The following is a 115,343-nucleotide window of genomic DNA, read 5'->3' as shown; positions in this document are numbered from 1 at the left end:
GATTGCGTTCGCGAACGACCGCACAGGGCGCCGTGCCGCGGGCCGGGGGGACCGGATGGACACGGTTCCGCCCGGTGGCCGATGATCCCTTGCATGATCCGCGCCGCCACCGAGAACGACGTCCCCGAGATCCGCGCCATGATCCGCGAACTCGCCGCCTACGAACGGGCCGAGGAGCAGGCCCGGGCCACCGAGGAGCAGCTCCGCGCGGCCCTGTTCGGACCCCACCCGGCGGCCGGCGCGCTGGTCGCCGAGGACGAGGCCACGGGCGAACTCGCTGGCTACGCCCTGTGGTTCCCCACCTTCTCGACCTGGACCGGAACCCGGGGCATGCACCTGGAGGACCTCTACGTACGCCCGCACGCCCGTGGCGGCGGCCACGGCCGGGCCCTGCTCGCCGCCCTGGCCGCGTTCTGCCTGCGCAGCGGCTTCGAGCGCTTCGAGTGGTGGGTGCTGGCCTGGAACGAACCGGCGATCGGCCTCTACCGGTCGCTCGGCGCGGAGTTCCTGGACGAGTGGCGCATCTGCCGCCTGACCGGCGATCCGCTCAAGGAACTGGCCGCCGCCTCATAGACCGCCGTCCGCGAGGAAGAGGACCGCACCCGGAAACAGACCGCACCCGACCCCCCGGAACACCGCGAACGGCGGTCCGTCGGGCCGGGTGCGGTCCGTTGATCGATGACGTGCGGGGATCTTGCCTGCGGGGCGCTGAACTGTGTGCGGACCGCTGGCTGCTGAGCCAGTTGATCGGCACCGTCCCACTGGCCCGCGGGGCTGTGGTGCCGGCCATGAGCGGGAGCGTTCCCAGTGACTGGTGCCGTCTTCGTCAGACCGATCTCGGTTGCCGCGCATGAGTGGCGAAGGGCACGCCGGCGGCTACTGATCGGGCCGCGGCCGGCACCGCTACTGCCAGCCGCCGAGGGAGACCTCCGGGCCTCCTGCGAGGTACCGGCGGAGGGCGCTTGAGGTGGTGTCCACGAAGTTCTCAGGGATCGTGTCGGCGTCGACCCACCGGACCTGGGCGTGTTTGCGGGGTTCGCGGTTCTCGGGTTCGCCGGTCCATTCGTGGGCGGCGAAGACGACGGTGAGGAAGCCGTTGGGGGCTTCGACGCCCGAGGCGCCGTGGATGATGTGAGCGAGTTTCAGGGACTCCTGCCTCACGGTCAGGCCGGTCTCCTCGTACAGCTCGCGCACGGCCGTTTCCGTGATCGGCTCACCGGGTTCGCTCTTGCCGACGGGGAGGTCCCACATGCCCTGGGCGAACTTGGCGTTCTGGCTGCGGCGGAGGAGGACGACGCGGTTGGTGGCCTTGTCGTGGACGATGACGGCGGCGACCAGCAGGGTCATGGATTCGAGGGCGGGCGGCAGGGCTTCGGCCTGGTCGTCGGTTGTCCGCTGAGCCACGGCTTGTGTCCCTTCGTCGGACGGACGGTGACTGTGCCCGCAGGGTGCTCCAGGCGGCGGAGAACGAGGCGGCCGAGCGCGAGGGCCGCACATCCGTCGAACTGCAGCACATGGTGACCCACGACCTGTGCCACTCCCACGCCTCCGCCCTCATCGCCGGCGGAGCGAGCGCAGAGCAGGTCCAGCTGGTCCTCGGCCCCGCGTCCGCCGTCGTCACGCTGCGGAGCTACGCGCACCTGTGGCCGGGCGAAGAAGACCGCACCCGGTCCGTCATGGACGCCGTGCTCGGCGGCCTGCGGACCGGGTGCGGACAGGTAGGCGATGTGACCCGCGTAATCGCAGGTCAGACGGCCTAGCCAAAGATCAGGCCTTCTTGGTCTCCCAGAAGATCTTGTCGATCTCGGCGATGAGCTCCAGGGCCTTCTCGCCGGTCTTCGGGTCCGTGGACGCCTTGGCGGCGGACAGGGCCTTCAGGGTGTCGTTGACCAGCTGGTGCAGCTGGGGGTACTTCTCGAAGTGCGGGGGCTTGAAGTAGTCGCTCCAGAGCACCGAGACGTGGTGCTTCGCGAGCTCGGCACGCTGCTCCTTGATGACGGTGGCGCGCGCCTGGAAGTGCGGGTCGTCGTTGGCGGCCATCTTCTCCTGCACGGCCTTCACCGACTCCGCCTCGATGCGGGCCTGGGCCGGGTCGTACACACCGCAGGGCAGGTCGCAGTGCGCGCTGACCTTGACCTTGGGGGCAAACAGGCGGGAAAGCATGGAGCATTCCTTCCTCGTGATCGTCTTCTCAGGTGGGACATTACTCCCTGGGAAGCCTGATTTCGCGAGTGCCCCCATGGGCTTAGGACAAAAGTCCAGGGTCAGACTGAGACTGGTGGAGGAACGGACCGGGGAGGTGCCGGGGATGCCGGAGCTGTCGCAGGAGACCGAGCGGGGGAGGGGCGCCGCGCTCTTCGGACTGGCCGAGGTGACAGGCCCGTCCATGGTGCCCACGCTCTACCAGGGGGATCAGCTCCTGGTGTGGTACGGGGCCCGAGTGCGGGCCGGAGACGTCGTGGTCCTGCGTCATCCGTTCCAGCAGGACCTGCTGGTCGTCAAGCGGGCCGCGGAGCCGCGCGAGGGCGGCTGGTGGGTGCTCGGGGACAACGCGTACGCGGGCGGGGACAGCACGGACTACGGGACCGTGCCGGAGGAGCTGATCCTCGGCCGGGCCCTGTTCCGCTGGCGGCCGCGCAAGGCGGGTCAGCGTTCGCCGCTGGCGCTCGTGCGCTGGGCCGTCTCGGCCGCCAGGCCGGTGCTGCCCGACCGCACCGGCCGGTCGGGGCGCTCCGCCTCCAGGCGTTTGCGGGCGCGGTAGGCGGCCACGTTGGCGCGGGTCGCGCAGCGGTCCGAGCAGTAGCGCCGGGAGCGGTTGGTCGAGGTGTCGAGGTAGGCGTTGCGGCACGGCACGGCCTCGCACAGGCCGAGCCGGTCGACGCCGTACTCGGTGAGGTGGAAGGCCAGGCCCATCGCCGCGATCGCGGTGTAGCCGGCGGTGGCGTTGGAGGGGTGGTCGGCCAGGTGCATGTGCCACAGCGGGCGGCCGTCCTCGTCCCGGAAGTCGTGCCCGGAGATCTGCGGGCTGACCGGGAACTCCAGCAGGAGCGAGTTCAGCAGGTCCACCGCGAGGGTCTCCTCGCCCTTGTCGGCCGCCTCGAAGACCGCGCGCAGCCGGGCCCGGACCGAGCGGAACCGGGTGAGGTCGGCCTCGGTGGCGCGCCGGGCCGCCTGCTGGTTGCCGCCGAACAGGTCGCGGACGGCCTCGACCGAGGTCAGGGAGTCCTTGCCCCGGGCCGGTTCCTCGCTGTTGACGAGCCGGACGGCGTAATCCGAGTAATAGGCCAGTTCCACTTGTAGTCCTTACGCGGGCACTCTAGGGTCGGTCGTGCGGTCGGGTAACAGCCGGTCGTGCATCCAGGGTATTACGGGACTTGTGCGGTGGAGGGTTGCCATGACGGACGCGCCGACGACCACGACCGAGGCCGACTGGGGTGCCTGGCAGGAGAGCTGGGACCGGCAGCAGGAGTGGTACATGCCGGACCGCGAGGAGCGGTTCCGGATCATGCTCGACATGGTGGAGGCGCTGGTCGGTACGGCGCCCCGGGTCCTCGACCTCGCGTGCGGCACCGGCAGCATCACCGCCCGGCTGCTCGCCCGCTTCCCGGACGCGGTCAGCACCGGGGTCGACCTCGACCCGGCCCTCCTCGCCATCGCCGAGGGGACATTCGCGGGCGACGACCGGGTCACGCTCGTCACCGCCGACCTCAAGGACCCGGAGTGGACCGCGCGGCTGCCGTACGACTCGTACGACGCCGTCCTGACCGCCACGGCCCTGCACTGGCTGCACAGCGAACCCCTCGCGGCCCTCTACGGTCAGGTCGCGGAGCTCGTCCGCGACGGCGGTGTCTTCATGAACGCGGACCACATGATCGACGACAGCACGCCCCGGATCAACGCCGCGGAACGGGCGCGGCGGCACCGGGGTATGGATCAGGCCAAGGCGGCGGGGGCGCTGGACTGGGCCGACTGGTGGCAGCTGGCGGCGCAGGACCCGGTGCTCGCCGGACCCACCGCCCGGCGGTTCGAGATCTACGGGGAGCACGCGGAGGGCGACATGCCCTCGCCCGCCTGGCACGCGCGCGTGCTGCGCGAGAAGGGGTTCGGCGAGGCGCGGGCGGTCTGGTGCTCGCCGTCGGACACGCTGCTGCTCGCCCTCAAGTAGCCCCGGGCAGACGGAACGAAGGGGCGGTACGAGCAATCTCGTACCGCCCCTTTCGTGTCGTACCGCTACAGCACCTTCGACAGGAACGACTTCGTCCGGTCGTGCTGGGGGTTGGTCAGGACGTCGCGCGGGTGGCCGGACTCGACCACCACGCCGTCGTCCATGAAGACCAGGCTGTCGCCGACCTCGCGGGCGAAGCCCATCTCGTGCGTGACGACGATCATCGTCATGCCGTCCTCGGCCAGGTCCCGCATCACGTCCAGGACCTCGCCGACCAGCTCCGGGTCGAGCGCGGAGGTCGGCTCGTCGAACAGCATCAGCTTCGGCTGCATGGCGAGCGCGCGGGCGATCGCGACGCGCTGCTGCTGGCCGCCGGAGAGCTGCGCCGGGTAGTGCCCGGTACGGTCGCCGAGGCCGACCCGGTCGAGGAGACGCTCTGCCCGCTCCCGGGCCGACGCCTTCGACTCGCGCTTGACCTGGACCGGCGCCTCCATCACGTTCTCCAGCGCCGTCATGTGCGGGAAGAGGTTGAAGCGCTGGAACACCATGCCGATGTCCCGTCGCTGCGCCGCGACCTCCTTCTCCTTCAGCTCGTAGAGCTTGTCGCCGTGCTGGCGGTAGCCGACCAGCCTGCCGTCGACGTACAGCCGCCCGGCACTGATCTTCTCGAGGTGGTTGATGCACCGCAGGAACGTGGACTTGCCGGAACCGGACGGGCCGATCAGGCAGAACACCTCGCGCGGCAGCACCTCCAGGTCGATGCCCTTGAGGATGTGCGACAGCCCGAACGACTTGTGCACGCCCTCGGCCTTGACCATCGGGGCGCCGCTGTTCGGCGGGGTGATGTCCTTGACGAGAGAGCTCATCGGGCCACCTCCGGGCGACGGAACGAACCCCACTGGGCCAGATTCTTCCGCAGCCGCTGCAGCGGGGTGGGCGGGAGGTTGCGCGAGGAGCCGCGGGCGTAACGGCGTTCGATGTAGTACTGGACGATGCTGAAGATCGTGGTCAGGAACAGGTACCAGATGCAGGCGACGAAGTACATCTCGACGACCGCCAGCGAGGTGCTGGAGATGTCCGTGGCCTTCTTGATCAGCTCGGGGAGCTGGACCGCGTAGGCCAGCGACGAGGTCTTCAGCATGTTGATGAACTCGTTGCCGGTCGGCGGGATGATGACGCGCATGGCCTGCGGGAGGATCACCCGGCGCAGCGTCTGGCCCTGGGTCATGCCCAGCGCGTGCGAGGCCTCGGTCTGGCCCTCGTCGACCGACTGGATGCCGGCGCGGACGATCTCCGACATGTACGCGGCCTCGTTCAGGCCGAGGCCCAGCAGCGCGGTGAGGACGGGCGTCATCACCTGGTTCATCTCGTCCTTGTAGAACCCCAGGTTGAGGATGGGGAAGACGAGGGCGATGTTGTACCAGAGCAGCAGCTGCACCAGGACCGGGGTGCCGCGGAAGAACCAGATGTAGAACCAGGACACCGTGCTGGTGACCGGGTTCGACGACAGCCGCATCACGGCGAGGATCACGCCGAGCGCGACGCCGAGCACCATGGCCAGCACCGAGATGTAGAGCGTGGTCCAGGCACCGGAGACGATGCCCTGGTCGAAGAGGTAGTCGGGGATGACGCTGTAGTTGATCTTCGCGTTGGAGAAGGCGATCCCGATCAGCACCAGGAGCGCGACGACCACCACGCCGGACACCCAACGCCCGTAGTGGCGCACCGGGATGGCCTTGATCTGCTCCGGCGGCACGGACGCCGCCGGAGTCTTGTCGACCGTGTCAGTCACAGTGACGGCCCTTCAGTCGTGCCCGGGCGTTTCAGGAGCCGCCGTTGATCTTGGCCTCGGTCACCGCGCCCTGCGTGACGTTCCACTTCTCCAGGATCTTCTGGTAATCGCCGCTCTTGATGATGGCGGCCATCGCGGCCTGGAGCGCGTCGCGCAGCTGGGTGTTCTGCTTGCTGACCGCTATGCCGTACGGGCCGGCCTCGATCTGCTCGCCCACGACCTCGAAGTCCTTGCCGCCGCCCGACGTCTTGGCGTTGTACGCGGCCACCGGGAAGTCGTTCAGGTCGGCCACGGAGGCGCCCTGCTTCAGCCGGAGCAGCGCCTCGGGGTCGGTGTCGAAGGTCTGGAGGTCGATGGCCTTGTTGCCGTCCTTCTTGCACTTCTCGCTCTGTGCCTTGGCGATGCCCTCGGACGTGGTGCCCTTCTGCAGGGCCACGACCTTGCCGCACAGGTCGTCCAGGGACTTGATGCCCTTCGGGTTGCCCTTCTGGACCAGGATCGAGGTGCCGGCGGTGAAGTAGTCGACGAAGTCGACGCCGCTGCCGACCTTCTTGCCGGTGTCGGAGTCGATGCCGTTCTGGCGGTCCTTGGTGTCGTTCATCGCCGACATGATCACGTTGAAGCGGTTGGCCTGCAGGCCCACGATCAGGTTGTCGAACTTGCCGTTCTGGAACTCGAACTTCACGCCCAGCTGCTTGCCCAGCGCGTCCGCGATGTCCGGGTCGACACCGACGGCCTTGCCGTTCTCCATGTACTCGACCGGCGGGTAGGCGATGTCCGAGCCCACCTTGATCACGCCGGCCTTGCGGATGTCGGCCGGCAGCTTGCTCGCCAGCGGGGCCGAGGCCGTCGAGGAGGAGCCGCCGTCGCCGCCCTTGTCCGTCTGGTCACCGCAGCCGGTGAGGATCAGGGCGCCTGCGACCGCGATCGCACCGAACGCGGCAATCTGGGAGCGCGAGGCGGTGGTACGACGGGTGGAGCCTGCGGTCATGGTGGGTTCCTCCGGCAGTGGGTAGGACAAGCCGATATACCGATATGCCTGATATGTCGATATGCCGATGGGTCGACGGAAACACACACCTTCGGGTGTCGCGACCTCGTGGGTTTACGGCATCCTGCCATTGGGATTGCTCCAAGCAGACGTGTCACCATGTCAAAATCGGATAACGGGTGACCCCCGTGACGCGTCAGGCCGGTCCTTCCCCGACCCGCCACCCCGCGCATCTGCGGGGATCCGACCTTCTGGCCGGAAGATCTTCGGTTCACCACCGGTTCACCCCGTGCTGCGCAGCGTGATCTTCTGCCGGTCACCGGGCCGCTCATCTGTCGGCCCTCTACGACATCCGTGATGTGACCTTGCGCCTATTCGACTCGTCGTGAGCGCTGTCCGTCCGGTAAGAAGGTTCTTTACACCCCTCATCCGGGGCTCAGGGCGCGTGTGCGGCGCGCCCGTCGCGCAGGTGCTCGTACGTGCCACTCGTACGTATCAGTGATCGGGCCCTGCGCGGTGCCCGCCCGTTCCCTCACCGGGAGCGGCCGACCCTCAAAACCATGCATACCTAAGGGGTAAGACAAGTGGCAGCGGAGATCGTCAATCCTCGCAGCGACAGCGCGTCGGGCAGTGCGGACCAGGACGGCGGGGCCGAGCCCCTCGATTCCTTCGATCCGGCGTTCGCGCTGCACCGCGGCGGCAAGATGGCCGTGCAGGCCACCGTGCCGCTCCGTGACAAGGACGACCTTTCCCTCGCGTACACGCCCGGAGTCGCGCGCGTGTGCACCGCGATCGCGGAACAGCCCGAGCTGGTCAACGACTACACGTGGAAGTCGTCCGTCGTCGCCGTCGTCACCGACGGCACGGCCGTGCTCGGCCTCGGGGACATCGGTCCCGAGGCCTCCCTCCCCGTGATGGAGGGCAAGGCGATCCTCTTCAAGCAGTTCGGCGGCGTGGACGCGGTCCCCATCGCCCTGGCCTGCACCGACGTCGACGAGATCGTGGAGACCGTCGTCCGGCTGGCTCCCTCCTTCGGCGGGATCAACCTGGAGGACATCTCGGCGCCGCGGTGCTTCGAGATCGAGCGCAAGCTCCAGGAGCGGGTCGACATCCCGGTCTTCCACGACGACCAGCACGGCACCGCCGTCGTCACCCTGGCGGCCCTGCGGAACGCCGCGCGGCTCAGCCGGCGGGAGATCGGACAGCTCCGGGCGGTCATCTCCGGCGCCGGCGCGGCCGGGGTCGCCATCGCGAAGATGCTGGTCGAGGCCGGTATCGGGGACGTCGCCCTCGCCGACCGCAAGGGCATCATCTCGGCCGACCGCGACGACCTCACCACCGTCAAGCGCGAGGTCGCCGGCTTCACCAACAAGGCCGGGCTCAAGGGCACCCTGGAGGACGCGCTGGCCGGCGCCGACGTCTTCATCGGCGTCTCCGGCGGTACGGTCCCGGAGGAGGCCGTCGCCTCGATGGCCGACGGCGCGTTCGTGTTCGCCATGGCCAACCCGAACCCCGAGGTGCACCCCGACGTCGCCCACAAGTACGCGGCGGTCGTGGCGACCGGACGGTCGGACTTCCCGAACCAGATCAACAACGTGCTGGCTTTCCCCGGCATCTTCGCGGGCGCGCTGCAGGTGCGGGCCTCCCGGATCACCGAGGGGATGAAGATCGCGGCGGCGGAGGCGCTGGCGGCGGTCGTCGGCGACGATCTCGCCGCCGACTACGTCATTCCGTCGCCCTTCGACGAGCGGGTCGCTCCCGCGGTGACCGCGGCGGTGGCCGCGGCGGCGCGCGCGGAGGGAGTTGCTCGCCGCTGACCCCGAGTGGCCTCGCCCTGTTGGGGCGAGGCCATTCTTTGCCCCCGGCCCACCCGATCGGGTGCTACGAGGTGACCCTCGTGCTGGGGGCTGCCGAACCCCATAGCCCCGCGATCGGGGTAGGGGGGCGGCCGACGGCGGGTGCCGGTCGGTGGGTCTTCTCGCGCAGTTCCCCGTGCCCTACGGGGGCGCAAGAGGGTATGTGTCACAGCGGCCCCCGGTTTCGCCCGCGGCCCCGGGAACCTATCGTCGGCCCTATGTTCGCCGTCTACGCCGCCCGAATCGACCGCGACCAGCCGCTCTCCGGCCTTGAGTTGGGGGAGCGCCCCGCCCCCGTGGCCCGGCCCGGCTGGAGCACCGTCGACGTTCGGGCCGCCTCCCTCAACCATCACGATCTCTGGTCCCTGCGCGGCGTCGGTCTCCCCGAGGACCGGCTGCCGATGATCCTCGGCTGTGACGCCGCCGGCGTCGACGAGGACGGCAACGAGGTCGTCCTGCACTCCGTGATCGGGCAGAGCGGCCACGGGGTCGGGCCCCACGAGCCCCGGTCCATCCTCACCGAGCGCTACCAGGGCACCTTCGCCGAGCAGGTCGCCGTGCCCACCTGGAACATCCTGCCCAAGCCCAGGGAACTGTCGTTCGCCGAGGCCGCCTGCCTGCCGACCGCCTGGCTGACGGCCTATCGGATGCTCTTCACCAACGCGGGCGTACGGCCCGGCGACTCGGTCCTCGTGCAGGGCGCGGGCGGCGGTGTCGCCACGGCCGCGATCGTGCTCGGCAAGGCCGCCGGACTGCGGGTCTTCGCCACCAGCCGCGACGAGGCCAAGCGGAAGCGGGCCCTGGAACTCGGTGCCGTCGAGGCGGTGGAGCCGGGAGCCCGGCTGCCGCAGCGCGTGGACGCCGTCATCGAGACCGTCGGCGCCGCCACCTGGTCCCATTCCGTGAAGTCGCTGCGCCCCGGTGGCACCATCGTCATCTCCGGTGCCACCAGCGGCGACCGTCCCTCGCACGCCGAGCTGACCCGCATCTTCTTCCTGGAGCTGAAGGTCGTGGGCTCGACCATGGGCACCAAGGACGAGCTGGAGGATCTGCTCGCCTTCTGCGCCGCCACCGGGGTACGTCCCGTCATCGACGAACTGCTCCCGCTCGACCGTGCCCGCGAGGGATTCGAACGGCTGGAGTCGGGCGACCAGTTCGGGAAGATCGTGCTGACCAATTCCTGAGGGGCTCAGCGCGTACGGTCTGTCCTCAGGGTTTCGGGGTGCGCAGCAGCGCTCCTATGTGGGCCGCCGCCGTCGAGAGGTGGCGGCGGGCCTCGCGGAGCTGGTCCGTGGTGACGCCGTGGTCGCGGGCCGCGTCGCGGATGTCGTCGCGGAAGCGGTCCAGGAGCCGGTCGAGGTCACGGGCCGCGTCGCCGCTGCCGGTCTCGTCGTCGTGCGCCCACGCGGGCACGTACTGCGCCGGGAAGTCCTCCGGAGTCTGTGCATACTCCGGGCCCGGCGCGGACGACGGTGCCGGCTTGCGCAGGTTCGGGCCGGTGCCGGGATCCGGGTCGGTGCGGCCGCCGAAGTTCCTGCCGAACTCCTTGCCGAAGTCGCCGAACTCCTTGGCGAGTTCGGTGATGCCCTCGCGGACGCCGGTCGGCCAGTCGCCGCGCGCGAAGTGGTCCTGGACGTGCTCCTGCACCCGGCGGGCGATGCGCTGCATCTCCTCCTGGGCCTGGGCACGCGCCCGGGCCTGGGCCTCCTGGGCCTGCCGACGGGCCCGCTGGGCCTCGTCACGGGCGCGGCGGCTCTCGTCCTTGGCGCGGCGAGCCTGCTCCTTCCACTCCTGCTTGACCCGGCGCATCTCCTCCTTGGCGGCCCGCCACGACTCCTTGTCGCCGAGGTCGCCGAGGTCGCCGAGGTCGCCGGGGTCGCCGGGGTCGCCGTGCTCCCCGGCCCCCGTGCCCGCGCCGTGCCGGGCCTCGGAGGCGGCCGCGCGCACCTCGCGGCGCAGGTCACCGGCGGCTCCGCGCACATCCGCCCTTATCTCGGCGGCCAGTTCGGCCACCGACTCCCGGATCTCCAGCTCCAGATCGGCCAGCTCGCCACTGCGGTCCGCCAGTTCGGCGCGGCCGACGTCCGTGATGGCGTAGACCTTGCGGCCGCCCTCGGTGGTGTGCGTGACCAGCCCCTCGGCCTCCAGCTTGGCGAGACGGGGGTAGACGGTGCCCGCCGACGGGGCGTAGAGGCCCTGGAAGCGCTCTTCCAGCAGCCGGATCACCTCGTAGCCGTGGCGCGGGGCCTCGTCCAGCAGCTTGAGGAGGTAGAGGCGGAGACGGCCGTGGGCGAAGACGGGAGGCATGTCAGAGCACCTTCTTGTCGGTCGGGTCGCCGGTCGGGTCGCCGGTCGGGCCCTGGGGCGTGCCGTCGGCCGGGGCGGCGGCCGGTTCTGCCGGGCCCGTGGGTGGCTCGGCCGCCCAGGCCGTCCGCTCGTCGTCGTCCTCCTTGGGCGGGCGGCGCAGCAGGGCGATGGAGCCGGAGACCGTGGTGGCGCGGAGCTTGCCGGTACCGGCGCCGAGGCGCCCGGTGATCTTGTGGGCGCCCCACTGTCCGTGCACGCGCAGTCCGTCGAAGGCGTTGGAGATCGTGCCGCTCGCGGTGTTGGCCTCGACCTCGGCGTCGGCCGGGTGCGGCAGCCGGATGGCGATCTCGCCGGAGACGCTGGTCAGCCGGACGTCGGTCGGGCCGTCCGGGTCCAGGTCGACGATCATGGAGCCGCTGACCGAGTCGGCGCGCACGGCGGGGCCCGAGCCCTCGACGACGGTCAGGTCGCCGGAGACGGAGTTGAACCGCAGGTTGCCGGTGACGGCCTGGGCCTCCAGGTTCCCGGAGACCGTGTCCGCGCGGACCTCGCCGGAGAGGCCGACCAGGGTGGTGTCGCCGGTGACGCCCTTGACCACCGAGGTGCCGGTGATCCCGGAGACGACGGCGGCCGCGCCCACCACGCCCACCTCCACGCGGGTGTCCGCCGGGACGGCGAGGGAGACCACCGCGCTGCGCCGCCAGCCCTTGCGGTCGAGCCACTTGAGGAAGCCCTTCCAGGGCAGGTCCTCGTAGGCCACGGTGAGGGTGCCGCCCTCGTGTGTGACGACCAGGGGCGGTCCCTCGATCTGGGAGACCTCCAGTCGGGTGGAGCCCTCGTCGGTGCCCACGACGTTGACTGTTCCGTTGACGATGCGGACGTGCAGGTCGCTGACGGGGGTGTCGAAGTCGAGCTTCTCGGGCTCGGCGACGGACCACTCGGACTTGGGCATGGTGCGGACCTCCTCGGGCCGGACGCGAACGCGATCGCACGGCTCGCGCCATATCGCGTCTTCCATGAAACACGATATATCGCGGACGCGGGAAGTCAAGACACCCGCGGGTGTGGCCGGTTGGGTGCGATGTTGACGTCGATGTCCGTCGATGCCCGTCGATGCCCATCGACGGGCATCGACGGACATCGAGAGGCGACGACGGGGGTTGAGGGGAGTGGCATATCGGGCGGCAAGCGGATGAATTGCTTACCGTGTGAGCATGTCGACGGATGAGTCCAGGGCCATCTCCCGGCCGCCGGAAGCGCAGAGCGCGGAATGCGTGCCGCGGGCCCACCGGCTGGCCCTGGCCGAGGTGGCGGTGGGGCTGCCGGCCGCCGCGTGGGGGATGCGGCGGCGCAGCGTGGGATGGGCGGCCGTGGGAGCGGTGCTGACGGCGCACGGGGTGCTGGAGCTGTCGTACGAGACGGTGTTTCCGCGGGACTGACCGACGGTTTCAGGGCGCGTCGGGTGCGGGCCGGTGGGGGCCGCCCGCGCGGTTCCCCGCGCCCGTCACGGGGCGCTCGCCTACTCCTCGTCCTCGTCGTCCAGCCGGGCCAGCCAGGTGGCCAGGCGCTCCACCGGGACCTCGAAGTCGGGGTTCAGGTCGACGAAGGTGCGGAGCTGTTCCGCGAGCCACTCGAAGGTGACCTCTTCCTCGCCGCGCCGCTTCTCCAGTTCCTCGATGCCCCGGTCGGTGAAGTACATGGGTTGCTCTCCTGCTGCCTGCCTGTGTGGGTGCCCGGTGTGGGCGTCTACCAGCCTAGGCGGAACGCCGAAGGGCCCGGCCCCCGAGGCGGGAACCGGGCCCTTCGGCGCACTGGTGAGGGCTACGCCTCGAAGACCTCACGCACCAGCTGCTCCTGCTCGGCCTGGTGGCGCTTGGCCGAACCCACCGCCGGGGACGAGGAGTGCGGGCGCGAGATGCGGCGCAGGCGCTCGCCCGCCGGGATGTCCGCGCCGACCGCCAGGTCCAGGTGGTCGATCAGGTTGAGCGCGATGAACGGCCAGGCACCCTGGTTCGCCGGCTCCTCCTGGGCCCACAGGTACTTCTCGGCGTTCGGGTACTTGTTGACCTCGGCCTGGAGCTCCGCACCCGGCAGCGGGTACAGGCGCTCGAGGCGGATGATCGCGGTGTCCGTGACGCCGCGCTTCTGCCGCTCGGCCTCCAGGTCGTAGTAGACCTTGCCGGTGCAGAAGACGACCTTGCGGACCGCGGCCGGGTCGACCGACGCGTCGCCGATGACGGGGCGGAACTGCCCGCTCGTGAACTCCTCCGCCTTCGAGGCCGCCGCCTTGAGGCGCAGCATCGACTTCGGCGTGAAGACGACCAGCGGCTTGTGGTGCGGGTTGTGCACCTGCCACCGCAGGAGGTGGAAGTAGTTCGACGGGAGGGTCGGCATCGCGACCGTCATGTTGTTCTGCGCGCACAGCTGCAGGAAGCGCTCGATGCGGGCCGAGGAGTGGTCCGGGCCCTGGCCCTCGTAGCCGTGCGGGAGGAGGAGGGTGACGCCACTGGTCTGGCCCCACTTCTGCTCGGCCGCCGAGATGTACTCGTCGATGACCGACTGGGCGCCGTTGGTGAAGTCACCGAACTGCGCCTCCCACATCACCAGCGCGTCCGGACGGGCGAGCGAGTAGCCGTACTCGAAGCCCATCACCGCGTACTCGGAGAGCAGCGAGTTGTAGACGTTGTAGCGGGCCTGGTCCTCGGACAGGTAGAGGAGCGGGGTGTAGTCCGCGCCCGTCTCCCGGTCGATGAGGACCGCGTGGCGCTGGCCGAAGGTGCCGCGCTGGGAGTCCTGGCCGGACAGCCGCACCGGGGTGCCCTCCATCAGCAGCGAGCCGATGGCCAGGGTCTCGCCCATGCCCCAGTCGATCGTGCCGTCCTCGATCATCGCCGCCCGGCGCTGCAGCTGGGGCAGCAGACGCGGGTGGACGGTGAAGTAGTCCGGGATGTTGACCTGGGACTCGGCGATGCGCTTGACGACCTCCGTGGAGATCGCGGTCGGCACGGCGACCGGGAAGCCGTCCTGCGGCTCCTGGGAGGGCGCGGCGGCCGGCTGCGCGGTGGCCTCGCGGACCTCCGTGAAGACCTTCTCCAGCTGGCCCTGGTAGTCCTGCAGTGCCTGCTCGGCCTCTTCCAGGGTGATGTCGCCGCGACCGATCAGGGACTCGGTGTAGAGCTTGCGCACCGAGCGCTTCTTGTCGATCAGGTCGTACATCAGCGGCTGGGTGAAGGCCGGGTTGTCCGACTCGTTGTGACCGCGGCGGCGGTAGCAGATGAGGTCGATCACCACGTCCTTGTTGAACGCCTGGCGGAACTCGAAGGCCAGGCGCGCGACGCGCACGACCGCCTCCGGGTCGTCGCCGTTCACGTGGAAGATCGGGGCCTCGATCATGCGGGCCACGTCGGTGGCGTACATCGAGGAGCGCGAGGACTCCGGGGCGGCGGTGAAGCCGACCTGGTTGTTGATGACGACGTGGACCGTGCCGCCGGTGCGGTAGCCGCGCAGCTGCGACATGTTCAGGGTCTCGGCCACCACGCCCTGGCCCGCGAAGGCCGCGTCGCCGTGGATCGCCACCGGCAGCACCGTGAAGTCCGTGCCGCCCTTGTTGATGACGTCCTGCTTGGCGCGGGCGATGCCCTCGATGATCGGGTCGACCGTCTCCAGGTGGGACGGGTTGGCGGCCAGCGAGACCTTGATCTGCTCGCCGTCCAGGCCGGTGAAGGTGCCGTTGGCGCCCAGGTGGTACTTCACGTCGCCGGAGCCGTGCATCGACTTCGGGTCGAGGTTGCCCTCGAACTCGCGGAAGATCTGCGCGTACGACTTGCCGACGATGTTGGCGAGCACGTTCAGCCGGCCGCGGTGGGCCATGCCGATGATGATCTCGTCCAGGCGGGACTCGGCGGCCGAGTCCAGCACCGCGTCGAGCAGCGGGATGACGGACTCGCCGCCCTCCAGGGAGAAGCGCTTCTGGCCGACGTACTTCGTCTGCAGGAAGGTCTCGAAGGCCTCCGCGGCGTTCAGGCGGCGCAGGATCCGCAGCTGCTCCTCGCGCTCCATCTTGGAGTGCGGGCGCTCCACGCGGTCCTGGATCCACTTGCGCTGCTTGGGGTCCTGGATGTGCATGAACTCGATGCCGGTGGTGCGGCAGTACGAGTCGCGCAGCACGCCGAGGATGTCGCGCAGCTTCATCATCGACTTGCCGGCGAAGCCGCCGACGGCGAAGTCGCGCTCCAGGTCCCACAGGGTGAGGCCGTGCTCGACGATGTCCAGGTCGGGGTGCTTGCGCTGCTTGTACTCCAGCGGGTCGGTGTCGGCCATGACGTGGCCGCGGACCCGGTAGGAGTGGATGAGCTCGAAGACCCGGGCGGCCTTGGTGACGTCGTCGTCGTGCGAGGCGTCGATGTCCCGGAGCCAGCGGACCGGCTCGTAGGGGATGCGCAGGGCCTCGAAGATGTCGTCGTAGAAGCCGTTCTCGCCGAGGAGCAGGTTGGCGACCTGGCGCAGGAACTCGCCGGAGGCGGCGCCCTGGATGACCCGGTGGTCGTAGGTCGACGTGAGCGTCATGACCTTCGAGATGCCGAGCTTGTTCAGGGTGTCCTGGCTGGTGCCCTGGAACTCCGCCGGGTAGTCCATCGAGCCGACGCCCATGATGACCGACTGGCCGGGCATCAGACGCGGGACCGAGTGGACGGTGCCGAGGCCGCCGGGGTTGGTCAGGGAGACCGTGACGCCGGTGAAGTCGTCCATCGTCAGCTTGTTGTCGCGGGCGCGACGGACGATGTCCTCGTAGGCCTGCCAGAACTCGAAGAAGTTCAGCGTCTCGGCCTTCTTGATGGCCGCGACGACCAGCTGGCGGTCACCGTTGGGCTTGACCAGGTCGATGGCCAGGCCCAGGTTGATGTGGGCCGGCTTGACCAGGGTCGGCTTGCCGTCCTTCTCGCCGAACGAGTGGTTCATCGACGGCATGGCCTTGATGGCCTGGACCATCGCGAAGCCGATCAGGTGCGTGAAGGAGATCTTCCCGCCCCGGGCGCGCTTCAGGTGGTTGTTGATGACGATCCGGTTGTCGAAGAGCAGCTTCACCGGGACCGCGCGGACCGAGGTGGCCGTCGGCAGCTCCAGCGAGGCGTTCATGTTCTTCGCGACGGCCGCGGCGGGACCACGCAGCGTGACCAGTTCGGGGCCCTCCGGGGCCTCCGCGGCGGGCGCCGCGGCCTTGGCGGCGGCCGGCTTCGCGGCGGCCGGCGCGGCTGCGGGCTTCGCGGGCGCCGGGGCGGGCGCCGCGGCCTTCGGGGCGGCAGGCGCGGCCGGGGCGGCCGGAGCGGGCGCCTGGGCGGCGGGAGCGGCCGCGGCGGGCGCAGGAGCCGCCGGCTGGGCCGGCGCGGGTGTCGTGGAGGTGGTGCCCGCGGCCCCCGCGGCCGCGGTACCAGCCGGAGCCGAGGCGGCGGGCGCCCCCGGCTTGTAGTCAGCGAAGAAGTCCCACCAGGCTCGGTCTACCGAATTCGGGTCCTGGAGGTACTGCTGATAGATCTCGTCGACGAGCCACTCGTTCGGTCCGAACGCGGCCGCGGGGTTCTTGCCCGCTTGGTCTGCGTCGGTCGAGATGCTCGAGTTACTGGGGGACTGTGGCGACACGGCGGCAACCGCCCTCTTCCGCTTCACAAGGTTATGGACAGCGGGAATAAAGGCTACGCCTCCAAGACCGCGAAGGTCAGGTCGGGCAGGTTCATCGTCGTGTAAGTCACATCGAAAACTGTGTTTCGGGGCTTGATGTGGCGGGAAACAAGCGTGGTTGCGCTGCAAGGGGACTGAACCGGGCATGGCTCCGCCGGGTCGGCGATCACCTCACGCCGGCACCCCCGTGCGACCTGCGCGGGGACCGCCCCTGATCACACGTGTCCGGCCGCGCGGACGGCCGTGCCGAGCACAGATGGATCTTGAGGCTCCGGTTCGAACTTTACGTCAACTTGGAACGGATGAAAGCCCTGGGAGGGTGACGATAATCCTGCAGCCCCGGTCGGATTCGGCCACGCCGATCCGGCCGCCGTGCAGATCCACCGCCCACCGGGCGATCGCCAGCCCCAGCCCGGTGCCGCCGTCGCTGCCCGGACCGTGCGGCCGCCGTACCGAGCCGCGGTTGAAGCGCTCGAAGACGCGGTGCCACTCCGAGCGCGGAATGCCGGGTCCCTCGTCCAGGACCTCCAGCTCCAGCGACTCCGGCTGCGGCCCGCGCCGCGCCCTGACGGTCACCCTGCCGTGCGCCGGGCTGTGCTTGACCGCGTTGTCGATGAGGTTCGCCACGACCTGGTGGATGCGCTCCGGGTCGGCGTGCGCGGTCAGCTCGGGCGGCGAGACGTCGAGATGCAGGTGGACGTCCGTACGCGTGTGGTTCCCCGAGCCCGAGGCCATGCCCCCGCGCGCCCCGGCGACCATGTTGGCCTCCTTGAGCACGCCCGAGAGGTACGGCCACACCTCGAAGCGGCGCTGGCGCAGGGGGACCACGCCGTTGTCGAGCCGGGACAGGTCGAGAAGGGTCTCCACGAGCCGTCCGAGGCGCTCGGTCTGCTTCAGGGCCGTGCGCATGGTCTCGGTGTCCGGCTCCGCGATCCCGTCGACGACGTTCTCCAGGACGGCCCGCAGCCCCGCGATGGGCGTGCGCAGCTCGTGCGAGACGTTCGCGACCAGCTCCTTGCGGTGGCGGTCCTGGGCCTCCAGCTCGTCGGCCATGACGTTGATCGTCTCGGCCAGGTCGCCCAGCTCGTCCCGGCGGTTCTCGCGCACCCGGCGCGTGTAGTCACCCTGCGATATCGACCGGGCCACCGCGTTCATGTCGTCCAGCGGCGCGGTGAGCGAATGCGCCACGAACTGGGTTATCAGCAGTGTGGCGATCATCGAGAAGACCGTGATGAAGCGCAGCTCCGTCTTGGTGTGCACCGCGACGATCGACAGACCGGTGGTGATCAGGACCGAGACGACGACCAGCGCGCCCAGCTTGGTCTTGATCGAGAACGGACGTACACCACCCCAGGGCTCCTCCGCGGAGCCCCCCGGGCGCCCGGGACCCCCGGGGCCTCTTGGTCCGGCCGGCCCGGCGCTCATGGCGTCGGGGTCTCCAGCGCGTAGCCCACACCGTGCACGGTGCGGATCCGCTCGGCGCCGATCTTCCGGCGCAGCGCCTTGATGTGGCTGTCGACCGTGCGGGTGCCGGAGGCGTCCGCCCAGTCCCACACCTCGGCGAGCAGCTGCTCACGGGAGAGCACCGCGCGCGGGGTGTTCGCCAGGCACACCAGGAGGTCGAACTCGGTGGGGGTCAGGTGCACGTCCTCGCTGCGCACCCGGACCCGGCGCTGCGCGTGGTCGATCTCCAGTTCACCGAGACGCAGGATGCCGGAGCGGGGCGTGGAGGCCGCGATGGCCGCCCGCTCCACCCGCCGCAGCAGCACGTGCACGCGTGCCGCCAGCTCCCGCATGGAGAACGGCTTGGTCATGTAGTCGTCGGCGCCGACCCCGAGGCCGACCAGCATGTCGGTCTCGTCGTCCCGCGCGGTGAGCATGAGCACCGGCACCGGCCGGGCGGCCTGCACACGCCGGCAGACCTCCAGACCGTCGAAGCCGGGCAGCATGATGTCGAGGATCAGCAGGTCGGGCTGCCAGGCCTCGGCGGTGTCGACGGCCGCCGGACCGTCGCCCGCTGTTTGCACGAGGAACCCCTCGGCGCGCAGGCGGGCCGCGATGGCGTCGACGATCGTCGGATCGTCCTCGACGACCAGAACCCGGCGCTGGGCGCCCTGGGTGGCCGTCGCCGTGCCGTTGTGGGAGGTGTGTGTCTGCTCCATCGCCCGCCCCTGTGTGCTTTCCGGAACCAGTGGGGTGATCCCATGACTGCGATTGACGCTTGAATGATCCGCGTCAGGGATGCACATTACGGGGACACGAGCCGCACTCGCTATCCAGGGCGGACGGCAAGGTGGACGACGTCCGGAACGCCCCGGGCAACGGGGATCTCTTCGGTACGCACCCGTTGGAAACCGGCATTCCACAAGGTTCCCTCGAATTCCGCTGAGGGTTGTGCCGACCATACGGCAAGCACTCCGCCGGGCCTCAACACCCTTGCGCAGCTTGCGAGTCCGGCCGGTGAGTAGAGCCCTTCGTTGCCTTCGTCGACGGTCCAGCCGGGGCCGTTGTCGATGTCCAGGCACAGGGCGTCGAACGTGTCCGATGTCTCATTGACGTAAGTGACGAGATCGCTCTCGACGATCACCGTGCGCGGATCGGCCAAGGCGCGGCCGGAGACCGCGGAGAGCGGACCGTCCCGGTGCCAGCCGACGACCGCCGCCTCCCGCTCCACGACCGTGATCCGCCCCCAGCGTGGTTCCTGCGCGGCTCGGACGAGCGAGAACCCGACGCCCAGCCCGCCGATCAGCACCGCCGGCTCGCTCCGTCCGTCCAGTGCCCGGAGCGCGGCGTCCACCAGCAGCCGTTCCGAGCGGCCGTCGGAGGTGTCCATCAGGAAGCAGCCGTTGGCGATGATCTGCAGGAGTCCGCCGTGTCTGCGCAGCACCACCTCGCCGTACGGTCCGTCGCGCCGGTCCAGGACCACCGGGCGGCTGTCGGGTGCGGAGGCCGAGGTCGTCATGGCGGCCATCCTGCCCCAACAGGGCTTTGCGGCCACCCGAATTACGGGTGAGGGCAGCCGCCCGGGTGTCACCCGTTCGAGGGGCCGCCCGGCGCTTCGCGCCCGCGGGTGACGGAAAGCGGCTCGTATGGTTCCTCTTGACCCCTCTTGGTTCTTCAGAAAATCCTTTGAATCGTTCCGTGGGTGGCCTCGGTCATAGACAGCGGTTCGTGGGACGACGAAAGGTGGGGCGAAACGGAAGGAGCGCCTCACCGTGGAACGGACCGCGAGGGCCGCATCGACGCCCACGCCCGAGCCCCTTCCCGGGGACGTCGCCGCCCTCCTCGACGGCGTGCCCCGCCAGCGCGGTCCGGCCGCGGCTCCCGTCCCGAGGTCCCCGCGCACCGCCCTCCCCGCGCCCTCCTGGGCCGTGCTGCCCCGGCGGCTCCTCCCCACCCCCACCGGCACCCCCGTCACCTTCACCTACACGGCGGTCCTGGCCCTCACCTCGCTCTTCGCGAGCTGGGCCGGCCCCGGCCTCATGTACGCGGTCTACCAGGACTCCAGCACCGACGTCGCCCACCTGCTGCGCACCCCGGTCTTCGTCCTGCTGGCCAGCGCGCTGTGGATCGCCGGCGGGCTGCTGTCGCCGTACGCGCTGGCCTTCGTGCTCGTCCTGACCGCGCTCGAGCGGCGGATAGGCGGTGCCCGCGCGATCCTCGTCTTCCTGGTCGGCCATGTCCTCGCCACCCTCGCGACCGAGATCCCGGTCGGCCTCGCGGTCCTGGTCGGCCACCTCCCCGACACCTCGCTGCACCGCCTCGACTACGGCATCAGCTTCGGTGTGGCCGCCAGCACCGGCGCGCTCTCCGGCCTCCTGGCCCCCTGGGCGCGCTGGTCGCTGCTCGCCCTGGTCGGCTACAGCCTCGTCTCCGACCTCATCGCCTTCCAGGACCCGATGACCAACTGGGGCCACCTGATCTCGCTGGCCATCGGCACCGGGCTCTGGCCGGTGGTCCGGCGCTGGCGGCGGGAGCGCGTCCAGGCACTGGCCCACACCGTTGTCCCCGTGGCCGTCCCCGTGGCCCCCTGAGCGCTCAGCCGCCCCGCGCCGCCGCCGGCGGCTTCGCCGACTCCGGTATCCCGAGCGCCCGTGCGTGTGCCTCGCCTTCCGCGGGAACGGCGACTCGTCGCTCTTGTCGCCCTCGTACACGGAGGGCCGGCCGGGCAACTCCGGCACGCGCGTGCACGTAATCCTGCGTGCGCGTAATCGGCTGTGTGCCGCCGTCGCCGTTCACCGTGAATCCGATGTCAGTCTCGGCCCGACTCCTGTGGCTGCGTCGTGAGGGTGTAGCGACGATCTCGCGGAGCCGTGGCGGTTGCATTCTTTTGAGGCGGGCGGATGTCGGCCGTTCCTCTTGCCCGCCGCCGCGGCGGCGGGCAGCCACGACGGCGTTGTTCGGCGGTGCCGGACCGGCCGGGGGCGTTGCGCCGCTGTGGCAGGCGGCCGGCTGCCGGGTGCGGGTGCGTCGTGGCTGGTCGCGCAGTTCCCCGCGCCCCTTATGGGGCGGTTCTGTGGGCCGGGGGTTCGATGCCGGGGAGGGATGGTCGGGGGTCGGGTGCGGGTGTGTTGTGGCTGGTCGCGTGGTTCCCCGCGTCCCTTATGGGGCGGTTCTGTGGGCCGGGGTTCGACGCGGGGGAGGGGCGGTCGGGGGTCGGGTGCGGGTGTGTTGTGGCTGGTCGCGTGGTTCCCCGCGTCCCTTATGGGGCGGTCCGGTGGGCCGGGGTTCGACGCGGGGGAGGGGCGGGGGCGTCGTGGGTGGTCGCGGAGTTTGCCGCGCCCGATACGGGGCGGCTCAGTGGGCCGGGGTCCAGACGTACGGGGTTGTCGTCGTCAGCGTCCTGAAGCCCAGGCGCTTCAGGATCGGGGCGCTGTCGGACGAGGCCTCCACGAGGAGGTAGGGGACGTTCCTGGCTGCCGCCCGGGTCGCTCGCAGGGCGACCAGCGCGCGGTAGATGCCCTTGCCGCGCCACTCGGCCAGGGTGGAGCCGCCCAGCAGCATCGCGAAGTCCGTGCCGGGGCGGAAGGCCACCCAGGCGGCCGAGACGACCTCCCCGGCGGCCTCGGCCACGAACACCTCGTTGTCGTGGGGGGCGACCGTGAGCCGGCCCCTCAGGTAGCCGGCGAGCCACGACATGTCCTCGCCCCACACCGCGGTCTCCAGTGCGGCGATCCGGTCCAGGTCCGCGTCGGCGGTGACCCGGCGCAGGGTCACGCCCGGCGGCAGGGCGGCCGCCTCTGCGGTCGACTCGCCGATCGGGGCGATCACCACCGTCTCCCGCGGCTCGGGCACGAAGCCCGCCGCGCGCAACCGGTCGGGGAGGTCCGCCGGGTCGTCGTGCCCGCGCGTCTTCCACTCCACGGCCTCGCCGCGCGCCGCGAAGAAGTCCCGCTGCCGGGCGATCAGCGCGTCCAGTTCGCGGCCGCGCACACCGCCCCAGTCGCGCGGTCCGGTCACGAAGCCGCGGTGCTGGCCCACCACTCGCAGGACCGGACCGTCGTGCTCGTAGCTGATCCCGGGCGCGGGGTCGGGCTGGACGGCGCGCATCTGGGCGTCGTAGGCGGCCAGCAGGGCCGCGCTGAGGTCGGTGTCGGTCATCGGGCGACCGTACGGGGAATGAGTGCGCGCCGAGCAACTGTTTTCCGCACACAGGGCTCCGTCCGTACGCCCGTACCGCCAGGTCAGCAGCCGATCGCTGACAGCGAACGCACCCCTGGGAACATTCGGTGGCTCACATGCATTGAGTCGGCATAACTCAAGTTGACTGCCGAAGGGGAGATCATGGCTTCGACGTCCGCATCACTCACCCTCCCTGTGCTGCCTCTCGACGGCGAGGTCGTGCTGCCCGGGATGGTGGTCCCGCTGGACCTGAAGGACCCCGATGTACGCGCCGCCGTGGAGGCCGCGCAGGCTGCCGCCCGTACCGAGGCGGGCAAGCCCAGGGTGCTGCTGGTGCCGCGGGTGGACGGCACCTACCCGGGCACCGGTGTGCTCGGGACCGTGGAGCAGGTCGGCCGCCTGGCCGACGGCGACCCGGGCGCGCTGATCCGCGGCCGCTACCGGGTGCGCATCGGCGCCGGCACCACCGGCCCGGGTGCCGCCCTGTGGGTCGAGGGCACCCGCGTCGACGAGAACGTCCCGGATCCGGTGCCCGGTCATGTCACCGAACTGATCAAGGAGTACAAGGCCCTCGCCACCGCGTGGCTGCGCAAGCGCGGCGCCTGGCAGGTCGTGGACCGGGTGCAGGCCATCGACGACGTCTCCCAGCTCGCCGACAACTCCGGTTACTCGCCCTTCCTGACCACCGAACAGAAGATCGAGCTCCTGGAGACCGTCGACGCGGTCGCCCGCCTGAAGGTGGCCACCCAGCAGCTGCGCGACCACCTCGCCGAGCAGGACGTGGCCGAGACCATCGCCAAGGACGTCCAGGAGGGCGTCGACAAGCAGCAGCGCGAGTTCCTGCTCCGCCGCCAGCTGGAGGCGGTCCGCAAGGAGCTGCGTGAGCTGAACGGCGACGCCGCCAAGGACGGCGAGGAGTCCGACGACTACCGCGCCCGGGTGGAGGCCGCCGACCTGCCGGAGAAGGTCCGGGAGGCCGCCCTCAAGGAGGTCGACAAGCTGGAGCGGTCCAGCGACCAGTCGCCCGAGGGCTCGTGGATCCGCACCTGGCTGGACACCGTCCTCGAACTGCCGTGGAACGAGCGGACCGAGGACGCGTACGACATCCAGGGCGCCAAGGCGGTCCTGGACGCCGAGCACGCCGGTCTGGAGGACGTGAAGGAGCGGATCACCGAGTACCTGGCGGTGCGCAAGCGCCGCAGCGACCGGGGGCTCGGCGTCATCGGCGGCCGCCGTGGCGGTGCCGTGCTGGCGCTCGTCGGTCCGCCCGGTGTCGGCAAGACCAGCCTGGGTGAGTCCGTCGCCCACGCGATGGGCCGCAAGTTCGTCCGGGTCGCCCTCGGCGGCGTCCGGGACGAGGCGGAGATCCGCGGCCACCGCCGTACGTACGTCGGCGCGCTGCCCGGCCGGATCGTGCGGGCGATCAAGGAGGCCGGTTCGATGAACCCGGTCGTCCTGCTCGACGAGATCGACAAGGTGGGCTCCGACTTCCGCGGCGACCCGGCCGCGGCCCTGCTCGAAGTCCTGGACCCGGCGCAGAACCACACCTTCCGCGACCACTACCTGGAGGTCGAACTCGACCTGTCCGACGTCGTCTTCCTCGCCACCGCCAACGTCCTGGAGGCGATCCCGGAGGCCCTGCTCGACCGCATGGAGCTGGTCCGCCTGGACGGCTACACCGAGGACGAGAAGGTCGTCATCGCCCGGGACCACCTGCTCCCGCGCCAGCTGGAGCGGGCGGGACTGGCCGAGGACGAGGTGACCCTCGACGAGAGCGCGCTGCGCAAGCTCGCCGGCGAGTACACCCGTGAGGCGGGCGTGCGCACCCTGGAGCGGTCGATCGCCCGGCTGCTCCGCAAGGTCGCGGCCCAGCACGAACTGGGCGCGCGGAAGCTGCCGTTCACGATCCGGGACGAGGACCTGCGCGCCCTGATCGGCCGGCCGCACCACGTGCCCGAGTCCGCCCAGGACCCGGCCGAGCGCCGCACCGCGGTACCGGGTGTGGCGACGGGCCTCGCGGTCACCGGCGCCGGCGGCGACGTCCTCTTCGTCGAGGCGTCCCTCGCCGATCCGGAGACCGGCGCGGCGGGTCTGACCCTCACCGGCCAGCTGGGTGACGTGATGAAGGAGAGCGCGCAGATCGCCCTGTCCTTCCTCCGCTCGCACGGCGCCGAACTGGAACTCCCGGTCGGCGACCTGAAGGACCGGGGCGTGCACATCCACTTCCCGGCGGGGGCGGTGCCGAAGGACGGTCCGAGCGCCGGCGTCACGATGACGACGGCCCTCGCGTCGCTGCTCTCCGGGCGGCTGGTCCGCACGGACGTGGCGATGACCGGCGAGGTCTCGCTGACCGGCCGGGTGCTGCCCATCGGCGGCGTGAAGCAGAAGCTGCTCGCCGCCCAGCGCGCGGGGGTGACGACCGTCATCATCCCGAAGCGCAACGAGGCCGACCTGGACGACGTCCCGGCCGAGGTGCTGGACAAGCTCGACGTCCACGCCGTGACCGACGTCCGCCAGGTCCTGGAGCTGGCGCTCGCGCCCGCCGTGAACGGCGCGGCGCCGGAGGTTCCGGTAGCGGCGTGACGGACGCTGCCGGATGCAGAAGAGGGCCCGGGTCCCCGCGAGGGGGCCCGGGCCTTCGTGCTGTGCCATTGTTCGTCCGCGTTCGTCCGCGGCGCTGTCGTGGCTGGTCGCGCAGTTCCTCCTGAAGTCTTCGGCCGGGGGTGCCCCCAGCGTCCCTCCAGGGGCGCTGCAGAACCGCCTAGCCGTTGGCCAGCGCCACCACCCGGTCGACGGCCCCGTTGAACTTGTCGTGGTCCCCGACCGTCGGTCCGGTCGACGTGTACTGCCACATCGTGTACGCCGACCAGCCGGCCGGCAGCGTGCCGACCTCCGAGGCGTAGCGGGCGATCCACAGCGGGTTGGCGGAGGCGAAGCCGCCGTAGTTGCCGGTGCAGTCGGTCCACCAGCTGGTCGCCGTGTAGATGACGGCGGCCCGGCCGGTGCGGGCCTTGTACCGGTTCAGGAAGTCGGTGATCCAGGTGACCATCCCGCTCTTGGACTTGCCGTAGCAGGCCGCGCCGTACGGGTTCCACTCGATGTCGAGGACGCCGGGAAGGGTCCGGCCGTCCTTCGACCAGCCGCCGCCGTGGTCGACGAAGTAGTCGGCCTGGGCGGCGCCGCCCGCGGTGTCCGGGGTCGCGAAGTGGTAGGCGCCGCGGATCATGCCGACGTCGTAGGAGCCGTTGTACTGCTGGGCGAAGGAGGGGTTCGTGTAGTACGTGCCTTCCGTCGCCTTGGAGTACGCCCATCTGACCCCGCTGCTCAGCAGGGTCGACCAGTTGACGTCGCCCTGGTAGCTGGCGACGTCGACGCCTTCGGTCTGGGTGGCGAGGCCGGTTCTGGGCGTGCCGTTCTGGCCGTCGTGGGCCAGAACGCCGATGCCCATGTACGCCGAGCCGCGGGCCGGGACGGCCGGGCCGGACGTGTCGGCGTGGGCGGGGGCCGGGCAGAGCGCGGCGAGCAGCAGCGCCAGTAGGCCGGTCAGGAGTGTGGGGGCGGGTCTGTGCACGGGCATGACGTGCCTCCGTGGGGTGAGGTGAGGTCCCAGGTATGCCAGAGGCGGTCGGTCAGCGCGGCGCGACACGACGCAGTGTCACACGGCACGACGCCACCGAATGGCGTGCGCATGCCAGCGATGGCCTGGTTCCAGACGCTACGCACCGTCCGGACCGCCGGGGAAGGGGGTCCGGAGGCTGCCGTTGGTCTACGCCTGCGGAATACTTGGCGAGCTGCGGCGATGACGGCGTTTGACGGAAACTTTCAGGACTGCGAAACCGATCAGGGGTGCTGACGTGCACGAGGACGAGAAGCGGGACGAACGGCGCGCCGCCACCGGGTTGACGCCAAGCGGCGCGGACCAGGAGTTCCTGGCCCTGGAACGCGAGTTGACGGTGCTGCTGCGTCGCGCCCGGGCCAGCCAGGGGGAGATGGCCCGGGAGGTCCACCCCAACCTGGAGTCCGCCGCGTACGGGCTGCTCGTACGGCTCGACGAGTGCGGCGGCCAGCGCGCCACCGAGCTGGCCGCCTACGTCGGCGTCGGCAAGGCCACCATGTCCCGCCAGCTGCGCGCCCTGGAGGAGCTCGGCCTGATCGCCCGGGAGCCCGACCCGGCCGACGGGCGGGCCTGGCTGGTCGCCCTCACCGACGAGGGCCGACGCCGCGTCGGCACGGTCCGCGAGGCCCGCCGGGGCCGCTACGTCCGCCAGCTCGCCCACTGGGACCGCACCGAGGTCGCGGAACTGGCCCGGCTGCTCAGCCAATTGAACGGCGTCATGGAGAAGTAGCACCCCTCCGGGCCTCCGGGCCCCTGAACTGCGCGCCTGCGGGCTCCCCGGACCTCCCGGGCTCCCGGGCTTCCGGGCTTCCGGGCTCCCCGGCCCCCGGGGCCGCGACCGCCGCCACCGGACAGCGACCGCCGCCCCCGGGCCGTGACCGCCGCCCCCGGGCCGCGACCGCCGCCACCGGGCCGTCCGTCCGGGGCCGCGGGGCCGCCGGGACCGCCTGGGGCCTCACAGTTCGACGTACACCACCGTCGCGTCGTCGTGCGTCTTGCTCCGCCGCAGGAACACCCGTTCCTCCCTGTCGGCCGCCTCCAGCTCTCGCACTCGGCCGACCAGGGCCCCCGCGCCCTCCTTGCGTACGACGTCGAGGAGGGCCGCCCAGTCGCCCTCCCGGAACTTCTCCGTCCAGCGGGTCGCCCCGTCCGTGAGCGCGGCCAGCGCCCGGACCTCGGCGCGGGGCACCGTCCCGGTGACCGCGCGGGCGGCCACCGAGGGATCGGCGGCGGCCGTGAAGAAGCCGCCCTCCTTGTTGCGGACCGTGGCGTCGGCGATCGCGTCCGAGGCCAGCGAGGCGCGCGGCACCCGGTCGAGCCGGTCGTCCAGGACCGGGGTGACCGTGCCGTCGGGCGACCTCAGGAGCAGCGCCGAGTCGGACAGGACGAGGAACTCCACGGTCTCCGCGGACCAGCGGGCGAGCACGACCGTCGCCTGAGGGGTGCGCGGGTGAGAAAGGTCACAGGTGTCACCATGTGCGACGGCTGTGCGTGCGATCGCCTGTTCGAGGATCTCCCGCAGCGTCAGATCTCCTCGCGAAACGGTCAGTTCGGTCAGGGCGCCGCCCAGCCGTGTGGTGAACCAGTGGACGGAATGCAGACATCCGGTGCCGTCCCGCGGCGGGGTGACCCCGTCCAGGACGATCGCGCAACCCCCCTGCCCCGAGGCGGGAAGTCCTATACCGGCGAAGTCCTCGTTGGGGCGGTCGGGGGCGCCGGGTTCCGAAACGACTTCAGTACGCATTCGGCCAGTCTGCACGACCCCTCCACAGGCTTCACCAAAGGCTGGCAACCACCCGGGAATTGGTGCGGTATCGCAGGTCAGCCGCCTGATTTGGGGTGGAATGGCGCACTCCGGGAAGCTGCGGCGGCGAATCCTGTCAAAGCCCGCCGTCCGCGTCCAACCGGCCAGCCGGAAAGGGGCCCCGCACAGTCCGCCGGAACTTGCCCGCCAACTCCCCTCCGATGTTCACTCCTTCGGGTGGCGGGTGGAGTGATGTGAGACCACTGCCCATCGGCGCTGGGAGGGTCGGGGACCGTACGAAACGGGTGCAGGCACCACTTGGCACCGAAATGCCGGGGACTATGACGGGGTGACACCCAACCCCCTTGGGTACACGAGTTGAGGAATGCGAGCACCGGTGCAGAAGACGCGGCCTCGGCGCACAGGCAAGAAGACGGCCTCCGAAACGGGCGCCGCGGCTCCCGTGGGCACCGGCCGCCCCAAGCACGTCCGCACCCGGCTGATCGTGGCCGTGGCCGTGGTCGCCGCGGCCGTCGCGGGCGCCGGAGCACCCGCCCTGCTCACCGCCTCCGGGCAGCTGAGCGACTCCCAGGACCTGGTGACCCTGTCCGGCCGCACCCAGGACGCGCTGGCCCTCGCCAACTCGCTCGCCGACGAGCGCGACGAGGTCACCTCCTACATCGCGGCCGGCCGCCCCAAGTCCAAGGCACCCTCGGAGGACCGCAGCGCCCGCGTCGACCGCCAGGTCGAGGACCTGCGCGGGAGCACCGACGCCCCCGGCTGGCTGCGCACCGACCTCGACGGCATCGCCGCCGTCCGCCGCTCCGCCCTCACCGGCCAGAGCACCGCTCTCGAAGCGCACCAGGCGTACTCGGCGACCATCACCGAACTGCACCGGCTCGCCGAACAACTGGCCGAGCAGATGCCCCCCAGGGCCGGCTCCGGCGCCTACGCACTCGCGGAACTCGACACCGCCGTCCAGCAGTCCGCCGCCGCCAGGGGCCTGCTGCTGGCCGCCCTGAACATCCCCAGCACCACCCAGACCACGATCAGCCCCCTCACCGGCCTGCCCGTCACCAGCACCACCACCTCCGGCGCCGACAGGAAGCAGCGCGACGCGCTCACCGCCGCCGCCCAGCAGGCCAGGCTGCGCGCCGACGCGGCCCTCGCCGACTTCCGCGACACCGCGCCCAAGGCGGCGGTCGACTCGTACGACTCCACGGTCACCGGCGGTGACGTCAACGACGCCGACAAGTACCTGGCCGCCCTCACCGACCGGCCCACCTTCTCCGACGGCGACCTCGCCACCGGCACCAAGAAGCTGGACGCGGCGCTCTCCGCCCGGGTCGACCTGATGCGGGGCGCGGAGTCGGCCCTCTACGACCACCGCACCAAGGACCTCGCGGCGCTCCGCGACGATGACGTCAACGCGCTGGAGATCCGGGTCGCCGTGGTCGGCGCCCTGATGCTGGTCGCCGTCGGCATCGCCACGGCCATGGCCCGCTCCCTCACCCGCCCCCTCTCCGTGCTCCGCCGGGGCTCGGCCCGCCTCGCCGGGGCCGAGGACCCGCGCACCGAGGAACCGATCACCTTCACCGGCCGCAACGACGAGTTCGCGCAGGTCGTCCGTTCCGTCAACGCCCTGCACGCGCACGCCGCCGGACTCTACGACCGGATCGCCACCCTGGAGACGGACCGCAAGCACCTGGTCGGCCAGCGCCAGAAGATGGCCGAGGCCCGCGAGGAGCTGCGCGCCGAGCTCACCGACGCCGCCGCCCAGCTGGAGCGGCTGCGCTCCAGCATCGGCGGCACGTTCGTCAACCTGGCGCTGCGCACGCTCGGCCTGGTGGAGCGCCAGCTCGCCGTGATCGAGACCCTGGAGGAGCGCGAGCAGGACCCCGAGCGCCTGTCGACCCTCTTCAAGCTCGACCACTTCGCCACGGTCATGCGCCGCCACAGCGAGAACCTCCTGGTCCTCGCCGGCACCGAACACGTCCAGCAGCACGCGGGCCCGATCCCGCTGGTGGACGTCGTCCGGGCGGCGGTCAGCGAGATCGAGCGCTACGAGCGGGTCCGGATCGCCGCCCTGCCCCCGCACGCGCACGTGGCCGGTTTCGCGGCCGACGACCTCTCCCACCTCCTCGCCGAGCTCATGGAGAACGCCACCGCGTCCTCCCCGCCCGACGTCCCCGTCGAGATCTCCGGCTGGCTGCTGGAGAGCGGCGAGGTCATGCTCTCCGTCCAGGACGAGGGCATCGGCATGACCGCCGACCGCATGGTCCGCCTCAACGGCCGCCTCGCCGAGTTCGACCCCGAGTCGCCCTACGACCAGGAGGGCGAGGGCGGTCTCGGCCTCGGCCTCTACGTGGTGGCCCGCCTCGCCCACCGGCACGGCGTCCGCGTCCAGCTGCGCGAGCAGAAGCAGGGCGGGGTGGCGGCGGTCGTGGTCCTGCCCCAGCCGCTGCTGGCCCAGGCCCCGCGGACCACGGTCCCCGCACCCGCGACCAGCTCGGCCGGCGCCCACGCCTTCTCCCTGCCCGGCGCGGACGCCGAGGTCAACTCCAACGTCCTGTACGGTCGCTCGGCGTCCGGCGACCCGCTGGTGACGCTGGCGGAGAACGCGGTGCGCGCGGCCGACGAACAGCCCGCCCACGAGCAGGCGCCGGCGCCGAAGAACGAGGACGCCGAGCCCAGCGCGCGGCCGAAGGCACCGGCGGAGACGCCGGCCGAGACCACGATGGAGCTGCTGGTCCCGCTCACGGAACAGGATCTCCGGCCGACCGGGGAGACCGAGCCGCGGCCACGGACCGTTCCCGGCGAGGAGCGGACGCCGGCCGGTGCCGCCGAGGAGTGGACGCACCCCACCGACGCCGAGATCCGGCCGCGGCGCCGGCGGGCCGAGGGTGACGACTGGCCCGGGTCGCTGAGTGCCGAGGACGAGGACCGGCCGCGGCGTCGGCGGGGCGAGGACGACGACTGGCCCAAGCCGCAGTCCGCGGACGCCGAGCACCACGCGCGTCCGCAACCCGCGGCAGCCGACGGTGAGTACGCCCCGCCGAGGCCGGCCGCACCTGACCTGGCCAGCATGGATGGTGCGGGTGGGAACGGCTTCGGCGTAGCCGAGGAGCACTCCCGCCCGCTGCCCCTGCCCGCGACCGCCGAGGCCGAGGCCGACGACGACGCTGACGCCGAGGACGAGGTCACCAGCAAGGGCCTCCCCAAGCGGACCCCCAGGATCACCGCTCCCGCCCCGGCACCCCGCCAGCGCAGCACCGGCGTCGACGCGGACGCCCTCCGCCGCAGGCTCGGCGGCTTCCGCCGGGGCGCCGACGCCGGACGGCGTGACGTCGAGGCGGAGATCGCCGAGCAGACCGGCCAGAACCAGGTGCCGAGCACCGTACGGGCCGTGCCCGGTACAGCCGTATCCGAAGAAGCCACGGGGGGCACATCCGAGGAGGCAAGCAGTTGACCGCGCCCAGTACCTTCGGACTGAGCAGTGAGGCCCGCAACCTGCACTGGCTGCTGAGCAACCTCGTCGAGGAGGTGCCCGGGATCCAGTCGGTCGCCGTGGTCTCCTCCGACGGACTGCTCCTGCTCTCCTCGGACACCAGCCGGAACCAGGAGGCCCGCGAGGCGCAGGGCGGGAAGCGCAAGGGTCCCCGCGGCTCCTCCGCCGACCTCGCCACCATCGTCTCCGGCATCGGCAGCCTGACCATCGGCGCCGCCCGGCTGATGGACTCCGGCCCGGTCAAGCACACGATGGTCGCGATGGACGAGGGCAGCCTCTTCGTGATGTCGATCAGCGACGGCTCGCTGCTGGGCGTGCACGGCAGCGCGGAGTGCGACATGAGCGTGGTGGCGTATCACATGGCACTGTTCGTCGGCCGCGCCGGCCACGTCCTCACCCCCGAACTGCGCACCGAGCTGCGCAAGTCCCTAGAGGCCGACGCGACGAGGAGCGGCCGATGAGCAGCGCGCCGAAGAACCGCGGGCAGAACCTCCCGGTACGCGGCGGCGACCGCAAACCCGCCCGCGTCCGCCCCTACTCGCTCACCGGCGGCCGTACCCGCTTCGGTCACGTCCTCCTGGTGGAGACCTTCGTGGCGGCCCTCGAGGCCCCGGAGGAGCGCAAGGAACTGACGAATGGTTCCCTCAGCACCCGGGTGATGCCCGAGATGCAGGCCATCGTCGAACTGTGCCGCCGCATGCGGACGGTGGCCGAGATCGCCGCGCTGCTGAAGATGCCGCTCGGCGTGGTCCGGGTCCTGCTCAGCGACCTCGCGGACCAGGGAAAGATCCGTGTGTACGGAACCGGTACCGGGCACGGCGTCGGCCGCCCGGACCGCGCTCTGCTGGAAAGGGTGCTGAGTGGACTACGCCGTCTCTGACGCCACCGGCGTCGACCCGCTCCTCGACGAGGAGGAGCAGCCGCGGTCCTGGCAGACGGACCGCAGCCGGGCCCCCATCGCGACGAAGATAGTCGTGGCGGGCGGCTTCGGCGTCGGCAAGACCACGCTGGTCACCGCCGTCTCGGAGATCACGCCCCTGCAGACCGAGGCGCTGATGACCGAGGCGAGCGAGGAGACCGACGACCTCACCGCCACGCCCGGCAAGCTGACCACCACCGTGGCCATGGACTTCGGCCGCATCACGCTCGACGACGACCTGGTGCTCTACCTGTTCGGCACGCCGGGCCAGCAGCGGTTCTGGTTCATGTGGGACGACCTGGTGCGCGGCGCGATCGGCGCCGTCGTCCTCGCGGACACCCGGCGCCTGAAGGACTGCTTCCCGGCGCTGGACTACTTCGAGAGCTGCGGGCTGCCGTACGTCGTCGCGGTCAACCACTTCGACGGCAGCGAGCGCTTCGAACCCGAGGACGTGCGGGAGGCGTTGACGATCCCGCCGCACATACCTGTAATGATCATGGACGCCCGCCGTCGGATCTCGGCCATCGAGACGCTGCTGTCCCTGGTCGCCCACGCGCTGGACGAAACTCCCGAGTAGCACCCGGGTAGATCTTCTGAACCCTTAGGAGCCACCACCGCATGCGGAAGATACTCGTCGTGGGGGCCGGCCAGGCCGGTCTCCAGCTCGCCCTCGGCCTCCAGTCGCACGGCTACGAGGTCACCCTGATGTCGAACCGGACCGCGGACGAGATCCGCTCCGGCCGGGTCATGTCGACGCAGTGCATGTTCCACACGGCACTGCAGCACGAGCGCGATCTCCAGCTGAACTTCTGGGAGTCCCAGGCCCCGAAGATCGAAGGACTCGGCGTCTCGGTCGCGGCCCCCGGCTCCTGGGGCGAGGGTCCCGCGGCCCGCGCCATCGACTGGGTGGGCAGGCTCGACGGGTACGCGCAGTCGGTCGACCAGCGGGTGAAGATGGCCGGCTGGATGGAGACGTTCGCGCAGCGCGGCGGGCAGCTGGTCATCCACGGCGCGGCGGTCGGCGACCTCGACTACTTCGCCCGCACCTACGACCTGGTGCTGGTCTCGGCCGGCAAGGGCGAGCTGGTCCAGATGTTCGGCCGCGACGCCTCCCGCTCGCCGTACAGCGAGCCGCAGCGGGCGCTGGCCGTCTCCTACGTCCACGGGCTCGGCCCCCGCCCCGAGCACCCGGACTTCTACGCGGTCCGCTGCAACCTGGTCCCCGGCGTCGGCGAACTCTTCGTCATGCCGACCCTGACCACCTCGGGACCCGCCGACATCCTCTTCTGGGAGGGCATACCCGGCGGCCCGCTGGACGTCTTCAACGGCGTCAAGGACCCCTCGGAGCACCTCTCCCTGACCCTGGAACTCATGGAGCGGTACACGCCCTGGGAGCACGCGCGGGCCACCAAGGCCGAACTGACCGACGCCGGCGGCACCCTCGCCGGCCGCTACGCCCCCACCGTCCGCAACCCGATCGGCCGCCTCCCCGGCGGCGGGCTGGTCCTCGGCGTCGCGGACGTCGTCGTCGCCAACGACCCGATCACCGGCCAGGGCTCCAACTCCGCCTCCAAGTGCGCCGCCTCCTACCTCGCCTCGATCCTCGAACAGGGCGAGAAGGAGTTCGACGAGACCTGGATGCAGGAGACGTTCGACCGCTACTGGAACACGGCCCAGCACGTCACCAAGTGGACGAACGCCATGCTGGCGCCGCCGCCGGAGCACATCCTCAACCTGATCGGCGCGGCGGGCCAGCTCCCCCCGGTGGCCAACCGTTTCGCCAACGGCTTCAACGACCCGGCCGACTTCGAGAACTTCTTCTACGAGCCGGAGAAGACGGAGGCCTACCTGGCCTCGGTCGCCGGCGCCTGACGGCTCTCCGACCTGGGTGCTGGCTGTCGGCCTCTGTCGTTGTCGGTCGACGTCGGCTGGCCTCGGACGGCCCACAGACGGCCCCGGATGTGGGCCGCCTGTGGCCTTCGACGTTCAGCTGCTTCGCCGTGAACCAGGGCCTGCCGCTGGTTCCCTCGGGATGCCCGCGGGCCGGGTAGACGTTCACGAACGGAACCCCAAGCTCAAGCCGTAGGTGGGAGCGCCCTGTGGGAGGGGCAGGCTCCGAAGAGCCTGCCCCGCCTGTCACTTGCCCTTCGGCTTGTGCTTGGTCGGGTCAACGAGCGTGTAACCCTGGCCGGCCTTGGGCGTCGGCGGCAGGGGACTTGCCCTTCACGGCCGTGACCTCGCTCTTGGAGCCGGGGACCTCGTACTGTCCCGACTTCGGCGGCGGCGTACCCGGCGTGAGCTTCTTGGCCACCTTGATCACCTGCCCTCCGAGCTGGACACCGCTCGATGTTGACCCCGCCCTTCTGGGTGAAGGGGTAGCCATGTGGGGTCGTTGGGCGCCTAGGAACGCATCACGACCCCAGTTCTCGACCGCGCCCACCTTCACCTCCGCCGTGCGTGTCGGCGGTTGATCACCGGCGTAGGCTCCGCGTGTCCGCATGCAGCGCACAACCGAGGGACGTTCATGGGCGAATCTTGGAAAGCCGGTCCGGGGGCCGAGTCTGGGGTCGGGGTGGATGAGGAGTCGGACGGGGCGGCGTACCCGGAGGACGTGAGGGGTGTGCCGGACAGCGGGGGCGGGCTACGACGCCGGCTGTCGTGCCTGGGGGTGGTAACGCTCGTCCTCGCGACGCTGGCTGGAGGGATCGTCTGGCTGTTCCGGGATGAGCTGTTTTACCCGTTCGGCGATGTCCGGGCCTGCCAGGGGAGCGACGTGCAGTTGCCAGGCGTGATCGGCGCCGGGGGTGCAACGATCCCCGCCGACGCGTCCGACATCCACTACTTCACGCGAAACGGCAGCGCCGAGGTCTCCTTCCTGAGCGGCCAGATACCGAACTACCTGCACCGCGCAGGCCTCGTCCCAGATGGCATGCCCCTGTTCGACGAGAAGTACGGCAGTGCCTACGGGCTCGGCCACGACGAGACCGAGCTTCCGGATGGCCTGTGCGGTTCGCCGCTGCGGGGCCCCGCCTGGAGCTACCAGTCCACAGGTGACACCGGTCCCCGCCTCAGCGTATTGGTCGAGCGCTCCCCCATAAGCGGCGACTCCTTCCGGACCCCGGCCCGCGCCGTAGTCAGCTTCGACATCCAGTGACGCACGCTCGGGGCGGCCTCCTTACGCGTCACCGAAGTGCTCCACCGGCCCACCCCCTCCTCGATGCGAACCACCGGCGGCGCGGTCGCTGAGTCTGCCGGTGGCCGACACGGCCTTGGCGCGGTCCAGGCCGAGGTGCATGATCTAGGCCATGCGATTCATCGGTGGCGCAAACATTCCGAACGCGTTGGGTTGGCGGCTGAACGCAACGTGGCCGCTGGGTGTTCTCACGATAGAGGACGGTAGGCTTCACCTGCGTGTACGAGCCCTTGGGCCCCTCGCGAAGTTGTTCGGAATCAGGCCGCTGGAGTGCGCAGCCCAGGAGATTGCCGAAGTGTTCCCCTGCCGTGGGATGTTCGGTAATTCCGGTGTGGGATTCCGTACCGAAGACACGCGCTACTTCTATTTCTTGACAGGCCGGATCCAGGACGTACTCGAAGTGTGCCGACAGCAGGGATTCGCCGTCTCGGATGAAAAGCAGCGAGTCAGATTCGGCCGTTGATGTGCAAGCCCTACCGGCGACCACCAGCGATGATGCCTTGTCCCGACGAGCACCGCACGAGGACTCGTATCAACCCACCACCGTGCGCGGCCATCAGCTCGTTCTCTCCCGGAAGCGGGTGCGTGGGGATCGCTCGCGCAGTTCCCCGCGCCGCTGAAGGAAGGGGCGCCGCAGTGCGCCCCCGAAGGGGCGCGGGGAAGTGCGCGACCAGCCACGACGGCGCGCACCCGCGCCGGGTCGGTGCCCGTCGCGGCGTCCCCGTCCCACCGCATACGCTGATCGCATGACCCCGCAGGCCGCCACCCCCGCCTACCGCAGGCTCTCCGTCGAGGAGCGGCGCAGCCAGCTCCTCGACGCGGCCCTCTCCCTCTTCGCGCACCGCGCGCCGGAGGAGGTGTCGCTCGACGACGTGGCGGAGGCGGCCGGGGTCTCGCGTCCCCTCGTGTACCGCTACTTCCCGGGCGGCAAGCAGCAGCTCTACGAGGCCGCCCTCAGGTCGGCCGCCGAGGAACTCGAACACTGCTTCGACGAGCCCCGTGAGGGCCCCCTCCTGCCCCGGCTCGCCCGCGCCCTCGACCGCTACCTCGCCTTCGTCGACCAGCACGACGCCGGCTTCAGCGCCCTGCTGCAGGGCGGCAGCGTGGTGGAGACCTCGCGGACCACGGCGATCGTGGACGGCGTACGCCGGGCCGCCGCGCAGCACATTCTCAGCCACCTGGGCGTCGCCACGCCGGGCCCACGGCTGCGGATGACCGTCCGGATGTGGATCACCGCCGTCGAGGCGGCCTCGCTCATCTGGCTCGACGAGGACAAGCAGCCGCCGCTCGACGAGTTGCGGGACTGGCTGGTGGACCAGTTCGTGGCCGTGCTCAGCGTGACCGCGCGCCGTGACCCGCAGACCGCGGCCCTCGTCGACGCCCTCGCGGCGGATGGCTGAAACTGGTCCCGTGAAGAGTCAGGACACCCCCTTCGAGGGCGGCCCCATGGACGGACGCGTGCTGCCCGTCCTGCTGGGTATGACCGGCCACCCGCCGAAGACGTACCGCATCCCGGTCCCGGACCCGGCGGGCGGCCCGCCCACCGTCCTGGTCTACCGCCGCGTGCCCCGCGGGCAGAGCGTGGGGGTCCCCCCGCGCGAGCGGAGCCGAGCGTGGGGGAGGCTCGGTCTGTCCCAGGGCTGGAAGTACACGTACGACCCGACGGGCAAGGGGGCCGGCGGCGGGTTGAAGTGGCCGTGGTCGAAGCAGGACCCGGCGGGGAGGCCCGAGGACACCGACGGGTGACATGGCTGCGCCGGACGGCGCACACGTGCCGCGCGGACCACGCAAACACATCTGATAATCACGTGATCATCGCGATGCGGAACGGAGAGACCGTCCCGCATCGGAGGTGATGACGTGTCAGGAAGGTTCCTGCGTCTGGCCTGCACGGCCGCGGTGGCGGCCCAGGCCGTCCTCGCTCCGTCGCCCGCGTTCGCCGCACCCGCCCCCGTGCAATCGGTCGCCGAGCTGCTGACGGATCTCCAGCAGGCGTACCAGCAGGCCGAACAGGCCACCGAGACCTACAACGCGACGGCGGAACGGCTGCAGCGGCAGCGTGCCGAGGTGACCCGCCTGGACGACGAGCTGGCCATCGCCCGGCGCTCCCTGCACGCCAGCCGCACCGAGGCGGGCCGGCTGGCCCGGCAGCAGTACCAGAACGCCGGCTCGCTCTCCCCGTACCTGCGGCTGCTGCTCGCCCGTGACCCGCAGCACGCGCTCGACGAGGGCCATGTCATCGGCGAGCTGGCCCGCGAGCGGGCGAAGACGGTGGGCCGCCTGACCGACGAGGAGCGCAACCAGGCCGACCTGGCCCGCCGGGCCCGCGCGGCGCTCGACACCCGGCTCGCCCTCGCCGAGAAGCAGCGGAAGCAGCGCGACGAGGTACGCACCCGCCTCTCCGACGTGGAGCGCATGCTGGTGTCCCTCACCGCCGACCAGCTCACCGCGATCGCCGACCTGGAGAAGGCGAAGACGGCGGACGCCCAGCGGAAACTCACCACGTCCGGTGCCCTGAGCAGCACCACGACGCCCCCGTCCCCGGCAGGGGACCGGGCGGTGCGCTACGCGGTGCGGCAGCTGGGCAAGCCGTACCAGTGGGGCGCGGCGGGCCCGGTGTCGTACGACTGCTCGGGCCTGACCTCGCAGGCCTGGGGCCACGCCGGCACCCCCATCCCGCGCACCAGCCAGGAACAGTGGGCCCACCTGCCCCACGTCCCCCTGAACCACCTGCGCCCCGGTGACCTGGTCGTCTACTTCCCCGAGGCCACCCACGTCGCCCTCTACCTGGGCGACGGCAAGGTCGTCCAGGCCCCCCGCCCCGGGGCGAAGATCAAGGTCTCCCCGATCGCGGCGAACCCGATCCTGGGCGCGGTCCGCCCGGACCCGACGGCCGCCTCCCTGCCCCGCTACACGCCCCCGGCGATCCCGAAGACGGCGACAGAGGGCTCGGACGAGGTCTTCGGGACCTTGTAATGGGGCCTCAGGCCAGCAGCCCCGAGCTCTTCCACAGCCGCCGCCCGGCCCCCCGGAGCACCCCGATGTCGTCCAGGAAGTCGGTCAGCCGCTTCGCGCCCGTCTGCATGACCTCCCGCCGATGCCCGCTCGCCCGCACCTGCGCCACCGCCTCCCGCCGGTCGAGCCCCACGTTCGTGTACACCTCCGGATTGACGAACGCGACGGAGAACACCCGCGCGAACTCACCGGAGGTGACCCGCGTGAACTCCTGCGACCACCGTGGCGCCGTCACCATCTGCCGGCGCAGCTCCTCGCGGGCGTACCGCACGTGCCGGGCCTCCTCGACCACGTGGATCCGGGTGACCCCGCGCACCAGCGGCTGGACCCGCTCGTCCGGGAAGGTCAGCCGCTGCATCCAGTCGAGGACCTCCTCGCCGAGCAGGGTGGCGGTGAAGGATCCCGGTGTCGTGGAGATCGTCTTGAAGAGGCGGCCCAGGTTCTGGTGGGCCCGGCTCACCGGGTACCAGGGCGCGTCACCGCGCGCGATCAGCCGCGCGAACATCTTCGAGTGCCGGCACTCGTCCTCGATCTCGGTCAGCGCGTAGCGCACGTGCGCGGTCGTCGCCGCCTTGTCGTAGATGTGCCGGACCAGCAGCTGCATCAGGATCAGCTCGAACCAGATGCCCAGCGAGGCGAGCGCGGCGGCCTCGTGCTGGGAGAGCAGGATCCGCTGCTCCTCGCTCATGCGCTGCCACATCGGCGTGCCGTACAGCGACACCAGCTCCGGTGGCCAGAACCACTTGCCCTCCTCGAAGGGCGCGTCCCAGTCCAGCTCCTTGTCCGGGTCGAAGGAGTGCTTCGCGGAGGAGACCAGCAGCCGTTCGGCCACCTGTTCGCGGTCCTTGAGCAGGCCGAGCGCGTCCCGCAGTCCGTCGACCGCGTCGGCTTCCGTCAGGGTCGTCATGGCTCCCTCACCTCGTTACCCGGGGGTACGTCATGTCCACCCTTATGAGACCGCGTGTCAGCAAGACGGTCAATCCCCCGCGCACGACTTGCTGACTCTGTGTCTCAGAACCCGAGCACCGCCCGCATCACCGACCGGGCGATCGGCGCCGCGTCCCCGCCGCCGCTGATCTCCCCGCGGTCGGCCGCCGCGTCCTCGACCACCACCGCCACCGCGACCTTCGGCTCCAGGTCGTTGTCCGCCCGCGCCCAGGACACGAACCAGGCGTACGGCACCCCGGAGTTGCCGACGCCGTGCTGCGCGGTGCCGGTCTTGCCGCCGACCGTGGCACCGCGGATCGCCGCGTTCGTGCCGGTGCCCTCCTCGACCACGTCGACCATGAGTTCCTTCATGCGCGCGGCCGTCGCGGCGCTCATCACCTGCCGCACCGGCCCCGCGCCGCCCGTGCCGACCGTCTCGCCGGTCCGCCGCACGATCCGCTCCACCAGGTACGGCGACCGCGCCAGCCCTCCGTTCGCCACCGCCGCCGCGACCATCGCCATCTGCAGCGGTGTGGCCCGGGTGTTGTACTGCCCGATCGACGACAGGGCCAGCTGTGCCTTGTCCACGCTCGTGTCGAAGGTGCTCGTCGCGGCGGTGAACGGGATCCGCAGCCGGGTGTCGTTGAAGCCGAACGCCTGTGCCGTCGCCGTCATCTGCGCCGCCCCCACGTCCACGCCCAGCTTGGCGAAGACCGTGTTGCAGGACCACTCGAAGGCCGCCCGCAGCGAGGCGTCCGCGCAGCCGTCACCCTCGTTGGTCAGCCGGGTCGTGGTGCCCGGCAGCCGGTAGGGGTCGGGGGAGTCGGTCGGCGCGTCCAGGTCGGTGACCACGCCCGCGTCCAGGGCGGCGGCCGCGGTCACCACCTTGAAGGTCGAGCCCGGCGGGTATGTCTGCCGTACCGCCCGGTTCAGCATCGGCTTCTCCGGGTCGTCGTTCAGCCGCGCCCAGGCCGAGGTCACCGCCTCGCCGTTGCCGGACAGCTCGGAGGGGTCGTACGACGGGGTGGAGACCAGGGCGAGGATCCGGCCGGTCGCCGGTTCGATCGCGGCGACCGCGCCCTTGCGCGAGCCGAGCCCCCGGAAGGCGGCCTCCTGGGCGTACCGGTTCAGGGTGGTGACGACGTTCCCGCCCGGGTTCACCGCCCGGCCGGTGTCGTTCCACAGCGGGAGCGGCGACAGCAGCGGGTCGGTCCCGGAGAGCACCCCGTCCTCGGCGTGCTCCAGGAAGGTGGTGCCGTACAGCTGGGAGGCGAAGCCGGTGACCGGGGCGTACAACGGGCCCTGCGGGTAGGTGCGCTCGTAGCGCAGCTGCTCCCCGCTGTCCCGGGAGCCGGTGACCGGCGCGCCGCCGACCAGGATGTCGCCGCGGGGCAGGCCGTAACGGGCGATCGAGTTGCGGCGGTTGGCGGGGTTGTCGTCGTACTGCCGGGCCAGGACGACCTGGACGCGGGCGGCGTTGACGAGGAGGGCGAACAGCAGCAGGGCGCACAGGGCGCGGGCCCGCCGGACGTACCGGGCCGTGCCGGACCGCCGGCGGCCGTCCCCGGTGCTCATGGGGCCACCTGTCCGTCGTAGTGGCGGCGGGCCGAGTCGCTCACCCGGATCAGCAGGGCCACGATCGCCCAGTTGGTGACGACCGAGGAGCCGCCCTGCGCGAGGAACGGCATCGCCATGCCGGTCAGCGGGATCAGCCCGGTCACGCCGCCCGCGATCACGAACACCTGGAGCGCGACGATCGAGGCGAGCCCGACCGCGAGGAGCCGGCCGAAGGGGTCGCGCAGGGCGAGCCCGGCCCGGTAGCCGCGCTCGACCAGTAGACCGTAGAGGAGGAAGATCGCCGACAGCCCGGCGAGACCGAGTTCCTCGCCTGCCGTGGCCAGGATGAAGTCCGACTTGGCGGCGAAGCCGATGAGGATGGAGTGGCCGAGGCCGAGGCCGGTGCCGAGCACCCCGCCGGCCGCGAACGCGAAGAGCGACTGGGCGAGTTGGTTCGGCCCGTGGCCCGCGTCGATCGAGGCGAACGGGTGCAGCCAGTCCTCGATACGGCCGTGCACGTGCGGTTCCAGCCGGCCGACGGCCATCGCGCCGAACACGGCGAGCAGCAGGCCGACGGCGATCCAGCCGGTGCGCCCGGTCGCGACGTACAGCATGACGACGAACAGGCCGAAGAAGAGCAGCGAGGTGCCGAGGTCACGTTCCAGGATCAGGACGCCGACGCTCACCAGCCAGATGGTGACGATCGGGCCCAGCACCCGGCCGGTCGGGAACTGCATGAACCACAGCCGGCGGCCGGCGTACGCGAGGGCGCCGCGGTTGGCCGCCAGGTACGCGGCGAAGAACACCGCGAGCAGCACCTTCGCGAACTCGCTGGGCTGGATGGAGAATCCGGCGACCCTGATCCAGATCCGGGCCCCGTTGACGGCCGGGAAGAGGATCGGCAGGAGCAGCAGGACGAGCGCGGCGGCGACGCAGACGTACGCGTAGCGCTGGAGCACCCGGTGGTCGCGGAGCACCAGCACGACCATGATGAACAGACCGACGCCCAGGGTGGACCAGACGAGCTGGGCGGGGGCCGCGTGGTCGCCGGGGGTCTGCAGGTCCAGCCGGTAGATCAGGACCAGGCCGAGCCCGTTGAGCAGCACGGCGATCGGCAGCGGCAGCGGGTCGGCGTACGGGGCGCGGAAGCGTACGGCGAGATGGGCGACGAGCGCGAGGACCCCGAGGCCGGCGCCGTAACCGGCGGCACCCGGCGGGACGGTGCCGGTCTTCGCCAGGCCGACCTCGCAGTAGCCGTACACGCAGAGCAGGACGGCCAGCACGATCAGGGAGAGTTCGATGCCACGGCGCCGGGGGAGGCGTACGGCGGAGGTGGGGGTCGCGGTCGCCGCCAGGGTGGTTCCGGCCTTGGTCATGTCCGGAACTTACCCAAATAGTGCGAGTCGAGTGTTCTGTCGGTCGGTGCCAGCGTGGCGTACGGCCGGGGTCACCCGGGGGCGTCCGGGCCGCCGGGGCCGAGGAAGTCGAAGTCGTCGTTGCCCGTCGTCCCGCCGGTGCCGCCGGTGTTGCCGACGCCGTCGAGGCGGCCGTCGTCGTAGGGGTCGTCGCCCCGGCCGGCCACCGGATCGCTGCTGCCCCACCCGTCGTCGGCGCGGGCGGGGGCGGCGCCGCAGAGGACGACGAGGGCGGCGGTGACGGCTATGAGGGTGCGGCGGGGGAGCATGGGGCCTCCGGCGGGCGATCGGTGCGGACCTGACTATGGGCCACGCTAGGAGGGGTGCGCGGGAGGCGCCTTCTGCGGTGAGCCGAAGGGGGGCCGAGGGGAGTGGTCCGTGTGCCGGCCGGTGGGCGCTTGCCACGCAGTTCCTCCCCCAGCCTTCGGCCGGAGGGACCCCCAGCGCCCCTGAAGGGGCACACTGCGGCGCCCTGCTTTCAGGGGCGCGGGGAACTGCGCGAGCGACCCCTGCGCACCCGCGCCGCGCAACCCACCGCCGCCCCCCTACGGCAGCGTCAACGTCGCCAACGCCCCGCCGTCGATCGCGTTCGCGAAACACAACCGCGCCCCCAACACCTCCGCCTGCCCCACCGCGATCGTCAGCCCCAGCCCGTGGCCCTTCGCCCCGCCCTCCGTCCGGAACCGCTGCGGGCCGTGGGCCACCAGGTACTCGGGATAGCCGTCGCCGTGATCCCGCACGGTGACCTCGTTGCCCTCCACCGTCAGCACCACGGGCCCCCGCCCGTGCCGGTGCGCGTTGGCGACGAGGTTCCCCAGCACGCGCTCCAGCCGCCGCCGGTCGGTCTCCACCCACACGTCCCGCACGACCTTCACCTCGGTCTCCGTCCCGGACGCCCGCACCACCCGCTCGGCCAGCGCGCCCAGCGCCTCGGCGTCGGTCTCCAGCCGCTCCCGCCCCGCGTCGAGGCGGGAGATCTCAAGGAGGTCCTCGGTGAGCGTGCGCAGCGCCGCCACCCGGTCCCGTACCAGTTCCGTCGGCCGCCCCGGCGGCAGCAGTTCCGCCGCCGCGTGCAGCCCCGTCAGCGGCGTCCGCAGCTCGTGCGCCACGTCGGCCGTGAACCGCTGCTCGCTCAGCAGCTTGCCCTGCAGCGACGCGGCCATGCCGTCCAGCGCGGCGGCGACCGCGGCCACCTCGTCCTGCGGGCGGCTCGGGTCCCTGGTACGGGGGTCGTGCACACGGGCGTCCAGGTCCCCGGCGCTGATCCGCCGGGCCACCTGCGCGGTGCCGTGCAGCCGCCGGGTCACCCGGGTCACCGCGAACGCGCCGACCAGCAGCGTCGCCCCGATGGCCAGCGCCGACGACCAGAGGATGGAGCTGTCCAGGCCGGCGATGGTGCGGGCCTGCTGGGAGTAGTCGACGGCCACCGCCAGCGCCCGGTGCTGATCGGCCGGGCCCGCCGCCCACATGGTGGGGCGTCCGTCGTCCCGGGCGACCATCGTGCCGCGGTCCCCGGACAGCGCCAGCGCCCGCAGCTGCGCGGGCAGCCCCCGCGGGTCGAGGCGGGCGCCCCGCGGCAGCGCGTCCCCCGCCTCGTACGCGCCCGTCGCCTCCGTGAGCCGGTCAAGGGCCTGGTCGCGGGCCTGGGTGACGGTCTGGTCGGTGACCGACACGTGCACCAGGACGCTGAGCAGCGCGGCCAGCGCACAGCACATCACCGTGATGAACGCGGCCGACTTCGCCGCCAGCGTGCCGGCCCAGCGCGGGAGCCTCACCGCGCGCCCGCCGAGGCGGACGGCATCGGCCGGCGGGTGTGGTGCCGCTTGCCGGTGCGCTGGAACTCGTCCCGGGAGAACACCATCGCCTTCCGCTCCGGGTCCCACACCCAGGTCGTCCGGTACTCGTACCCGCTGATCCCGGCCGGTGACCGTACGATCACCGTCCGCCCGGCCAGCTCGACGCCGGTGATCGCGTCGTCGTCGTCGAGGACCTGCTGGAGCTGGTGGTTCTCGACGGTGTACACGCGCACCGCGGTCTGGTTGGTCGGATACAGCCGGAAGCCGAGCGTCAGCTCGTCCCGCCCGTCCCCGGTGAGATCCCTGTAGTACGACTTCAGCAGCGGACAGCGCGCCCCGGCGCCGCCCGCCGTGCACTCCTTCATCCGCTCCGCGGTCCCGTGGTACGCCCCCTTGGCGCCGTAGTCCGCCGGGTCCGCGGCGATCTCCGCCCGGACGACGGCCACCGGGTCCACCCGGCGGATGTCGTCGCCGGGCACCGTGATCCCCTTCACGGTCTTCGTGCTGCCCTCGTCGTAGGGCCAGGCCGGGCTGGACGCGGGCCGCAGGTCGGGCCAGAGCTTCGCGGGGCTGACCGCGGTCGGTGTCGCCCCGGCCCCGCGCAGTCCGCCGGAGTCGCCGCAGCCGGCCGCGGTCACCGCCAGCAGGGCGACGGCGGCCGCGGTCAGGGCGGTACGGGCGGGACGACGGGCTGGCACGCTGCTCCTGGCTCGGCGGGGTCGGTGGTCGACAGGCGGGAGGCCCGGTACACCTTATTCGCAGATTTATAGGGAAGTCCTTTTTGCGCCTGGGGGCCGCCCGTGCACGGGAGAGGCTACTCGGCGAGGTCCTCCAGGAGGCGGGCGGTGGACAGGCCGGCCCGCAGGTAGGCCACGAACAGCTCGTTGTGCAGGGCCCAGGGCGAGCGCCGGGCCCGGACCAGCCGGATCGCCTCCTCGGCCGTACGCCCCTGGTGCACCAGCGCCTGCGCGACCACCAGCCCCGACCGGTTGTACCCGCTGTAGCAGCGCACCAGCACCGACCGCCCCGCGTCCAGGGCCTCGCTGGCCGCCCGTGCGAGCCGCATCACCCCGGCGAGCTGGGTGCCGTCCAGCGGGCCGTCCGGTATCGGCCACACATGGTGCTCGACCCCCTCGGCCGGACCGTGCCCGGGCATCCGCAGCAGGCTCTGCACCAGATCGAACTCGTCCCGCACCACGGCAGCCTCCAGCCGCCCCGAACGCGCCCGGAACTCGTGACCGCCCATCCACAACCCGGGCAGCACCTCGCTCCAAGGACTGTCCGGAGCCGGCACCTCGTACCGCTCCCCACGGATCCGCACCCGGCGCCTCCCCGCTGCGCGCGCCAACCCCTGTCAAAGGTAGCCGGGTTCTTGCCCCTGGAGCACCCCGCCTGTTCCCATGGTCGAGGGGTGATGACGCAATGACCGGACTGCGCGTCGTGCCGGCCTGGCGGCACGGCCAGGAGCGACTGTACGTATGCCTCACGGACGGAAGGAACATCGCCTGGTACGACCGGGAGGCCGGCCGGGTCAACCTGCTCAGCGAGGAGCGGCGGGACGACGTGCTGGAGACCCTGAGGCCGTTCCTGACCGGCCCGGTCACCATCGGCCCGCCGCCCGTGCCCACCCCCGCGGAGCTGGCCCGGCTGACCCTGCATCCCGACGACGACCTGGCGCCCAACCGCCCCGGCGAGGCACTGCTGATCGCCCTCGACCGGGACCCCGGCCCGGCCCACCGGCTGCGCCCCGACCCGCGCCGCCGCGCCCTGACCGCCGAACAGACCGTCGGCGACGCCCTGGACCGCCTGGACGGCGCCGGCTGGCACGCCCTGCACTCCCTCCCGCTGCCCGGCGGCGACCGCCTGCACCACCTGCTGATCGGGCCGGGCGGCCTGTTCTGCGTGCACTCCCTCTACGCCCGCAAGCAGAAGGTCCTGATCGCCGACCCGATGATCACACTGGGCCGGCGTGACCCCCAGCCGCTGCTGCGCCGCCTGCGGGCGGACGCCGACCGGGCCTCGTACGCCCTCACGGCCGAGGTCCGCCCGGTGCTGGCCCTGACCGAACCGGCGGACGTCCGGCTGACCGCCCCGCCGCGCGAGGTCCACATCCTCCGCGACCGGGACCTGGACACCCTGTCCCGCCTGGGCGGGGTCCTCAAGCCGGCGGACGTGGAGGCCCTGCACGCGATGGCGCGGGACCGGAACACCTGGGGGAGGGTGTAGGGCCCTCGGGCTCCCGGGCCCGCAGGGGTCACCCGGGGCTTCAGGGCAGCGTCGCCGCGTGTCCCGCGTCCAGCAGCGGGGCCAGCAGGTCCCCGTGGTCCTGGACGCGCGGCGCGATGTCCCCCGCCCGGAACACCAGCTGTCCCGGCGCCCGGCATCCGGCGACCTCCTCCCACGTGACCGGCGCCGACACCGTCGGCTCCCGCCGCGCCCGCACCGTGTACGGCGTGGCCGTCGTCTTCCGTCCCGCGTTCTGGCTCCAGTCCACGAACACCTTCCCGGGCCGCAGACTCCGCGTCATCCGGTGCACCACCAGCCCTGGCAGCGCCCGCTCGGCCTCCACCGCCAGCGCCTTCGCGTACTCGCTGACCCGCTCGCTGGACGCCCCCCGCACCGGCGCCAGCAGATGCAGCCCCTTCGACCCGGCCGTCTTGGCGTACGCCTCGATCCCGTCCGCCGCCAGCCGCTCCCGCAGCCACAGCGCGACCTCGCAGCACTCCACCACCGTGGCGGGCGCGCCGGGATCCAGGTCGAGGACGATCCGGTCGGCCTCGTCCGGCGTTCCCACCAGCCACTGGTGCGTGTGGAACTCGGTGACCAGGTTCGCCGCCCACATCAGGCTCGCGAGGTCCTGCACCAGCACCATCCGGGTCGCCCCCTCCGACCGGCGCACCTCGGCGGTCGTGACCCACTCGGGCGTACCCGGCGGCACGTTCTTGGAGAAGAAGACCTGGCCGTCGGGACCGTCCGGGTACCGGAGGAACGAGACCGGCCGGTCCCGCAGGTGCGGCAGCAGGACCCCGGACACCGTCGCGTAGTAGTGCAGCAGCTCGCCCTTGGTGAACCCGGTCGCCGGATACAGCACCTTCTCCAGATTGCTGAGCGCGACCCTTCGTCCGTCCACCTCTGTGATCGGCGTCATACGATGACAATCTCATACAAACACCTGGTATTCGGACGGAGGGAAGCCGCACGTGCGATCCATCTGGAACGGCGCGATCTCCTTCGGGCTCGTCAGCATCCCGATCAAGCTGGTGAACGCCACGGAGAACCACTCGATCTCCTTCCGCCAGGTCCACACCGAGGACAACGGCCGCATCCGGTACCGCAAGTTCTGCGAGCTGGAGGACCGCGAGGTCACCCAGTCGGAGATCGGCAAGGGGTACGAGGACGCCGACGGCACGATCGTCCCGATCACCGACGACGACCTGTCCCACCTGCCGATCCCCACCGCCCGCACGATCGAGATCGTCGCGTTCGTCCCGGCCGACCGGATCGACCCGCTCCAGATGGACGCCGCGTACTACCTGGCGGCCTCCGGGGCCCCGGCCGCGAAGCCGTACACCCTCCTGCGCGAAGCCCTCAAGCGCAGCAACAAGGTGGCCATCGCGAAGTACGCCCTGCGCGGCCGCGAACGCCTCGGCATGCTCCGGGTGGTCGGCGACGCCATCGCCATGCACGGCCTGCTCTGGCCGGACGAGGTCCGCGCGCCCGAGGGGGTCGCCCCCGACGTCGACGTCACCGTCCGCGACAAGGAACTCGACCTCGCGGACGCCCTGATGGACACCCTCGGCGAGGTCGACCTGGAGGACCTGCACGACGAGTACCGGGAGGCGCTGGAGGAGGTCATCGCCGCGAAGGCGGCCGGCGAGACCCCACCGGAGGCGCCCGAGCCGGCGAAGGGCGGCAAGGTCCTCGACCTGATGGCGGCCCTGGAGAAGAGCGTGCGGGCGGCGAAGGAGTCGCGGGGCGAGGGGGCCGAGGAGGCTCAGGTCACGCCGCTGCCGAGCAAGAAGTCCGCGTCCGGGACGAGAAGGACGACGGCGAAACGACCGACGGCGGACAAGACGGCGACCGCGAAGAAGTCGGCGACCGCGAAGAAGACGACGGCGGCAGGCAAGACGACGGCGGCAGGCAAGACGTCGGCGGCCAGGACGGCGAAGAAGGCGACGGCCACGAAGTCCGGCGCCGCCTCGTCCTCGGCCAAGAAGACGCCGGCGAAGAAGACGACTGCCAAGAAGGCGGCCGCGTCCCGCAAGCGCTCCGCGTGACAGCGCCCTGACGAAGCGCGAGGAGCTAGGCGACCGGCCACGAAGGCCCTGCTGCCGACTGAACGCCCGGCCCGTGTCCGGTGTGCATCCCGGTTCCTGTGACGGGTGGTCACCGTGACGGTCGTGGACCCGTCTGCGGGCAGGGGTGGCTATCGCAATTCGCAATAGCGCATATTACGGCATTTTGCTGGATATGGCCCGTAACCGGCGCAATGCTGGGTGACAGGGGGAGGACCGCCATACGGCGACCGGACAGGTTGTCCCCACTCGTGAAGGCGTTGTGATGCGTGCACTGCATTTCCACTCCCTCGGCCGGACCCGCGCCCTGTCACTGACCCAGGTACGCGCCCCCGTGACCGAGATCCGCAGACCCGCCGACACGACGGCCGGGGCCGCATCGGGGCCGCCCGCTGAGACGCGTGCCGGTGGTGCCGTGCCCGGCCTGTCCGCCGCGGAGGGCGGACTGCTGCTGATCAGGCTGACCTTCGGACTGCTGCTGGCCGGCCACGGCGCACAGAAGCTGTTCGGCATCTTCGGCGGGCCGGGCCTGACGGCCACCGGCAGAGGCTTCGACGCCCTCGGCTACCACCCGGGCAAGGTCTTCGCCGTGATCGGCGGTCTCTCCGAACTCTGCGGGGGTCTCGGTCTCGCGGTCGGGCTGCTCACGCCGCTGGCGGCCGCGGCCGTCATCGGCGTGATGATCAACGCCATGGTCACCGTGAGCGGTGCCCACGGCCTGTGGAGCCAGAACGGCGGGGTCGAGTACAGCGTCTCCATCTGCATCGTCGCCCTCGCCCTCACCGCCATCGGCCCCGGCCGGTTCTCCCTCGACCGGTTCTTCCCCTGGGGTTCGGGCGGCTGGTTCCCGGCCGCCGCCGCGCTCGGCCTCGGCGGCATCGGTGCCGCGATCGCGCTGAGCATCTGACCCTCCGGGTCCTGGCGTCCTGGCGGCGGGGCTGCTGCCGTCATCCGTGCGGCAGCCCCGCCGCCCCGAGTGGTCCCCGGCCGCAGCCGTCAGCGGTCCTGCGGGCGTCCTCCGCTGTGCCGCAGCCGCCCGGCGCCGGCGGCGGCGACGAAGAACGAGCCGCCCGCTGCCATGGGGAGACGGGAGGCGAAGGGCCGGAGCGGGGGGTGCTCCAGGAACTCCCGGGCGAAGGCGATCCCGAGCAGGGCGGCGGTCAGCGTGATCGCCCACAGGAGCAGTACGAGCAGCCATGTGCTCCGGGCGTTCAGCCAGGACGTCATGGCGTCATCATGCCCTCGGTCCCCCGGCGCCGGCAGTCCCCCGGACTCCGGTATCCGCATGGACAGCGTTCTCCCCGGTCCGCCATGCTGTCCTGGCGCTTGAGGGAAGGAACAGGGGACCGGGGGACTGGTGGAGGAATCGCAGGTCGCGGCCACGCCGCCGGAACACGTCCGTTACCGGCTGACGAACCTCCAGCGGCTGCTGCCCGTGCTGCCCGGATTCGCCGTCGTCCTGCCCTCCCAGGTCCTGCTCTGGCTGGAGGGCGGATCGCGTGTCTCCATACTCGTCCCGGGGCTGCTCATATGGGGAGTTCTGCTGCCTCTGGTGCAGATCACCGCGCGGCGGTTCGGGGTCACTCTGACCCCGACGGCGGCGGTCGTGCACAACTTCCGCCGCCGGACCATCCCGTGGGCCGACGTCCAGGCCATCCGGATCGAGTCGGCGCTCGGCAGCCGGACCGTCGTGATCTACGAAGCGGGCGGCCGCCGCACCCGACTGCGGGCGCCGGCGACCGGGTTCCTCAGCTGGGACCGCGGCTTCGAGGAGAAGTTCCACACCATCGGCGGGTGGTGGCTGCGCCACCGCGGTCCGGACTGGGTTCCCGTCCCGCCGCCCGGTGTGTGGTGGGGCGGCCCGCCTGCGTCCCACGGGAACCCCTACGCCCCTCCCGTCCCGTAGCAGGACAGCGCCCCGTACGCGTCGCCGAGGCGCTACGTGTGACCGCCGCCGGGCCCGTTCAGGGCGATGTCGTCGGCGTAGAAGGCGCCCTGCGCGTACCAGCCGTGCACGTAGACCGTCGCGCTGGTCTGGGAGGCGCCCGTGGTGAAGGAGACGGTCAGGGGGCTGAACCTGGCCGGGGAGGTGACCCAGGTGGCGGGGCCGCCGGTCACGCCCAGGTAGACGTTGGAGCCGCGGACCCAGCCGGTGAGCGAGTAGGCGGTGTTCGGCCGTACCGCGACGGTCTGGTCGCACTGCCCGGTGTCGCTCGAACTCACCTTCCCCTGGAGGGCCTTCGCCCCCGTGTGGACGGGGGAGGACACGATCGAGCCCGGGTTCCCGGCGCAGTTCCACGACGAGAGGCCGCCCGACTCGAACCCGGGGTCGGCCAGGACGCCGGCGCCCGCGGTCGCGCTCGGGGCAGCCGACGTGGGGGTCGCCGAGGCCGGATCGGTCGATGCGCTCGCCGACGGAGCGGTCGGGGCGGCCCCGGTGGCGCCGGGGACCAGGAGGGCGCAGGCGAAGCCGACCACGGCCGCCGCGGCGACCGCGATCACCACGGCAGCCCGGCGCTGTCCGGGCCCCAGGCGCGGGCGGTCCGCGAGGCCGGGGACGGGCGGGAGTTCCTCTGTCTCGCCGTCGGCCGGGGCGTCGGCGGCGGGTGCGATCACGGCGGCGCGCCCGCGGCAGTCGTCGTCCTCGCGGATGTCGTCGAGCAACCGGGCCAGCGCGTCGGTGTTGCGCATACGCAGCACGCGGATGGGTTCCAGCGCGGTGCGGTCGTTCGGCGCGGTGCCGTCGTCCGGCGCGTCGGAGTCGGAGGCGGGCGGTGTGGGCACGGTGCTCTCCTTCCGTCACGGGCCCCACGGACGGCGTCGCGGCCGGGTCCCGTGGCGGGAAACCGGAGCCGGCCCCGCGCAATTCATACGCAACGCCCGCTCCGGGGGTTCAGCCGGACCGGGCCCCTGTTGCCGCGTCCTCCGTTGCCGCACGTGCGGACGGCGCACCTGGGCAGGCGTGCCGTTGGCGGCGAGGCGGACGACGGTCTCGTGGCCGGCGGTGTGCCTCTCGGCCCCGCGGACACGGCGGCGTGCTCAAATAGGGCATGGCATCGTCCTGGACCGGTGAGCGGGTCCGCCTGCGCGCCGTCGAGCCCGACGACTGGACCGCGTTCATGCGCTTCGCCGACGATGACGGGCGGCGAGCGAGCCGGCTGGATCTGCCCCGGTCGGCCGAGAAACACCGTGTCCGGGCGAAGGAGCAAGCCGTAGCCGAGAGCGATGACGACCGCTTCCTCCTCGCGGTCGAGGCGACGGCCACGGGTGAGCTGGTCGGCACGGTCGGATCGCATCGGACCGGCCCTCGTTCCGGCTGGTTCGAATGCGACGTCGCGATCGGCGCCGATCACCGGCGCCGGGGCTACGCGGCAGAAGCCCTGGTGCTGCTGCTGCGCTTCATGTTCGCCGAGCGGCGCTATCACAAATGCCTGGCAGCGATCTTCGACCACAACGAGGCCTCGCTGGCACTCTTCCGCGGGCTCGGCTTCACCGAGGAGGGCCGCTTGCGCGAGCACGTCTTCCTCGCAGGCCGGCACCACGACCTCGTCATGATGGGCATGCTCGCCGACGAGTTCGACCAGCGGCACCCGACGAACCGGGCATGAGCCGGTCGTCCGCCGACGACGGGACCGTCCTCAGCCGCGCGCGGTGGCGCGCAGGCGCAGACCGACAGGTGCGAGACCTTCGAGGGTGGTGACCTGATAGCCGGGCTCCGGTCCGGCCGGCTCGCTCAGGTGGTAGCAGCGGGCGGTCTGGGCGGTCAGCAGGGTCAGCATCGCCATGGCCAGGGCGGCTCCCTCGCAGCCGTGCGGCCCGGTACCGAACGAGAGGAAGACCCCGGGTTTCGCCGGCGAGCCCGGGTCGTCGAGCCACCGCTCCGGCCGGAACTCGTCCGGCTCGGCGAATTCGCGTGCGTCCCGGTGGGCGGTGTAAGGGCAGACGAGAACGGTGGACCCGGCGTCGATGGTGTAGTCGGCGAGCTGGGTCTGGCGCCGGACGCGCCGGGTCAGCAGCCAGCTCGGCGGGTACAGCCGGAGCACCTCGTTCACCAGCGCCTGGGTGTACCGCAGGCTGCCGAGGTGGGCGCTGGTCGTCGCGGCCGGATCCGCGGGCAGCAGAGCCGCCTCCCTCGCGACGCGGCCCGCCGCCTGCGGGTACAGGGCCAGGTGGAGCAGGATCCAGCCGGCCGCCCGGGACGGGGTCTCGAAGGTGGCGACGGTGATTCCGGGGAGCGTGTCGAGGACGGCCTCCTCCGGCAGCAGGCCGTGGTGGGGGGAGGGCCGGAGCATCTGGCCCAGCATGTCGTCACCGAGCATGCCCGACGCACGGCGCCTGCGGACGACGGGCCGCAGGGCATCGGTGAAGGCGGCCTGCTGCCGGGTGCGGAACCGCCGGCCCGGTGTGGGAACCCAGCGCGGCCATACCCAGCGCGAGGGTCGTACGAGCACCTCCCGCGCGAGGAAGAGCTGGAAGGCGTAGGGCAGCAGGGTGGGAGCGTCCTCGCCGAAGAGATAGTGCACGCCGATCTCCGCCAGGGCGTGCCGGACCGGCGGAAGGATCTCTATGTCCTGGCCCGTCGGCAACTGGTCGGCAAACCGAGCGGTCCGGGGCGCGATCTCCCCGATCCGGGCCGCGACCGCCTGCGCACGCAGTCCGCGCATACGGGCGGCGTGAGCGTACCCGCGCTCCTCGGGCGTCGGTTCTCCGCTCGACCGCTTCAGCGGCGGGAAGAGGGGCGAGGGGGCCTTGGGAAAGTCGTGCGCCCGACGCAGAACCGCCTCACACGGCTCGGCCGCGGCCGCCACGTAGACACCCGGCTCCAGCTGCCAGACGTCCCCGCACTCCTCGGCGCCACGGCGCGCCATGCCCAGCCGGTCGCGACTCCAGGCCGCGAAACTCCCCTCGGGCAGCCGCGGCGGCTCGTTCCTTCCGCCCATGACACAGCCCCTGGCCCTCGGCAACGTGACCACGACCCGGCGGGCGCCCCAGGGCACCCGCCGGCTGCGCGCTCGGTCCTAGTCGTCGCCGGCGTACGCGTTCCATTCGTGGGACCCGTAGGCACCGTAGTGGCGGGTGAAGGAAAGCTTCCCGAGCAGCTTGGCGATCATGGTGCACTCCTCTCGCCTGGCTTCAGCACCAAATGCCACACAGCACACATCTTCGCATACATCTCATCTGCGATATAGGGCTCATTCCAGACAATTACCCCACGCGCCTTGATCACCGCATCCGGGAACCCCGTCCGCGCCACCGCAGAGGGTCCCAGGACCAACCACGGACACCTCGCTCCTGCCGCTGCCGCTGCCGCTGCCGCCGGCCGACCGGTGCACCAACGGGCGCCGGTCCGCGGCCGCGCGCCGAGATCCTGCGGTGCGGAGGCGAGGTACCGGATGCCCAGCAAGGAGGAAGGACTGTGTCCTGTCTGATGAGGGTGGCGGAACGCAGGGCGAGCCGAGCCCGATGAGACGCCGTTCGCGGCGATCGACTGTGTGCTGGTCAACGACCGTGCCTGGGGGACACTGCCGTCGCGTCAAGACAGCGTTTCCTCCGGCGTCGTGTTCGCACGGCTGCCGATGGGCGGCACGTTGGCCTGGCACGCTGTGCGCGTGGACGATCTCATCGGCACCCGGGCGCCACGTCGTCGTCTGTACGCGTCAGTTGACGCGATTGAGGAACTGGAACGTGCTGTGCCGGCCCTGGTTGGCCACCGTCGCTCCCTCTCCGCCGACATCAACTGAGCATGGTGGGGGCTGCCGAGCGTGCACCCCGAGGTGAGCTGGATCGCGCCGTGAGTCGGCGGTAACCGACCAGGGCTGAGGCTGCGCCGACGATGGCGAAAGGCGTTCGGCCTTGGTGCCCGCGCGCCTTTCGGAGTATCAGGCAGGGGCACCGGCGCCGCTCCCAGGGGTGCTGACGACCGAGCGGGTCGCGCGGGCGTAGGGCGTCGCTCGCCATCGTCAGATGACCTGTCAGTGCCGTCTCCTAGGCTCCGCTCTTGAACAAGGAGTGCGAACGGAGAGGGGACACGGATGGGCGGCGACGAGTGGGCCCGCTCCGGCCCGCATCAGCGTGATCTGGCGGCCGCGTTCCGGCAGGCCCAGGAAGACGAGCTGGCGCGGGACAACCGCGGCTTCGGGGGACGGTCCGTCGAGCAACTCTGGCGCGACCCGGAGTGGCAGGAGTACATCTTCACCGGTGGCACGGGAACCGTGCTGGACTTCCCTCTCATGATCGAGGCCGAGGACACCGACGACGGTCCGTTCATGCGGCCGCTCGCCGACAGCGAGGTGCGTGCGTGGGCCCCTCACGGCCGGCCCACCTACGAGGAGTGGCGGGCCGCTCTCGACTCCGGATGGTTGGAGTTCCCGGGCCGCGGCCAAGGGAACTGCACAGTGCTCTACCGCGACGGGAAGCCCGTGCAAATCGGCTACTGGGGCGTCACCGCCGACTAGCAGGGCACCAGTAGCGCCCAGCAATGCGGCCCCCGCACCTGTTCCGGGGTACGTCGATTCGTGGGGCTCGCCTGGCGTGACGCATCAGGATCCCGTCCACGCCTGCCCACGAACCCCGAGATGCGGCCGCGTCGGGCCGCATGGGCCTGCGCGCACAAGAAGACCCCGGCCTCAGCATTTCCGCTGGTGACGGGGTTTTTGGGCACCTCATAGGGGTGCCCAAGGGGATCAGGTACGCGACTTACTTCAGGCAGCGCAACTGACTCCTGAGGAAATGGACTTGTTGATCGATGCCGGTCCAGTGCACTCGGACCCAGAAGGCGGGAGAAAACACGGAATGGCGCGCCTGGGCAACCTCGCACCACTTGGCTGTAGTGACGTCTCGGCTGATAACCACCGGCTACCCCTGGACGACCAATTCCAAGGGCCGGCGCTATCCAGGGCCGATTGACGAAGACGCGTGGAGGGCGTCCGCATGGGGCATCGTCGGCTTCGTGGTTCTGCGGACGATTACAGTGGCGCAATGTTCGAAGGCAAGTTGGTAAGGCTGCGTTCGCTGCGCTTCGAAGATGCGGAGCATCATCTTCGGTGGCGCAACGATCCGGAAGTGGTGCGCTGGGCCACGGCCGGCGATCCGTGTTTCGGCCCGGTCACGGCGGAGGCGCTCGGTCTCGGCTTCGAGACCATGCTGCGTCTGAATCCGAGGGAGTCGGCCGTGTTCACGGTCGAGGACCTGATGGGCGGAAGCGTGATCGGCATGGCCGATTACCGGGACTTGGACCCGTACGTCGGGGTGGCCACGCTGGGAGTGACCATCGGCGAGCGGGAGTTCTGGGGCCGTGGCCACGGCAGTGACGCGCTGCGGCTGCTCGTGGACCACCTGTTCGGCGCGTATGGCCTGAGCCGGCTGGAGCTGGATACCTGGAGCGGCAACGAGCGCGCCGTACGCGCCTTCACCAGGTTGGGTTTCCGTGAGGAGGGCCGCCGCCGGTCGGCCGTGCTGCTGGACGGGAAGCGCTACGACAGCGTGCTCTTCGGGATGCTCCGCGAGGAATGGGCGAACCCCGCATGACGGCGTAGATGATCTCCGGGGGCTGCCTGCGGACACACGGACGAGGGCGGCCGAGGTCATTGCGCGCCGAACAACCTGCCCACCCTCGCGACAGCACTCCTGTTGGCATCCGCCCCGACCAGCCCCAGATTCTTGCTGGCTCACCGGCTGGTGCCCCCGGCGGGGCGCTCGGAGTACGGGGACAGGCGGAACCGCTGGTCGGCGGCGGGCGGGCCGTTGGTCATTCAAACGGTGGTGCAGCTGAACCGTCGGACAGCGGGCCGCGGCGAGCGCCGACCGTGGTCCGTTGTCGTCACCTGCGCAGGCCGCGCATCAGCGCGGCGAGCCCGCCGAAGAACTCCTGGTCGGCGCCGACGTCCTGCGCTTGGTGTGCGGTTTCGGCCAGGCGCGGGAACTCGATCGGCGGCAGAGCGGAGATGGCGACCGTACCCTCGCCGGATAGAGGCCCCAGGTGCTCGAGCTGGATGGCTCCGATGACGTAGCTCAGGAGGGCCCGCAGTGCGACGACGCGTTGCGGGCCGTCGAAGCCCGTCTCGGCGAGAACAGTGAGTACGGCCTCCGACCAGCGCAGCACCCCGCGAGACCGGTGCCGGTGGGTGATCGTCAGCGGCATGACGGCGGGATGGGCGCTGACGACGTCGCGCAGGCGCCGCACCAGGGTCTCGATCCGCTCCTCCCACGGCGCGTCCGAGGGCGGCGGCTCGGTGTCGACGGTTCCGAGCACGGACTCGACGACCAGCCGTTCGAGTTCCTCGCGGTCGGCCACGTAGCGATAGAGCCCCATCGTGCTCATGCCGAGTTCCTTGGCAACCGCACGCATCGACAGGCCGGCGACACCATCGCGGTCCAGGACGGTGAGAGCGGACGAGGCGAGATGGTCCGGGGTGAGTGAACGGGGGCGAGGCATAACGGTTGACAGCGTACGGCATACGCTTACGCTGGTAAGCGTATGGTGTACGCCTAAAAGGGAACGGGGATCATGCGAACGACTCACAGGAACGCGTGGACAGAAACCTTAGGACCCGGTGCCGTTGTCGGTGCCCACGACCTCACGGCCGTCTCCGGCGCCCAGATCGCCGTGCCCGACGGTGCACGGCTGACACATCTTCAGTTCCGGCGGTTCGCCGGCTGCCCGATCTGCAACCTGCACCTTCAATCGGTGGTGCGACGACACGCGGAGATCGCTCAAGCGGGAATCCGCGAGATCGTGGTCTTCCACTCGCCCGCAGAGGAACTGCGGAAGCACGTAACCGACCTCCCCTTCGCCGTCGTAGCCGACCCCGCCAAGCGCCTGTACGTCGAGTTCGGGGTGGAGTCGTCGTATCGCGCGTTGCTCAGTCCGCGGGCCTGGGCACCGACCGCCCGGGCCATCCTGCGCAGCACGTGGGCGATCCTCCGCGGACGGGAGCGTCCGCCGTCCCGCAGGCCGCTCGGCGGACGGCTCGGCCTTCCCGCCGACTTCCTGATCGCACCCGACGGCCGCGTCCTCGCCGCCAAGTACGGCGAACACGCCTACGACCAGTGGCCGGTCGACCACCTGCTCGAACTGGCGGCGCAAACGTCACTGCCATCAGGACCTCGTCCCGAAAAGGCATCATGAGCGACGATCCCTGGCCCACCCCGGCGAGGGAACTCGCCGAGTATCCGAGGCCGCTCGTCGGCTGACCTGGGGCGATGCTCCACGATCCTGTCCACAAAGAGGCCACGGAGGCCATGTCTCAGAGGTCATAGTGCTGCCCGACGCCGCACACGCCCGCGCAGTTAAGGAGAGCCCGGCCTCGGCGATTCCGCCGCTGGCGGAGTCTTCGGGCACCTCATAAGGGGTGCCGCCGGCAGGATTCGAACCCTGCGCACACGGCACCGGAGCGCAGTCAGAGGTGGGCTTGCACATGGGCTCCGAGTACCAGGTTCGGTTCCTTGAATCGCGGGAGGCGTGTGGTGCCCTCCTGTACCGCAGATAGTGCGTACTGGCAGGAAGCAGCTCCGTAGCGATGCCACGTCGCGCCCTCGCAAAGGCAGAGCAGACCGGGAGTTGCCTCCGGCTCCTACGGCCTTTGAGTGGTCGGCTTCGCCGACGGGCTGTAACACCCCGGGTGTTGCAGCCCGTCCTTGACCGGACAGCCCGGCCGTCGCAAGTCAGTGGGACGGCGACGGGGGCCACTGCCCGCGGGACAGGTCGTGGTCGAGCAGTCGGTCGCTGACATCGCCCTTGTAGAAGAGGTCCGAGCCGAACTCGTCACCGAAGTGCTCCGCCAGCAAGGACGAGAACAGCAGTGCGGCTGACTGCGGCCGGTGATTCATGACCAGCTGACTGGTCTCGCCCGCCTCGTTGAAGTACACGACGACGAAGTTGTAGATCTCGATTCCACCCGGACGGTAGGTCTCGCTGCCACGGATGGTGGAACGGTAGTCCTCCAGGAAGAGTTCGCCGCGTTTGCCGAAGAAGCGGAAGTCCTGGAAAGCGTAGTTGCTTCGAGCGAAGCTCAGCAGCTTCCCCACCTTTTCCTTGCCGATCACTTCACCGTTGGCGAAATTGCCCTGAAGGATGACGTCGTCGGCGAGATTGTCGAGCCACTCTGGGTAGTAGTCCAGGTGCGGCGCCTGGTTGTTCAGCCTGCCGGTGGGCTCGTTCGATGTGGTCATGGCAGTCGTTTCCTCGTTCCTGGATTTGATTCGGTACGTTTTCGAGCTCGGGACGTCCGGAGGTTTTGGAATTTACCAGCGCGGCGCACTCCCGGGCCAATTACGACTCCCCTCGTCCGGACAAGAAATTCTCGTTCGAATCAGGGGGGCGAAGGTGTCGTCCGGGGATATCGAGCGTCTCGGCGACCAGCCTGTTGATCGTGTCGGTCACCTTGCGCCTGTCCTCCGGTTTCGATATGCCCGTCGGCAAGCATTCCTGCTGCGAGCAGTTCCTCCGATGAAAAGAATCGCTGACGGTAACGATCGCTGTCCAACGAAAGTCAGAGACTGCACTTATCTCACTGAGAGATAAGTAGGGAGCTCCCGGAGGGATACTGGGAGGGTGGAACTGCGCCAGCTCGAGCACTTCGTCGCCGTCGCCGAGGAAGCGAACTTCACCCGTGCCGCCGCACGGCTGCACGTCGTCCAGTCCGCGGTCTCCACCACGATCAAGAACCTCGAGAGAGAACTCGGCACGCCGCTGCTGGAACGCACCACCAAACGCGTGCTGCTCACCGACGCCGGTGCCGCCCTGCTCCCGCGCGCCCATGCCGCCCTCGACGCCGCCCGGGAAGCCGCGGACGCGGTGGCCGAGGTCCGCGGAGGACTGCGCGGCACCCTGCGGTTGGGCACGATGACCACGGTGGGGCTCATCGACTTTCCCGCGCTCCTCGGTGAATTCCACCGGCGTCATCCCGGTGTGCTCCTGCAGACCAGCGCCGCCGCCTCCGGCTCCCAGGGCCTGATCGACGCCCTCCTCGAACGGCGGCTCGACCTCGCCTTCGTCTCGCTGCCCGGACCGCACCCGACGGGGATCATGCTGACCGACCTCGTCACCTCGGTGCTCGACCTCGTCGTTCCGGCCGACCATCCGCTCGCGAAGCGCCACACCGTGCCGATCACCGAACTGGCCGGCCTGGACTTCGTCGACTTCCCCGTGAGCTACGGCATCCGGACCGTTGCCGATCAGGCCTTCGCTGCCGCCTCCGTGACCCGTCGCGTCGCCCTCGAGATCACCGACGTCCCCACCGGCGTGGCCTACGTCCGCAACGGCCTGGGCGTGGCGCTATTGCCACGGCCTGCCCTTGCCGAGGCGGAGGACGTCGCCACGCTGACCATCCACGACGCCGACCTGGACTGGCCGTTCTCCCTGGCCGTTCCTTTCGAGCGCACACCCGGTCGTGCGGCACGTGCCCTGATCGCGATAACTCACGAGTTCCTCATCTGGCGAGGATGAGCATCGCCTCGGAGTGCTCAGACCGGGTTGCAGTCGCGCACGGTTGACCTCGTGGACGATCCGGATGCCTTGCGAGCACATAGGGATGGGGGAAAGCGCTGAGGGCTGGGTTCTGTCCGGCGGGTCATGGGAGGGAGCTTCATGTGACTGCTCCTTCGATCTCCCGCTGCCTTGTGCACCAGGAGCCCCAGCCGCACGCTGACGAAGTGACTGTGTCCGATGAAGTGCGAGCAACGTGTTTCACGTCGTTTTCTCCTGAGGAGGTGGATCTCGCACTGCGGGTTCTGGAGACATACGACGGGGAGGAAAAGGACCCAGTGCATCGAGTTGTAATCGCCTTGAGCGGTGGCAACTTGTACAGGCTCGCTTCCTGGATCAACGGGGTCAGGCCATCGCTCGATCAGCTCTTCTGGATCGCCGGCGCCATGCACCGGCCGCTGCCCGCCGACAGCGAACACGTCCAGGCCGTCGCCGTCCTGGCCGCGGCGCCCACTCAGGCGGCAGCCGCCCGGCTCACCCGCAGCCAGCTGTGTGCTCTTCTCAACCGTGCCGGACGACTCCGCCGCGGGATCGATACCGAGGTCGAACGGCTACGGGAGATCTTCCGCAGGGATTGCCTGCACCGGCTGCCGAAAGTCGAGCAGGCCATGGGCCAGGGAGGCCCAGGCGCTCATCCAGCAGCTCGACGCCGCCTGCCGGAGCGTCGACGACCTTGCGACGGCCACCGAGGAAGCGTTCCTCGCCCACCCTGAGGCAGGGATCATCACCAGCTTCCCCGGACTGCCGATGACGTCCGGCGCCCGTGTTCTGGCAGAGGTCGGCGACGACCGGAAGCGCTTCGCCGACGCCCGGGTCTTGGCGGCATAGGCCGGCGCCGCCCCGGTGACCCACGCCTCCGGTCGCAGTCGAGTCGTGGTCGCCAGAGCCGTCAAGAACCAACGGCCGGCCTCCGCAGGTTATATGTAGGCCTTCGCCGCCCTGCGCTCACACGCACCCCGTGAGCACTACGACGGCCGCCGCGCCAGCGGCGAACGACACACCGCGGCCCTGCGGAACCTGTTCCACAAGCTCCTCGGCTGTCTCTCCCGCTGCCTGCAAGCACGCACCCTCTACGATCCCGCGGTCGCTTTTGCGCCTGCCGTCGCGCTCGCTGCGTGATCGTCTGACCGGTCCCCACCACGAACAGGCCCACGCTGACGGCGGTGTGACTTCAGCCGACCCAGGGGCCTGGAAGCTCTTCACGGATGGTCTCAAGATCGGAAAACGTGCGCCCGCGCGCGTGGAGCCAGGACTGGTCCTGTAGGCCGTCCCGGCGGACCAGCCGGCCGGGAGCTGCGTACCAGCGGACGGGTGAGTCGTTGTCGCTCGCCCACATGGGATGGTCAGGCAGGCCGACTCGGGCATACCTGGCGTGGAGACCCGGCATCAGTGCGTCGGGCAGCTCGCAGGCGTCATAGAGGCTGTCTACGGCGAAGAGTGACTCGCTCAGCACCAGCTCGACCCAGACCAGAGACATTCGATCGAGAAAGGGAATCCAGCCCTGATGTGATTCCACCACCACCGGGGGATCGTCCTGGTCGACCTGGCTCAGGGGGATTCCCCAGAAGGCGCAGTCCTGATTCTCCCGACGGAAGACCAGGACGCCACCCTGGGCGTCATCGACATAGAGGCCAGCCGGTCTGACCAGTGGGTCCTGCTGCCGGGTCAGGTCGTCCCGGCGGCCGATGAGCGCATACCCCTCACGCAAAGCAGCCGGCAGCTCGAAGCCCAGATCGGCCTCCACTGCCGCCAGCTCGTCGGCGGTGCAGCCATCTTCCGGCTCCACCGGACGGCCCATCCACGCGTCGGCGAACCAGCGCACGAACTCCCAGGCGTGGGAGCGAGCACGCACTCCGCGTCGCAGAGCCACCGCTACATCAGGACCGTCCAGCACGCCGTGGACGCTATCGCCTTCCTCAACCGGCGGCGAACTACAGGAGGCCCAGTCTCCCCATAACCGACGACTCAACCTGACCCGCCAACGACATGAGATGTCTTGCTGGTGAAGCGGCCGCGGGAACGGCCGAGTCCTACCCCGGGGCGGTGCTGGCGCGGGACCGAGGGCCTCTTGGGGATTCGCGGCACCAGGCGGGGCGCCCCAGCCGCATCCGCATGCTGATGAGCCCGGCATAGGCGGAGTCCACACTCACCATGCGCCAGTCGATGCGTTCTTGAACATCCGCATCGGCAAGGATGACCTGGAGAATCCGATCCCAGGTCCCGTCTGCCGACCAGCGGCGGTGCCGCTCATAAACCGTCTTTCAGCAACCGAACCTCTCCGGCACGTCCCACCACCGTAGCCCGGTGCGAACCCGGAACGAGATCCCGTTGATCACCATACGGTGATCACTCCACCGACCACCCCGGCGACCGGACATCGGCAGATGCGGCACCAACCGCGCCCACTTCATCGTTCGTCAGATTGCCCCGCCCCACGCTCAGAACAATGTCCCCACCGCAGGGCGAGCAACGTGATCCGCCGGACAGGCCCTAAGCTCCCGGCCATGGCGAACGATCTCGGCTTCACGTGTTCATGCTGCGGTGAGTTCCACGCGGAGCTTCCGATGAGCTACTCGACCATGGCTCCAGGCGTCTGGCACCCGAGCTTCGCGGACGATTCCGACAGCATGCTCTCCTCCGATCAGTGCATCATCAAAGGCCAGCATTACTTCATCAGAGGCCTGATCGAGATACCGGTTATCGGCTGCGAAGACCGCTTCTCCTGGAGCGTCTGGGTTTCCTTGAGCCGAGACAGCTTTGCCCGAGCCCTGGACATGTGGAACACCCCCGGCCGCGAAGCTGAGAAGCCGTACTTCGGCTGACTGACCACCGAGCTCAGTCTGTACACACCCAGCACGCTCAACCTGAAGACGCACGCCCACACCCGTCCGCTCGGTCAACGCCCCCTCATCGAGCTGGAACCCACCGAACATCCCCTCGCCGTCGAGCAGCGCACAGGTATCACGCAGGACCGCGTACGCGAAATCGCGGAGGCGATCCTTCACCCCAGCAACAACTCTTGATCCGAGTTGCGTGACCGGTGTGCCCTGGGCCCGTAGGACTACTGTGAGCGGTCCGCGGGATGATGCCCGCTGACCTGCCACGAAGGCTTCCAAGATCAACCCGCTATTACAACGTGATCGCTGACAAACCGCTGCTTCCAGCGGCATCCGCCTGGGCAAACAACAAGACCCCGCACTCAGCAAACGCGCTGATGGCGGGGCCTCTCGGCACTTCCTGCGATGTGCCACCGGCAGGATTCGAACCTGCGCGTACGGCTCCGGAGGCCGTCCGATTCCCGCGTGTTCTCACAGGTCAGCGGCTCGCCTGACGCCCCGTCGGGCCCCTCGACCCGTGCATGTCCCACGGAAATGAAATGCCCTTCTTCCTCGCGCAAGCGTAGGCGTATACAGTGCGCCCCTCCATCGAACAGGGAGACTGTCCGGAGTGCGCGGGCACGTCAGGTGTGCCGGTTGCGCGCCTGGCTCGGTGGGGGCGCTCCCTCGCGGTGCTGGGGTGAGCGGTGGCCGGCGGGTGTCGGCCCACGGCTGCTCGTCCGGATGCCCGGGTGCGTGTGCCCATGCCGAGTTGGGTGCGGCACGAGTCGCACCCAACCCGCAAAGCCGTGTGCGGGAGAAACGCATGCGGCTTGAAGCGGCGGAGGCTGGAAACGGAGGGACAGCCACCGCGCCAGTCCCCGCCCCTCAGACCCGACGCTGGCGTCGCCGAAGGGAAGTTCGCCTGGGGCCGCCAGATTTCTGCCTCTCCGGGTGGGACGTAACCCTGCGGCCACAGCGTCTTCAGAGTGTGGGCGACGAACAGGATCTCGGATGAAGCGCCGGTACGAAGAGGAATTCATGGCGTTCGCCGCTGCGCGATCCGCGCCTCTGTTCCGCTCTGCGTGTGTGCTCACCAGCGGTGATGTGCACCTCGCGGAGGATCTGGTGCAGGACACGCTGGGCCGGATGTATGCCAACTGGCGCAGGATCGCGCAGGTGGACGACCCGGCGGCCTACACCCACACCGTCCTCGTACGGACCTACCTGTCCTACCGCCGTCGGCGCAGCAGCTCTGAGCAGCCCTCCGGCACCCTGCCGGACTCCGGCGCCGTCACCGAGTACGACGCCACGCTGCGGGTCACCTTGCTCGACGCTCTCGGCCGACTCTCCGCCCGGGACCGGGCCGTGTTGCTCCTGCGCTACTGGGAGGACCGCAGCGTCGAGCAGACCGCCGCGATCCTTCAGGTCCGGCCGGGCGCGGTACGCAATCAAAGCATGCGCGCGCTCGCCCGGATCCGGGACCTTCTGGGCCACGACCTGATGGAGCTCGTCAGCCCCTGACCCCGGTGCCACGGCACCTACCCCGCCCTCCGCACCGACCTCGAAACGCGGTGACCCGCCATGCCCATCGAAGAAGACTTCACCGAAGCCCTCCGCACCACCCTCCTGACCTTCGAGCCGCCCAACACCCCGTCACTCGTGCAGGCCGGTGTCCGCAACGGCCGACGCAGACGCCGCCGCCGCGCCACGGCCGTCGGCGTGAGCGGAGCAGCCGTACTCGCACTCGGCGGGCTCGGCACGGCGGTCGTTCCCGGGCTGCTGCCCGACGGGCGAACAGCCCACCACACGACCGCCGGTCCGGCGGCCTCGGCCACAACCGGCTCGGCCACGGCGTCCGCCACCCCGAAGCCGACCTTCACCCGTACACTGTCCGCCGACCGCGCGCTCGCCACCCTGACCGCACTGCTGCCGAGCGGCCTGACCCATACGAGCCCGCCCGGCGGCCGGCAGTCCGGGCAGTTGTGGGTGGACGACGGCCACGGCAAGTCTCTGCTCGAGGTGCACGTCTCCCGGCAGACCTCCACCACCGCGATCCGCAGCCACGTCTTCGCAGGCACCACCCCCCTGGCCGACGGCACCCTGATCAAGTCCCGGCAGGCACCACCCGGAACAGGCCCTGGACACACGGCGGTGAACGTCCTGCATCCTGACGGGCTCTACGTCACCCTCATGCAGTGGCAGGCGCCGAGCCAGAACTCCCCCTCGACCCCTTCCACGCCGATCCTGACACTGGCCCAACTGCGAGCCATCGCAACCAGCTCGCAGTGGCAGTAACGCCCGCAACGCAGGCGCGGCGGGCAGATCACCTCCGCATTCGGCGACTGTCTGGCCGCGCCCGCGCTGCGCCGGCAGTGCTGATCTGCCTGCAGACGCGGAACGACAACGTGCGGGCGGCGCGGAGCCAGCACGGCTCCCTGGTCACGCGACCCCCGAAACGAGCCGCACCCAACCCAACTCGCCGTCCACGAGTCCCACTTACAGATGGCTCCATCAGCCGTCGCCCCTGAAGGTACGAGGAAGTTCTCATGACGCAGCCCCTCAGATCGCGGAGGCATGCCACCGGTCGGATCAGGGCCGAGAAGGCGGATCCGGCGGAGTCGGCCGGCGGTGGCAGGGCTGCCATGCGCAGAGCCGGCAAGAAACCTGACAGAAGGCGCACACTCAAAACCGTCGGGCTGTTGCTCGGGTTCGTGCTGGTGCTCGGCGCCGGCACTGCCGCGTACGCGTACTGGAAGCTGAACAGCAACATCAAGTCCGACGATCTGTCCGCCAACGGCAAGGACGGCGCCGGGCACGAGAAGGTCGACGCGTTCGGACGCAGCCCGATCAACATCCTGGTCATCGGATCCGACGCCCGTAACAGCGCGGCGGACTGCAAACTCGGGGGCGCTTGCGGAACGGCCGGCGGCGCCCGAGCCGACGTGGAGATGATCGTCCACATATCCGCCGACCGGTCCAACGCCACGGTGATGAGCATCCCCCGCGACCTGCGGACCGACTGGAGCGGCTGCCACGACCCGGGCCACCCGAGCGTGCCGGCGCAGACCCGCACGCAGATCAACTCGGCGCTGAACGGCGGCCCCGGCTGCAGCGTCGTCGCGGTGCACCAGCTCACCGGGATACCCATTGACCACTTCATGATGATCGACTTCGCTGGCGTGGTGGCGATGTCCAACGCGGTCGGCGGGACGCGCGTCTGTGTCAGCAAGAACGTCTACGACCCCTACAGCCACCTGAAGCTGAAGGAGGGGTCGCACACGCTGAAGGGTGATGCCGCGCTGGAGTTTGTGCGGACCCGGCACGGCTTCGGTGACTCCAGCGACAGCCGCGGCCGGACCGACGCCCAGCACATCTTCCTCAACGCCCTCCTCAACCAGATGAAGAGCAAGGGCACGCTGAGCAGCCCGTCGAAGATGTGGGGCATCGCCAACGCCGCGACCAGGGCGCTGACCGTCGACAACAGCCTGGACTCCGCCGGCAAGCTCATCGACCTGGCCCTCGACCTCAATAAGGTGCCCGCCAGCCGGATCACCTGGGCCACCATGCAGACCCAGGACGTCGACCTGCCGGGCGGCGGGTCCGAGACGCTGATCGGCCCGGGCGCCAAGGAGATGTTCAAGACCATCGCGAACGACCAGTCGCTCACCGCGTCCACCGGGAAGAAGGGCTCCCCCTCGGCGACCGCCAGCCCGGTCTCCGCCGCCTCGGTCACCGTCCACGTCGAGAACGGCACCGGGGTGTACCACCGGGGGGCGCTGATCGCCCAGGCGCTGATCGCCCAGGGCTTCAGCAAGGAGACCGACTCGGGGAACGGGACTCCCTCCACCGCCACCTCGCTGACCTACCCGGCTGGGCAGAAGGCACAGGCCCAGGCGGTCGCCAAGGCGCTCGGCCTCCCGTCAAAGGCGGTCGAGCAGGGCACCGGTTCCCAGATCGTGCTGCTCATCGGCACCGATTGGACGACCGGCGACACTTTCCCCGGCGGCAAGCCGACTCCGACGCACGTCGACACCCAGGTGGCTCTGAACGGCTCCCACCAGCAGACCGGCGACACCGAGAAGTGCGCGACGGTCAGCCCCTACAACGACGTCATCGGGCTGGACGCCAACGGTATGCCCACCAGCGAGGACCACCCGCCGTCCAGCACCTCCCCGACCGAGGCGTACGCCCTTGCCAAGAACGTGAAGGACAGTGCGCCGTAAGCCTCTGACGCGGTCCTGTACTACGCGGGCCTGCGTCCAGCGGAGGCGGTCGGACTGAGGCGGTCGGACTGAGGCGGTCCGACTGCCACCTTCCGGACACAGGATGGGGCACGCTGACGCTCCGGGAGACGCGCCCCGTCTCCGGAAAGCAGTGGACCGATTCCGGGGAGCGTCACGACCACCGCGGGCTGAAAGCAAGGGAGGCCAAGAGCGACCGGCCGGTCCCCGTCCCGCCCGTCCTGGTGGCCATCCTGCGGGCGTACCTGAAACGCGTTCGGCACCGCCAAGGAAGGCCGCGTGTTCGGAAACGAACGTGGGGGAGTGGTCGGCTCATCCACCTACTGGCGGGTGTGGGAGGACGGGAGTACGCGCTCCCACCTGAGCGCGTCGACTCGCCGTTGGCCGGCCGCCCGTACGACCTGCGGCACGCCTGCACCACGCGATGGCTGAACGAGGGAGTGCCGATCGCCGAGGTAGCCCGCCGAGTGGGGAACGCTCCCGAGGTGATCCATCGCCGCTACCACGGCTGCCCGCCGACGAAGGTCATTACGACGAACCACCCATACCTACTATTCGTCGAACGGGTACTCCTATTGAACCGTCTGCCTCTGTCTGACTTCAGGCCGTAATCCGGGACAGGGGCGGGCGCGTTCCTAATCCGGGACAGGGACGGACGCGTTCCGTGAAGGCGCGTTCGCCCCTGCCCGTGTCCGAAAGGCACGTTCCTTGTCCTCGACGCTTTATCGAGTGCGCGAATCCCTTCCCGATGCCCCGAGCGCGCTGACGCGGGCGCGCGCGATCATGGGAGATCTGGCTGACTGGACCGCCCACCCCTGGCCCCAACTGGAGCCAATCACCACAGCCGAGCAGTACGCACATGCCCTCCACTCCTTCGACACTGCCCGAATGTACGGGAACCAAGGAGAACCCGGGGTCGGGTCCGCCCTCGATGAACTGCGGCGCCGCAGTGCCGTCACGTTCGACAAGGCAAAGCCGAACTCCTGGTTCGCAGGGTATGTAACGCTCCGCCCCGACTTGGCCGAACTTTGGCCGCTGCCAGCGGGGTTGACCCTCACCCTGGATTCGACCCGGCCCTTTGGCGACCCCTACAGCGAGCCCGACGAGAACTGCACCGAGGAGGAACTGGAGCAGATGGTCTCGGCACTCGGGCCGCCGACCCTGAACGTCAGATGGGACTGCGGCTGGCGCGGTCTGCCCGAGTTCAAGGACTGCGGCGTGGAACTCTGTCTGAACAGCGTCTGGACGCAGCAGATCGCGGAGTCGTTGCCCGGCGAGTTCGGCGTCTGGATCTCCCTCGGTAACCGCATCGCCTCGACGACCGTAGGCGAGAACTGGCGCCGCGACTGCGGACTTTCGCTGGGCGAACCCCAGCAAGGATGGTGACTCGGACGTCCAGAGCCTCTTACGCGCCGGTGGAGGCGACGCATGCGTGCCACTCGTGAGGGTCTGTACTGGTCCACATGGGGCGAAAGCGGGGCGGGCAGGTCGCCCAGCGCGCGATCTTGGCGAGCGACAGATCGGCGCCGGTCAGTGGCCCGCCGCCTCGGTGATCTCAGGGGTTCCCTCTGCGGTCTACCGCGCAATCGGCGGCAGTCTGGGCGACTTCGACCTCGGCGGCGACGCCGATGAAGGCCGTGTCGAGGGATATACCTGCTGTTCCTCGAACTGAACCGCCTGCCGCTGTCAGCCGTGAGGCTGTAATCCGGGACAGGCGCGGATGCGCACCGTGAAGGCGTGTCCGCCTCGCCCCTGTTCGAAAGGCGCGCTTCTTGTCCTCGACGCTCTACCGAGTCCGCGAATCCTTTCCCGACGCACCGAGCGCGCTGTCGCGGGCGCGGGCGATCATGCGCGATCTGGCTGACTGGTCCACCGCCCCCTGGCCCCGACTGGATCCGATCAGCACGGCTGAGCAGTACGCGTACGCCATCCGTTCCTTCCGCACTGCCCGCATGGTCGTGGACCGGGAACCTCGCATCTTCCCTTTCTTGGACGAACTGGTGCGCCGCGAGGCCATCACGTTCGACGCGGAGCAGCCGAGGTCCTGGCTGACGGCGAACCTGCTGCTCAGTCCTGGCCTGGCCGATCTCTGGCCGTTGCCCGGGGGCGTGATGCTCTCCCTGGACACGACCCTGCCCTTCGGTACCTCCGACAGCGAAGCCGAGGACGACGCCACCGAGGAGGAACTGGACCGGATGGTCTCCGTTCTCGGCCCGTTGAGCCTGGACGTCAGCTGGGACTGCGGCTGGCGCGGCCTGTCGGAGTCCAAGGACTGCGGCAGGCAACTCTGTCTGAACACCGTCCGGGCGAAGCAGACCTCTGAACTGCCCCTCGGCCAGTTCGGCGTCTGGATCTCCCTCGGCCCCCGCGTCGCCTGGACACCCGAGGGCCAAACCTGGGTCCGGGTCTCCGGACTTCCGCTGGGTGAACCCGAGGACGGCTGGTGACCCGGACGCCCCGCGCCCCTTCACGGCCAATACAGGCGACGACTTCGACTTCGGCGCTGAAGACGAAGGCCACGTCGGGGGGCACACCTACTCTTCGTCGAACTGGTCCGCATCGGCACGGTGCGCCCTGAAGCGGCCCTGCTCCTGGCACGGCTCATCCGGGCTGGCTTGGAAGCGAGGGACTATCAAGCGCGCTCTCCGGCGACTCCGCTGCACTGAACAGAAGGACTCCGTTCCTCGACGAGGACCAACCAGGTGGCCTGCTGTTCGGCCGGGACCGGCGCCCCGGCGCCGCAGCCCGGACGGTCAGCAGGCCACTTCAGTCGCGCCATCAGCTCGGGAAGCTCGAGCCTCCTGGCCCCGGCCGCCCTGCTGACCTGAGACCACGGCTGTCGGCTACCGGTCAGTGACCTACTGGGGAAGCGGCTGACGGCGGAGGTTGGCGACGACGGCAGTAGTCCGGCCGGCCGCCGCTCTCCTGACCCGCTGCAACGCTCCAGCCACGGGAGAGGTGGGGCCGTTTCGTCGCTGCCCCGACTTGGTCCGGATATCTGGCACGGGCTGGGGGTACCCGCCTCACAGCATGGCCCATGGCCGAGTCCGGTACGCGGCGACAGCAACGGAGAACCAGATGAAGGCCCGCCCATCAGAAGCCCCGCCGCCCGCGCCGGTTCCAGCGGATGAGCAGCCCGCCGAAGTCCTCTCCGGCCGCTACCGGTTGGGCGCGCGAATTGGATCGGGGGGCATGGCCGACGTGTACGAGGGCGTTGACACGCGCCTTCGGCGGCCCGTGGCCGTCAAGGTGTTCCGGCCCGGCACGGACCCGCAGACGGAGGACCGTCTCACCGCGGAAGCCGTCCTTCTGGCCGGCCTGCAGCACCCGGGACTGGTCACCGTCTACGACGCCGGCCGCCACGGCGACCGCACCTACCTGGTCATGCAACTGATAGAGGGTCCCACGCTGCGCAGCCTTCTGGCGTGTGGAGCGTTGCCTGAGCGGCGTGTGGTAGACGTGGGCGCCGCCCTCGCGCGGGTGCTGGCCTATGTCCACCGGGCCGGCGTCGTGCACCGAGACATCAAACCGTCGAACATTCTCCTCGACGCGGCCGGTGCTCCTCACCTGGCTGATTTCGGCATCGCGCGCCTGGCCGACGCCACCCGCCATACGGCGCCGGACGTGCTGATAGGCACCGCCGCCTATCTGGCACCTGAGCAGGTTGAGGGCAGGCGTATCGGGCCGGCCGCCGACGTCTACGCGCTCGGCCTGGTCCTGCTGGAGTGCTTGAAAGGCGAGCTGGAGTACCAGGGCACCCCACTGGAAGCGACAGTCGCCCGCCTGCACCGCCCACCCCAAGTCCCCGCCTGGCTCCCCGCGGAACTCGCAGCCCTGCTGCGGGCCATGACCGCCCAGGACCCAGAGGTCCGCCCGGACGCCGAGCAGTGCGCGCAAGCCCTCGCCTCCCGGCACGCCGGACCTGGTCCGTACCCCCTGCCGCTCTCGGCGCCCTCCGAGGCGCGCCTTCCGACGCCGCCGGCCGCTCACCCCGGAACGGAAGAGCACATACGATCTCAGGAGGCGGCAGTCACCCGGCGCAACCTCCTTGGCGGCACTCGCCGCAGCCGCCGCCTGGCAGCGAGTACGGCCCTGGCCCTTTCCGCGGTCCTGGGCGCGACTCTTGCCGTCGCATCGAGCATCAGCGGAAGCGACGACGGGGCAGCGGCGACGCCCGCCGATACCCTCTCGCACCAGCCCTCCGGTACGGCGACCGCCAAGAGCGGGCCCGACGCCCTCCCACTCACCCGATCGCACGGGGCTCAGCCCCCCTCTGGGGCATCCGGTGCGTCTGTGGCAACCGGAGCTCATGTCCAGCCCGTCTCCAGGACACGCGGCGCTTCTGATCCGGCGGCTGCCCCGAGCTCGAGCCGCAGCGCCGCTGCACCGCCCGCGAGCTCGGGGCCGCCCGGATCGGCGTCACCACCGCCACGATCCGTGCCGCCCGGAGCCGGGGCCGCCGGCCCGACCCGGACGTCACCTGCGGAGACGCCTACCACTGGCACGACGCCCCCATCGCCAAGGCCCTCGAAGGGCGGCGGCGCCACCGGCGCACCGCCCAGCCCGAGCCCGACGCCTTAGAGCTCGAGCACCAGACCCGCCGCGCCGTCACATGCTCAACCTTCTAGGGGCACACCCGCCTGAGGAGTTCGGTCCGAAGCGGGTGGACTCGGATGATGCTCACCGTCTTCCCTGTATGGCTCGACAAGGGGAGGCCGCGGGATCGTCTTTCAGGACGAGGCCGACCAGTCGATGATGCCGCCGCGTGCCAGAGTCTGGGGCCGGTTCGGCTGCACCCCGGTGGTGCGGATCCGAGGCCGGCTATCCGGACGGGTCTCGACGGCAGCAATGGTCTGCTACAGGCGAGGGGAACGGTCGCGGCCGATCTACGCCGTCCGCGAGTACCACGGCCGCAAAGGCGAACCGAAGGGCTTCGGCTGGCGCGATCTGCGGGACCTGAGAAGGCATCTGGTCGCTGGTCAAGCGAGAGGTCGACAACCTCGCCGCGGCCAACCTCGCCCAGATCACCAAGGCCGTCGAGCGCAGGCTCAAGCAGATCCAGTACCGACTGCCGCCGGCAGTCGCGGCTTCGCCCCTCGCGAGCCGGCCGTACGGCCTCCGCCACTCGGCGCTGTCGACGTGGCTCAACGCCGGCGTCTACCCGACCGAGGTGGCCGAGCGCGCCGGAATCAGCGTTGAGGTCCTGTTGACCCGGTACGCGAAGTGTCTCGACGGACGGCAGGACGTTGCCAACCGACGTATCGAGGACTTGCTTCGCGAGTACGAGTGAGATCCGTTGCTTGTGCCTGAGGCCCCTGGGATCCTCCAGGGGCCTTTTCGCCGGACCAGGCGTTGGCTGTTTCCACTCTTCCTCAGAGCCTGGGGCGAGAGCGCGAAGTCAGGCCGGATACTAGGCGGGCTCGGACGATTGGGCGGTTGTCCCGCTTGCCTCGTCGGCACGCTTGAAGGTCATCACCCAGCGCTCCCTGGGGCGCGACGGATCCTCGTGGATCCCGGCCAGCTTCCATCCCTCGGACTCGATCACCGCGGTGTACCGGTCCTGGATCTGCTGACTGGAACTGGCCAGTCTGTGAACGTAGGTGGTTTCACCCTGCTCCCGAGCCGCGATAGCGCCCTGAGCCATGCGCTTACGCCCCCACTTTTGCAAGATCCCCACGACAGCCCCCTCCCCGCTTGGTCAGGCCCCACGGCCCGATCACGGGCACGATAGCGGGACGTCGCCTCCGCTCCTGATCGGGGTGCGGGCCTTGAAATGCGCCGATACCGAGGAGCCCACACCTAAGGAGAACAGCGCCCCTGCCGGACAGTGCCGCCTGAGTGGCCAATCGCATGAGTTCGGGCGTAAGGCGCCCAGACTCGGTGTGGTGGACTGACCGACTGGGAGCCGCGTCCTCCGGGGCTTACCTGCGACGATGCTCCAAGATCCCGTCCACGCCTCGTCTACGGACCTCGACATACGGCCGCTTCGGGCCGCACACGCCTGCACATGCAAGAAGACCCCGGCCTCAGCGTTTCCGCTGGTGACGGGGTCTTTGGGCACCTTATGAAGGGTGCCCCCGGCAGGATTCGAACCTGCGCACACGGCTCCGGAGGCCCCGTCTCTCTGTCGCATCACAGCAGGTCACAGGCTCTTGATGAGATTGATCGGCCTGGCCTGTCCACAAGTAGTCCACGGACCGGAAGAAGCGGGCCCCAAGTCGCACAAGGGTTCGGAGATCCCCCACCCGTGTGCGTCTCCGAGGCCTGTTGGACCATTCGTGAGCCGGGCGGTCAGGATTCGATATGGACTGCGAGGCACAGCCGATGTATCTACTCCGCGGAATCACCGCGGATGCTGTTGGCGATATCGACCAGTGAACCCTGTCCGGCAACGAACCAGCGGCGGGTTCCTTGCACCGCTTGCGGTCCCGACTTGTTGGCGTGCCGGAACATCTCCACTACGAGTGCACTCGGGGAATAGCGTTCACCATTCCATTCCCACAGAAGCACCTTGCTTCGGTTGCTCCTGCTTACAACCCACGTTGCGGATCCACGGCGCCGATCTTCCGCGATCCACTTGGTCAAGGCCCGGCGTTCCAGATCGGTTACAGGCCGGAACTCCAATCGAGTTCCCTCCGCGATGGCACCTGCGTCTACAATCACAGTGACTGCATTCGCTTGGCGCGCTCTCTTCTCCCGCTCCGCTGACTGGTACTCAGGAGAAAGTTCTGGTGTGGACTCCCGAGAGAGCAAGCCTTCGGCGGCACTCTCTGCAATATGTGCATAGCGCTGAGCTGTGCGAAAAACGCCACCAACCTGAGTGTTACCTCTGTCGAGGGCATACATAGCCCATCGCAAGGCAGCCTCGACCGAAGCGGGGATCAGCTTCAGCATCCTCGTCCATTCGCCTTCTGGGCACGAGGACCAGTTTTGCTGCTGACGGAAGACAAGGTGAGTGATCATGTACTCACCCTGGTCAACGAAGGCTCCCGCGCGGCTCTCTAGGCTTTGCTGGAGGGGGACCAACGCCTTTCTCACCGCTCGCAGCAACTGCACGGCTCGCCACACCCTGCGAGCATCCGGACGACGGAATATCTTGGTGTAGATCTCATCCTTCCACAAAAGGCTGGCTTCGGACTTCGCCTGAAAGGAGATCTGAGGGTCTTGGTGCGCACAACCCAAGGCGATCGCCGCTTCGACCATGTCGCATCCATCTGCAGGCGCCGGAGGTGTTTCTCCGCGCTTAATGACGTAAGTCTTATTAAGCGTGACGTCGAAGTCATAGCGGAGCCGCGTCTGAATATCATCGAGGGCGCGAAAGTCTTGCTCGGCCACTCCGTTCTGAGTATTGGTTGCAATTGTTACCTGGCGGTCGAAATTATCCGGCGTCCCCTTGAGCGGGATAATGCGTACATGGACACGTGCACGCGCGACGGACTCAGCCGACCGTTCGGCCGCCTCATGCAGGGATGAAACCGTCTGGGCGCCGTTCACCACACTCGCGCCGGATAGCTCAAGGTCACCACGCGGGCCGACATCGAGCTGGTCGCAGAGCACAGTGATGCCATTGTGAAAATACCAAAAATGTGTGGGCTCGCGGAGCACTGTCTCCACCAGCCCAGAGTTGATCTTTGTGAGCCCCAGAGGAAATCGAATGTTTCGCTGGAAGAGGCGATGCCGATGTTCCGCGTACCATCCTGCGACCTGGTCAGCGGTGAGCGTTCCGTAGTAAGCCAAATAGGGTTCGCCATGAAAGCGAAAGTCGGGCATCCGTGCTTTCAGGTCAACTCTCGGATCGTCCAGCCCCGCACGGAGAGCGCTAATGAAGTGTTGCAGCAGAAGGGGTTCGACTCGAAGAATCTCCTGAGGGTCGTTGTACTCGTCTTTTAGATCCTCGAAATCCTGCTGGGCTGGCGGCAGTCCCCGATCCCCGGCCAGGGCCGGCACGATTGTTATCTGCACGCGAGGATTACTCAAGGCATAATTCAGGGCGGGGACCATGGGCTGGAGTTTGTTGTTGAAGCGGTCATATTGGCCGCTCACCAGCTTTTTGAGGCCTTCCTTAAGGGCGAAAAGGGCCTTCTGATCGAAGGACGCGTCGGCGGTTTTACTCCATTTGGCCTGGATGATATAGATATGCGGGGCGTCTGCGTCCACCGCGACAGCATCAATCCCCTGATCATCGAAACCGTCGATGACGCATGCCGCGGCTTGCTCACGGTCGAGACCCGTCACCTCAAGCACAGCCAACGCTGCCAGTGCACGGCTGAGGAAGGCCGGCCGAACAGTCTTGTCGTCCCGCCCTTCCAAGTCAGTCATGTCGATCAGGCCGTCAAACTGCTCGTTCAGGGCCGCCTCGAGCTGTCGAATTTGAAGGTCCTTCATGCTCGCCCCTCGCACTCTGCAATGCTGAACAGATCAACAGCAGCTACGGCCGTCGTGCTGATCTCGGACAACGACTCTAGGCTCACGCCTCGGCCGTCTCCTTGGCCTCCAGTGCGTCAGCAACTGCCGCGAACTCCTCCAGAGCCGCAGTGAGGTCCTCGACGATCTCGCGCGCGATGACATCGGGGGCAGGTAGGTTGTCCAGGGCCTCGAGGGACTCGTCGCGGAGCCAGGTGATGTCGAGGTTGACCTTCTCCCTGCTGAGAAGCTCCTCGTAGGTAAACGCCTTGAACCGCTCGGTCTCCACCCGCTCCTTGCGCGGCCGCCCCGGCTTGGCACACGCGACGAAGTCGTCCAGGTGCTTACGGGTGAGCGGGTTCTGCTTGAGTGTGAAGTGCTGGTTGGTCCGCAGGTCGTACACCCACGTCTCAGCGGTCCACGGGGTCTCGCTGGCCGGCTTCTTATCGAAGAACAGCACGTTCGCCTTCACTCCCTGCGCGTAGAACACCCCCGTAGGCAGACGAAGGATTGTATGCAGGTCGAAGCTCTTGAGTAGACGACGACGCAGGGACTCCCCTGCACCGCCCTCGAATAGGACGTTGTCCGGCAACACCACGGCGGCACGGCCATTGATGTCCAGGATCGTCATGATGTGCTGTAGGAAGTTGAGCTGCTTGTTGCTCGTGGTGACGGTGAAATCTGAGCGCTCGATCTCCCGGTCCTCGCGTGCTGCCTTGCCGTCGGCGCCGACCATCGTGATGGAAGACTTCGTGCCGAACGGCGGGTTGGCCAGCACGACCGACCATCGCTTGCCCGGGTCGGCCACGAGGGCATCCTTGACCTCGATCAAGGACTCGCCCTTGGCGTCGCCCATTCCATGCAGCAGCAGGTTCATGGCGCCCAGGCGTGCAGTACCGTCCACCAACTCGACGCCGTGTACGAACCCACTTCGCAAGTGGGCGCGCTGCTCGGGGTTCATGTGCGCCGCATCCTTCGAAGCATACGCGTGAGCGCCCAGCAGGAAGCCTCCAGTTCCGCACGCCGGGTCGATGACGGAGTCCTCCACGGTGGGCTTCACGACCTCGACCATCGCGGAGATGATCGAGCGCGGCGTGAAGTACTGGCCCGCCCCAGAGCCCTTGTCACTCGCCCCCTTGGACAGCAGGGACTCGTAGGCATCACCATTGATGTCACCGCCGCCCGACCAGGTCTGCTTGTCGATCAGATCGTGGACGAGACGCTTGAGGATCGCCGGATCCTGCACCCTGTTCTCCGCCTTGCGGAAGATCGTGCCCAGCATGCCCGGTTGACGGCCCAGCCCCTGGAGGATCAGTGTGTACTCCGCTTCCAGTGCCGCGCCGTCGGAGTCGAGCAGGCGTTGCCAGGAGTACTGCTCTGGGATGATCTGCTCGGGCTTCAGAGCTCGGTTGGCACGCTCGTGCGCCATCTTCAAAAACAATAGGTAGGTCAGCTGCTCGGTGTACTCCAGCACGCCCACTCCGGCGTCTCTCAGTACTCCCGCGTACGACCAAAGCTTGTCGACCAGCTGACGAGTCTCCGTCACGAAATGTGTCCTTTCAACCCAGGGCACATGCCCTACAAGATCAATAGATGCTAAGCGGCAGACATTGAGCCGTCGTTGACAGTAACTGATTTCTCAGCATCAGAAAGACCCGACCCCAGGGTTTCTGACTCGGCGTCGACCACGGCAGCCCTTTCTTCGACTTGCCCCGCATCAAATGCGGCTCCGGTCAGGCGCCCCGAAAAAGCAGCGGCCAGAAGTGACCGGCGGAGGTTACTTGCCCTCTTCAGCCCGGCCGAGGTGCTGGCCTCCAATGAGCTGGCCTGCTCAAATGCCTGTTGACAACGTGCGACCATATCTTCCTGCTGCTTGGTGGTCAGGCGCGGGACAGTGATCGACAGCAGTGCTTTCTGAGAAATGTTGCGCATCGAGTCCTTGGTGCCCGTGGCCAGGTCAGAGATCTGCTGACGAGACTTGGGAGTTTGGAGCACCTTGTGAAGCCACGCGGCGTCGACGCCATCCTTGGGTGTGATGCGAAGGCTCTTGTCACTCAGCAGGAGGCGCGGACGGGTATCGCCGACCAGCACGCTGGCACCGACGTAGGCAGAGGTGTTCGCGCGGCTAACCAGCAGGTCGCCGGGCTTAACCTCGTATTGCGGGTTCGCCTTCTCCGCCGGGATCATCTTGTTCTCCTCAGGCCGGAAAGTACCCCAGGTCATCGCACTGACCTTGATGATTCCCCACTCGCCCAGCGCAGCCGGAGGAGCAGAGCTTCCCAGCGACTTTCCCGCCTCGATCGATTCCACGAGATCAGCGAGGCGAACCAGTTCACCGCCGTAAGAATCGAGCATGGCCTGATGGTGAGACCTCTGGAAGGAGACTGTCCTGCGGAACGCGGCGTCGAGATAGTCGACGCCCGCGTCGAGGCGGGAGAGGTGATCCTCCAGCAGATCGACAATTCGCTCTTGCTCTACCAGCGGAGGGACGATAGCAGGCCATGCTTTAAGCGTTCCTTGTCCGATGTTCGGCTGCGCCGCTCCCTTTCCGGCTCGCACCAGTTCCTCGCGCTGGGACATGAGGTAGTAGAAGAGGAATTTGGCAGTAACCTTGTCACTCGGACGAGCGGCCGCGATCGCCTGGTTCGTCGTCAAGGGCACGCCAGTTAGACCAAGCTTCCCGATCGAGGCGCCGTACATCGCCACTAGCACGGATCCCTTGGGCACCCACTTCGCCGAGGAGTTGTCCAAACCGTCCTGCGTGATCGTGCCAGCGGTTTCGACGAGCAAACCGTCGTTGAGGTCGCCGATGACAGCCCAGGGGATGTCGCCGCCGTAGAAGTCTTTGCGTCCAGACTTCGGTGTGCCCCCGCTGCTCCAGGCCGCGATCTTTCCGAGCGTCGTCTGCTCCCATCCTTTGGGCAGTCCGGCATCGGTCACGCGGTCAACTCCTTGTTCAGGGTCTCCAGAATTTCACCGGCTTGGTTGCCCAGGTCGCGAAGAGCGCCATCAATACCACCGCGCTCGTCGAACGGGGCGCCGTCGAGCTGGTCGACGTCGATCCCGGCCGAGGACGCGATCACGTTCGCCATGTTGTCCAGCCACCATCTCTGCGTATCAGTGAAGACGACGCCGGCCTGCTCCTGCTGCAGGAGCCAGCCCTGATACCGCTCGCGCACCTTGTCGGCGTACGGCACCAGCTCGTCGTCACCCGCAAGAGTAAAGCGCAGAAGGGACACCAGATCCGTGGTCTGGGCCCTCGCGTTCCGTCGCACGCGGCCCTTCTCGACCTGCTCGTGCGCCGCCCAGAGACGCTGAGGGGTCCACCGGTGCGGCGGGCGGGCGATACGGTCGGCGAGCTCCTTGATCTGCTCGAACGTGCTGCCGGTCGGCCTGTCACTGGCGTCCGCGGCCTGCTGCAGGACCTGGATCGCGCTAATCTCGCTGCGGTGCTCCTCCAGGTAGGCGCGCCAGTCGTCGACGATCTCGCGGGCCTTGTCCTCCTCACCCACCCCGTACGCCTCGATCAGGGAATCCGGGTTGGTGTCATCGATGATCAGATCGTGCTGTCGGCGCAGCTCGAGGATGCGCGTACGCAGCTCCGGGTTCGCAGCCAGAGGCTCAATGGCTTTCTCGATCAGCTCCTCGACCACCTGATCACGCTCGGCCTCGTTGCCGACAGCGGCGAGCGCTTCGGCATGGACCTGCGGATCGCAGGCCTCGACTAGATCCTTGACGATCGCCCTAAGAGGCTGCCCGGCGACCTTGGCGAGCTCAGCCCGCTCGGCCGGAGTCACCTGGAGCTCCAGAGCCGCCAGACGGGAAGCCAGGGTCGCGGTCTCGTCCTCGGTGATCGTCAGGGAAGCAGCCTTGCCCAGCAGCTTCTCCAGACTTACTGACTTGGTGCGCATCAGCGGCGGATCCACGAAGGCGTGCTCTGTCACGCCCACAGCGTCAACGATCACAAACCGGGTCTTCTCCTGCGCAGCCGCGCAGGTCTGGGCGTCCGGGGTCACGGCCTGGAAGTCTGCCTTCGCGATCGTGCGGGCGCCCCGCCCTTTCATCTGCTCGAAGTACTGTGCCGAGCGAACATCACGCATGAAGAACACGCACTCCAGCGGCTTCACGTCCGTCCCGGTAGCGATCATGTCCACCGTGACCGCGATCCGCAGGCTCGCGCTGGTGCGGAAGGCTTGAAGATGCCCCTCGGGGTCCTTGGCTTGGTAGGTGATCTTCGCGGCGAAGTCGTTGCCCTTGCCGAACACCTGACGCACCTGCGTTACCACCTCCTCGGCGTGGGCGTCGTCCTTGCAGAAGATCAGCGTCTTGGGCACCGCGGTGCGGCCCGGGAAGATCTCTGTGAACAGCCGATCACGGAAGGCCTGCAGGACAGTGCGTATCTGGTTGGGATTCTGCACCGCCCGGTCCAGCTGGGACTTCTTGTACTCGAGCTCCTCGTCGATAGCTTCAATGCGCTGCACCCTCGTGCGGCGGTCCACCTTCGGCACGAACGTGCCGGCCTCGATCGTCGAGCCGTTCTGGGAGACCTCCGTCTTGATCCGGTAGATGTCGAAGTCCACGTTCACGGCGTCGGCCACGGACTCTGTGTACGTGTACTGCGAAACGAGGTTCTGCCGGAAGAACGCGAACGTCTGCTTGCCCGGCGTGGCCGTCAATCCCAGCACGTGGGCGTCGAAGTACTCCAGCACGCCTTTCCAGGCCCCGTATATGGAACGGTGGGCCTCGTCCACGATTACCAGGTCGAACGACTCCGGCGGCATGTCCGGGTTGTAGGCAATTTCCACCGGTGCGTCTGGCACGAAGTCGTCCAGGCTCGGGTCATCGCCCTCGGGAATCTCTTTGCCGCGCAGCACCGAGTACACGCGCTGGATCGTGGAGATCACCACGTCGGAACTGGAGAACATTCTGCCGGACTTGAGGCGGTCGACCGCGTACAGCTCGCTGAACTTCCGGCCGTCGTCCGGGGTGACGTAGTTGCTGAACTCGGCCGCGGTCTGCTTGGCCAAGTTGTTGCGGTCCACCAGGAATAGCACCCGCTTGAACCCGGCGTGCTTGAGCAGCCGGTAGGACAGCGTGACGGCGGTGTAAGTCTTGCCCGCACCCGTGGCCATCTGGATCAGCGACCGGTCCGCACGTTGTGCGGCCAAGGACTTCTCGGTGTTCTCGATTGCGTCGACCTGCGCCGGGCGCAGAGACTCCGTGCTCAGCGGCGGCATGTGCCGAACCTTGGACCGCCACGTAGGGAGGGCTGGGTCGTCGGTCGCTTCCCGGACGATGCGGGCCAGCGTGGACGGCTTAGGGAAGTTGAAGACCTTGCGGGCACGCGGCGCAGGGTCGTACCCGTTGGTGAAGTGCGTTTCCGATCCCGAGGCCTCGAAAACGAACGGCAGACGCTCCCCAACGATGTGAGCGCGCTTGCGGTGCTCGGCCGGCAGGCCCGTGGCGTACATGGCCGACTGCCACTCCACCCCGGAGAGCGTGGTTCCCTGCGGCTTGGCCTCGATGACCCCCACAACTTTCTTGTTCACGTACAGCAGGTAGTCCACCCGCCCGTGCCCCGGCGCCATGATCACCTCGCGTACCGCGATGCCGTGCACACCCGGCTCGCCCGCGAACAGGTTCATGCCCTTGCGGTCCTGCACCGCCCAGCCCGCCACGTGCAGCTGCTGGTCGATCAGGAGCCGCGCATGCGCCTCGGCAGGAAGACGGGAAGCATCCTCGGATTGCAGGACCACGCGAATCCCCCCTTGACGTAGCTGCCCCGCGAGGCACTCCGCCTTCAGCTCGCCCCATACCTTCAAACATGCATCACGTTAGCTTCACAAGCGGTTGCTGTGATCGAACTTCTTCAAGTTGATCAGTAGACATCCGGGCTCTGCTGCGGACGCGGACCAACAACCCGCAGGTTGGCTATGGTGGACTTTGCCTGTGGCGGAGAGAGCCGATCGCCATGCTCGCTGACGCCTCGCTGCCGTGCCGTCTGTCCTCGTCCCACACATAGTGGTACCGGGCGTGGCCTGGCTGGACAAGGTGGAGCGCCTCGCCGGACGTCCGATCTGGTAGGCCACAACTGATCAGCGGCGGACGTGACCTGCGGCCGCTTACGGGATCAACGCTCTGACCTGCTGCTGAGCTGTCGGCAGCTGTCGACGTTGGTCACCATTGAGCGCCCTTCCACGGCCCGAGGACGGCCCGGGAGGGCGCTCACTTGCCGGTCTACTGATCACCGGTCCGGCTGACCAGCGGGACAGAAGAAGCCCACGGCTCTGACCAGTTCAGATGCCGTGGGCTTCTGTCGTTGTCGGTCGGCGTCGGCTGACCTCGCACGGCCCGGAGACGGCCCGGGAGGGCACTCATGCTTTGGGGTACGGGCGTAGGCGCCACGTCAGCCAGGCGGGGAGCTGTACCCGCCGAACGTCGGTGCCGCATCAGTGTCAGTGGGGACTGGTACCTTGCGGGCCTCATCTCGTATGCAGATTGGGTGACTTGTGGGACTAGTTGATGACATCAGTGCGGCTGTCACGAGCGTGGTGTGCTCGGACTGGGACATTCGCAAGGGCGCCGTGGTGCCGACCACTGAGGACGTGAAGCTGAGCAACGGAGCGGTGGAGGTGGATGCGGTCTACCTGTATGCGGATCTGGCCGACTCGACTGGTCTCGCCCGGGACTTCACTCGAACCACGGCCGCGAAGGTCATCCGCGCCTACCTGGACGCCACCTGTCGCGTTATCAAAGCCCGCGGCGGGCAGATTCGGAGCTTCGACGGCGACCGTGTCATGGCCGTTTTCATGGGCGATAGCAAGAACAGTGAAGCCGCCAAGTGTGGGCTACAGATTAATTACGTGGTGGACAAGATTGTACGCCCCAAAGTGGAGGCGAATCTGTCATCGATCACCACGAAGGGATTCGAGATCAAGCATTGCGTGGGTATCGACTCCGGCACTGCCCTGATTGTGCGAGGCGGTGTACGTGGTCACAATGACCTTGTGTCGATCGGTCGAGCTCCTAACGTGGCGGCAAAACTCAGCGATATCCGCAACGGATATTACCGAACGTACATAACCGGGCCAGTTTTCAGGATGTTGAACGAAAAGTCGAAGTACAGTTCCGGCGAGAAGAAGCCGATGTGGGAAGGCCCATACCAGCGTGAGGTCGGCGGCGAGGAGATCACGGTGTACAAGTCGAGCTGGTGGTCCAAGCCGTGACAGCTTCCGATCCGCGCGAGACGGCGTGGCGTATCCACACGGCCATCGGGGAGTGGACAGCGCGAGTGGACGCAAAAGCGTCCTTCGCCCTGACCTTGGAATCGGCGGCTCTTGCGGGCATCGTTGCCCTCTCGGACAACGGGCATCGCTTTTCACGCCTCCACGGTTACGGCATTCGCGGGGTCGTCTGGGCTGGGGCTTTGCTGATCCTGGCGGGCGCGGTCCTGGCGATTCTTGTCGTCGCACCCCGGCTGCGGTCCGTTAAAAAGTTGCGAAGCGAAGCGCCCGAGAATTTCATTTACTTCGGACACTTGCAATTCTGGGATCCGGCCACACTTGCCTTGAAGCTTCAGCAGGAGGATACCCTCCCCATTTTGAGTAGCCAGCTGATAAACACGAGCAAAATAGCCTGGCGCAAGCACCGGCTCGTGCAGCTATCGTTCTTGCTCGCGGCCGTCGGAGGTGTCCTGGTTCTGATCGCGGGGCTTGTGGTTTGACCTGCTAGATTGAAACTGACAGTTGATGACAGGTACGAGGTCGGTGTAGCGGCTTTGGGCTGGAGCTGATTTGGCGCGAGTGATCATGGCCCATTACGCTAGCCAGCGGATCGGGCAGGTTTGTGAGCCTGCCCGTTAGTGCCCGATTTTGGGCCATGATCTTCGAGGCTCGCGCCAAATTGGCTGCCTAAAGCCGTGGAGCCGACCGGCCTCAGCCACAGAGGGTTTTCTCTACTTTGCCCGCTGCACGTAGCGCGCCGCCGGGCGCGGCCAGCCGGGGCGCAGACAGGAGGCAGGCCGCGCCGCAGAGGCGGCGCGCCCGCGCCGTGCGCGGGCCTTGATGAAGTAGGGAAAGTTCTACCGCGCCCCTTGGCGACACCTTGGCGATCAGCAGCGACGGCCAACCACCTACGGATTTTCGTATGTGTCGCTACGCTGGAGCGGATCAGCATCACAGGACGCAGGGAGCGTGCTCACAGGATGGGACCGAAGTCGGAGCGGGTCTATCTCACGATTCGCGAGTGGATCTCAACGGGCAAGTATCAGCCTGGCTCCAAGCTCCCCTCTGAGCGCACCCTGTCGGAAGAGCTGAGCATCGGCCGTACGGCACTTCGTCAGGTCCTGGCCAAGCTCATCGCCGAGGGTGCCATCGAGGTGCACGGCCGTAGCTCGTACCGCGTGCCGGACCGGTCCGTGAGCACAGAGACGCCAACAGACGTGGAGCCGTGGCAGATTCACGGTGAGCGGACCGTGTACGACAACCGTTGGGTGAAGCTCAGTCTCGTGGACGTCGAGCCGCCCGGCGTTGAACGCTTCGAGCATCACGTCGTGCGGCTTCATCACGTCGCCATCGCCGCCGTCCTCGACGACCAGGACCGCGTGTTGATGCTCTGGCGCTACCGCTTCGTCCCCGACTCGTTCGGCTGGGAGCTGCCTGGCGGGATCGTCGACGATGGAGAAGACGCCGCACAAGCCGCTCTGCGGGAAGTCGAGGAAGAGACTGGCTGGCGGCCGGATGCCCTGGAGCACGTGGTCACCTATCAGCCCATGGTCGGCATGGTCGACTCGCCTCACGAGATCTACGTCGGTCAGGGCGCGAAGCTCGTCGGAGAACCGACCGACCTCGAAGAAGCGGGGCACGTCGCCTGGGTGCCTCTCGCGGACATTCCCGGGCTGATGGCCCGCGGTGAGCTCATGGGCTCAGGGACGCTCGTGGCTCTCCTGCACGTGCTCGCCTCACGGGGCGCTGGAGCCGCGCCTACAACTGCTGCGTGAGCTGCTCGATCCGGCGCCGATGACGCACTGATCCGGTACGACTCGCCAGCAGTCGGGCCTGCCGCAGGTGTTCGTGCGCCTGGTCGTATTCACCGCGCGCCATGTGCGCCTGGGCGAGATCACACCGCAGCCCCGCCGACGCTCGTATGAAGGTGGGGTCTGCGGAATCAAGGGCGTCGTACAGACTCGTCACCGCTTCGTCGTCGCCAATCAGAGCGAGTGCGTTACCGCGCCACCTGCTGAGGTGCCCCTCGTTCAAGAAGATGCTCAGCATGTCCGCGTCTCGGGCCTCCTCCCCCGGCGGCAGGTGTCGCATCGCGTTTTCCAGCGCCCGCCGGCAGTCGTCCGGCAACCCCGCCCGGGCGCAGATCTCGGCTTCGGCCGCGTACAACCAGGCCATGAGTCGTGGGGACATCGCCTTGCCGCCGACGCGTTGGGCATCCCGTATCAGCTGGACCGCGACGGAGGGCCGGCCCGCGTCGCACAGCACATACGCCTGCTCGGCCGTGGCGTGCGCGAGGTACATCGGCTCGTCGGCCTCCTGTGCCGCCCGCTTGCCCAACTCGTAGTGCCGCCAGGCTCGTTCCACGGCGCCCACATCAAGTGCTTGCCATGCGGCCAGCGTTGCAGCCCCCGCCAACGCGAGGGCGACTGGGCGCCGGGTCTCGGGAAGTACGGCGAAGGTGAGCGCGTCCTCGAGCTTCGCCAGGTGCCCCGTCATCGGGTCGACAAGGCTCGCGGCGCCCATCTGCCGGTCCATGGTCCTGAACAGTTCCGTCTGATCCATGAACGTCGTCACCATGGTGAGGCTGACGCTGCGGGCGGAGTCGATCCGGTTTATGAGTTCGTCGTATCCGTCAGCCACAACGGGTACGGCCAACGCCTCGGCCCTGCCGTGCAGTTCGTCGTCGGTGATCCCAAGAAGAGCGCGCAGGATCTTCGCGTAGCGGGCCGAGATCGAACGCCGGCCGTTCTCCCACTCCGAGACGTAGACGCGCAGGCTGGCCGTGGATGCGACGGTGAGCATGTGCTGATGCGCATGGCGTTCGATCTCTCGAACTAGCCGCTCCTGCGACCACTCTCGTGCGCTCCGCGCTGCCTTGAGTCCGTTCGTCACGTCGCCTCGCCCCGCCTGTGGTTGCCAAGCCCTAATAGCAGCATGCCTCACATCAGCGCAGGTCTGCAGGGGTTAACGAGCCGGGTGTTAACCCCTGTTGGCTACCGGGGCGTTGGCGGAAGCGGTTCTCTAGAAGCGTCGCAGGAAGGCGAGTTGGAGAGCCGGATCGGCGACAACGCTTGACATCTGGTGCGCACCAGATGCAACCTACTGGTGCGCACCAGATTGAAGCGCAAACGCCCGCGGCTTTGCTGCGGGCCATCCGTCAACGCACAGGAGCGGCGACCCACCGCCAAGCAAGTACGCCGCTCCCGCCCCTGAAAGGGAGTTCCATCATGCGTCAGATTCCCGTCGACACCACCAACGCGACCGTGATGGTCGCCAAGGCTCCGCAGCCGAAGGTCAAGGACCGCCGTACCGGTGAGATCGCCCTCGACAAGGACGGCGTGACCCTGATGACCGTGGAGGTCATGTTCTCCACGCCCGACGAGGTGGAGATCCTCAAGCTCACCGTTCCGCAGCCCGGCGTCTCCGAGGACCTGGCCATGGGCACCCCGGTCGCGCTGACGGGTCTGGTCGCCTCGGCGTGGGAGAACGAGTTCAACGGGCAGAAGCGGCACGGGATCGCGTTCCGCGCGGTCGCGGTCACCTCGCTCGCCGCCGCCTCGACGCCGAAGGCGGCCTGATCATGACCGCGTTAACGGTCGCCCTGGTGCTGGTCGTCGCTGCCGCAGTGATCCTGCGGTGGCGGCGCCCCGCCTGGTACTGGCTGGCCTTCGGTGCCGCCTTCGCCGCCCTGCGGGTCCTGGTCCGCTACACCTCCGTCATGGACGCCTGCGGGCTGACCGTCCCGCCCTCCCGCTGGCGCCTGGCCCTCGCCCGAATCGCCAACCGGCCCGTCCCCGAGTCCCGCGCCCCGCGCATCCTGCGGATTCGCCCCACCCGGACCGGCCTGGTGCTCCGTCTCAAGCTCCGCCCCGGGCAGGACGCCTTCGACGTCTCCACCGCCACCGACCGGCTGCGCCACTCCTTCTCCATGTACGGCGTCACCTCCCGGGAACTGCGCTCCGGCGTCGTCGAGGTCCGCATGACCGGCTATGACGTGCTCAAGCGGGTGCAGATGCCCGCCAAGACCGACACGGCGCCGATGCGGGTCCCGGTCGCCCTGCGCGAGGACGGGGCGGTCCACTACCGCGACTACCGGGCCGTCCCGCACGGTCTCACCCTCGGCGCCACCGAGTCCGGCAAGTCCGTCTACCAGCGCAACCTGGTCGCCGGTCTCGCCCCGATGAACGTCGCGCTGGTCGGCATCGACTGCAAACAGGGCGTTGAACTCTTCCCCCTCGCACGCCGGTTCTCCGCCCTCGCCGACAACCCCGACACCGCCCTCGACCTCCTCGAAGCCCTCGTCACCCACATGGAAGGCGTCTACCAGCTCATCCGCGCCGAACAACGGATCACCGTGAACGTCCCAGACGCGGAGATCGCCGCCGACATCTGGGACCTGCCCGACCACCTGCGCCCGGTCCCGGTCGTGGTCCTGGTGGACGAGGTCGCCGAACTCGCCCTGTTCGCCACCAAGGACGAGGAGAAGCGCCGGGACCGGATCATCACCGCCCTGGTCCGCCTCGCCCAGCTCGGCCGCGCCGCCGGAATCTACCTGGAGATCTGCGGGCAGCGCTTCGGCTCCGAACTCGGCAAGGGAATCACCATGCTCCGCGCCCAGCTCACCGGCCGCACCGCCCACCGCGTCAACGACGAATCCTCCGCCAACATGGCCTTCGGGGACATCTCCCCGGACGCCGTCCTCGCCGCCATCCAGATCCCCACCGACACCCCCGGCATCGCCGTCACCGGCGACTCCTCCGGCGGCTGGGCCCGCATCCGCGCCCCGCACACCTCGCTGCGCGAGGCCGTGAACCTCTGCAACAAGCACGCCGACCGCACCCCGCACCTGCCCGCCCTCGCAGCCTTCCGGCCCGCCACCGCGGCGCTCCCCTCGGACCGGGTGCCGCTGTCCAAGACAGCCCCCGCCACCGCCTGACCCTTCCCCGCTCCCCCCGGTCGGCGCGACCGCATCGCGCCAGGTCCCTACCCCCTCCATGCCCGAGGAAGGGAGAACACGCCATGTGCCCCGACTGCGACGACTTCGCCCGCACCGTCCTGATGCTCGGCCAACTTGCCCTCTACGCCGACACACTCGGCGCTGACGACGACTTCATCGAGGCCGTGGGCCCGTCACTGGCCGCGTCCCTGCCGGAACCGCCTCCCGGCACGTTCCCGCCCGGCTACGACCCCACCGACGGCCCCCACTACCCCGGCGAACCGTCATGAAGACCCGGCCCGCCCTCCGCGTGGACGCCGTCCTCATCCAGGCCGTCATCGCCGGAGCCCTCTCCTTCGCCCACCTGCACGATCTCGCCGACGCCGCCGGACAAGACGGCTGGAAAGCCTGGGCCTACCCCATCTCGGTGGACCTGCTCCTCGTCGCCGCCTGGCGACGGCTGCGGAGCGACGGCCCGTCCCGGCTGGCCTGGTGCTGGTTCGTCATCGCACTGTTCGCCTCCCTCGGCGCGAACGTCGCCACCGCCGGATTCCTCGACCTCGCCCACCCACCCGCCTGGCTGCGCTTCGGCATCGCCGGATGGCCCGCCCTCGCCTTCCTCGGCGGCACCCTCCTCGCCCACTCCACCGGAGACCGGGCGCCGGTTCCGCCGGCACCCGCACCCGAACCCGAAATCGACGTCGAACCCCTCCCCACCAACGAGCCGGAAGCCACCCCGGTCCCCGCGGCCGAGGAAGCCCCGGCCCTGCCCACCGCCGGACCCGCCCCGGCTCCGCCGGTCCCGGCCGCGCTGGTCGACCACGCCCGCAAGGTCGCCAGCGACCACCACGCCCGCACCGGATCCCGGATCGATACCGACACCCTGCGCGCCCGCCTCGGCGTCCCACCCCAGCTCGCCGACGCCATCGCCGCCCAACTCACCTGACCCGGAAGGACTGACCGACATGCCCGCCCGTGACCACTTCCACTCCGTCATGCGGATCGGCCCCGTGCAGATCGGCACCCACCGCGACCGCCACGGCCACACCAAGCACGCCGCCGTGTGCACCAACGACCGCTGCGGCTGGTCCGCCGACTACTCCAGCCAGTCCGCCGCCCAGCTCGCCGCCCGCACCCACCGCTGCACCGCCCGCTAAGGAGCCCACCCCGTGCAGGTCCCGCTCTGGCTCGCCCTCCTCGTCGTCGGCTGGCTCGGCATCAAGCTCATCCGCCCGCCCTGGTGGCTCGTCGCCGTCCTGCTCCTCGGCGGCTACCTCCTCGCCGACAGCCTGCTCGCCCCCGCCATCGACACCGCCGTCAAGTAACCGCCCGCGAAAGGAGAACCGCCATGCTCCGCCCCAAGATCCCGACCATGCCCCAACCCACCGGCCTGGTCACCCCGCCCGCCCGAGTCGTCGAACCCACCGCCGTCCTCCACCAGCACACCACGCAGGCCCCGGCGCCCGCCCCGGTCGTCTCTCCGGCCCCGGTCCCGGCCCGGCCGACCGTGCAGCTCACCCCCGGCGCCGTCATCGCCCTCGTCGGCAGCGGCACCGCCGTGGTCCTGGTCGTCGGCGCCGTCCTGGTCTCGATGCTCCTCGCCGTCGCCATCACCGGCGCATCCGTCGCGATCTGCGCCTTGGTCATCCGCTCGCTCATCACTGCCGAGGGCAAGCGCCGCTGACCGGCCCTCGGGCGGCCTCAACCGCCAAGTCTCCGCCGCCCGGGAGCCGTGCCCCATCCCGATCTCGCAACCGGAAGGAACCCCCAGCATGACGCACCGCACCCGACCGCCGTCCCGTATCTGCCCGGCCTGCGACGGCTTCGCCTCCGCCGCCATCACCCTCGGCGGCCGTGACCACCACGGCCACCTGCGCACCATCACGGCCCACTGCCCGGCCTGCCACGGCACCGGCACCGCCCGCACCACCCGAGCACGGGAGGCCGCGCGTGCCTGACCTGCTCGACCCGACCACCCTCGGCGACCTGCTGAGGGTGGCTTCGGCCGACGACTACGACCGCTGGCACGACCAGATCAAGCGCACCGGAGGATGCGCCGACCCCATCCACCTCACCGGCTGGACCCTCACCAAGGACAAGACCACTGGCGAAACCCTCCACCACTACTCCACCGAGAGCGAGCCGGGCGGACGCCTCCGCGTCGCCTGCGGCAACCGCCGCGCCTCCCGCTGCCCCTCCTGCGCCTTCACCTACGCGGGCGACACCTACCACCTCATCCGCGCAGGCCTCGCCGGAGACGACCGCCGCGACATCCCCTCCACCGTCCGCGACCACCCCCGCGTCTTCGCCACCCTCACCGCCCCGTCCTTCGGCCCCGTCCACAACCGGCCCGACCGAGGCGTTTGCCGCTGCGGCACCCACCACCCCGCGGCCGATCCCACGCTCGGCACGGCCCTCGATCCCGCGACGTACGACTACGCGGGAGCCGTCCTCTTCAACAACCACGCGGGCGACCTCTGGCAGCGCTTCACCAACCGCCTCCGCCGCGAGATCGCCGCCCGCGCCGGCCTGACACAACGGGAACTGAAGGAGTCGGCCCGGCTCTCCTACGGCAAGGTCGCCGAATTCCAGAAGCGCGGCGCCCTGCACTTCCACGCCGTCATCCGCATCGACGGACCCGAGGGACCCGACACCCCGCCCCCGTCCTGGGCCAGCGTCGGCCTCCTCACGGACGCGATCCACGCCGCCGCGGCGCACTCCTATACCTCGGTCTCCGCCCCGGCCGCCGATGACCAGCCCGCCCGGACCTTCCGCTGGGGCACCCAGCTCGACGTGCGCCCAGTGAAGGCCTTCGGCGACGGCTCCGACATCACCGAACAGGCCGTTGCCTCCTACGTCGCCAAGTACGCCACCAAGGCCGCCGAGAACACCGGCACCCTGGACCGCCGCATCGGCGAACTCTCCGAACTCGACCGCCACCAGGTCCCCGACCACACCCGCCGCCTGATCGAAGCCTGCAAGCAGCTCGATCCGCTCTACCCCGACCGGCGCCTGTGGGCCTGGGCGCACATGCTCGGGTTCCGCGGCCACTTCTCCTCCAAGTCGCGCCGCTACTCCACCACCCTCGGCGAACTCCGCCAGGCCCGCGCCGACTTCCGCGCCGCGCAGGAACGGCAGGCCCTCGGTCTGGAGGAGCGCGAGCCGGACACCGTCCTCGTCCTCGCCGACTGGCAGTACGCAGGCCACGGTCACACCCCCGGCGAATCCGCCCTCGCCGCCACCATCGCTCGCGACCTCCAGCACAACCGCGAAACCGCCCGCGAAGAACTCTCCGCTTTGGAAGGAGCCTGACGTGAAAGACGAGCTGATGACCGTCCCGCAGATCCTTAGCGAGCTCGGCGGAGTGTCTCGACGGACGTTCTACCGCTGGCGTGAGCTGGGACATGGGCCAGCTTCGTTCAAGCTGCCCAACGGGGAGCTCAGGGTCTGGCGGAGCGACTTCACCACGTGGTTGCGGCAACTGGAGGCAGCAGCGTGAAGTCTCTGGACGTAAAGGTGTGGGGCGTTCGTAAGCGGAACACGAAGAAGTCGTCCTATGACGTTCGGTGGGTCGTCGCGGGGAACGTGTTCTCGGAACAGTTTCGGACCAAAGGGCTGGCGGATCACTACCGATCCAAACTGCTCCAGGCCGCGCATGGGGGTGAGGGGTTCGACACCGCCAGCGGGTTGCCTGACTCGATGGTCGAAAAGGCAGCTTCGATGAGCTGGTACGCCTTTGCTCTGAGGTACCTCGCAATGAAGTGGCCCCACGCTGCTCCCAACACGCGCAGTGGGATCAACGAGTCGCTGACGGCGGTGACCATGGCTCTCTTGGACGACCGACCTGGCCAGCCGCCTGAAGAGCTGATCAGGAAGACGCTCCGCAACTGGGCGTTTGTCCTTCCCGGGCCCGATGAGCGCGAGTTGCCCGATGACGTCGCGAACACTCTGAGCTGGGTCTCGAAAGCTTCGCGACCTCTGGCAGACCTCGGTGATGCTGCCCTGGCAAGGACGGTCCTGGACTCGCTGAGGCTGAAGCTCGACGGAACCGCTGCAGCCGCGGAGACCGTCCGGCGTAAGCGGCGAACCCTGGTCAACGCTTTGCACTACGCGGTGGACCTCGGGGAGTTCAAAGAGAGCCCGGTGGCCCAGATCCGGTGGAAGAAGCCGAAGGTCGCCGGAGAGGTCGACCCGCGCGTGGTCGCCAACCCCGAGCAGGCACGTGCTCTGCTGACGGCCGTGTCGTACGTCGGCGGGTACGACCGGGCCCGCGGTCGTCGACTCGTCGGCCTGTTCGCCTGCATGTACTACGGAGCCTTCCGGCCGGCTGAGGCGGTGGCGCTCAGCGAAGCAGACCTGAAGCTGCCAGAACGCGGCTGGGGTACGGCGCTCTTGAACCGGACGCGGCCCAGTGCCGGAAAGCAGTGGACGGACTCGGGCGAGACTCACGACGACCGGGGTCTCAAGAATCGCCCTGCCGAGGAGGTCCGGCTCGTTCCGATTCCGCCTCAGCTCGTCGTCATTCTCAAGCAGCACCTCGACACCTTCGGCACTGCTGAGGACGGGCGGTTGTTCACGAACGAGCGTGGGGGAGTGGTCGGCTCGTCGACGTACTACCGCGTTTGGCAGGAGGCTCGGACGCTGGCCTTTCCGCCGGCCGCGGTCGAATCACCACTCGCTGCTCGGCCGTACGACCTCCGGCACTCGGCCTTATCCACCTGGCTCAACTCCGGCGTAGACCCGACCGAGGTGGCCCAGCGGGCAGGAAACAGCGTTGAAGTCCTGCTCGGCCGCTATGCGAAGTGCATCGACGGGCGGCAGGAGATCGCCAACCGGAAGATTGAAGATCTCCTGAGCGAGTACGAGTGAATTGGGTCGCTCGGCGAACAGCCCCCAGCCTTTGGCGGATTCTCGGGATCCCCGCAACACCTGATGGCTTATGCGGCCATCAGTAGATCACGCAGACGCTCGGCTGGGGTTCTCCAGCCGAGCGTCTTGCGTGGCCGACCGTTGAGCTGCTGGGCGACGTGTTCAAGGTCTGCGGGACTGTGCGCGGACAGGTCGGTGCCCTTGGGGAAGTACTGCCGAAGCAGGCCGTTCGTGTTCTCATTCGAGCCGCGCTGCCAGGGCGAGTGGGGGTCGCAGAAGTAGACCGGCACGCCGGTGGCCACGGTGAACTGCTTGTGCGCGGCCATTTCGCAGCCCTGATCCCAGGTCAGCGAACCGCGCAAGTGCTCGGGCAGGGCCTGGATCAGCGGCACCAGCACATCGCGGACTTCCCCGGCCGTGTGTCCGCCGGGCAGATGTCCGAGCATGACGTAGCGGGTGGAGCGCTCGACCAGGGTCACTATCGCGCTCTCGCTGCGTGGGCCGACGATCAGATCGCCTTCCCAATGACCGGGAATCGCTCGGTCCTCAACCTCCGGCGGCCGCTCGGAGATCATCACCATCTCGTCGAAGAAGCGGCGAGTGCGCTGCTCCGGGCTGCGGTGAGGCTTGCGGCGGGTGCGCCCGGTGCGCAGCGCGACCGCGACCTGGCGGCGCAGGCCGCCTCGGGCCTGGACGTAGATGGCCTGGTAGATCGTCTCCGGACTCACCCGCATACTCTCGTCGTCGGGGAACTCGATGGCCGCAGTGTGACTGATCTGCTCCGGTGACCAGCGTTCGCGCAGCCTGTCCTCAACGTATCGACGCAGCGGACCGTCTGCGGCGAGCTTGGATGCCTTGGGCCGGGCGCGGCTCTCGGCCCATGCCCGCTGGGCCCTGTGCGGCCGGTAGACGCCGTCGACCGCCCGGGTGTCGATCTCCCGCTTGACCGTGGACGCCGGCCGCCCCAGAGCCCGCCCTATCGCCCTCAACGAGTGGCCGGCCCGGTGCATGTCAGCGATCGTCTCCCGCTCGGTCACGGTCAGAAACCGGGGGTGCAGCTGCGCGTCGACCGCTGCGAGAAGCGGCGGCTTGATGATGGTCACACCGGTCTTATAGACGATCAAGCGTCCGTCAGGACGCAGCCGGGAGTGGCCGATCTGGCGGATGCCCTGGTCCCAGTCCTCGGCGGTGCGCTCGTGGACGCCGACCTGCGCGGCGGCATCCCGGCGCCGAACTCCAGCCGCACGCAGCCGCTCGTACTCCGCCCGGCCTTGATGGCCAGACCTGCCGGGCTTCCCACGACCGCGGACACCGGCCTTACGGGCCCACCCGAACGCCGTGTTGCGGTTCACCCCGACTGCCCGAGCCGCCAGGGTAACGCTGCCGCCCTCCCGGTCCAGCGCCTCGAAGAACCTCGCCTTCAACACCTCGAAATCCACGATCCCCGCAGCTCCCTGAACTCCAGGGTGTTGCGGGGATCAGTAGAACTTGCCTTTACGGGTTGGGGGCTTCGTCGTGTACCGGCCGCACTCCCTAAGCCGTCGGTTGCTGGATGCACCTTTCGCGTCACTTTCCCTCTCGCTGCTGCCCGGGCACCCCAGGCGTCCCGTCCGATTCGCCCTCTACGCGCGGTCGGACAGAGTGCCGACCCTCGCTATATGGGGGCTTCCAAAAAGTCGACGCGCAGGCTGGGCGAGTCACGGCTGATGTGCCCGTACTGCGGTCTGCCACAGGAACGCGTGGCGACGATCGAACACGACTGGGTGCTGTTGGAGCCCGACATGGCTCCGCTCGCCCACCTGGTGCCGGCGGAGTACCGGTGGATCGAGACGTCCGACGGGCGAGTGGCGGTGTACGGCGTCTGTCCTGCCGAGCCGTTCCAGCGGTGCCGCATCGAGCATCGTCTTGCCTGTCCTGAGCAGTCCCTCCCGGATCTCTGGCCGTGGTTGACGAGCCTGCGAGGGGAGAACGCCCGGCAGGCCGAGCGGCTGAACGAGCCCGAGCCGCCTCATGCTCCCGAAGAGTGGCCGGACGCCGGATAATGGGCTTCGGCTGAATCGGTGGGCTGACCTGGGTCGATGCTCCAAGATCCTGTCCACAAATAGTCCACAGAGGCCGTCATAGTGCTGCCCAACGCCGCATACGCCTGCACATGCAAGAAGACCCCGGCCTCAGCGTTTCCGCTGGTGACGGGGTCTTTGGGCACCTCATAAGGGGTGCCCCCGGCAGGATTCGAACCTGCGCACACGGCTCCGGAGGCCGTTGCTCTATCCCCTGAGCTACGGGGGCGTCTGGCTTTGAGCTGTTGCTCGCGGCGACGGGTAGAACACTACCAGCTCGGTCGGGGTGATCAGGAACGGGTTTCGCGGGGGTGCTCGCCCGGAGGGGGTGGAAGTCGGGAAAACCCGGACGCGGTGGCCGGTCCGGACCTACTCTCGAGTTGTGCCAGGGGCGTCGGGCCGGGTGCTTGTTGTGGACGACAACAAGGTCATCCGGCAGCTGATCAGGGTCAATCTCGAACTGGAGGGTATCGAGGTCGTGACCGCGGCCGACGGTGCCGAGTGTCTGGATGTCGTTCATCGGGTGCGTCCCGACGTGATCACCCTCGACGTCGTGATGCCTCGGCTCGACGGGCTGCGGACCGCTGCCCAGCTGCGTGCGGATCCGCGGACCCACGATCTTCCGCTCGCCATCGTCAGCGCCTGCACGCAGCACGAGGTCGAGACCGGTCTCGACGTCGGCGTCGACGCGTTTCTCGCCAAGCCCTTCGAGCCCGCGGAACTCGTCCAGGTGGTGCGGGAGTTGATCGAGCGTCGGCGGCGGAGCAGGGGCGAGGGGGACGAGGTCCACTTCTCGGGGGAGCGGGCCGGGGGCAACCCCGCCTATCCCTGATCCCCGCTGCGTCTGTCCCTGAGCTCCGGTGCCTCTCCGGGCGCCCCCTCGCTGCCGCCGCGGCGCCCCCCTCCTTGCCGCCGCGGCGTCCCCCTCGCTGCCCCTGCGGCGTCGCCCCCGGTGCCGCCGCGGCGTCGCCCCGCTGCCCCCGCCGCACCGTCCACATGCCGGAAGCCTGGCCAAACCGGCTCGCATACCCACCCCCCTCCTCCCCTACGCTTGTCCCGTGACTCCCGTCGAGCTCTCCCGTACCGTCCTGCGCGCGGTGCGCCGTGCCGTGGACGCCGGGGAGCTCGATGTGGCCGTGCCGGAGCGGGTCGTGGTGACGCCGCCGGGGCCGGGTGGCTGCGGGGACTACGCCACCAACGTCGCGTTGCAGCTCGCCGGGCCCGCCGGGCAGCCGCCTGCACTGGTCGCGGAGATCCTGGTGCCGCTGCTCGCGGAGTGCGCCGGCGTCGAGGACGTCGTCGTGACCGGGCCCGGGTTCCTCAACATTTCGCTCAGTTCCGCCTCGTCGCCGACCGCCACCCTGGTCGGGGAGATCCGCCGTCTCGGAGCCGGCTACGGGCACGGCGACGCCCTCGCCGGTCAGGTGGTCGCGCTCCGGGTGCCGTACGACGTGCGGGCCGAGGTCGTCGCCGACGCCGTGGTCAGGATCGTCGCGACGCAGGGCGGCCGTGGTGAGGTCGAGCACGGGGAGCCCGTCAGTCTCCGGCCCGTTCCGGCGCCCGAGGATCCCGCGCCGCTCGGGCCCGACGCCGCCCAGTGGGCCCTGCTGCATCCCGCCGCCCACGACCGGCCCCGCATCACCGCCGATCATCTGGTGCAGCGGGAGAGCAACCCGCTGTTCCGGGTCCGGTACGCGCACGCCCGGGTGCGGGCCGTCGGGCGGGGAGCGGGGCGGCTCGGGTTCGGTGCCGTGCCCGGCGACGTTCCCGACGCCCCGGGCGGTCTCGTCACCGCCCTCGCCGACTACCCCCGCATCCTCACCGGCGCGGCCGTCCATCGCGCCCCCGACCGGCTCGCCCGGCACCTCGTCACCGTCGCCGACGCCGCGCTGCCGTTCCTGCCGACCGTGCTGCCCCACGGCGACGAGAAACCCTCGGCCGCCCACCGCGCCCGGTTCGCCCTCGCCGAAGCCGCCGGGACGGTGCTGGCCGGCGGCCTGTCCCTGCTCGGCATCGACGCACCCGATCACCTCTGAGAGAGCCCGAAGAGCAATGAGCCGTTCCGCGCACCCCGCCGGGCCCCGGCACGCCGACGTCCTGCCCGAGGGGCACTACGCCGCCCCGCCCACCGATCTCAACGCCCTCGACCCAAAGGTGTGGGCCCAGACCGTCACCCGGAACGCCGACGGCGTCGTCACCGTCGGCGGTGCCGACGTGAAGACCCTCGCCGAGGAGTTCGGCACTCCCGCCTACGTCCTCGACGAGGACGACTTCCGGGCCCGGGCGCGCGCCTGGCGCACCGCCTTCGGACCGGACGCCGACGTGTTCTACGCCGGGAAGGCGTTCCTGTCACGGGCCGTCGTGCGCTGGCTGCACGAGGAAGGGCTCAACCTGGACGTGTGTTCCGGCGGGGAGCTGGCCACCGCGCTGTCCGCGGGTATGCCCGCCGACCGGATCGCCTTCCACGGCAACAACAAGTCGGAGGGGGAGATCCGCAGGGCCGTCGAGGCCGGTGTCGGGCGGATCGTGCTCGACTCCTTCCAGGAGATCGTGCGGGTCGCCCACATCGCGCGGGAGCTCGGCACGCGGCAGCGCGTGCAGATCCGCATCACCGTGGGTGTCGAGGCGCACACGCACGAGTTCATCGCCACCGCCCACGAGGACCAGAAGTTCGGGATTCCGCTGGCCGGCGGGCAGGCCGCGGAGGCCGTGCGGCGGGCGCTGCAGCTCGACGGGCTCGAGGTCATCGGGATCCACTCGCACATCGGGTCGCAGATCTTCGACATGTCGGGGTTCGAGGTCGCCGCGCACCGCGTGGTCGGGCTGCTCAAGGACATCCGGGACGAGCACGGGGTCGAGCTGCCCGAGATCGACCTGGGCGGCGGGCTCGGGATCGCGTACACGAGTGACGACGACCCGCGCGAGCCGCACGAGATCGCCAAGGCGCTCACCGAGATCGTGACCCGGGAGTGCGAGGCCGCCAGGCTGCGCACGCCCCGGATCTCCGTGGAGCCGGGGCGGGCCATCGTCGGTCCCACCGCCTTCACCCTCTACGAGGTCGGCACCATCAAGCCGCTCGACAACCTCCGCACCTACGTCTCCGTCGACGGCGGCATGTCCGACAACATCCGCACCGCGCTCTACGACGCCGAGTACAGCGTCGCGCTGGTGTCCCGGACCAGCGACGCCGAGCCGATGCTCGCCCGCGTCGTCGGCAAGCACTGCGAGAGCGGGGACATCGTGGTGAAGGACGCGTTCCTGCCGGGCGATCTGGCACCCGGTGACCTCATCGCCGTACCGGCCACCGGCGCCTACTGCCGTTCCATGGCCAGCAACTACAACCACGTGCTCCGGCCGCCCGTCGTCGCGGTGCGGGACGGCGCGGCCCGGGTGATCGTCCGGCGGGAGACGGAGGAGGACCTGCTCCGGCTCGACGTCGGATGACGGGCGGATGAGGAGGGGGACGGTGCGGGAGGAAGATCTCCTGTCTGCCATCGCCGCACAATGAAATAGATGTCTCACGATCCGGACGAAGGGTAGAAACTCCCGTCCGGTGAGTGAGACTGGTCCAACCGTAGACGGTATGAGGAAACGAGGTCGGATGATGCGTACGCGTCCGCTGAAGGTGGCGCTGCTGGGCTGTGGGGTCGTCGGCTCAGAGGTGGCACGCATCATGACGACGCACGCCGACGACCTCGCCCAGCGGATCGGCGCCCCGGTCGAACTGGCCGGTGTCGCCGTACGACGGCCCTCCAAGGTCCGTGCGGGCATCGACCCGGACCTGGTCACCACCGACGCCACCGCGCTCGTCAAACGCGGCGACATCGACGTCGTGGTGGAGGTCATCGGCGGGATCGAACCCGCCCGCACCCTCATCACCACCGCCTTCGAGCACGGCGCGTCCGTCGTGTCGGCCAACAAGGCCCTGCTCGCCCAGGACGGCGCCGCCCTGCACGCGGCCGCCGAGCAGCACGGCAGGGACCTCTACTACGAGGCCGCCGTCGCCGGTGCCATCCCGCTGATCCGGCCGCTGCGCGAGTCCCTGGCCGGCGACAAGGTCAACCGGGTGCTCGGGATCGTCAACGGGACGACCAACTTCATCCTCGACAAGATGGACTCCACGGGCGCCGGGTACCAGGAGGCCCTCGACGAGGCGACCGCCCTCGGGTACGCGGAGGCCGACCCGACCGCCGACGTCGAGGGGTTCGACGCCGCCGCCAAGGCCGCCATCCTCGCCGGCATCGCCTTCCACTCGCGCGTCCGGCTCGACGACGTCTACCGCGAGGGCATGACCGAGGTCACCGCCGCCGACTTCGCCTCCGCCAAGAACATGGGCTGCACCATCAAGCTGCTCGCCATCTGCGAGCGCGCCGACCACGGCGGCTCGGTGACCGCCCGCGTGCACCCCGCCATGATTCCGCTGACCCATCCGCTCGCCTCCGTGCGCGGCGCGTACAACGCCGTCTTCGTGGAGTCCGACGCCAGCGGGCAGCTCATGTTCTACGGTCCCGGCGCCGGTGGCGCCCCGACCGCCTCCGCGGTCCTCGGCGACCTGGTCGCCGTCTGCCGCAACCGGCTCAGCGGGGCAACGGGGCCCGGCGAGTCGGCGTACGCCGGCCTGCCCGTGTCGCCCATGGGCGATGTCGTCACGCGCTACCACATCAGCCTCGACGTCGCCGACAAACCGGGTGTTCTCGCCCAGGTCGCCACCGTCTTCGCCGAGCACGGGGTTTCCATCGATACGGTTCGGCAGACCGGCAAGGACGGCGAGGCCTCCCTCGTCGTCGTCACCCACCGGGCCTCCGACGCCTCCCTCTCCGGGACCGTCGAGGCGCTGCGCAAGCTCGACACCGTGCGGGGTGTCGCCAGCATCATGCGGGTTGAAGGAGAGTAACCAGCAATGACCCACCAGTGGCGCGGAATCATCGAGGAGTACCGGGACCGGCTGCCCGTCTCCGACACCACGCCGGTCGTGACGCTCCGTGAGGGCGGCACGCCCCTCGTGCCCGCGCAGGTGCTCTCCGAGCGCACGGGCTGCGAAGTCCACCTGAAGGTGGAGGGCGCGAACCCGACCGGGTCCTTCAAGGACCGCGGCATGACCATGGCCATCAGCAAGGCCAAGGAGGAGGGCGCGCAGGCCGTCATCTGCGCCTCCACCGGCAACACCTCCGCCTCCGCCGCCGCGTACGCCGTGCGCGCGGGCATGGTCTCCGCCGTGCTCGTCCCGCGGGGCAAGATCGCGCTCGGCAAGATGGGCCAGGCCCTCGTGCACGGCGCGAAGATCCTCCAGGTCGACGGCAACTTCGACGACTGCCTCACCCTCGCCCGCAAACTGAGCGAGAACTACCCGGTGGCACTGGTCAATTCGGTCAACCCGGTGCGTATCGAGGGCCAGAAGACGGCCTCCTTCGAGATCGTCGACATGCTCGGCGACGCGCCCGACATCCACGTCCTGCCGGTCGGCAACGCGGGCAACATCACCGCGTACTGGAAGGGGTACAGGGAGTACGCCGCCGACGGCATCTCCGCCCGGACCCCCCGGATGTGGGGTTTCCAGGCCGCCGGCAGCGCCCCGATCGTGCGCGGCGAGATCGTCAAGGACCCCTCGACGATCGCCACCGCGATCCGCATCGGCAACCCCGCCTCCTGGCAGTTCGCGCTCGCCGCCCGGGACGAGTCCGACGGCCTCATCGACGAGGTGACGGACCGTGAGATCCTGCGCGCGTACCGGCTGTTGGCCGCGCAGGAGGGCGTCTTCGTGGAGCCCGCCTCCGCCGCGTCCGTCGCCGGTCTGCTCAAGGCCGCCGAGCAGGGCAAGGTCGACCCGGGCCAGCGGATCGTCTGCACGGTCACCGGGAACGGCCTGAAGGACCCCGACTGGGCCGTCGCGGGCGCCCCGCAGCCGGTCACCGTGCCGGTCGACGCGGCCGCCGCGGCCGAGCGGCTGGGTCTCGCCTAGAGAATCACCGAGGGCGACCCGAGGGTGACCCGAGGGCGTCCGCGTGGGTGTCCCGAGGGCGTCCGCGAGGGTGTCCCGGACAGGGAACTCCCTAGGGAGGGGGCACAGGGGGCTTACGACACGCATCGTGCGCCTCCTGTGCGCCCTATGTCGCCACAGAACCTTCCTTCGATAGGCTGTACCGAACCCGCCCGCTGCATATGCCTCCGCATATGGCGCGGTGCCGCGCCGTCTCCACGGCCCGAGGGTCCCCCACGTACCTATCGAATGTCATTCGACCATCACGCAGCTCAAGGAGAGTCATCGAGCGATGGCCGGTCCAGCGTTCCGCGCCGCCGCCGTCCGGGTGCGCACCCCTGCCACCAGCGCCAACATCGGCCCGGGCTTCGACGCCCTGGGCCTCGCGCTGGGGCTCTACGACGACGTCGTCGTCCGGGTGGCCGACTCCGGGCTGCACATCGACATCGCGGGGGAGGGCAGCGAGACGCTGCCACGTGACGAGAGCCACCTTCTCGTACGCTCCCTGCGCACCGCCTTCGACCTGCTGGGCGGACAGCCCCGCGGCCTGGAGATCGTGTGCGCCAACCGCATCCCGCACGGCCGCGGCCTCGGCTCCTCCTCCGCCGCCATCTGCGCGGGCATCGTCGCCGCGCGTGCCGTGACCATAGGCGGCGAGGCCCGCCTCGACGACACGGCCCTGCTTGAGCTCGCGACCGAGATCGAGGGCCACCCCGACAACGTCGCGGCCTGCCTGCTCGGCGGCTTCACGCTCTCCTGGATGGAGTCCGGCGCCGCCCGCGCGATCAGGATGGAGCCCAGCGATTCCATCGTTCCGGTGGTTTTCGTGCCCGGGAAGCCGGTCCTGACGGAGACCGCGCGCGGACTGCTCCCGCGCACCGTGCCGCACGTCGACGCCGCCGCCAACGCGGGCCGCGCCGCCCTGCTCGTCGAGGCCCTCACCCGGCGCCCCGAGCTGCTGCTGCCCGCCACCGAGGACCGTCTGCACCAGGAGTACCGCGCCCCCGCGATGCCGGAGAGCGCCGCCCTGGTGGAGCGGCTGCGCGCCGACGGCGTCCCGGCCGTCATCTCCGGCGCCGGACCCACCGTGATGGCGCTCGCCGACGCCGGCAGTGCCGAAAAGGTGCAGGCCCTGGCGGGTGCGGGCTGGGCCGCCAACCGGCTCGACCTGGACCTTCAGGGAGCGAGCGTGCTGCCGCTCGCGCCCTCCAGCGACATGTGACGCGCACGATTGCCGGATTTGGAGAGGGGGAATGTTTGTTGGATCCGGTAGTGTTAACCTCAAGTCTGCACCCGACCTCACCATGGCGAGGTGCTTCGTGTCCCCCTTCGGGACAGACATTCTTCCGGGAGTCTCCCAAGCCACTCAGCGTTCTGTATGACGTACCTGGGCAGTACGCCGTACCCGGGCACTGAGAGGGCCGCTGGGCACGCTCCGGAACAGGTGCTACCACGCCACGTGACACCGGGTGCCACGGCTCGTCGGAAGCGCCGTCACCAGATATTTCTTCCGCCGCATTGGCGGACCACCGCCCCGGCACGGTCCACACAAGCAAGGACCGAAAGCCGGACAGCACAACCGGTCGCCGAGCCAGACAGGCCGACGTCCGCTCCAGGGAAGGACCCTTCGTGAGCGACACCACCGATCTGATGGGCGCACGTGTCGAGGAGACCGCTGCCGCGCCCGCCACGGACGCTTCCGCGCCTGCCTCCGGTGCCGGCTCCCGGCGGCGCCGCGGTACCGGCCTCGAGGGCATGGTGCTGGCCGAGCTTCAGCAGGTCGCATCCGGCCTCGGTATCAGGGGCACCGCGCGGATGCGCAAGAGCCAGCTGATCGAGGTCATCAAGGAGGCGCAGGCCGGAGGCGGAGCTTCCGCCAAGGCCGAGACCGCCACCGAGACCAAGCCGAAGCGCCGCGCGACCTCCAAGGCCCGCACGGGTGACGAGGCAGCCGAGAAGAAGGCGGAGCAGGCCGCCGAGGCCCCCGCCGAGAAGGCCGTGGCCCAGCAGCAGATCGAGATCCCCGGTCAGCCGGCCGGCCGCGCGGGCGAGGCAGAGCGCGACGGGGACGACGCCCCGGCCGAGCGCCGCCGTCGCCGGGCCACCGCCGAGGCCGGCAGCCCCACCGCCACCGGCGCCGAGACCATCGCCGCCGAGGCGCGGTCCGAGGCGAAGGCCGAGACGCCCGCGCAGTCCCAGCAGCAGGGCGACGCCCGCGCCGACGCCGGTGACGAGGGCCGCGGCCGTCGCGACCGCCGCGGCCGTGACCGCGACCGCCGCAACAAGGGCGACGAGCAGCAGGGCGGCGGCCAGGGCGGCCGCCAGGACCGTCAGCAGGACCGGCAGGACCGTCAGCAGCAGCCGCAGCAGCAGGGCGGCGGCCGTCAGGACCGGAACGCCGGGCCGCAGGACGACGACGACTTCGACGGCGGACGCCGTGGCCGTCGCGGCCGCTACCGCGACCGCCGTGGCCGCCGCGGCCGTGACGAGATCGGCGGCGCCGAGCCGCAGCTGGCCGAGGACGACGTCCTGATCCCCGTCGCGGGCATCCTCGACATCCTCGACAACTACGCGTTCATCCGGACCTCCGGCTACCTGCCCGGCCCGAACGACGTGTACGTCTCCCTCGCCCAGGTCCGCAAGAACGGCCTGCGCAAGGGCGACCACATCACCGGCGCGGTCCGCCAGCCCAAGGAGGGCGAGCGGCGCGAGAAGTTCAACGCGCTGGTCCGCCTGGACTCCGTCAACGGCATGGCGCCCGAACACGGCCGCGGCCGCCCGGAGTTCAACAAGCTGACCCCGCTCTACCCGCAGGACCGGCTCCGTCTGGAGACCGACCCGGGCGTGCTGACCACCCGGATCATCGACCTCGTGTCGCCGATCGGCAAGGGCCAGCGCGGTCTGATCGTGGCCCCGCCGAAGACCGGCAAGACCATGATCATGCAGGCGATCGCCAACGCGATCACGCACAACAACCCCGAGTGCCACCTGATGGTCGTCCTGGTCGACGAGCGTCCGGAAGAGGTCACCGACATGCAGCGGTCGGTCAAGGGCGAGGTCATCTCCTCGACCTTCGACCGCCCGGCCGAGGACCACACCACGGTCGCCGAGCTCGCCATCGAGCGCGCCAAGCGTCTGGTGGAGCTGGGCCACGACGTCGTCGTGCTGCTCGACTCGATCACCCGTCTGGGCCGTGCCTACAACCTGGCGGCGCCGGCCTCCGGCCGCATCCTGTCCGGTGGTGTCGACTCGACCGCCCTGTACCCGCCGAAGCGCTTCTTCGGTGCGGCCCGCAACATCGAGGACGGCGGCTCGCTGACCATCCTCGCCACCGCCCTGGTGGACACCGGGTCCCGCATGGACGAGGTCATCTTCGAGGAGTTCAAGGGCACCGGCAACGCCGAGCTCAAGCTCGACCGCAAGCTCGCCGACAAGCGCATCTTCCCGGCGGTGGACGTGGACGCGTCCGGCACCCGTAAGGAAGAGATCCTGCTCGCCCCCGACGAGCTCGCCATCGTCTGGAAGCTGCGCCGGGTGCTGCACGCCCTCGACCAGCAGCAGGCGGTCGAACTGCTCCTCGACAAGATGAAGCAGACGAAGTCGAACGCCGAGTTCCTGATGCAGATCCAGAAGACGACGCCGACGCCCGGTAACGGCGACTGACGGTCGTACGTCGGCCGCGGGTTCGCCGTGGCTGGTCGCGCCCACGCGGCGACAGCCGCACACTGGACGCAGTCCCGCGCCCCTTCGGGGCGCGCACAGGAACCGCCTCCTGCAATGCGCAGGGGGCGGTTCCTTGCGTTTTTCTCCCGGGGTACGATCGCGCCTTCGGTCAATCGACCGACACACGAACGCCTTATCCCGAGGGGGGACTTAGGTGGGTACACCCACGTCCGGGAGCGGTCGTCACAGACGCCGGATACGTTTCGCTCTGCCCGTGGCCGCGGCCGGAATCGCCGCCGCCGTCACGGCCGCACTGATCTCGACCTCCGCCAGCGCGGCCACCCAGCCGGTGCCCACGGCCAAGCCGGTCGTCAGCACGCCGTCGCAAGCCGTCCTGAACAAGCGGATCGCCCGTGCGGTCACCGCCGACAGCGGTACGACGTCCACGCAGAAGTCGACCGCCACCGCGAGCGGTTCGGCCGTCTCGCCGAAGATCATCGGTGGCGGTACGACCACCATCTCCGCGGCGCCGTGGATGGCCCAGCTCTGGTACTACGACGCGAGCACCGACTCCGGCTTCTTCTGCGGCGGCTCGGTCATCTCGCCCACGAAGATCCTCACCGCCGCGCACTGCGTCAAGGGCTTCAAGTGGAGCACCACGGACTCCGCGGTCGTCACCGGCACCGCCTCGCTGCCCACCACCAACAGCGACGGCACCGCCAACCTGCACGGCGGCACCGCCACCGCCGTGTTGCGCCAGTGGAACCACCCGTCGTACAGCCTGTCGGCCCACGGCGCCCCCAACAACGACATCGCCGTGCTCACCCTGGCGGCCCCCGTCAAGGCGACCCCGATCCGCATGACGACGAACACCGACACCGCGTCGTACACGGGCACGCCCGCCAAGACCGCCAAGGTCTACGGCTGGGGCCGCACCAGCTCCACCACGGACGACATCTCCGACACGCTGAAGACGGCCACGCTGCCGATCGACCCGGACGCCACCTGCACCGCCGCCTACGGCAGCACCGACTTCGTCAAGGGCCACATGGTCTGCGCGGGCACGGCCGCCACCGGCAGCGACACCGGCACGACGACCACCTGCAACGGCGACTCTGGCGGCCCGCTGGTCGTCGGCGGCCGGATCGTCGGCGTGGTCTCCTGGGGTGTCGAGGACTGCGTCGCCAAGGGCGCCTACGCCGTCTTCACGAAGGTCAGCGCCTACGTCGGCGCCGCCTACGCGCAGATCGCCGACACCAACCTGAGCCTGTTCACCAAGCACTACGACAACAAGGCGGACCTGTTCGCCCGCAAGTCGTCGACCAAGGTCGGCTACGAACTGGACTCCAAGGGCACCTCGCTCGCCTCCCGCGTCTCCTGGGGTGACTGGAGTGGGGTCAACGTCATCCTCCAGGCCGACCTCAACCGGGACGGCTTCCAGGACATGGTCTACCGGCTGGCGTCCTCCGGTGACGTCTACTGGGACCACGTGGTGCTGAACAGCGCCCAGACCAGCGCGTCCTGGGTCACGACGAAGCTCTTCACCAACTGGAAGACCCGCAAGGCCGTCGTCATCCCCGGCGACCTCACCGGCGACTACCTGCCGGACGTGCTCTCCGAGGACTCCAGCGGCGTGCTGTGGCTGTACCCGGGCAAGGGCAACGGCACCTTCGCCGCGCGCGTCAGGATCGGCGGCGGCTGGAGCCAGTACAACCAGCTGCGCGGCTTCGGCGACTTCAACGGCGACGGCAAGGCCGACCTGCTGGCCCGCAAGAGCAGCGGCGGCGACCTGTACCTGTACAAGGGCACCGGCAAGTCCGGCACCGGCCTCTTCTCGGCCCGGGTGAAGGTCCGCACCGGCTGGACCGGCTACAACACCCTGGCCGCTGTCGGTGACCTCACCGGCGACGGCAAGGCCGACTTCCTGGCCCGCACCACCGGCGGCACGCTGTACCTGTACCCGGGTACCGGCAAGGCGACCAGTGAGATCTTCGGCACAAGGAAGTCGCTCGGTACCGGTTTCCAGCAGTACGACATCTTCGGCTGAAATACCTGGTGAGTGGGGGCTCGCCCCACTTGCCCGGTCACCGAGTGTGCCCACCGCTCCACGCGGTGGGCACACTGCGTCGTGCAACCCTTTCCCGAGTTTCGCCGTCTGACCAGGCGGAGCGACGATGGTCCGGTACGCGCCGATGATCCTGGTACGCCGGGCCTGGCCCTGAAAGCAGGGGGTAACCGACCAGTCGTACGAGAACAGAGGAGCCCATGTCCGCCGAGAGCACGCCCGGTCCGGGCATACCCGGGCCCGGTCCGCAGGCCAGTGGCCACCGCAGGTCCCGCAAGGCGGGCCGCAGGGCGCTGCGCGTCACGGCCTGGACGGCGGCCGGCATCCTCGTTCTCGGCGGCGCCGGTGTCGGCTACCTGTACTTCAGGCTCAACGGCAACCTCAAGACCGTCGACATCAACCAGATGCTCGGCTCCGACCGGCCCGCGAAGGTCGACAACGGTTCCGAGAACATCCTGGTCCTGGGCTCGGACACGCGTTCCGGCGCCAACAAGAAGCTCGGCGGCGGCGCGGACGACGGCAGCGCCCGCTCCGACACGGCGATGATCGTCCACGTCTACAAGGGCCACAAGAAGGCCGCCGTGGTCTCCGTCCCCCGGGACACCCTGATCGACCGCCCCGCCTGCACCGACGCGCAGGGCACCACCCACTCCGCCGCGACCGGAGTCATGTTCAACTCCGCGTACTCCACGGGCGGCGCGGCCTGCGCGGTCAAGACCGTCGAGGCGATGACCGGCATCCGGATGGACCACTATCTGGAGGTCGACTTCTCCGGCTTCCAGAAGCTCATCGACGAGCTCGGCGGTGTCCAGGTCACCACGACGAAGGCGATCGACGACCGGGAGAGCCACCTCGACCTCAAGGCCGGCACCCACACGCTCGACGGCAGGCAGGCCCTCGGCCTCGTCCGCACCCGGCACGGCGTCGGCGACGGCTCCGACCTGGGCCGCATCCAGCTCCAGCAGGCGTTCGTCAAGGCCCTCATCGACCAGGTCAAGCAAGTGGGCGTCTTCTCCAGCCCCAAGAAGCTGTACGACCTGGCGGACACCGCGACGAAGGCGGTCACCACCGACTCCGACCTCGGCTCGGTGAACTCCCTGGCCGACTTCGCGAACGGCCTGAAGTCGATCAGCTCCAAGAACATGCGCATGGTCACCATGCCGGTGGAGTACGACCCGTCGAACCCGAACAGGGTGGTCGTGGCCGAGGCGAAGGCCAAGCTGGTGTGGAAGGCCCTGGAGAACGACCGGCCGATCCCGGCGTCCGCCACGAAGGGGACGGCGACGGGGCAGGCCAAGGGGGTCGTGACGTCGTAGTCCGGCTGCGGGTGATCCGTGGCTGCTCGCGCGGTTCCCCGCGCCCGCGGGAGGGTGGGTCCACCGACCCGCCCCCGCAAGGGGCGCGGGGAACCGCGCGACCGGCCTCCACGCACCCGCACTCGCACCCGACGAAAGCGTGGCACCCCCGTAGGCGCACCCTCCTCCCCGCCCCGGAATAAAGATCAAAGCCCCCCGGTTTTGGGAGATACGGCCAGCCCTGGCAGACTGGTACGTCGGCCCCGGTTCACGCCCCGCAAACCCGCGGCAGCGACCCGGTGCCCTCCCGATATCTAGGAGACACCTTGAAGCGCGAGATCCACCCCGAGTACGTCGAGACGCAGGTCAGCTGCACCTGTGGCGCGTCGTTCACCACCCGCAGCACGATCACGAGCGGCACCATCCGTGCCGAGGTCTGCTCCGAGTGCCACCCGTTCTACACGGGCAAGCAGAAGATCCTCGACACCGGTGGCCGCGTGGCCCGCTTCGAGGCCCGCTTCGGCAAGGCTGCCGCCGGCTCCAAGAAGTAGCGAGCCCCATTTCGCCGGTCCACGGCCACGCCCCTGCGAGGGCGTGCCCGGGACCGGCGTTTTTGGTCGCCCGCCTTCCCTTCCCCACGCCGTAGCAGTATCAGGAGCCAAAAATGTTCGAGGCCGTCGAGGAACTCGTCGTCGAGCACGCAGACCTGGAGAAGAAGCTCGCCGACCCGTCGGTCCACGCTGACCAGGCCAACGCGCGCAAGCTGAACAAGCGCTACGCCGAACTCACCCCGATCGTCGCCACGTTCCGCTCCTGGAAGCAGACCGGCGACGACATCGAGACCGCGCGTGAACTGGCCGCCGACGACCCCGACTTCGCCGCCGAGGCCAAGGAGCTGGACAAGCAGCGCGACGAGCTCACCGAGAAGCTGCGCCTGCTGCTCGTCCCCCGGGACCCGTCCGACGACAAGGACGTCATCCTGGAGATCAAGGCCGGCGCGGGCGGTGACGAGTCGGCGCTGTTCGCGGGCGACCTGCTGCGCATGTACCTGCGGTACGCCGAGCGCGTCGGCTGGAAGACCGAGATCATCGACTCCACCGAGTCCGAACTCGGCGGCTACAAGGACGTCCAGGTCGCCGTGAAGACCAAGGGCGGCAACGGCGCGACCGAGCCAGGACAGGGTGTCTGGGCGCGGCTGAAGTACGAGGGCGGTGTGCACCGCGTGCAGCGCGTGCCGGCCACCGAGTCGCAGGGCCGTATCCACACCTCGGCCGCCGGTGTGCTCGTCACGCCGGAGGCGGAGGAGGTCGACGTCGAGATCAACCCGAACGACCTGCGGATCGACGTCTACCGGTCCTCCGGGCCCGGCGGACAGTCCGTCAACACCACCGACTCCGCCGTGCGCATCACGCACATCCCCACCGGAGTCGTCGCCTCCTGCCAGAACGAGAAGAGCCAGCTGCAGAACAAGGAGCAGGCCTTGCGTATCCTGCGCTCCAGGCTGCTCGCCGCCGCGCAGGAGGAGGCGGAGAAGGAGGCCGCGGACGCCCGCCGCAGCCAGGTCCGCACCGTCGACCGCTCCGAGAAGATCCGCACGTACAACTTCCCGGAGAATCGCATCTCGGACCACCGCGTGGGCTTCAAGGCGTACAACCTGGACCAGGTCCTGGACGGCGACCTCGACGCGGTGATCCAGGCCTGCGTCGACGCGGACTCGGCGGCCAAGCTCGCGGCCGCGTAAGCCATGCACGACTGAGTACGACACGGAGGACCAGCGTGAACCTGCTGCTCGCGGAGGTGGCCCAGGCCACCCAGCGGCTGGCCGACGCCGGCGTGCCCTCGCCGCGCAACGACGCGGAGGAGCTCGCCGCGTTCGTGCACGGCGTGAAGCGGGGCGCGCTGCACTCCGTCAAGGACTCCGACTTCGACGCCCGCTACTGGGAGGTCATCGCCCGCCGGGAGCAGCGCGAGCCGCTCCAGCACATCACCGGGCGGGCGTACTTCCGGTACCTCGAACTCCAGGTGGGTCCTGGGGTGTTCGTGCCGCGCCCGGAGACCGAGTCCGTCGTCGGCTGGGCCATAGACGCCGTGCGCGCCATGGACGTGGTCGAGCCCCGCATCGTCGACCTGTGCACCGGTTCCGGCGCCATCGCGCTCGCCCTCGCCCAGGAGGTCCCGCGCTCGCGCGTGCACGCCGTGGAGCTGTCCGAGGAGGCGCTCCAGTGGACCCGCAAGAACATGGCGGGCTCCAGGGTCGACCTGCGCCAGGGAGACGCCCTGGACGCCTTCCACGACCTCGACGGCCACGTCGACCTGGTCATCTCGAACCCTCCGTACATCCCGCTCACCGAGTGGGAGTACGTCGCCCCCGAGGCCCGCGACTACGACCCGGAACTGGCCCTGTTCTCCGGCGAGGACGGCCTGGACCTGATCCGGGGCATCGAACGCACCGCGCACCGGCTGCTGCGCCCCGGCGGTGTCGTCGTCATCGAGCACGCCGACACCCAGGGCGGCCAGGTGCCGTGGATCTTCACCGAGGAGCGGGGCTGGGCCGACGCGGCCGACCACCCGGACCTCAACAGGCGCCCCCGCTTCGCGACCGCCCGCAAGGCGCTGCCGTGAGCACCCCGACCCCGCAGGCAGTGTTTTCCGACGTCCAGCTGTACGTGTACGAGGAGGCCCGCTAGACATGGCACGGCGATACGACACCAACGACGCGACCGACCGCGTGACGGGTCTGCGCGAGGCCGCGTCCGCCGTCCGCCGGGGCGAACTGGTGGTGCTGCCGACCGACACGGTGTACGGCATCGGCGCCGACGCCTTCACCTCGGAGGCGGTCGCCGACCTGCTCGACGCCAAGGGCCGGGGCCGCAACATGCCCACACCTGTGCTGATCGGCTCCCCGAACACGCTGCACGGTCTCGTCACCGACTTCTCCGAGCTGGCCTGGGAGCTGGTCGACGCGTTCTGGCCGGGTGCCCTCACGCTGGTCGCCAAGCACCAGCCGTCCCTGCAGTGGGACCTGGGGGACACCCGTGGCACGGTCGCCGTGCGCATGCCACTCCACCCCGTCGCCATCGAGCTGCTCACCGAGGTCGGCCCGATGGCCGTCTCCTCCGCCAACCTCACCGGCCACCCGGCCCCGGAGACCTGTGACGCCGCCCAGGAGATGCTCGGCGACTCCGTCTCCGTGTACCTCGACGGCGGCCCGACCCCCGGCAACGCCCCCTCGTCGATCGTCGACGTCACCCGCGAAGTTCCGTTGCTGCTGCGCGCGGGCGCGATCTCGGCGGAGGAGCTGCGGAAGGTCGTACCCGACCTCGAGGTGGCGAATTGACAGCCCCTGACGCGGGGCGTGGCATAGGCAACGGGGAGAGCGCGGCGGAGATCACGACGACGTTCGTGGGGCTGCCGCGCGACAGCTTCCGCATCCTCCACGTCAGCACCGGCAATGTGTGCCGCTCGCCGATCACCGAGCGGCTGACCCGCCATCTCGTGACGGACCGGCTCGGCGCCTTCCTCGGCGGCGGGCTGGTCGTGGAGAGCGCGGGTACCTGGGGGCACGAGGGCGCGCCCATGGAGGCCAACGCCGAGGCGGTCCTCGCCGACTTCGGGGCGGACGCGTCCGGGTTCGTGGGCCGCGAACTGCTCGACGAGCACGTGATCCGGGCCGACCTGGTCCTGACCGCCACCCGTGACCACCGCGCCCAGGTCATCTCCATGGGCCACTCGGCGGGCCTGCGCACCTTCACGCTGAAGGAGTTCACCCGGCTGGTCCGCGCGATAGACCCGGCGACGCTGCCGCCGACGTCGGAGGGCGTGGTCGTCCGGGCCCGAGCGCTGGTCCGCGCGGCGGCGGCCCTCCGCGGCTGGCTCCTGGCACCGACGGCGGAGGCGGACGAGGTCTACGACCCCTACGGCGCCCCCCTCCCGTTCTTCCAGTCCATCGGCGACGAGATACACGAGGCCCTGGACCCGGTGGTCACGGCGCTGACCGGCGTCCCGGCGCGCATGTAAGCCCACGTCTCCCAAGGGAGCACCCGGCGCTGCAGGCCGTGCCCACCCGTTCCGCCCTGCGGAACGCCTGCCCACGGCGGTGCCGGTGACGACGGTGGAGTCCCGCACAGGACGCGCGGGGGTGCAGCGCCCCGCAAGGGGCGCGAGGAACCGCGCGGGCAACCCCCACGTACCCGCGGCCGTGTGACCGGTCGCAAGGCTTCTGCGGTGGTGAGGCGGGCCGGCAGGCCCTACGTACCCGCGGCCGTGTGACCGGTCGCAAGGCCTTTGCGGCGGCGAGGCGGACCGGCACGGGCGGCCCTACGTACCCGCGGTCGCGTGGCCGGCCGCAAGGCTTCTGCGGTGGCGAGGCGGGCCGGCAGGCCCTACGTACCCGTGGCCGCGTGACCGGCCGTAAGGCTTCTGCGGTGGCGAGGCGGGCCGGCAGGCGCTACGTACCGTGGCCGCGTGACCGGCCGTAAGGCTTCTGCGGTGGCGAGGCGGGGCGGCAGGTTCTACGTACTCGCCGGTCGCGTTGGCCGGCCGTAAGGCCTTTGCGGTGGCGAGGCGGGGCGGCAGGTTCTACGTACCCGCCGGTCGCGTGGCCGGTCGCGAGGCTTCTGCGGTGGCGAGGCGGGGCGGCAGGCCCTACGCACCCGCGGTCGCGTGGCTTCCTCCGGTGGTGAGGCAGGGCGGCTCCACGGTCGTACGTACAGACCGCGCGTCCGCCCTGTCCCCGGCCTACATTGGACGTACGTCACCGCCGACCGCCCGGAGCACGTCATGTCGGTCACCCCTGCCCTCCTCGAGGGCGACCTCCTGCGACGGCAGGATCCTGAGCTGGCCGAGATCCTGCTGGGGGAGCTCGCCCGGCAGTCGACGTCGTTGCAGCTGATCGCCGCCGAGAACTTCAGCTCGCCGGCCGTGCTGGCCGCGCTCGGGTCGCCGCTCGCCAACAAGTACGCCGAGGGATATCCGGGCAGCCGCTACCACGGCGGCTGCGAGATCGTGGACGTCGCCGAGCGGCTCGCCGTCGACCGGGCCAAGGCGCTGTTCGGCGCCGCGCACGCGAACGTGCAGTCCCACTCGGGATCGTCCGCGGTGCTCGCCGCCTATGCCGCGCTGCTGCGGCCCGGGGACACCGTGCTGGCCCTGGGCCTGCCCTACGGCGGTCACCTCACGCACGGCTCCCCGGCGAACTTCTCCGGCCGCTGGTTCGACTTCGTCGGGTACGGCGTGGACGCCGAGAGCGGGCTCATCGACCACGACCAGGTGCGGACGCTGGCCCGCAGCCACCGGCCCAAGGCCATCGTGTGCGGGTCCATCGCCTACCCCCGGCACATCGACTACGCCTTCTTCCGCGAGGTCGCCGACGAGGTGGGCGCCTATCTGATCGCCGACGCCGCCCACCCCATCGGGCTCGTCGCCGGGGGAGCCGCGCCGAACCCGGTGCCGTACGCCGACGTCGTGTGCGCGACCACGCACAAGGTGCTGCGCGGGCCGCGCGGCGGGATGCTGCTGTGCGGTGCGCCCGAGCTGGCCGAGCGGCTCGACCGGGCGGTGTTCCCGTTCACGCAGGGCGGTGCGCAGATGAACGCCGTCGCCGCGAAGGCGGTCGCGTTCGGGGAGGCGGCAACACCGGCGTTCACCGCGTACGCCCATCAGGTGGTCGCCAATGCGCGGGTTCTCGCGGCCGGGCTGGCGCAGGCGGGGCTGGCCGTCACCACCGGCGGCACCGACACGCATCTGATCACCGTCGACACCGCGCCGCTCGGCGTCGAGGGGAAGGCCGCCCGCGGCCGGCTCGCGGCCGCCGGGATCGTGCTGGACTGCTGTGCCCTGCCGCACGGTGACGCGCGGGGGCTGCGGCTGGGCACGGCCGCCGTCACCACACAGGGCATGGGCGAGGCGGAGATGACCCGGATCGCGGCGCTGCTGGCCGGCGTGGTGAGCGGAGTCACGGACGCGGGGAGGGCGCGTGCCGAGGTGGGCGAGCTCACCGGTAGATTTCCGCCGTATCCCGGGTGAGACGGGGTAGGCGCAGCGTCGTACACCCCGCTGTGAGTCGGGCTCACAGCCTTGCGTGCAACCATCGTCGCTACCCGGAAGTCCCCATACATATGCGTCCCTCGCTAGGGTGTGGGGCTGTGATGGCCAGCGAGACATGTGGGGAAGCCTGTGCGTGAATACCTGCTGACGCTCTGCATCACGGCCGCGGTGACGTACCTGCTGACAGGGCCGGTACGGAAGTTCGCGATCGTGGCGGGGGCCATGCCGGAGATCCGGGCGCGTGACGTGCACCGGGAGCCCACTCCGCGGCTCGGCGGGATCGCGATGTTCTTCGGCCTGTGCGCGGGGCTGCTCGTCGCCGACCACATGTCCAACCTGAACGAGGTCTTCGCGAAGTCGAACGAGCCGCGGGCGCTGCTCTCCGGCGCCGCGCTGATCTGGCTGATCGGTGTGCTCGACGACAAGTTCGAGATCGACGCACTGATCAAGCTGGGCGGCCAGATGATCGCCGCGGGCGTCATGGTCATGCAGGGTCTGACGATCCTGTGGCTGCCCGTCCCGGGCGTCGGCAACGTGGCCCTGACGCCCTGGCAGGGCACGCTGCTGACGGTGGCCCTGGTCGTCATCACGATCAACGCGGTGAACTTCGTGGACGGCCTGGACGGCCTGGCCTCCGGCATGGTGTGCATCGCGGCCGCGGCGTTCTTCCTGTACGCCTACCGCATCTGGTACTCGTACGGGATCGAGGCCGCCGCACCGGCGACGCTGTTCGCCGCGATCCTGATGGGCATGTGCCTGGGCTTCCTGCCGCACAACATCCATCCGGCGCGGATCTTCATGGGCGACTCGGGCTCGATGCTGATCGGGCTGGTGCTGGCCGCGGGCGCGATCTCGATCACCGGTCAGGTCGACCCGGACGTGATGAACCTGTTCGCCGGGTCCGAGCGCAACGCCGTGCACCAGACGGTGCCGGTATACATCCCGCTGCTGCTGCCGCTGACCATCATCGCGGTGCCGGCCGCCGACCTGGTGCTGGCGATCGTGCGGCGCACCTGGCGCGGCCAGTCGCCGTTCGCGGCGGACCGCGGTCACCTGCACCACCGGCTGCTGGAGATCGGCCACTCGCACAGCCGGGCCGTGCTGATCATGTACTTCTGGTCGGCGCTGATCGGCTTCGGCACGCTGGCCTACTCGGTGAACTCGGCGTCCATGTGGATCGTGCTCGGCGTGGCGTTCCTCAGCGCGGTCGGCCTGGTGCTGCTCCTGCTGCCGCGGTTCACGCCGCGGGCACCCGTCTGGGCGCAGGCCTTCGTGCCGCCCCGCTACCGGCGCCGTGGGGCGGGCCAGCCGGCCGAGGAGCCGGCGCCGGCGACCGCCGAGGTCGCGGCGTCCGTCGAGCGGGAGGAGCCGGAGAAGCCGGGCGACGACGCGTACCGCTCCCCGGTGCCCGCCGGAGCGGCCCCGGTGAACGGGGTGACCGCTGCCCCGGTGAACGGCGTGGCCAAGGCCCCGGTGACCGGTGCGACCGCGGCCCCCGGCAACGGCGCGACCGCCCTCGGTGCGCGTTCGCGCTTCCTGGACCGGCGGCCTTCCAAGACCTCCCGCTGACCCCGGCAAGGTAAGAATCTGACTAGAGCATTGCCAACTCGTGGGGGACCAAAGCCCCCCAATACCAGACACAACGGCGCGGTTTCCGCTCAGGCGCGCAGTTTCACTCTCATGTGTGACAGCGAGCACACCTACGAGGTAAAGACCTCATCAAATAGTTTGTGATACGGTTCACGAGAACCCCGGACAGAGTCGAAGGACCCGGCAGCGACGGTCCGTCAGCGTGAGGTCTTCGATCCTCCGACCGGGACTACGCTCGTCCATGACGACACCTGCCCCCCTGTGAAAGCGGAGTTGCC

General features: G+C 69.7%; 103 protein-coding genes, 2 tRNA genes and 4 pseudogenes. 69 read left to right on the top strand and 40 right to left on the bottom strand.

All coding sequences use genetic code 11. The features are described 5' to 3' along the window. Positions 1–93: 93 nt before the first annotated feature. Positions 94–573 (top strand): GNAT family N-acetyltransferase, encoded by a 480-nt coding sequence (locus tag BLW82_RS14245; RefSeq protein ID WP_093499146.1) that lies wholly within the window; start codon positions 94–96, stop codon positions 571–573. A gap of 330 nt (positions 574–903) precedes the next feature. On the opposite strand, the gene BLW82_RS14240 is transcribed toward BLW82_RS14245, so the two are convergent. Continuing rightward, a complete protein-coding gene (locus BLW82_RS14240) occupies positions 904–1,404 on the bottom strand; it encodes an NUDIX domain-containing protein (RefSeq protein ID WP_177232944.1) in 501 nt (166 codons plus the stop codon). Positions 1,405–1,409: 5 nt separating this feature from the next. On the opposite strand from BLW82_RS14240, the gene BLW82_RS14235 reads away from it, so the two are divergent. Further along, entirely contained in the window at positions 1,410–1,760 is a 351-nt protein-coding gene (locus BLW82_RS14235; RefSeq protein WP_256215797.1) for a site-specific integrase, read from the top strand. A 7-nt stretch (positions 1,761–1,767) separates the two neighbouring features. On the opposite strand, the gene sodN is transcribed toward BLW82_RS14235, so the two are convergent. Then, positions 1,768–2,163 (bottom strand): superoxide dismutase, Ni, encoded by a 396-nt coding sequence (sodN, locus tag BLW82_RS14230; protein ID WP_020130742.1) that lies wholly within the window; start codon positions 2,161–2,163, stop codon positions 1,768–1,770. Between the two features lie 145 nt (positions 2,164–2,308). Between sodN and sodX the strand changes: the two genes are divergently transcribed. Then, positions 2,309–2,761: a nickel-type superoxide dismutase maturation protease gene (sodX, locus tag BLW82_RS14225; RefSeq protein WP_093508039.1), complete on the top strand. Its 453-nt coding sequence runs from the start codon at positions 2,309–2,311 to the stop codon at positions 2,759–2,761. Here the strand turns inward: sodX and BLW82_RS14220 are convergent. Continuing rightward, positions 2,647–3,294: a CGNR zinc finger domain-containing protein gene (locus BLW82_RS14220; RefSeq protein ID WP_143063666.1), complete on the bottom strand. Its 648-nt coding sequence runs from the start codon at positions 3,292–3,294 to the stop codon at positions 2,647–2,649. The genes sodX and BLW82_RS14220 overlap by 115 nt on opposite strands. A gap of 100 nt (positions 3,295–3,394) precedes the next feature. Between BLW82_RS14220 and BLW82_RS14215 the strand changes: the two genes are divergently transcribed. Then, on the top strand, positions 3,395–4,165 hold the full coding sequence (locus BLW82_RS14215) for a class I SAM-dependent methyltransferase (protein ID WP_093499144.1): 771 nt from the start codon (positions 3,395–3,397) through the stop codon (positions 4,163–4,165). A 65-nt stretch (positions 4,166–4,230) separates the two neighbouring features. On the opposite strand, the gene BLW82_RS14210 is transcribed toward BLW82_RS14215, so the two are convergent. The 3 genes from BLW82_RS14210 to BLW82_RS14200 are packed head-to-tail and all read right to left on the bottom strand — an operon-like array spanning position 4,231 to position 6,948. Further along, positions 4,231–5,031, bottom strand: a complete 801-nt coding sequence (locus tag BLW82_RS14210) for an amino acid ABC transporter ATP-binding protein (protein ID WP_093499143.1) — start codon at positions 5,029–5,031, stop codon at positions 4,231–4,233. After that, a complete protein-coding gene (locus BLW82_RS14205; RefSeq protein ID WP_093499142.1) occupies positions 5,028–5,957 on the bottom strand; it encodes an amino acid ABC transporter permease in 930 nt (309 codons plus the stop codon). Before BLW82_RS14205 ends, BLW82_RS14210 begins: the two co-directional genes overlap by 4 nt. Before the next feature lie 31 nt (positions 5,958–5,988). Continuing rightward, positions 5,989–6,948 (bottom strand): ABC transporter substrate-binding protein, encoded by a 960-nt coding sequence (locus BLW82_RS14200; protein ID WP_093499141.1) that lies wholly within the window; start codon positions 6,946–6,948, stop codon positions 5,989–5,991. A gap of 584 nt (positions 6,949–7,532) precedes the next feature. Between BLW82_RS14200 and BLW82_RS14190 the strand changes: the two genes are divergently transcribed. Together BLW82_RS14190 and BLW82_RS14185 are read left to right on the top strand one after the other, a co-directional pair. Then, entirely contained in the window at positions 7,533–8,765 is a 1,233-nt protein-coding gene (locus BLW82_RS14190) for an NAD(P)-dependent malic enzyme (protein WP_093499140.1), read from the top strand. A 257-nt stretch (positions 8,766–9,022) separates the two neighbouring features. Next, positions 9,023–9,988: a zinc-binding dehydrogenase gene (locus BLW82_RS14185; protein ID WP_093499139.1), complete on the top strand. Its 966-nt coding sequence runs from the start codon at positions 9,023–9,025 to the stop codon at positions 9,986–9,988. A gap of 25 nt (positions 9,989–10,013) precedes the next feature. Here BLW82_RS14185 and BLW82_RS14180 read toward each other — a convergent pair whose 3' ends face one another. Then, positions 10,014–11,111: a PadR family transcriptional regulator gene (locus BLW82_RS14180; RefSeq protein WP_093499138.1), complete on the bottom strand. Its 1,098-nt coding sequence runs from the start codon at positions 11,109–11,111 to the stop codon at positions 10,014–10,016. 1 nt (position 11,112) lies between these two features. Further along, positions 11,113–12,063, bottom strand: a complete 951-nt coding sequence (locus BLW82_RS14175) for a DUF4097 family beta strand repeat-containing protein (protein ID WP_177232943.1) — start codon at positions 12,061–12,063, stop codon at positions 11,113–11,115. A gap of 262 nt (positions 12,064–12,325) precedes the next feature. Between BLW82_RS14175 and BLW82_RS14170 the strand changes: the two genes are divergently transcribed. Next, positions 12,326–12,550, top strand: a complete 225-nt coding sequence (locus tag BLW82_RS14170) for a hypothetical protein (RefSeq protein WP_143063665.1) — start codon at positions 12,326–12,328, stop codon at positions 12,548–12,550. A gap of 80 nt (positions 12,551–12,630) precedes the next feature. Here BLW82_RS14170 and BLW82_RS14165 read toward each other — a convergent pair whose 3' ends face one another. From BLW82_RS14165 to BLW82_RS14145, 5 genes are all read right to left on the bottom strand, one after another. Then, positions 12,631–12,810: a DUF6104 family protein gene (locus BLW82_RS14165; protein WP_023586593.1), complete on the bottom strand. Its 180-nt coding sequence runs from the start codon at positions 12,808–12,810 to the stop codon at positions 12,631–12,633. A gap of 122 nt (positions 12,811–12,932) precedes the next feature. After that, positions 12,933–16,748, bottom strand: a complete 3,816-nt coding sequence (locus BLW82_RS14160; RefSeq protein ID WP_093499136.1) for a multifunctional oxoglutarate decarboxylase/oxoglutarate dehydrogenase thiamine pyrophosphate-binding subunit/dihydrolipoyllysine-residue succinyltransferase subunit — start codon at positions 16,746–16,748, stop codon at positions 12,933–12,935. 327 nt (positions 16,749–17,075) lie between these two features. After that, positions 17,076–18,212, bottom strand: a complete 1,137-nt coding sequence (locus BLW82_RS14155) for a HAMP domain-containing sensor histidine kinase (protein ID WP_093499135.1) — start codon at positions 18,210–18,212, stop codon at positions 17,076–17,078. Continuing rightward, positions 18,209–18,949: a response regulator transcription factor gene (locus tag BLW82_RS14150; protein WP_093499134.1), complete on the bottom strand. Its 741-nt coding sequence runs from the start codon at positions 18,947–18,949 to the stop codon at positions 18,209–18,211. The genes BLW82_RS14155 and BLW82_RS14150 overlap by 4 nt, the downstream gene beginning before the upstream one ends. Before the next feature lie 110 nt (positions 18,950–19,059). After that, complete coding sequence (locus BLW82_RS14145; RefSeq protein WP_093499133.1) at positions 19,060–19,749, bottom strand: spermidine synthase family protein; 690 nt, start codon at positions 19,747–19,749, stop codon at positions 19,060–19,062. Between the two features lie 253 nt (positions 19,750–20,002). On the opposite strand from BLW82_RS14145, the gene BLW82_RS14140 reads away from it, so the two are divergent. Continuing rightward, positions 20,003–20,821 (top strand): rhomboid-like protein, encoded by an 819-nt coding sequence (locus BLW82_RS14140; RefSeq protein ID WP_093499132.1) that lies wholly within the window; start codon positions 20,003–20,005, stop codon positions 20,819–20,821. A 763-nt stretch (positions 20,822–21,584) separates the two neighbouring features. Here BLW82_RS14140 and BLW82_RS14135 read toward each other — a convergent pair. Beyond that, a complete protein-coding gene (locus BLW82_RS14135; protein WP_093499131.1) occupies positions 21,585–22,388 on the bottom strand; it encodes a GNAT family N-acetyltransferase in 804 nt (267 codons plus the stop codon). Between the two features lie 183 nt (positions 22,389–22,571). Between BLW82_RS14135 and lon the strand changes: the two genes are divergently transcribed. Continuing rightward, positions 22,572–24,992, top strand: coding sequence for an endopeptidase La (lon, locus tag BLW82_RS14130; protein WP_093499130.1), 2,421 nt, complete (start codon positions 22,572–22,574; stop codon positions 24,990–24,992). A gap of 178 nt (positions 24,993–25,170) precedes the next feature. Here the strand turns inward: lon and BLW82_RS14125 are convergent, their stop codons facing one another. Next, the gene (locus BLW82_RS14125) at positions 25,171–25,986 is read right to left on the bottom strand and encodes a lysozyme (RefSeq protein ID WP_093499129.1); all 816 of its coding nucleotides are present in this window, start codon (positions 25,984–25,986) and stop codon (positions 25,171–25,173) included. Between the two features lie 277 nt (positions 25,987–26,263). On the opposite strand from BLW82_RS14125, the gene BLW82_RS14120 reads away from it, so the two are divergent. After that, the gene (locus tag BLW82_RS14120; protein ID WP_093499128.1) at positions 26,264–26,755 is read left to right on the top strand and encodes a MarR family winged helix-turn-helix transcriptional regulator; all 492 of its coding nucleotides are present in this window, start codon (positions 26,264–26,266) and stop codon (positions 26,753–26,755) included. Positions 26,756–26,980: 225 nt separating this feature from the next. Here the strand turns inward: BLW82_RS14120 and BLW82_RS14115 are convergent, their stop codons facing one another. Continuing rightward, on the bottom strand, positions 26,981–27,769 hold the full coding sequence (locus BLW82_RS14115) for a protein phosphatase 2C domain-containing protein (protein WP_093499127.1): 789 nt from the start codon (positions 27,767–27,769) through the stop codon (positions 26,981–26,983). Positions 27,770–28,166: 397 nt separating this feature from the next. On the opposite strand from BLW82_RS14115, the gene BLW82_RS14110 reads away from it, so the two are divergent. From BLW82_RS14110 to BLW82_RS14070, 9 genes are all read left to right on the top strand, one after another. Beyond that, positions 28,167–31,238: a sensor histidine kinase gene (locus BLW82_RS14110; protein WP_177232942.1), complete on the top strand. Its 3,072-nt coding sequence runs from the start codon at positions 28,167–28,169 to the stop codon at positions 31,236–31,238. Next, the gene (locus BLW82_RS14105) at positions 31,235–31,738 is read left to right on the top strand and encodes a roadblock/LC7 domain-containing protein (RefSeq protein WP_093499125.1); all 504 of its coding nucleotides are present in this window, start codon (positions 31,235–31,237) and stop codon (positions 31,736–31,738) included. The genes BLW82_RS14110 and BLW82_RS14105 overlap by 4 nt, the downstream gene beginning before the upstream one ends. Beyond that, a complete protein-coding gene (locus BLW82_RS14100; RefSeq protein WP_093499124.1) occupies positions 31,735–32,157 on the top strand; it encodes a DUF742 domain-containing protein in 423 nt (140 codons plus the stop codon). Before BLW82_RS14105 ends, BLW82_RS14100 begins: the two co-directional genes overlap by 4 nt. Beyond that, entirely contained in the window at positions 32,138–32,773 is a 636-nt protein-coding gene (locus tag BLW82_RS14095; RefSeq protein ID WP_093499123.1) for a GTP-binding protein, read from the top strand. The genes BLW82_RS14100 and BLW82_RS14095 overlap by 20 nt, the downstream gene beginning before the upstream one ends. Before the next feature lie 41 nt (positions 32,774–32,814). Continuing rightward, positions 32,815–34,068, top strand: coding sequence for a styrene monooxygenase/indole monooxygenase family protein (locus BLW82_RS14090; RefSeq protein ID WP_093499122.1), 1,254 nt, complete (start codon positions 32,815–32,817; stop codon positions 34,066–34,068). 748 nt (positions 34,069–34,816) lie between these two features. Beyond that, the gene (locus BLW82_RS14085) at positions 34,817–35,350 is read left to right on the top strand and encodes a hypothetical protein (protein WP_093508038.1); all 534 of its coding nucleotides are present in this window, start codon (positions 34,817–34,819) and stop codon (positions 35,348–35,350) included. A gap of 785 nt (positions 35,351–36,135) precedes the next feature. Further along, a complete protein-coding gene (locus tag BLW82_RS14080; RefSeq protein WP_093499121.1) occupies positions 36,136–36,789 on the top strand; it encodes a TetR/AcrR family transcriptional regulator in 654 nt (217 codons plus the stop codon). Next, complete coding sequence (locus BLW82_RS14075) at positions 36,782–37,135, top strand: hypothetical protein (RefSeq protein ID WP_177232941.1); 354 nt, start codon at positions 36,782–36,784, stop codon at positions 37,133–37,135. The genes BLW82_RS14080 and BLW82_RS14075 overlap by 8 nt, the downstream gene beginning before the upstream one ends. A 114-nt stretch (positions 37,136–37,249) precedes the next feature. Beyond that, complete coding sequence (locus BLW82_RS14070; RefSeq protein ID WP_093499119.1) at positions 37,250–38,365, top strand: C40 family peptidase; 1,116 nt, start codon at positions 37,250–37,252, stop codon at positions 38,363–38,365. Positions 38,366–38,372: 7 nt separating this feature from the next. Here the strand turns inward: BLW82_RS14070 and BLW82_RS14065 are convergent, their stop codons facing one another. The 7 genes from BLW82_RS14065 to BLW82_RS14035 form a co-directional block, all read right to left on the bottom strand. Further along, a complete protein-coding gene (locus BLW82_RS14065; RefSeq protein WP_093499118.1) occupies positions 38,373–39,311 on the bottom strand; it encodes an AurF N-oxygenase family protein in 939 nt (312 codons plus the stop codon). Between the two features lie 104 nt (positions 39,312–39,415). Further along, positions 39,416–40,906 carry a penicillin-binding transpeptidase domain-containing protein gene (locus BLW82_RS14060; protein ID WP_093499117.1) on the bottom strand — a complete coding sequence of 497 codons (1,491 nt, stop codon included), beginning with the start codon at positions 40,904–40,906 and terminating at the stop codon, positions 39,416–39,418. Beyond that, positions 40,903–42,264, bottom strand: coding sequence for an FtsW/RodA/SpoVE family cell cycle protein (locus tag BLW82_RS14055; protein ID WP_093499116.1), 1,362 nt, complete (start codon positions 42,262–42,264; stop codon positions 40,903–40,905). The genes BLW82_RS14060 and BLW82_RS14055 overlap by 4 nt, the downstream gene beginning before the upstream one ends. Before the next feature lie 71 nt (positions 42,265–42,335). After that, the gene (locus BLW82_RS44415; protein WP_093499115.1) at positions 42,336–42,572 is read right to left on the bottom strand and encodes a hypothetical protein; all 237 of its coding nucleotides are present in this window, start codon (positions 42,570–42,572) and stop codon (positions 42,336–42,338) included. 276 nt (positions 42,573–42,848) lie between these two features. Then, positions 42,849–44,018 (bottom strand): ATP-binding protein, encoded by a 1,170-nt coding sequence (locus BLW82_RS14045; protein WP_093508037.1) that lies wholly within the window; start codon positions 44,016–44,018, stop codon positions 42,849–42,851. A 56-nt stretch (positions 44,019–44,074) separates the two neighbouring features. Continuing rightward, a complete protein-coding gene (locus BLW82_RS14040; RefSeq protein WP_093499114.1) occupies positions 44,075–44,797 on the bottom strand; it encodes a hypothetical protein in 723 nt (240 codons plus the stop codon). A 116-nt stretch (positions 44,798–44,913) separates the two neighbouring features. Beyond that, on the bottom strand, positions 44,914–45,345 hold the full coding sequence (locus tag BLW82_RS14035; protein ID WP_371131493.1) for a protein-tyrosine phosphatase family protein: 432 nt from the start codon (positions 45,343–45,345) through the stop codon (positions 44,914–44,916). A gap of 176 nt (positions 45,346–45,521) precedes the next feature. Here BLW82_RS14035 and BLW82_RS14030 point away from each other — a divergent pair, with 176 nt between their 5' ends. Further along, a complete protein-coding gene (locus tag BLW82_RS14030) occupies positions 45,522–46,325 on the top strand; it encodes a nuclease-related domain-containing protein (RefSeq protein ID WP_093499113.1) in 804 nt (267 codons plus the stop codon). 40 nt (positions 46,326–46,365) lie between these two features. Here BLW82_RS14030 and ligD read toward each other — a convergent pair whose 3' ends face one another. Beyond that, positions 46,366–47,247 (bottom strand): non-homologous end-joining DNA ligase, encoded by an 882-nt coding sequence (gene ligD / locus BLW82_RS14025; RefSeq protein ID WP_093499112.1) that lies wholly within the window; start codon positions 47,245–47,247, stop codon positions 46,366–46,368. Between the two features lie 52 nt (positions 47,248–47,299). Between ligD and BLW82_RS14020 the strand changes: the two genes are divergently transcribed. Further along, positions 47,300–48,376 (top strand): non-homologous end joining protein Ku, encoded by a 1,077-nt coding sequence (locus BLW82_RS14020; protein WP_093499111.1) that lies wholly within the window; start codon positions 47,300–47,302, stop codon positions 48,374–48,376. Positions 48,377–48,809: 433 nt separating this feature from the next. Further along, positions 48,810–49,301 (top strand): DoxX family protein, encoded by a 492-nt coding sequence (locus BLW82_RS14015; RefSeq protein ID WP_371131492.1) that lies wholly within the window; start codon positions 48,810–48,812, stop codon positions 49,299–49,301. Positions 49,302–49,390: 89 nt separating this feature from the next. Here BLW82_RS14015 and BLW82_RS14010 read toward each other — a convergent pair whose 3' ends face one another. After that, on the bottom strand, positions 49,391–49,621 hold the full coding sequence (locus BLW82_RS14010; RefSeq protein ID WP_093499109.1) for a hypothetical protein: 231 nt from the start codon (positions 49,619–49,621) through the stop codon (positions 49,391–49,393). Positions 49,622–49,751: 130 nt separating this feature from the next. Here BLW82_RS14010 and BLW82_RS14005 point away from each other — a divergent pair, with 130 nt between their 5' ends. After that, complete coding sequence (locus BLW82_RS14005) at positions 49,752–50,300, top strand: YdbT family protein (RefSeq protein ID WP_256215795.1); 549 nt, start codon at positions 49,752–49,754, stop codon at positions 50,298–50,300. Positions 50,301–50,341: 41 nt separating this feature from the next. On the opposite strand, the pseudogene BLW82_RS45435 reads toward BLW82_RS14005, so the two are convergent. Then, a pseudogene (locus tag BLW82_RS45435) lies at positions 50,342–50,926 on the bottom strand (carbohydrate binding domain-containing protein); the annotation flags it as partial. A gap of 518 nt (positions 50,927–51,444) precedes the next feature. On the opposite strand from BLW82_RS45435, the gene BLW82_RS13995 reads away from it, so the two are divergent. Continuing rightward, on the top strand, positions 51,445–52,002 hold the full coding sequence (locus tag BLW82_RS13995) for a GNAT family N-acetyltransferase (RefSeq protein WP_093499107.1): 558 nt from the start codon (positions 51,445–51,447) through the stop codon (positions 52,000–52,002). A gap of 30 nt (positions 52,003–52,032) precedes the next feature. Here BLW82_RS13995 and BLW82_RS13990 read toward each other — a convergent pair whose 3' ends face one another. Next, complete coding sequence (locus tag BLW82_RS13990) at positions 52,033–53,334, bottom strand: cytochrome P450 (protein ID WP_256215794.1); 1,302 nt, start codon at positions 53,332–53,334, stop codon at positions 52,033–52,035. A 552-nt stretch (positions 53,335–53,886) separates the two neighbouring features. Between BLW82_RS13990 and BLW82_RS43885 the strand changes: the two genes are divergently transcribed. From BLW82_RS43885 to BLW82_RS13980, 3 genes are all read left to right on the top strand, one after another. Further along, complete coding sequence (locus tag BLW82_RS43885; RefSeq protein WP_143063664.1) at positions 53,887–54,135, top strand: hypothetical protein; 249 nt, start codon at positions 53,887–53,889, stop codon at positions 54,133–54,135. 291 nt (positions 54,136–54,426) lie between these two features. After that, positions 54,427–54,849 (top strand): hypothetical protein, encoded by a 423-nt coding sequence (locus BLW82_RS13985; protein ID WP_093499105.1) that lies wholly within the window; start codon positions 54,427–54,429, stop codon positions 54,847–54,849. Positions 54,850–55,372: 523 nt separating this feature from the next. After that, on the top strand, positions 55,373–55,921 hold the full coding sequence (locus BLW82_RS13980; protein ID WP_093499104.1) for a GNAT family N-acetyltransferase: 549 nt from the start codon (positions 55,373–55,375) through the stop codon (positions 55,919–55,921). A 292-nt stretch (positions 55,922–56,213) separates the two neighbouring features. Here the strand turns inward: BLW82_RS13980 and BLW82_RS13975 are convergent, their stop codons facing one another. Then, positions 56,214–56,828 (bottom strand): TetR/AcrR family transcriptional regulator, encoded by a 615-nt coding sequence (locus tag BLW82_RS13975; protein ID WP_093499103.1) that lies wholly within the window; start codon positions 56,826–56,828, stop codon positions 56,214–56,216. A 252-nt stretch (positions 56,829–57,080) separates the two neighbouring features. On the opposite strand from BLW82_RS13975, the gene BLW82_RS13970 reads away from it, so the two are divergent. Further along, positions 57,081–57,521 carry an AhpC/TSA family protein gene (locus BLW82_RS13970; RefSeq protein WP_371131339.1) on the top strand — a complete coding sequence of 147 codons (441 nt, stop codon included), beginning with the start codon at positions 57,081–57,083 and terminating at the stop codon, positions 57,519–57,521. Between the two features lie 536 nt (positions 57,522–58,057). Here BLW82_RS13970 and BLW82_RS13965 read toward each other — a convergent pair. Continuing rightward, positions 58,058–58,564 (bottom strand): hypothetical protein, encoded by a 507-nt coding sequence (locus tag BLW82_RS13965; RefSeq protein WP_093499101.1) that lies wholly within the window; start codon positions 58,562–58,564, stop codon positions 58,058–58,060. A 382-nt stretch (positions 58,565–58,946) separates the two neighbouring features. Here BLW82_RS13965 and BLW82_RS13960 point away from each other — a divergent pair, with 382 nt between their 5' ends. Both BLW82_RS13960 and BLW82_RS45430 read left to right on the top strand, forming a co-directional pair. After that, complete coding sequence (locus tag BLW82_RS13960) at positions 58,947–59,840, top strand: LysR family transcriptional regulator (protein ID WP_093499100.1); 894 nt, start codon at positions 58,947–58,949, stop codon at positions 59,838–59,840. A 546-nt stretch (positions 59,841–60,386) separates the two neighbouring features. Then, positions 60,387–60,707: a hypothetical protein gene (locus BLW82_RS45430; protein ID WP_256215793.1), complete on the top strand. Its 321-nt coding sequence runs from the start codon at positions 60,387–60,389 to the stop codon at positions 60,705–60,707. Between the two features lie 343 nt (positions 60,708–61,050). On the opposite strand, the gene BLW82_RS13950 is transcribed toward BLW82_RS45430, so the two are convergent. Together BLW82_RS13950 and BLW82_RS45425 are read right to left on the bottom strand one after the other, a co-directional pair. Then, complete coding sequence (locus tag BLW82_RS13950; RefSeq protein WP_256215792.1) at positions 61,051–61,701, bottom strand: SMI1/KNR4 family protein; 651 nt, start codon at positions 61,699–61,701, stop codon at positions 61,051–61,053. 146 nt (positions 61,702–61,847) lie between these two features. Continuing rightward, positions 61,848–62,315 (bottom strand): annotated as a pseudogene (locus tag BLW82_RS45425) (IS5 family transposase); the annotation flags it as partial. A 128-nt stretch (positions 62,316–62,443) separates the two neighbouring features. Here BLW82_RS45425 and BLW82_RS13940 point away from each other — a divergent pair. Next, positions 62,444–62,902, top strand: a pseudogene (locus tag BLW82_RS13940) (DUF2199 domain-containing protein). Between the two features lie 222 nt (positions 62,903–63,124). Here BLW82_RS13940 and BLW82_RS44410 read toward each other — a convergent pair. Next, a tRNA-Arg gene (locus BLW82_RS44410) sits at positions 63,125–63,202 on the bottom strand. A 507-nt stretch (positions 63,203–63,709) separates the two neighbouring features. On the opposite strand from BLW82_RS44410, the gene BLW82_RS13935 reads away from it, so the two are divergent. From BLW82_RS13935 to BLW82_RS45410, 7 genes and pseudogenes are all read left to right on the top strand, one after another. Next, a complete protein-coding gene (locus BLW82_RS13935; protein ID WP_093499097.1) occupies positions 63,710–64,219 on the top strand; it encodes a SigE family RNA polymerase sigma factor in 510 nt (169 codons plus the stop codon). Positions 64,220–64,279: 60 nt separating this feature from the next. Beyond that, positions 64,280–64,993 (top strand): hypothetical protein, encoded by a 714-nt coding sequence (locus BLW82_RS13930; RefSeq protein WP_093499096.1) that lies wholly within the window; start codon positions 64,280–64,282, stop codon positions 64,991–64,993. A 404-nt stretch (positions 64,994–65,397) separates the two neighbouring features. Then, complete coding sequence (locus BLW82_RS13925; protein WP_256215791.1) at positions 65,398–66,921, top strand: LCP family protein; 1,524 nt, start codon at positions 65,398–65,400, stop codon at positions 66,919–66,921. A gap of 747 nt (positions 66,922–67,668) precedes the next feature. After that, positions 67,669–68,325 (top strand): hypothetical protein, encoded by a 657-nt coding sequence (locus BLW82_RS13915; RefSeq protein ID WP_256215790.1) that lies wholly within the window; start codon positions 67,669–67,671, stop codon positions 68,323–68,325. Positions 68,326–68,786: 461 nt separating this feature from the next. Then, the gene (locus BLW82_RS13910; protein WP_256215789.1) at positions 68,787–69,386 is read left to right on the top strand and encodes a hypothetical protein; all 600 of its coding nucleotides are present in this window, start codon (positions 68,787–68,789) and stop codon (positions 69,384–69,386) included. 583 nt (positions 69,387–69,969) lie between these two features. Beyond that, positions 69,970–71,520, top strand: coding sequence for a serine/threonine-protein kinase (locus BLW82_RS45415; RefSeq protein ID WP_371131338.1), 1,551 nt, complete (start codon positions 69,970–69,972; stop codon positions 71,518–71,520). 487 nt (positions 71,521–72,007) lie between these two features. Further along, positions 72,008–72,229, top strand: a pseudogene (locus BLW82_RS45410) (site-specific integrase); the annotation flags it as partial. 120 nt (positions 72,230–72,349) lie between these two features. Here the strand turns inward: BLW82_RS45410 and BLW82_RS13890 are convergent. From BLW82_RS13890 to BLW82_RS13870, 5 genes are all read right to left on the bottom strand, one after another. Beyond that, the gene (locus BLW82_RS13890) at positions 72,350–72,616 is read right to left on the bottom strand and encodes a hypothetical protein (RefSeq protein WP_093499093.1); all 267 of its coding nucleotides are present in this window, start codon (positions 72,614–72,616) and stop codon (positions 72,350–72,352) included. Between the two features lie 653 nt (positions 72,617–73,269). Next, positions 73,270–75,324, bottom strand: coding sequence for an AIPR family protein (locus BLW82_RS13885; protein WP_093499092.1), 2,055 nt, complete (start codon positions 75,322–75,324; stop codon positions 73,270–73,272). A gap of 82 nt (positions 75,325–75,406) precedes the next feature. Beyond that, positions 75,407–76,888 (bottom strand): class I SAM-dependent DNA methyltransferase, encoded by a 1,482-nt coding sequence (locus BLW82_RS13880; RefSeq protein WP_093499091.1) that lies wholly within the window; start codon positions 76,886–76,888, stop codon positions 75,407–75,409. Between the two features lie 50 nt (positions 76,889–76,938). Beyond that, entirely contained in the window at positions 76,939–78,282 is a 1,344-nt protein-coding gene (locus tag BLW82_RS13875; RefSeq protein ID WP_093499090.1) for a restriction endonuclease subunit S, read from the bottom strand. Continuing rightward, positions 78,279–81,098: a type I restriction endonuclease subunit R gene (locus BLW82_RS13870; RefSeq protein ID WP_256215787.1), complete on the bottom strand. Its 2,820-nt coding sequence runs from the start codon at positions 81,096–81,098 to the stop codon at positions 78,279–78,281. The genes BLW82_RS13875 and BLW82_RS13870 overlap by 4 nt, the downstream gene beginning before the upstream one ends. A 753-nt stretch (positions 81,099–81,851) precedes the next feature. Between BLW82_RS13870 and BLW82_RS13865 the strand changes: the two genes are divergently transcribed. The 3 genes from BLW82_RS13865 to BLW82_RS13855 all read left to right on the top strand — a co-directional run bounded on the left by BLW82_RS13865 (position 81,852) and on the right by BLW82_RS13855 (position 84,340). Further along, complete coding sequence (locus BLW82_RS13865; RefSeq protein WP_093499089.1) at positions 81,852–82,568, top strand: adenylate/guanylate cyclase domain-containing protein; 717 nt, start codon at positions 81,852–81,854, stop codon at positions 82,566–82,568. Then, entirely contained in the window at positions 82,565–83,065 is a 501-nt protein-coding gene (locus BLW82_RS45405; RefSeq protein WP_177232939.1) for a Pycsar system effector family protein, read from the top strand. The genes BLW82_RS13865 and BLW82_RS45405 overlap by 4 nt, the downstream gene beginning before the upstream one ends. A 480-nt stretch (positions 83,066–83,545) precedes the next feature. Then, positions 83,546–84,340 (top strand): NUDIX domain-containing protein, encoded by a 795-nt coding sequence (locus BLW82_RS13855; RefSeq protein ID WP_093499088.1) that lies wholly within the window; start codon positions 83,546–83,548, stop codon positions 84,338–84,340. Here BLW82_RS13855 and BLW82_RS13850 read toward each other — a convergent pair. Continuing rightward, positions 84,324–85,367, bottom strand: coding sequence for a helix-turn-helix domain-containing protein (locus tag BLW82_RS13850; RefSeq protein WP_177232938.1), 1,044 nt, complete (start codon positions 85,365–85,367; stop codon positions 84,324–84,326). The two genes, BLW82_RS13855 and BLW82_RS13850, sit on opposite strands and share 17 nt — an antisense overlap. Before the next feature lie 425 nt (positions 85,368–85,792). Here BLW82_RS13850 and BLW82_RS13845 point away from each other — a divergent pair, with 425 nt between their 5' ends. The 11 genes from BLW82_RS13845 to BLW82_RS13795 all read left to right on the top strand — a co-directional run bounded on the left by BLW82_RS13845 (position 85,793) and on the right by BLW82_RS13795 (position 92,370). Then, positions 85,793–86,143 (top strand): SCO3933 family regulatory protein, encoded by a 351-nt coding sequence (locus tag BLW82_RS13845; RefSeq protein ID WP_093499086.1) that lies wholly within the window; start codon positions 85,793–85,795, stop codon positions 86,141–86,143. Positions 86,144–86,145: 2 nt separating this feature from the next. Further along, positions 86,146–87,501, top strand: a complete 1,356-nt coding sequence (locus BLW82_RS13840; protein ID WP_093499085.1) for an FtsK/SpoIIIE domain-containing protein — start codon at positions 86,146–86,148, stop codon at positions 87,499–87,501. Positions 87,502–87,584: 83 nt separating this feature from the next. Continuing rightward, positions 87,585–87,791 carry a hypothetical protein gene (locus BLW82_RS13835; RefSeq protein ID WP_093499084.1) on the top strand — a complete coding sequence of 69 codons (207 nt, stop codon included), beginning with the start codon at positions 87,585–87,587 and terminating at the stop codon, positions 87,789–87,791. Next, positions 87,788–88,447 (top strand): DUF2637 domain-containing protein, encoded by a 660-nt coding sequence (locus BLW82_RS13830; RefSeq protein WP_093499083.1) that lies wholly within the window; start codon positions 87,788–87,790, stop codon positions 88,445–88,447. The genes BLW82_RS13835 and BLW82_RS13830 overlap by 4 nt, the downstream gene beginning before the upstream one ends. A gap of 19 nt (positions 88,448–88,466) precedes the next feature. Then, positions 88,467–88,658: a mobile element transfer protein gene (locus BLW82_RS13825; RefSeq protein ID WP_069764280.1), complete on the top strand. Its 192-nt coding sequence runs from the start codon at positions 88,467–88,469 to the stop codon at positions 88,656–88,658. Positions 88,659–88,670: 12 nt separating this feature from the next. Further along, the gene (locus BLW82_RS13820; RefSeq protein WP_093499082.1) at positions 88,671–88,826 is read left to right on the top strand and encodes a hypothetical protein; all 156 of its coding nucleotides are present in this window, start codon (positions 88,671–88,673) and stop codon (positions 88,824–88,826) included. A gap of 23 nt (positions 88,827–88,849) precedes the next feature. After that, positions 88,850–89,185 (top strand): SpdD-like protein, encoded by a 336-nt coding sequence (locus tag BLW82_RS13815; protein ID WP_093499081.1) that lies wholly within the window; start codon positions 88,850–88,852, stop codon positions 89,183–89,185. Positions 89,186–89,273: 88 nt separating this feature from the next. Beyond that, positions 89,274–89,459, top strand: coding sequence for a hypothetical protein (locus BLW82_RS13810; RefSeq protein ID WP_093499080.1), 186 nt, complete (start codon positions 89,274–89,276; stop codon positions 89,457–89,459). Continuing rightward, complete coding sequence (gene repSA, locus BLW82_RS13805) at positions 89,452–90,813, top strand: replication initiator protein RepSA (protein WP_093499079.1); 1,362 nt, start codon at positions 89,452–89,454, stop codon at positions 90,811–90,813. The genes BLW82_RS13810 and repSA overlap by 8 nt, the downstream gene beginning before the upstream one ends. A gap of 16 nt (positions 90,814–90,829) precedes the next feature. Continuing rightward, positions 90,830–91,000, top strand: coding sequence for a helix-turn-helix transcriptional regulator (locus BLW82_RS13800; RefSeq protein WP_177233288.1), 171 nt, complete (start codon positions 90,830–90,832; stop codon positions 90,998–91,000). Further along, a complete protein-coding gene (locus BLW82_RS13795) occupies positions 90,997–92,370 on the top strand; it encodes a tyrosine-type recombinase/integrase (protein WP_093499077.1) in 1,374 nt (457 codons plus the stop codon). The genes BLW82_RS13800 and BLW82_RS13795 overlap by 4 nt, the downstream gene beginning before the upstream one ends. Positions 92,371–92,438: 68 nt before the next feature. On the opposite strand, the gene BLW82_RS13790 is transcribed toward BLW82_RS13795, so the two are convergent. Then, on the bottom strand, positions 92,439–93,620 hold the full coding sequence (locus BLW82_RS13790) for an IS30 family transposase (protein WP_107408616.1): 1,182 nt from the start codon (positions 93,618–93,620) through the stop codon (positions 92,439–92,441). A 24-nt stretch (positions 93,621–93,644) separates the two neighbouring features. Here BLW82_RS13790 and BLW82_RS46280 point away from each other — a divergent pair, with 24 nt between their 5' ends. Beyond that, positions 93,645–94,412, top strand: a complete 768-nt coding sequence (locus BLW82_RS46280; protein ID WP_371131337.1) for a DUF6083 domain-containing protein — start codon at positions 93,645–93,647, stop codon at positions 94,410–94,412. Between the two features lie 175 nt (positions 94,413–94,587). On the opposite strand, the gene BLW82_RS13780 is transcribed toward BLW82_RS46280, so the two are convergent. Next, a tRNA-Arg gene (locus BLW82_RS13780) sits at positions 94,588–94,659 on the bottom strand. Positions 94,660–94,758: 99 nt separating this feature from the next. On the opposite strand from BLW82_RS13780, the gene BLW82_RS13775 reads away from it, so the two are divergent. The 16 genes from BLW82_RS13775 (at position 94,759) to BLW82_RS13700 (ending at position 115,044) form a co-directional block, all read left to right on the top strand. After that, positions 94,759–95,262 carry a response regulator gene (locus tag BLW82_RS13775; RefSeq protein ID WP_093499075.1) on the top strand — a complete coding sequence of 168 codons (504 nt, stop codon included), beginning with the start codon at positions 94,759–94,761 and terminating at the stop codon, positions 95,260–95,262. Between the two features lie 226 nt (positions 95,263–95,488). Beyond that, entirely contained in the window at positions 95,489–96,466 is a 978-nt protein-coding gene (nrtL, locus tag BLW82_RS13770; RefSeq protein ID WP_093499074.1) for an ArgS-related anticodon-binding protein NrtL, read from the top strand. A gap of 16 nt (positions 96,467–96,482) precedes the next feature. Beyond that, positions 96,483–97,874: a diaminopimelate decarboxylase gene (gene lysA / locus BLW82_RS13765; protein ID WP_093499073.1), complete on the top strand. Its 1,392-nt coding sequence runs from the start codon at positions 96,483–96,485 to the stop codon at positions 97,872–97,874. Positions 97,875–98,031: 157 nt separating this feature from the next. Further along, positions 98,032–99,324, top strand: coding sequence for a homoserine dehydrogenase (locus BLW82_RS13760; RefSeq protein ID WP_177232937.1), 1,293 nt, complete (start codon positions 98,032–98,034; stop codon positions 99,322–99,324). Between the two features lie 6 nt (positions 99,325–99,330). Then, complete coding sequence (gene thrC, locus BLW82_RS13755) at positions 99,331–100,389, top strand: threonine synthase (RefSeq protein ID WP_093499072.1); 1,059 nt, start codon at positions 99,331–99,333, stop codon at positions 100,387–100,389. Positions 100,390–100,699: 310 nt separating this feature from the next. After that, entirely contained in the window at positions 100,700–101,629 is a 930-nt protein-coding gene (gene thrB, locus BLW82_RS13750; protein WP_093499071.1) for a homoserine kinase, read from the top strand. Positions 101,630–102,036: 407 nt separating this feature from the next. After that, a complete protein-coding gene (gene rho, locus BLW82_RS13745; RefSeq protein WP_093499070.1) occupies positions 102,037–104,070 on the top strand; it encodes a transcription termination factor Rho in 2,034 nt (677 codons plus the stop codon). Positions 104,071–104,344: 274 nt separating this feature from the next. Beyond that, positions 104,345–106,117 carry a trypsin-like serine protease gene (locus tag BLW82_RS13740; protein ID WP_256215785.1) on the top strand — a complete coding sequence of 591 codons (1,773 nt, stop codon included), beginning with the start codon at positions 104,345–104,347 and terminating at the stop codon, positions 106,115–106,117. A 218-nt stretch (positions 106,118–106,335) separates the two neighbouring features. Continuing rightward, positions 106,336–107,451: an LCP family protein gene (locus BLW82_RS13735; RefSeq protein ID WP_093499069.1), complete on the top strand. Its 1,116-nt coding sequence runs from the start codon at positions 106,336–106,338 to the stop codon at positions 107,449–107,451. A gap of 305 nt (positions 107,452–107,756) precedes the next feature. After that, positions 107,757–107,981 carry a 50S ribosomal protein L31 gene (gene rpmE / locus BLW82_RS13730; protein WP_030049623.1) on the top strand — a complete coding sequence of 75 codons (225 nt, stop codon included), beginning with the start codon at positions 107,757–107,759 and terminating at the stop codon, positions 107,979–107,981. 113 nt (positions 107,982–108,094) lie between these two features. After that, positions 108,095–109,171 (top strand): peptide chain release factor 1, encoded by a 1,077-nt coding sequence (gene prfA, locus BLW82_RS13725; RefSeq protein ID WP_093499068.1) that lies wholly within the window; start codon positions 108,095–108,097, stop codon positions 109,169–109,171. A gap of 35 nt (positions 109,172–109,206) precedes the next feature. Beyond that, the gene (gene prmC / locus BLW82_RS13720) at positions 109,207–110,052 is read left to right on the top strand and encodes a peptide chain release factor N(5)-glutamine methyltransferase (protein WP_093499067.1); all 846 of its coding nucleotides are present in this window, start codon (positions 109,207–109,209) and stop codon (positions 110,050–110,052) included. 67 nt (positions 110,053–110,119) lie between these two features. Continuing rightward, positions 110,120–110,767, top strand: a complete 648-nt coding sequence (locus BLW82_RS13715) for an L-threonylcarbamoyladenylate synthase (RefSeq protein WP_093499066.1) — start codon at positions 110,120–110,122, stop codon at positions 110,765–110,767. Continuing rightward, the gene (locus tag BLW82_RS13710) at positions 110,764–111,447 is read left to right on the top strand and encodes an arsenate reductase/protein-tyrosine-phosphatase family protein (protein ID WP_093499065.1); all 684 of its coding nucleotides are present in this window, start codon (positions 110,764–110,766) and stop codon (positions 111,445–111,447) included. Before BLW82_RS13715 ends, BLW82_RS13710 begins: the two co-directional genes overlap by 4 nt. Positions 111,448–112,209: 762 nt before the next feature. Further along, positions 112,210–113,454, top strand: coding sequence for a serine hydroxymethyltransferase (gene glyA, locus BLW82_RS13705; protein WP_093499064.1), 1,245 nt, complete (start codon positions 112,210–112,212; stop codon positions 113,452–113,454). A gap of 150 nt (positions 113,455–113,604) precedes the next feature. Next, positions 113,605–115,044, top strand: coding sequence for an MraY family glycosyltransferase (locus tag BLW82_RS13700; RefSeq protein WP_093499063.1), 1,440 nt, complete (start codon positions 113,605–113,607; stop codon positions 115,042–115,044). The last annotated feature ends 299 nt before the right edge of the window (positions 115,045–115,343 follow it).

This window comes from Streptomyces sp. Ag109_O5-10, assembly GCF_900105755.1.
Taxonomy (GTDB): Bacteria; Actinomycetota; Actinomycetes; order Streptomycetales; family Streptomycetaceae; genus Streptomyces.
This window is presented reverse-complemented; position numbering and strand designations above follow the sequence as displayed.

Bases quoted from the DNA above. Each gene is read 5' to 3' on its own strand.
- BLW82_RS13995 (WP_093499107.1), top strand. From the start codon at position 51,445: ATGGCATCGTCCTGGACCGGTGAGCGGGTCCGCCTGCGCGCCGTCGAG.
- BLW82_RS13855 (WP_093499088.1), top strand. From the start codon at position 83,546: ATGGGACCGAAGTCGGAGCGGGTCTATCTCACGATTCGCGAGTGGATC.
- BLW82_RS13980 (WP_093499104.1), top strand. From the start codon at position 55,373: ATGTTCGAAGGCAAGTTGGTAAGGCTGCGTTCGCTGCGCTTCGAAGAT.
- BLW82_RS14045 (WP_093508037.1), bottom strand. From the start codon at position 44,018: ATGTGCTGTGCGCTGGCCGCGCTGCTCAGCGTCCTGGTGCACGTGTCG.
- BLW82_RS14125 (WP_093499129.1), bottom strand. From the start codon at position 25,986: ATGCCCGTGCACAGACCCGCCCCCACACTCCTGACCGGCCTACTGGCG.
- BLW82_RS13885 (WP_093499092.1), bottom strand. From the start codon at position 75,324: ATGAAGGACCTTCAAATTCGACAGCTCGAGGCGGCCCTGAACGAGCAG.
- BLW82_RS14165 (WP_023586593.1), bottom strand. From the start codon at position 12,810: ATGTACTTCACCGACCGGGGCATCGAGGAACTGGAGAAGCGGCGCGGC.
- BLW82_RS44415 (WP_093499115.1), bottom strand. From the start codon at position 42,572: ATGCTCCCCCGCCGCACCCTCATAGCCGTCACCGCCGCCCTCGTCGTC.
- BLW82_RS14200 (WP_093499141.1), bottom strand. From the start codon at position 6,948: ATGACCGCAGGCTCCACCCGTCGTACCACCGCCTCGCGCTCCCAGATT.
- BLW82_RS13975 (WP_093499103.1), bottom strand. From the start codon at position 56,828: ATGCCTCGCCCCCGTTCACTCACCCCGGACCATCTCGCCTCGTCCGCT.
- BLW82_RS14145 (WP_093499133.1), bottom strand. From the start codon at position 19,749: ATGACGACCTCGGCCTCCGCACCCGACAGCCGCCCGGTGGTCCTGGAC.
- BLW82_RS13965 (WP_093499101.1), bottom strand. From the start codon at position 58,564: ATGACCACATCGAACGAGCCCACCGGCAGGCTGAACAACCAGGCGCCG.
- BLW82_RS13810 (WP_093499080.1), top strand. From the start codon at position 89,274: ATGACGCACCGCACCCGACCGCCGTCCCGTATCTGCCCGGCCTGCGAC.
- BLW82_RS14115 (WP_093499127.1), bottom strand. From the start codon at position 27,769: ATGCGTACTGAAGTCGTTTCGGAACCCGGCGCCCCCGACCGCCCCAAC.
- BLW82_RS14060 (WP_093499117.1), bottom strand. From the start codon at position 40,906: ATGAGCACCGGGGACGGCCGCCGGCGGTCCGGCACGGCCCGGTACGTC.
- BLW82_RS14175 (WP_177232943.1), bottom strand. From the start codon at position 12,063: ATGCCCAAGTCCGAGTGGTCCGTCGCCGAGCCCGAGAAGCTCGACTTC.
- BLW82_RS14090 (WP_093499122.1), top strand. From the start codon at position 32,815: ATGCGGAAGATACTCGTCGTGGGGGCCGGCCAGGCCGGTCTCCAGCTC.
- BLW82_RS14170 (WP_143063665.1), top strand. From the start codon at position 12,326: ATGTCGACGGATGAGTCCAGGGCCATCTCCCGGCCGCCGGAAGCGCAG.
- BLW82_RS14030 (WP_093499113.1), top strand. From the start codon at position 45,522: ATGACCGGACTGCGCGTCGTGCCGGCCTGGCGGCACGGCCAGGAGCGA.
- BLW82_RS14150 (WP_093499134.1), bottom strand. From the start codon at position 18,949: ATGGAGCAGACACACACCTCCCACAACGGCACGGCGACGGCCACCCAG.
- BLW82_RS14065 (WP_093499118.1), bottom strand. From the start codon at position 39,311: ATGACGACCCTGACGGAAGCCGACGCGGTCGACGGACTGCGGGACGCG.
- BLW82_RS45415 (WP_371131338.1), top strand. From the start codon at position 69,970: ATGGCCCATGGCCGAGTCCGGTACGCGGCGACAGCAACGGAGAACCAG.
- BLW82_RS13800 (WP_177233288.1), top strand. From the start codon at position 90,830: ATGACCGTCCCGCAGATCCTTAGCGAGCTCGGCGGAGTGTCTCGACGG.
- BLW82_RS14100 (WP_093499124.1), top strand. From the start codon at position 31,735: ATGAGCAGCGCGCCGAAGAACCGCGGGCAGAACCTCCCGGTACGCGGC.
- BLW82_RS14075 (WP_177232941.1), top strand. From the start codon at position 36,782: ATGGCTGAAACTGGTCCCGTGAAGAGTCAGGACACCCCCTTCGAGGGC.
- BLW82_RS13910 (WP_256215789.1), top strand. From the start codon at position 68,787: ATGCGCGATCTGGCTGACTGGTCCACCGCCCCCTGGCCCCGACTGGAT.
- BLW82_RS14185 (WP_093499139.1), top strand. From the start codon at position 9,023: ATGTTCGCCGTCTACGCCGCCCGAATCGACCGCGACCAGCCGCTCTCC.
- BLW82_RS14010 (WP_093499109.1), bottom strand. From the start codon at position 49,621: ATGACGTCCTGGCTGAACGCCCGGAGCACATGGCTGCTCGTACTGCTC.
- BLW82_RS13930 (WP_093499096.1), top strand. From the start codon at position 64,280: ATGCCCATCGAAGAAGACTTCACCGAAGCCCTCCGCACCACCCTCCTG.
- BLW82_RS14035 (WP_371131493.1), bottom strand. From the start codon at position 45,345: ATGGGCGGTCACGAGTTCCGGGCGCGTTCGGGGCGGCTGGAGGCTGCC.
- BLW82_RS13935 (WP_093499097.1), top strand. From the start codon at position 63,710: ATGAAGCGCCGGTACGAAGAGGAATTCATGGCGTTCGCCGCTGCGCGA.
- BLW82_RS13850 (WP_177232938.1), bottom strand. From the start codon at position 85,367: ATGCTCACCGTCGCATCCACGGCCAGCCTGCGCGTCTACGTCTCGGAG.
- BLW82_RS13760 (WP_177232937.1), top strand. From the start codon at position 98,032: ATGATGCGTACGCGTCCGCTGAAGGTGGCGCTGCTGGGCTGTGGGGTC.
- prfA (WP_093499068.1), top strand. From the start codon at position 108,095: ATGTTCGAGGCCGTCGAGGAACTCGTCGTCGAGCACGCAGACCTGGAG.
- BLW82_RS13715 (WP_093499066.1), top strand. From the start codon at position 110,120: ATGGCACGGCGATACGACACCAACGACGCGACCGACCGCGTGACGGGT.
- BLW82_RS13840 (WP_093499085.1), top strand. From the start codon at position 86,146: ATGACCGCGTTAACGGTCGCCCTGGTGCTGGTCGTCGCTGCCGCAGTG.
- BLW82_RS13830 (WP_093499083.1), top strand. From the start codon at position 87,788: ATGAAGACCCGGCCCGCCCTCCGCGTGGACGCCGTCCTCATCCAGGCC.
- sodX (WP_093508039.1), top strand. From the start codon at position 2,309: ATGCCGGAGCTGTCGCAGGAGACCGAGCGGGGGAGGGGCGCCGCGCTC.
- BLW82_RS13990 (WP_256215794.1), bottom strand. From the start codon at position 53,334: ATGGGCGGAAGGAACGAGCCGCCGCGGCTGCCCGAGGGGAGTTTCGCG.
- BLW82_RS14245 (WP_093499146.1), top strand. From the start codon at position 94: ATGATCCGCGCCGCCACCGAGAACGACGTCCCCGAGATCCGCGCCATG.
- BLW82_RS13735 (WP_093499069.1), top strand. From the start codon at position 106,336: ATGTCCGCCGAGAGCACGCCCGGTCCGGGCATACCCGGGCCCGGTCCG.
- BLW82_RS13825 (WP_069764280.1), top strand. From the start codon at position 88,467: ATGCCCGCCCGTGACCACTTCCACTCCGTCATGCGGATCGGCCCCGTG.
- BLW82_RS14180 (WP_093499138.1), bottom strand. From the start codon at position 11,111: ATGCCTCCCGTCTTCGCCCACGGCCGTCTCCGCCTCTACCTCCTCAAG.
- glyA (WP_093499064.1), top strand. From the start codon at position 112,210: ATGTCGGTCACCCCTGCCCTCCTCGAGGGCGACCTCCTGCGACGGCAG.
- BLW82_RS13815 (WP_093499081.1), top strand. From the start codon at position 88,850: ATGCTCCGCCCCAAGATCCCGACCATGCCCCAACCCACCGGCCTGGTC.
- BLW82_RS13985 (WP_093499105.1), top strand. From the start codon at position 54,427: ATGGGCGGCGACGAGTGGGCCCGCTCCGGCCCGCATCAGCGTGATCTG.
- BLW82_RS14080 (WP_093499121.1), top strand. From the start codon at position 36,136: ATGACCCCGCAGGCCGCCACCCCCGCCTACCGCAGGCTCTCCGTCGAG.
- BLW82_RS14210 (WP_093499143.1), bottom strand. From the start codon at position 5,031: ATGAGCTCTCTCGTCAAGGACATCACCCCGCCGAACAGCGGCGCCCCG.
- sodN (WP_020130742.1), bottom strand. From the start codon at position 2,163: ATGCTTTCCCGCCTGTTTGCCCCCAAGGTCAAGGTCAGCGCGCACTGC.
- BLW82_RS14155 (WP_093499135.1), bottom strand. From the start codon at position 18,212: ATGAGCGCCGGGCCGGCCGGACCAAGAGGCCCCGGGGGTCCCGGGCGC.
- thrC (WP_093499072.1), top strand. From the start codon at position 99,331: ATGACCCACCAGTGGCGCGGAATCATCGAGGAGTACCGGGACCGGCTG.
- thrB (WP_093499071.1), top strand. From the start codon at position 100,700: ATGGCCGGTCCAGCGTTCCGCGCCGCCGCCGTCCGGGTGCGCACCCCT.
- BLW82_RS46280 (WP_371131337.1), top strand. From the start codon at position 93,645: ATGGCCAGACCTGCCGGGCTTCCCACGACCGCGGACACCGGCCTTACG.
- BLW82_RS14055 (WP_093499116.1), bottom strand. From the start codon at position 42,264: ATGACCAAGGCCGGAACCACCCTGGCGGCGACCGCGACCCCCACCTCC.
- ligD (WP_093499112.1), bottom strand. From the start codon at position 47,247: ATGACGCCGATCACAGAGGTGGACGGACGAAGGGTCGCGCTCAGCAAT.
- lon (WP_093499130.1), top strand. From the start codon at position 22,572: ATGGCTTCGACGTCCGCATCACTCACCCTCCCTGTGCTGCCTCTCGAC.
- BLW82_RS14215 (WP_093499144.1), top strand. From the start codon at position 3,395: ATGACGGACGCGCCGACGACCACGACCGAGGCCGACTGGGGTGCCTGG.
- BLW82_RS13845 (WP_093499086.1), top strand. From the start codon at position 85,793: ATGCGTCAGATTCCCGTCGACACCACCAACGCGACCGTGATGGTCGCC.
- BLW82_RS13835 (WP_093499084.1), top strand. From the start codon at position 87,585: ATGTGCCCCGACTGCGACGACTTCGCCCGCACCGTCCTGATGCTCGGC.
- lysA (WP_093499073.1), top strand. From the start codon at position 96,483: ATGAGCCGTTCCGCGCACCCCGCCGGGCCCCGGCACGCCGACGTCCTG.
- BLW82_RS14135 (WP_093499131.1), bottom strand. From the start codon at position 22,388: ATGACCGACACCGACCTCAGCGCGGCCCTGCTGGCCGCCTACGACGCC.